This window comes from Cocleimonas sp. KMM 6892 (assembly GCF_035798195.1).
GTDB lineage: Bacteria > Pseudomonadota > Gammaproteobacteria > Thiotrichales > Thiotrichaceae > Cocleimonas > Cocleimonas flava.
The window spans coordinates 461,371-576,713 of the sequence record NZ_JAPFBV010000003.1 but is presented as its reverse complement, the minus strand read 5'-3'; the positions used below and the strand labels follow the sequence as shown (position 1 = coordinate 576,713).

General features: G+C 41.7%; 109 protein-coding genes (2 of these 109 only partly in view). 56 read left to right on the top strand and 53 right to left on the bottom strand.

The features are described from left to right. Nucleotides 1–1,527 carry the 5' portion of a DNA mismatch repair protein MutS gene (mutS, locus tag OO007_RS11610; protein ID WP_325808922.1) on the bottom strand. 1,107 nt of this gene lie to the left of the window's left edge, so only the first 1,527 of its 2,634 coding nucleotides appear in the window; its start codon is at nt 1,525–1,527; the stop codon falls past the left edge of the window. 191 nt (nt 1,528–1,718) lie between these two features. Here mutS and OO007_RS11605 point away from each other — a divergent pair, with 191 nt between their 5' ends. Beyond that, on the top strand, nt 1,719–2,873 hold the full coding sequence (locus tag OO007_RS11605; protein ID WP_325808921.1) for a hypothetical protein: 1,155 nt from the start codon (nt 1,719–1,721) through the stop codon (nt 2,871–2,873). 150 nt (nt 2,874–3,023) lie between these two features. Here OO007_RS11605 and mscL read toward each other — a convergent pair whose 3' ends face one another. Both mscL and OO007_RS11595 read right to left on the bottom strand, forming a co-directional pair. Then, the gene (gene mscL, locus OO007_RS11600; RefSeq protein ID WP_131907776.1) at nt 3,024–3,416 is read right to left on the bottom strand and encodes a large-conductance mechanosensitive channel protein MscL; all 393 of its coding nucleotides are present in this window, start codon (nt 3,414–3,416) and stop codon (nt 3,024–3,026) included. 384 nt (nt 3,417–3,800) lie between these two features. Then, on the bottom strand, nt 3,801–4,646 hold the full coding sequence (locus tag OO007_RS11595) for an esterase/lipase family protein (RefSeq protein ID WP_325808920.1): 846 nt from the start codon (nt 4,644–4,646) through the stop codon (nt 3,801–3,803). On the opposite strand from OO007_RS11595, the gene OO007_RS11590 reads away from it, so the two are divergent. The 3 genes from OO007_RS11590 (at nt 4,645) to OO007_RS11580 (ending at nt 9,129) form a co-directional block, all read left to right on the top strand. Then, nucleotides 4,645–5,328, top strand: coding sequence for an HAD family hydrolase (locus OO007_RS11590; RefSeq protein WP_131907774.1), 684 nt, complete (start codon nt 4,645–4,647; stop codon nt 5,326–5,328). The genes OO007_RS11595 and OO007_RS11590 overlap by 2 nt on opposite strands. Nucleotides 5,329–5,451: 123 nt before the next feature. Continuing rightward, the gene (locus tag OO007_RS11585) at nt 5,452–7,605 is read left to right on the top strand and encodes a RelA/SpoT family protein (protein WP_131907773.1); all 2,154 of its coding nucleotides are present in this window, start codon (nt 5,452–5,454) and stop codon (nt 7,603–7,605) included. A 240-nt stretch (nt 7,606–7,845) separates the two neighbouring features. Then, nucleotides 7,846–9,129, top strand: a complete 1,284-nt coding sequence (locus tag OO007_RS11580) for an MFS transporter (protein WP_325808919.1) — start codon at nt 7,846–7,848, stop codon at nt 9,127–9,129. A gap of 106 nt (nt 9,130–9,235) precedes the next feature. Here the strand turns inward: OO007_RS11580 and OO007_RS11575 are convergent, their stop codons facing one another. The 5 genes from OO007_RS11575 to OO007_RS11555 all read right to left on the bottom strand — a co-directional run bounded on the left by OO007_RS11575 (nt 9,236) and on the right by OO007_RS11555 (nt 13,265). Next, nucleotides 9,236–10,462, bottom strand: coding sequence for a malic enzyme-like NAD(P)-binding protein (locus tag OO007_RS11575; RefSeq protein WP_131907771.1), 1,227 nt, complete (start codon nt 10,460–10,462; stop codon nt 9,236–9,238). 85 nt (nt 10,463–10,547) lie between these two features. Continuing rightward, a complete protein-coding gene (locus OO007_RS11570; RefSeq protein WP_325808918.1) occupies nt 10,548–11,558 on the bottom strand; it encodes a M48 family metalloprotease in 1,011 nt (336 codons plus the stop codon). Further along, entirely contained in the window at nt 11,558–12,385 is an 828-nt protein-coding gene (locus OO007_RS11565; RefSeq protein WP_325808917.1) for a thermonuclease family protein, read from the bottom strand. Before OO007_RS11565 ends, OO007_RS11570 begins: the two co-directional genes overlap by 1 nt. A gap of 100 nt (nt 12,386–12,485) precedes the next feature. Then, on the bottom strand, nt 12,486–12,731 hold the full coding sequence (locus OO007_RS11560) for a type B 50S ribosomal protein L31 (protein WP_131907768.1): 246 nt from the start codon (nt 12,729–12,731) through the stop codon (nt 12,486–12,488). 87 nt (nt 12,732–12,818) lie between these two features. After that, nucleotides 12,819–13,265: a DUF1801 domain-containing protein gene (locus OO007_RS11555; protein ID WP_325808916.1), complete on the bottom strand. Its 447-nt coding sequence runs from the start codon at nt 13,263–13,265 to the stop codon at nt 12,819–12,821. Nucleotides 13,266–13,477: 212 nt separating this feature from the next. Between OO007_RS11555 and OO007_RS11550 the strand changes: the two genes are divergently transcribed. From OO007_RS11550 to OO007_RS11540, 3 genes are all read left to right on the top strand, one after another. Further along, on the top strand, nt 13,478–14,089 hold the full coding sequence (locus OO007_RS11550; protein WP_325808915.1) for a LemA family protein: 612 nt from the start codon (nt 13,478–13,480) through the stop codon (nt 14,087–14,089). Between the two features lie 110 nt (nt 14,090–14,199). Continuing rightward, nucleotides 14,200–15,012: a TPM domain-containing protein gene (locus tag OO007_RS11545; RefSeq protein ID WP_325808914.1), complete on the top strand. Its 813-nt coding sequence runs from the start codon at nt 14,200–14,202 to the stop codon at nt 15,010–15,012. A gap of 2 nt (nt 15,013–15,014) precedes the next feature. Further along, nucleotides 15,015–15,512: a TPM domain-containing protein gene (locus tag OO007_RS11540; RefSeq protein WP_325808913.1), complete on the top strand. Its 498-nt coding sequence runs from the start codon at nt 15,015–15,017 to the stop codon at nt 15,510–15,512. A gap of 55 nt (nt 15,513–15,567) precedes the next feature. Here the strand turns inward: OO007_RS11540 and xerC are convergent, their stop codons facing one another. From xerC to dapF, 3 genes are all read right to left on the bottom strand, one after another. Continuing rightward, on the bottom strand, nt 15,568–16,464 hold the full coding sequence (xerC, locus tag OO007_RS11535) for a tyrosine recombinase XerC (protein WP_325808912.1): 897 nt from the start codon (nt 16,462–16,464) through the stop codon (nt 15,568–15,570). A 13-nt stretch (nt 16,465–16,477) separates the two neighbouring features. Continuing rightward, on the bottom strand, nt 16,478–17,224 hold the full coding sequence (locus OO007_RS11530; RefSeq protein ID WP_131907763.1) for a DUF484 family protein: 747 nt from the start codon (nt 17,222–17,224) through the stop codon (nt 16,478–16,480). A 97-nt stretch (nt 17,225–17,321) separates the two neighbouring features. Beyond that, on the bottom strand, nt 17,322–18,179 hold the full coding sequence (dapF, locus tag OO007_RS11525; protein WP_325808911.1) for a diaminopimelate epimerase: 858 nt from the start codon (nt 18,177–18,179) through the stop codon (nt 17,322–17,324). A 155-nt stretch (nt 18,180–18,334) separates the two neighbouring features. Between dapF and OO007_RS11520 the strand changes: the two genes are divergently transcribed. The 5 genes from OO007_RS11520 (at nt 18,335) to dacB (ending at nt 25,419) form a co-directional block, all read left to right on the top strand. Continuing rightward, nucleotides 18,335–18,568, top strand: coding sequence for a sulfurtransferase TusA family protein (locus OO007_RS11520; protein ID WP_131907761.1), 234 nt, complete (start codon nt 18,335–18,337; stop codon nt 18,566–18,568). A gap of 88 nt (nt 18,569–18,656) precedes the next feature. Continuing rightward, nucleotides 18,657–19,853, top strand: coding sequence for an 8-amino-7-oxononanoate synthase (gene bioF / locus OO007_RS11515; protein ID WP_325808910.1), 1,197 nt, complete (start codon nt 18,657–18,659; stop codon nt 19,851–19,853). A gap of 21 nt (nt 19,854–19,874) precedes the next feature. Continuing rightward, nucleotides 19,875–21,707: a hypothetical protein gene (locus OO007_RS11510; protein WP_325808909.1), complete on the top strand. Its 1,833-nt coding sequence runs from the start codon at nt 19,875–19,877 to the stop codon at nt 21,705–21,707. A gap of 71 nt (nt 21,708–21,778) precedes the next feature. Continuing rightward, a complete protein-coding gene (gene ubiD, locus OO007_RS11505) occupies nt 21,779–23,245 on the top strand; it encodes a 4-hydroxy-3-polyprenylbenzoate decarboxylase (protein ID WP_325808908.1) in 1,467 nt (488 codons plus the stop codon). Nucleotides 23,246–23,421: 176 nt separating this feature from the next. Next, nucleotides 23,422–25,419 carry a D-alanyl-D-alanine carboxypeptidase/D-alanyl-D-alanine endopeptidase gene (gene dacB / locus OO007_RS11500; protein ID WP_325808907.1) on the top strand — a complete coding sequence of 666 codons (1,998 nt, stop codon included), beginning with the start codon at nt 23,422–23,424 and terminating at the stop codon, nt 25,417–25,419. Nucleotides 25,420–25,536: 117 nt separating this feature from the next. Here dacB and ppk2 read toward each other — a convergent pair whose 3' ends face one another. Further along, nucleotides 25,537–26,529: a polyphosphate kinase 2 gene (gene ppk2 / locus OO007_RS11495; RefSeq protein WP_325808906.1), complete on the bottom strand. Its 993-nt coding sequence runs from the start codon at nt 26,527–26,529 to the stop codon at nt 25,537–25,539. Between the two features lie 86 nt (nt 26,530–26,615). Between ppk2 and OO007_RS11490 the strand changes: the two genes are divergently transcribed. Both OO007_RS11490 and OO007_RS11485 read left to right on the top strand, forming a co-directional pair. Further along, complete coding sequence (locus OO007_RS11490; protein WP_325808905.1) at nt 26,616–27,518, top strand: DNA ligase; 903 nt, start codon at nt 26,616–26,618, stop codon at nt 27,516–27,518. A 64-nt stretch (nt 27,519–27,582) separates the two neighbouring features. Beyond that, nucleotides 27,583–28,332, top strand: a complete 750-nt coding sequence (locus OO007_RS11485; protein WP_131907754.1) for a hypothetical protein — start codon at nt 27,583–27,585, stop codon at nt 28,330–28,332. An 86-nt stretch (nt 28,333–28,418) separates the two neighbouring features. Here the strand turns inward: OO007_RS11485 and OO007_RS11480 are convergent, their stop codons facing one another. Both OO007_RS11480 and OO007_RS11475 read right to left on the bottom strand, forming a co-directional pair. Further along, nucleotides 28,419–28,877: a hypothetical protein gene (locus OO007_RS11480; RefSeq protein WP_131907753.1), complete on the bottom strand. Its 459-nt coding sequence runs from the start codon at nt 28,875–28,877 to the stop codon at nt 28,419–28,421. A 236-nt stretch (nt 28,878–29,113) separates the two neighbouring features. Further along, on the bottom strand, nt 29,114–29,800 hold the full coding sequence (locus OO007_RS11475; protein WP_325808904.1) for a DUF533 domain-containing protein: 687 nt from the start codon (nt 29,798–29,800) through the stop codon (nt 29,114–29,116). A gap of 309 nt (nt 29,801–30,109) precedes the next feature. Here OO007_RS11475 and OO007_RS11470 point away from each other — a divergent pair, with 309 nt between their 5' ends. From OO007_RS11470 to bufA2, 3 genes are all read left to right on the top strand, one after another. Then, nucleotides 30,110–30,835 (top strand): 2OG-Fe dioxygenase family protein, encoded by a 726-nt coding sequence (locus OO007_RS11470; protein ID WP_325808903.1) that lies wholly within the window; start codon nt 30,110–30,112, stop codon nt 30,833–30,835. A 184-nt stretch (nt 30,836–31,019) separates the two neighbouring features. Next, a complete protein-coding gene (locus OO007_RS11465; protein ID WP_325808902.1) occupies nt 31,020–31,823 on the top strand; it encodes a hypothetical protein in 804 nt (267 codons plus the stop codon). A 248-nt stretch (nt 31,824–32,071) separates the two neighbouring features. Further along, nucleotides 32,072–32,338 carry a BufA2 family periplasmic bufferin-type metallophore gene (bufA2, locus tag OO007_RS11460; protein WP_131907749.1) on the top strand — a complete coding sequence of 89 codons (267 nt, stop codon included), beginning with the start codon at nt 32,072–32,074 and terminating at the stop codon, nt 32,336–32,338. 117 nt (nt 32,339–32,455) lie between these two features. Here bufA2 and OO007_RS11455 read toward each other — a convergent pair whose 3' ends face one another. The 11 genes from OO007_RS11455 to ppa all read right to left on the bottom strand — a co-directional run bounded on the left by OO007_RS11455 (nt 32,456) and on the right by ppa (nt 44,689). Beyond that, nucleotides 32,456–33,634 (bottom strand): hypothetical protein, encoded by a 1,179-nt coding sequence (locus tag OO007_RS11455; protein WP_325808901.1) that lies wholly within the window; start codon nt 33,632–33,634, stop codon nt 32,456–32,458. A gap of 90 nt (nt 33,635–33,724) precedes the next feature. Beyond that, the gene (locus OO007_RS11450) at nt 33,725–34,147 is read right to left on the bottom strand and encodes a GlcG/HbpS family heme-binding protein (protein WP_325808900.1); all 423 of its coding nucleotides are present in this window, start codon (nt 34,145–34,147) and stop codon (nt 33,725–33,727) included. Between the two features lie 215 nt (nt 34,148–34,362). Continuing rightward, the gene (plsB, locus tag OO007_RS11445; RefSeq protein ID WP_325808899.1) at nt 34,363–36,828 is read right to left on the bottom strand and encodes a glycerol-3-phosphate 1-O-acyltransferase PlsB; all 2,466 of its coding nucleotides are present in this window, start codon (nt 36,826–36,828) and stop codon (nt 34,363–34,365) included. A gap of 101 nt (nt 36,829–36,929) precedes the next feature. Then, nucleotides 36,930–37,583, bottom strand: coding sequence for a lipoyl(octanoyl) transferase LipB (lipB, locus tag OO007_RS11440; protein WP_325808898.1), 654 nt, complete (start codon nt 37,581–37,583; stop codon nt 36,930–36,932). Continuing rightward, nucleotides 37,571–37,843, bottom strand: coding sequence for an HP0495 family protein (locus tag OO007_RS11435; RefSeq protein ID WP_131907744.1), 273 nt, complete (start codon nt 37,841–37,843; stop codon nt 37,571–37,573). Before OO007_RS11435 ends, lipB begins: the two co-directional genes overlap by 13 nt. Nucleotides 37,844–37,924: 81 nt before the next feature. Next, entirely contained in the window at nt 37,925–39,052 is a 1,128-nt protein-coding gene (locus OO007_RS11430) for a D-alanyl-D-alanine carboxypeptidase family protein (RefSeq protein ID WP_131907743.1), read from the bottom strand. Nucleotides 39,053–39,160: 108 nt separating this feature from the next. Then, entirely contained in the window at nt 39,161–39,676 is a 516-nt protein-coding gene (locus OO007_RS11425; protein ID WP_325808897.1) for an SPOR domain-containing protein, read from the bottom strand. A 75-nt stretch (nt 39,677–39,751) separates the two neighbouring features. Beyond that, nucleotides 39,752–40,774 (bottom strand): lytic murein transglycosylase B, encoded by a 1,023-nt coding sequence (mltB, locus tag OO007_RS11420; RefSeq protein WP_325808896.1) that lies wholly within the window; start codon nt 40,772–40,774, stop codon nt 39,752–39,754. Continuing rightward, a complete protein-coding gene (gene rodA, locus OO007_RS11415) occupies nt 40,775–41,890 on the bottom strand; it encodes a rod shape-determining protein RodA (protein ID WP_131907740.1) in 1,116 nt (371 codons plus the stop codon). A 1-nt stretch (nt 41,891) separates the two neighbouring features. Beyond that, entirely contained in the window at nt 41,892–43,895 is a 2,004-nt protein-coding gene (gene mrdA / locus OO007_RS11410; protein ID WP_131907739.1) for a penicillin-binding protein 2, read from the bottom strand. A gap of 257 nt (nt 43,896–44,152) precedes the next feature. Further along, nucleotides 44,153–44,689, bottom strand: coding sequence for an inorganic diphosphatase (ppa, locus tag OO007_RS11405; RefSeq protein WP_131907738.1), 537 nt, complete (start codon nt 44,687–44,689; stop codon nt 44,153–44,155). 129 nt (nt 44,690–44,818) lie between these two features. Between ppa and OO007_RS11400 the strand changes: the two genes are divergently transcribed. The 8 genes from OO007_RS11400 (at nt 44,819) to OO007_RS11365 (ending at nt 51,563) form a co-directional block, all read left to right on the top strand. Then, a complete protein-coding gene (locus OO007_RS11400; RefSeq protein WP_325808895.1) occupies nt 44,819–45,439 on the top strand; it encodes a DUF2058 family protein in 621 nt (206 codons plus the stop codon). Nucleotides 45,440–45,601: 162 nt separating this feature from the next. Beyond that, nucleotides 45,602–46,483: an energy transducer TonB gene (locus tag OO007_RS11395; protein ID WP_325808894.1), complete on the top strand. Its 882-nt coding sequence runs from the start codon at nt 45,602–45,604 to the stop codon at nt 46,481–46,483. 18 nt (nt 46,484–46,501) lie between these two features. After that, complete coding sequence (locus OO007_RS11390; RefSeq protein ID WP_325808893.1) at nt 46,502–47,116, top strand: YqgE/AlgH family protein; 615 nt, start codon at nt 46,502–46,504, stop codon at nt 47,114–47,116. Between the two features lie 12 nt (nt 47,117–47,128). Next, the gene (ruvX, locus tag OO007_RS11385; RefSeq protein ID WP_325808892.1) at nt 47,129–47,557 is read left to right on the top strand and encodes a Holliday junction resolvase RuvX; all 429 of its coding nucleotides are present in this window, start codon (nt 47,129–47,131) and stop codon (nt 47,555–47,557) included. A 35-nt stretch (nt 47,558–47,592) separates the two neighbouring features. Next, the gene (pyrR, locus tag OO007_RS11380) at nt 47,593–48,120 is read left to right on the top strand and encodes a bifunctional pyr operon transcriptional regulator/uracil phosphoribosyltransferase PyrR (RefSeq protein ID WP_325808891.1); all 528 of its coding nucleotides are present in this window, start codon (nt 47,593–47,595) and stop codon (nt 48,118–48,120) included. A gap of 106 nt (nt 48,121–48,226) precedes the next feature. Further along, nucleotides 48,227–49,186: an aspartate carbamoyltransferase catalytic subunit gene (locus OO007_RS11375; RefSeq protein WP_325808890.1), complete on the top strand. Its 960-nt coding sequence runs from the start codon at nt 48,227–48,229 to the stop codon at nt 49,184–49,186. Nucleotides 49,187–49,188: 2 nt separating this feature from the next. Next, nucleotides 49,189–50,472, top strand: a complete 1,284-nt coding sequence (locus OO007_RS11370; RefSeq protein ID WP_325808889.1) for a dihydroorotase — start codon at nt 49,189–49,191, stop codon at nt 50,470–50,472. Then, a complete protein-coding gene (locus OO007_RS11365) occupies nt 50,469–51,563 on the top strand; it encodes a phosphatidate phosphatase App1 family protein (protein ID WP_325808888.1) in 1,095 nt (364 codons plus the stop codon). The genes OO007_RS11370 and OO007_RS11365 overlap by 4 nt, the downstream gene beginning before the upstream one ends. On the opposite strand, the gene OO007_RS11360 is transcribed toward OO007_RS11365, so the two are convergent. The 3 genes from OO007_RS11360 to OO007_RS11350 form a co-directional block, all read right to left on the bottom strand. Next, nucleotides 51,560–51,829, bottom strand: a complete 270-nt coding sequence (locus OO007_RS11360; RefSeq protein ID WP_131907729.1) for a hypothetical protein — start codon at nt 51,827–51,829, stop codon at nt 51,560–51,562. The two genes, OO007_RS11365 and OO007_RS11360, sit on opposite strands and share 4 nt — an antisense overlap. A gap of 270 nt (nt 51,830–52,099) precedes the next feature. Then, the gene (locus OO007_RS11355; RefSeq protein ID WP_325808887.1) at nt 52,100–52,810 is read right to left on the bottom strand and encodes a hypothetical protein; all 711 of its coding nucleotides are present in this window, start codon (nt 52,808–52,810) and stop codon (nt 52,100–52,102) included. Nucleotides 52,811–52,964: 154 nt separating this feature from the next. Next, the gene (locus tag OO007_RS11350; RefSeq protein ID WP_325808886.1) at nt 52,965–53,492 is read right to left on the bottom strand and encodes an anti-sigma factor; all 528 of its coding nucleotides are present in this window, start codon (nt 53,490–53,492) and stop codon (nt 52,965–52,967) included. 158 nt (nt 53,493–53,650) lie between these two features. Between OO007_RS11350 and ycaO the strand changes: the two genes are divergently transcribed. The 4 genes from ycaO to OO007_RS11330 all read left to right on the top strand — a co-directional run bounded on the left by ycaO (nt 53,651) and on the right by OO007_RS11330 (nt 58,157). Next, nucleotides 53,651–55,336 carry a 30S ribosomal protein S12 methylthiotransferase accessory factor YcaO gene (gene ycaO / locus OO007_RS11345; RefSeq protein ID WP_325808885.1) on the top strand — a complete coding sequence of 562 codons (1,686 nt, stop codon included), beginning with the start codon at nt 53,651–53,653 and terminating at the stop codon, nt 55,334–55,336. Nucleotides 55,337–55,610: 274 nt separating this feature from the next. After that, nucleotides 55,611–56,264 (top strand): glutathione S-transferase, encoded by a 654-nt coding sequence (locus OO007_RS11340; protein ID WP_325808884.1) that lies wholly within the window; start codon nt 55,611–55,613, stop codon nt 56,262–56,264. 70 nt (nt 56,265–56,334) lie between these two features. Continuing rightward, nucleotides 56,335–57,285, top strand: a complete 951-nt coding sequence (gene gcvA, locus OO007_RS11335) for a transcriptional regulator GcvA (RefSeq protein WP_131907724.1) — start codon at nt 56,335–56,337, stop codon at nt 57,283–57,285. A 590-nt stretch (nt 57,286–57,875) separates the two neighbouring features. Further along, nucleotides 57,876–58,157: a DUF1127 domain-containing protein gene (locus OO007_RS11330; RefSeq protein WP_131907723.1), complete on the top strand. Its 282-nt coding sequence runs from the start codon at nt 57,876–57,878 to the stop codon at nt 58,155–58,157. Between the two features lie 136 nt (nt 58,158–58,293). On the opposite strand, the gene OO007_RS11325 is transcribed toward OO007_RS11330, so the two are convergent. Continuing rightward, entirely contained in the window at nt 58,294–59,313 is a 1,020-nt protein-coding gene (locus OO007_RS11325; protein ID WP_325808883.1) for a peptidoglycan-binding domain-containing protein, read from the bottom strand. 184 nt (nt 59,314–59,497) lie between these two features. Between OO007_RS11325 and OO007_RS11320 the strand changes: the two genes are divergently transcribed. Beyond that, entirely contained in the window at nt 59,498–60,523 is a 1,026-nt protein-coding gene (locus OO007_RS11320) for a D-cysteine desulfhydrase family protein (protein ID WP_325808882.1), read from the top strand. 45 nt (nt 60,524–60,568) lie between these two features. On the opposite strand, the gene pyrC is transcribed toward OO007_RS11320, so the two are convergent. Both pyrC and ggt read right to left on the bottom strand, forming a co-directional pair. Next, a complete protein-coding gene (gene pyrC / locus OO007_RS11315; RefSeq protein WP_325808881.1) occupies nt 60,569–61,591 on the bottom strand; it encodes a dihydroorotase in 1,023 nt (340 codons plus the stop codon). A gap of 226 nt (nt 61,592–61,817) precedes the next feature. Then, nucleotides 61,818–63,557: a gamma-glutamyltransferase gene (ggt, locus tag OO007_RS11310; protein ID WP_325808880.1), complete on the bottom strand. Its 1,740-nt coding sequence runs from the start codon at nt 63,555–63,557 to the stop codon at nt 61,818–61,820. Nucleotides 63,558–63,707: 150 nt separating this feature from the next. On the opposite strand from ggt, the gene OO007_RS11305 reads away from it, so the two are divergent. Beyond that, on the top strand, nt 63,708–64,262 hold the full coding sequence (locus OO007_RS11305) for a rhomboid family intramembrane serine protease (protein WP_165874767.1): 555 nt from the start codon (nt 63,708–63,710) through the stop codon (nt 64,260–64,262). 3 nt (nt 64,263–64,265) lie between these two features. On the opposite strand, the gene OO007_RS11300 is transcribed toward OO007_RS11305, so the two are convergent. Both OO007_RS11300 and OO007_RS11295 read right to left on the bottom strand, forming a co-directional pair. After that, nucleotides 64,266–64,775 (bottom strand): DUF2799 domain-containing protein, encoded by a 510-nt coding sequence (locus OO007_RS11300; protein WP_325808879.1) that lies wholly within the window; start codon nt 64,773–64,775, stop codon nt 64,266–64,268. Nucleotides 64,776–64,799: 24 nt separating this feature from the next. After that, a complete protein-coding gene (locus OO007_RS11295) occupies nt 64,800–65,069 on the bottom strand; it encodes a hypothetical protein (RefSeq protein WP_325808878.1) in 270 nt (89 codons plus the stop codon). A 406-nt stretch (nt 65,070–65,475) separates the two neighbouring features. On the opposite strand from OO007_RS11295, the gene OO007_RS11290 reads away from it, so the two are divergent. The 3 genes from OO007_RS11290 to OO007_RS11280 all read left to right on the top strand — a co-directional run bounded on the left by OO007_RS11290 (nt 65,476) and on the right by OO007_RS11280 (nt 67,285). Continuing rightward, nucleotides 65,476–65,790, top strand: a complete 315-nt coding sequence (locus OO007_RS11290; protein WP_325808877.1) for a hypothetical protein — start codon at nt 65,476–65,478, stop codon at nt 65,788–65,790. A 140-nt stretch (nt 65,791–65,930) separates the two neighbouring features. Beyond that, entirely contained in the window at nt 65,931–66,302 is a 372-nt protein-coding gene (locus OO007_RS11285; protein WP_131907715.1) for a TusE/DsrC/DsvC family sulfur relay protein, read from the top strand. A 338-nt stretch (nt 66,303–66,640) separates the two neighbouring features. Beyond that, nucleotides 66,641–67,285, top strand: coding sequence for a DUF4124 domain-containing protein (locus tag OO007_RS11280; RefSeq protein ID WP_325808876.1), 645 nt, complete (start codon nt 66,641–66,643; stop codon nt 67,283–67,285). Between the two features lie 14 nt (nt 67,286–67,299). On the opposite strand, the gene OO007_RS11275 is transcribed toward OO007_RS11280, so the two are convergent. Further along, the gene (locus OO007_RS11275; protein ID WP_325808875.1) at nt 67,300–68,013 is read right to left on the bottom strand and encodes a DUF4124 domain-containing protein; all 714 of its coding nucleotides are present in this window, start codon (nt 68,011–68,013) and stop codon (nt 67,300–67,302) included. 185 nt (nt 68,014–68,198) lie between these two features. Between OO007_RS11275 and OO007_RS11270 the strand changes: the two genes are divergently transcribed. Then, nucleotides 68,199–69,026 carry a hypothetical protein gene (locus tag OO007_RS11270; protein WP_325808874.1) on the top strand — a complete coding sequence of 276 codons (828 nt, stop codon included), beginning with the start codon at nt 68,199–68,201 and terminating at the stop codon, nt 69,024–69,026. A gap of 113 nt (nt 69,027–69,139) precedes the next feature. Here OO007_RS11270 and OO007_RS11265 read toward each other — a convergent pair whose 3' ends face one another. After that, nucleotides 69,140–70,330 (bottom strand): cystathionine gamma-synthase family protein, encoded by a 1,191-nt coding sequence (locus OO007_RS11265; RefSeq protein ID WP_325808873.1) that lies wholly within the window; start codon nt 70,328–70,330, stop codon nt 69,140–69,142. 258 nt (nt 70,331–70,588) lie between these two features. On the opposite strand from OO007_RS11265, the gene OO007_RS11260 reads away from it, so the two are divergent. Continuing rightward, the gene (locus OO007_RS11260) at nt 70,589–71,230 is read left to right on the top strand and encodes a midcut-by-XrtH protein (protein ID WP_325808872.1); all 642 of its coding nucleotides are present in this window, start codon (nt 70,589–70,591) and stop codon (nt 71,228–71,230) included. Between the two features lie 223 nt (nt 71,231–71,453). Here OO007_RS11260 and OO007_RS11255 read toward each other — a convergent pair whose 3' ends face one another. Next, nucleotides 71,454–72,272 (bottom strand): ankyrin repeat domain-containing protein, encoded by an 819-nt coding sequence (locus tag OO007_RS11255; RefSeq protein WP_325808871.1) that lies wholly within the window; start codon nt 72,270–72,272, stop codon nt 71,454–71,456. Between the two features lie 232 nt (nt 72,273–72,504). On the opposite strand from OO007_RS11255, the gene OO007_RS11250 reads away from it, so the two are divergent. After that, on the top strand, nt 72,505–73,521 hold the full coding sequence (locus OO007_RS11250; RefSeq protein WP_325808870.1) for an asparaginase: 1,017 nt from the start codon (nt 72,505–72,507) through the stop codon (nt 73,519–73,521). A gap of 102 nt (nt 73,522–73,623) precedes the next feature. Here the strand turns inward: OO007_RS11250 and OO007_RS11245 are convergent, their stop codons facing one another. The 7 genes from OO007_RS11245 to OO007_RS11215 form a co-directional block, all read right to left on the bottom strand. Further along, the gene (locus tag OO007_RS11245; RefSeq protein ID WP_325808869.1) at nt 73,624–75,237 is read right to left on the bottom strand and encodes a glutamate synthase-related protein; all 1,614 of its coding nucleotides are present in this window, start codon (nt 75,235–75,237) and stop codon (nt 73,624–73,626) included. A gap of 189 nt (nt 75,238–75,426) precedes the next feature. Next, entirely contained in the window at nt 75,427–75,786 is a 360-nt protein-coding gene (locus tag OO007_RS11240; protein ID WP_325808868.1) for a VOC family protein, read from the bottom strand. A 28-nt stretch (nt 75,787–75,814) separates the two neighbouring features. Further along, a complete protein-coding gene (gene doeB / locus OO007_RS11235) occupies nt 75,815–76,810 on the bottom strand; it encodes a N(2)-acetyl-L-2,4-diaminobutanoate deacetylase DoeB (protein ID WP_325808867.1) in 996 nt (331 codons plus the stop codon). 18 nt (nt 76,811–76,828) lie between these two features. Further along, nucleotides 76,829–78,010 (bottom strand): M24 family metallopeptidase, encoded by a 1,182-nt coding sequence (locus OO007_RS11230; RefSeq protein WP_325808866.1) that lies wholly within the window; start codon nt 78,008–78,010, stop codon nt 76,829–76,831. 137 nt (nt 78,011–78,147) lie between these two features. Beyond that, a complete protein-coding gene (locus tag OO007_RS11225; RefSeq protein ID WP_325808865.1) occupies nt 78,148–79,221 on the bottom strand; it encodes a threonine aldolase family protein in 1,074 nt (357 codons plus the stop codon). A gap of 239 nt (nt 79,222–79,460) precedes the next feature. Continuing rightward, a complete protein-coding gene (locus tag OO007_RS11220; RefSeq protein WP_325808864.1) occupies nt 79,461–79,838 on the bottom strand; it encodes a hypothetical protein in 378 nt (125 codons plus the stop codon). A gap of 78 nt (nt 79,839–79,916) precedes the next feature. Beyond that, entirely contained in the window at nt 79,917–80,432 is a 516-nt protein-coding gene (locus tag OO007_RS11215; protein ID WP_325808863.1) for a GNAT family N-acetyltransferase, read from the bottom strand. A gap of 201 nt (nt 80,433–80,633) precedes the next feature. On the opposite strand from OO007_RS11215, the gene adhP reads away from it, so the two are divergent. Further along, the gene (gene adhP / locus OO007_RS11210) at nt 80,634–81,650 is read left to right on the top strand and encodes an alcohol dehydrogenase AdhP (protein ID WP_325808862.1); all 1,017 of its coding nucleotides are present in this window, start codon (nt 80,634–80,636) and stop codon (nt 81,648–81,650) included. 132 nt (nt 81,651–81,782) lie between these two features. On the opposite strand, the gene OO007_RS11205 is transcribed toward adhP, so the two are convergent. The 3 genes from OO007_RS11205 to OO007_RS11195 form a co-directional block, all read right to left on the bottom strand. Then, nucleotides 81,783–82,892: a hypothetical protein gene (locus tag OO007_RS11205; RefSeq protein WP_325808861.1), complete on the bottom strand. Its 1,110-nt coding sequence runs from the start codon at nt 82,890–82,892 to the stop codon at nt 81,783–81,785. Between the two features lie 78 nt (nt 82,893–82,970). Then, nucleotides 82,971–83,636 carry an SOS response-associated peptidase gene (locus tag OO007_RS11200; protein ID WP_325808860.1) on the bottom strand — a complete coding sequence of 222 codons (666 nt, stop codon included), beginning with the start codon at nt 83,634–83,636 and terminating at the stop codon, nt 82,971–82,973. Nucleotides 83,637–83,785: 149 nt separating this feature from the next. Beyond that, the gene (locus OO007_RS11195) at nt 83,786–85,636 is read right to left on the bottom strand and encodes a monovalent cation:proton antiporter-2 (CPA2) family protein (protein WP_325808859.1); all 1,851 of its coding nucleotides are present in this window, start codon (nt 85,634–85,636) and stop codon (nt 83,786–83,788) included. 164 nt (nt 85,637–85,800) lie between these two features. On the opposite strand from OO007_RS11195, the gene OO007_RS11190 reads away from it, so the two are divergent. The 10 genes from OO007_RS11190 (at nt 85,801) to OO007_RS11145 (ending at nt 97,465) form a co-directional block, all read left to right on the top strand. Continuing rightward, nucleotides 85,801–86,199, top strand: coding sequence for a hypothetical protein (locus OO007_RS11190; protein ID WP_325808858.1), 399 nt, complete (start codon nt 85,801–85,803; stop codon nt 86,197–86,199). A gap of 308 nt (nt 86,200–86,507) precedes the next feature. Then, nucleotides 86,508–87,233, top strand: coding sequence for a hypothetical protein (locus OO007_RS11185; RefSeq protein WP_131907697.1), 726 nt, complete (start codon nt 86,508–86,510; stop codon nt 87,231–87,233). Between the two features lie 67 nt (nt 87,234–87,300). Continuing rightward, entirely contained in the window at nt 87,301–87,744 is a 444-nt protein-coding gene (locus tag OO007_RS11180; protein WP_325808857.1) for a YtoQ family protein, read from the top strand. A 379-nt stretch (nt 87,745–88,123) separates the two neighbouring features. Next, nucleotides 88,124–88,507, top strand: coding sequence for a hypothetical protein (locus OO007_RS11175; RefSeq protein ID WP_325808856.1), 384 nt, complete (start codon nt 88,124–88,126; stop codon nt 88,505–88,507). Nucleotides 88,508–88,713: 206 nt separating this feature from the next. After that, nucleotides 88,714–90,873, top strand: a complete 2,160-nt coding sequence (locus OO007_RS11170) for an efflux RND transporter periplasmic adaptor subunit (protein WP_325808855.1) — start codon at nt 88,714–88,716, stop codon at nt 90,871–90,873. A 3-nt stretch (nt 90,874–90,876) separates the two neighbouring features. Beyond that, nucleotides 90,877–94,071 carry an efflux RND transporter permease subunit gene (locus tag OO007_RS11165; RefSeq protein WP_325808854.1) on the top strand — a complete coding sequence of 1,065 codons (3,195 nt, stop codon included), beginning with the start codon at nt 90,877–90,879 and terminating at the stop codon, nt 94,069–94,071. Further along, on the top strand, nt 94,068–95,369 hold the full coding sequence (locus tag OO007_RS11160; protein ID WP_325808853.1) for a TolC family protein: 1,302 nt from the start codon (nt 94,068–94,070) through the stop codon (nt 95,367–95,369). Before OO007_RS11165 ends, OO007_RS11160 begins: the two co-directional genes overlap by 4 nt. Continuing rightward, nucleotides 95,366–96,865: a TolC family protein gene (locus tag OO007_RS11155; protein ID WP_325808852.1), complete on the top strand. Its 1,500-nt coding sequence runs from the start codon at nt 95,366–95,368 to the stop codon at nt 96,863–96,865. The genes OO007_RS11160 and OO007_RS11155 overlap by 4 nt, the downstream gene beginning before the upstream one ends. A gap of 111 nt (nt 96,866–96,976) precedes the next feature. Next, nucleotides 96,977–97,195, top strand: a complete 219-nt coding sequence (locus OO007_RS11150) for a GDCCVxC domain-containing (seleno)protein (protein WP_325808851.1) — start codon at nt 96,977–96,979, stop codon at nt 97,193–97,195. Between the two features lie 12 nt (nt 97,196–97,207). Next, nucleotides 97,208–97,465 carry a glutaredoxin domain-containing protein gene (locus OO007_RS11145; protein ID WP_131907689.1) on the top strand — a complete coding sequence of 86 codons (258 nt, stop codon included), beginning with the start codon at nt 97,208–97,210 and terminating at the stop codon, nt 97,463–97,465. A 278-nt stretch (nt 97,466–97,743) separates the two neighbouring features. On the opposite strand, the gene OO007_RS11140 is transcribed toward OO007_RS11145, so the two are convergent. Beyond that, the gene (locus OO007_RS11140; RefSeq protein ID WP_207907166.1) at nt 97,744–98,631 is read right to left on the bottom strand and encodes a LysR family transcriptional regulator; all 888 of its coding nucleotides are present in this window, start codon (nt 98,629–98,631) and stop codon (nt 97,744–97,746) included. 159 nt (nt 98,632–98,790) lie between these two features. Between OO007_RS11140 and OO007_RS11135 the strand changes: the two genes are divergently transcribed. Then, complete coding sequence (locus OO007_RS11135; RefSeq protein WP_131907687.1) at nt 98,791–99,768, top strand: NAD(P)-dependent alcohol dehydrogenase; 978 nt, start codon at nt 98,791–98,793, stop codon at nt 99,766–99,768. A 61-nt stretch (nt 99,769–99,829) separates the two neighbouring features. Here OO007_RS11135 and OO007_RS11130 read toward each other — a convergent pair whose 3' ends face one another. The 5 genes from OO007_RS11130 to OO007_RS11110 all read right to left on the bottom strand — a co-directional run bounded on the left by OO007_RS11130 (nt 99,830) and on the right by OO007_RS11110 (nt 104,875). Continuing rightward, entirely contained in the window at nt 99,830–100,606 is a 777-nt protein-coding gene (locus tag OO007_RS11130; RefSeq protein WP_325808850.1) for an amino acid ABC transporter ATP-binding protein, read from the bottom strand. A 13-nt stretch (nt 100,607–100,619) separates the two neighbouring features. Further along, nucleotides 100,620–101,717: an amino acid ABC transporter permease gene (locus OO007_RS11125; RefSeq protein ID WP_325808849.1), complete on the bottom strand. Its 1,098-nt coding sequence runs from the start codon at nt 101,715–101,717 to the stop codon at nt 100,620–100,622. A 5-nt stretch (nt 101,718–101,722) separates the two neighbouring features. After that, a complete protein-coding gene (locus OO007_RS11120; RefSeq protein ID WP_325808848.1) occupies nt 101,723–102,895 on the bottom strand; it encodes an amino acid ABC transporter permease in 1,173 nt (390 codons plus the stop codon). A 172-nt stretch (nt 102,896–103,067) separates the two neighbouring features. Next, nucleotides 103,068–104,090 (bottom strand): amino acid ABC transporter substrate-binding protein, encoded by a 1,023-nt coding sequence (locus tag OO007_RS11115; protein ID WP_325808847.1) that lies wholly within the window; start codon nt 104,088–104,090, stop codon nt 103,068–103,070. A gap of 506 nt (nt 104,091–104,596) precedes the next feature. Beyond that, a complete protein-coding gene (locus OO007_RS11110) occupies nt 104,597–104,875 on the bottom strand; it encodes a peptidylprolyl isomerase (protein WP_325808846.1) in 279 nt (92 codons plus the stop codon). Nucleotides 104,876–105,047: 172 nt separating this feature from the next. On the opposite strand from OO007_RS11110, the gene OO007_RS11105 reads away from it, so the two are divergent. The 7 genes from OO007_RS11105 (at nt 105,048) to pgi (ending at nt 114,395) form a co-directional block, all read left to right on the top strand. Further along, nucleotides 105,048–105,617 carry a hypothetical protein gene (locus OO007_RS11105; RefSeq protein WP_325808845.1) on the top strand — a complete coding sequence of 190 codons (570 nt, stop codon included), beginning with the start codon at nt 105,048–105,050 and terminating at the stop codon, nt 105,615–105,617. Nucleotides 105,618–105,629: 12 nt separating this feature from the next. Further along, nucleotides 105,630–107,219, top strand: a complete 1,590-nt coding sequence (locus tag OO007_RS11100; RefSeq protein WP_325808844.1) for a rhodanese-like domain-containing protein — start codon at nt 105,630–105,632, stop codon at nt 107,217–107,219. A 488-nt stretch (nt 107,220–107,707) separates the two neighbouring features. Then, nucleotides 107,708–109,186, top strand: coding sequence for a glucose-6-phosphate dehydrogenase (gene zwf / locus OO007_RS11095; RefSeq protein ID WP_131907680.1), 1,479 nt, complete (start codon nt 107,708–107,710; stop codon nt 109,184–109,186). A 69-nt stretch (nt 109,187–109,255) separates the two neighbouring features. Continuing rightward, entirely contained in the window at nt 109,256–111,097 is a 1,842-nt protein-coding gene (edd, locus tag OO007_RS11090; protein WP_131907679.1) for a phosphogluconate dehydratase, read from the top strand. A 192-nt stretch (nt 111,098–111,289) separates the two neighbouring features. Next, nucleotides 111,290–111,928: a bifunctional 4-hydroxy-2-oxoglutarate aldolase/2-dehydro-3-deoxy-phosphogluconate aldolase gene (locus OO007_RS11085; protein WP_131907678.1), complete on the top strand. Its 639-nt coding sequence runs from the start codon at nt 111,290–111,292 to the stop codon at nt 111,926–111,928. Nucleotides 111,929–111,935: 7 nt separating this feature from the next. Further along, entirely contained in the window at nt 111,936–112,628 is a 693-nt protein-coding gene (gene pgl, locus OO007_RS11080; RefSeq protein WP_325808843.1) for a 6-phosphogluconolactonase, read from the top strand. Nucleotides 112,629–112,721: 93 nt separating this feature from the next. After that, nucleotides 112,722–114,395 carry a glucose-6-phosphate isomerase gene (gene pgi, locus OO007_RS11075; protein ID WP_131907676.1) on the top strand — a complete coding sequence of 558 codons (1,674 nt, stop codon included), beginning with the start codon at nt 112,722–112,724 and terminating at the stop codon, nt 114,393–114,395. Nucleotides 114,396–114,488: 93 nt separating this feature from the next. Here the strand turns inward: pgi and OO007_RS11070 are convergent, their stop codons facing one another. Continuing rightward, nucleotides 114,489–115,343, bottom strand: partial view of an AraC family transcriptional regulator gene (locus OO007_RS11070; protein ID WP_325808842.1) — the 3' portion only. It continues 63 nt past the right edge of the window; only the last 855 of its 918 coding nucleotides appear in the window; the start codon falls outside the window, past its right edge; the stop codon is at nt 114,489–114,491.

Sequence of the window (115,343 nt, the reverse complement as noted above, 5' to 3'; positions counted from 1 at the left end):
TTCCGCCATCTTGAGTGTTTGACGACGGATATACTCAGGCGGAATTTCATCCGTATGCGAGCGTGGAATTTCAATGTAAAAACCATGTACGCGATTATAGGCGACTTTTAAACTAGCGATGCCTGTTCGCGCTTTTTCACGCGTTTCTAAATCTAATAAGTACTGATCTGAATTTTTACTCAGGTTACGTAGCTCATCGAGTTCTTTATCAAAGCCTTCTGCAATAACACCACCATCGCGTATTAATACTGGTGGATTATCAATAATCGCGGAATCGAGAAGGGTGACTAATTCATGATGTTCATCGATGCCTGTTCTAAGTGATTCAATCAGCGGGTTATCGAGTTGTTTTAGAATGCTGTTTAACTCTGGGGTAACTTTAAGAGAGTCTCTTAATGTTGATAAATCACGAGGTCTAGCGGTTGCCAGAGCAATTCTTGAAATAATTCGTTCTATATCACCGATGTGTCGCAATACGCCATGCAGCGTTTCATAATGATATTGTTGAATAAAGCTATCGATGGCCTGATGACGGTTTCTCAAGATGTTTTGATCACGTAATGGCTTATTCAACCAGCGACTTAATAAGCGCCCACCCATGCTTGTAGCGGTTTTGTCTAAAACAGAGATCAGGGTGTTCTTATGGTCGCCCATAAGACTGTGTTCGAGCTCTAAATTACGGCGACTGGCAGCATCAAGGATAATGCCGTCATCGCTGCTTTCTACTTGTAAACTATTAATGTGTGGGAGAGCTGTGCGCTGCGTTTCATTAACGTATTGGAGTAATACGCCTGCAGCGGTGATTGCTACGGGCATATCATCGCAACCAAAACCAGATAGATCTTTGGTGCCGAGCTGCTTTTGTATCAGATTACGCGCGTTTTCTTCGTCAAAGTGCCAGGGTGCTCTTTTGGTAATAGAATATTGATCAGATAGTTTAATTTCAGTATTTTCGTTAACGAGTATTTCAGCTGGACGCATACGTTCAACTTCATTATGTAAAGCTTCGACACTATCGACTTGCTGTACGATGAAACGGCCATTGCTTAAGTCGATGCAGGCTAGTCCATAGTTGCTTTTGTGTTGATTCGTAAACTCTGAAATGGCTAGTAGTAAATTATCACGACGTTCTTCCAGTAAAAAATCATCAGTGACTGTTCCTGGAGTGAGAATACGGACTACTTTTCTTTCAACAGGGCCTTTGGATTTGGCTGGATCACCAATCTGTTCGCAAATGCCGACAGAAATTCCCTGCTTCAATAATCGTGGTAAATATTGTTCAGCAGCATGATAAGGAATCCCTGCCATAGGGATCGGTTCACCATCTGATTTTCCGCGAGCAGTGAGAGTAATGTTTAAAAGTTGTGCCGCTTTTTGTGCATCTTCAAAAAACAATTCGTAAAAATCACCCATCCGATAAAACAAAAGAAGATCTGGGTTTTCGGATTTGATGCGTAAAAACTGTTGCATCATCGGTGTGTGTTTCTGCGCGCTTTTTGCTGCAGTTTTGGTAGCGGTTTGAGTCATCCGGCTAATTTAACAAATCAGTCTTACAGTGTCACAATAAACTTGGAATTCTCATCGACGAAATTCATTTCAACGAAACTATTCATCAAGCTTCTGTCTAAACGTTTGATGAGTGCAGTCTGCATTATGTGTAAGAGTTTGATTATGGTAGAATCATCGCGGCTTTATTATAAAAATTTATGGGGATAAATATGTTAAAGATTAATGGCTTAATTGCATTGACCACGGTTTCATTATTTGGGCTTACAGCCTGTGGTGGCGGAGGGAGTTCTTCTTCTGTTGTTAAAAAGAATGGTGTTTTTAAAGACAGTAACGTGTCTGGTCTCTCTTATGTTTCTGGTGGTCAGGATGGCGTTACAGATGCATCTGGTGGTTTCATTTACGAAGATGGTGAAGATGTTGCCTTCTCAATAGGCGCAGTAGCGCTTGGGTCGGGTACTGGTAAAGCGGTAATGACACCAGTAGATCTTGTTGCTAATGGCACTTTGGCTTCTGCAGAAGTAATCAATAAAGTACGTTTTCTGATGATGTTGGATAAAGATAATACGCCGAGTAACGGCATCGAAATTTCTAAAAAAGTTCAGGCTAAAGCAGAAAGCTGGGCAGCAGTAGATTTTGCAGCGGCTGATTTCCCTACACAAAACGTGAATAACATCGTAACTTCAGCTTCTGTTGCGGATGGGATCGAGCATGAAATACCTGAAGCGACGGTAGCGGCAACTCACTTAAAGACGACCTTGCTTTGTGCAAATGCGGGTGCTTATGTAGGTTCTTACGAAGGTACAGAATCAGGTAATATTGCGTTAGTCGTAAACCCGGTTACGGGTGAGGTAGTAGGTTCTTCATATAATCCGGAGAATGAAGTATCGGTTGAGATTAGCAGTGCTACCGCGCTTGATTATGATATGGGATTAGAGTTTGTGAGTGCTGAAGATTCTGCCAAAGAATTTACTGGAAAGCTCAATTCTACTGAAGACCTATCAGGCACCTGGGAAAATAGCGCGAATACATCCTTGAAAGGTACATTCTCTGCAGAGAGATTAGGCGGTGAAAGTGATGCAGTTTATCGTTACACCGTTCCGTTCACTGGGGGAGATCAAGGGTTATTTACCTTTGATGTCGACAAGTCGAACAATGTAAAAGGAACGACTTATAGTGTTTCAACGAATGAAGAAAGTGAAATCACAGGTAAGTTAGTAGATAACAAGCTGACTGCTAAATCAGATGATGGTACTGAAATCGATGGTGTTTTAGATGAGGAAACTTTGACCTTGAGTGGAGTATGGTCGAATGTTACAGATCTGGAAGCGGGATCTTATGTTGGTGGTGGTTGCCGTTTAAACTAAGTTAGCTCAACAGATTTAACTCGAAACACCAAGATAATCAAAAATACGAGATAAAAAAAGGGGGATGTATTTAAAAATACACCCCCCTACTTATAAGCACTTTTTTAAGAAGTAATAGTAATCACTAGTTCCTAAAATCAGCTTAAAGAATTACTTCTTTTGTAACGCGTCACGAATCTCAGTAAGTAGGTCTTCTTGAGATGGTCCAGCTTCTGGCTCTGGCTCTTTGTTACGTGTAGCAATTTTAATAATAATAAATACAACTGCCATAATGATTAAGAAGTCAATGAAGCTCTGAATGAATGCGCCGTACTTAAGCATGATTGGCTCTAACCCTTTTTCTCCACCACCTGTTTCAGCAAGCTTGATGCCTAAGTCTGTAAAATTAACTCCACCTAGTGCAACTCCGATTGGTGGCATAATTACGTCACTTACAAGTGATGAGATTAATTTGCCAGATGCTACACCGATAATAATACCTGTAGCCATATCGATTAAATTACCGCTAAGAGCGAATTCCTTAAAGTCTTTGATCATTCCCATGTTTATCTTCCTTAATAGTTTGTTAAATTAATATAAAAAAATTTGATTGTTTTGTTGAATCGTACATTTAGTGCGAGCTGCACAAAATTAGTTCGAAAATCTGAATAAATATATTAAAAGGTTTGAAATTAATTTCGCCCATTAAAAACCCCGAGATAGACTCGGGGTTGAATGTGGTTACACCAGGAAATCATGAGATCTCTGGCAGTGTCATCCTCCAAGAAAACACTAAGTAACCATTCTCCTCGGGTGGTATTTGTGGAGAGCGCACAGTTTACTATAAAAAGTACTATTGGTGAATTTAATTTCATTCATTAAAGACTGAGAAGTTACTATTAGTTATTTTAAATCAGCGGCTTAGGTTTTTTCTTTTTAAGGTTTTCTCTATTTTTGAGATGAACTTAGAGGAATGTGCTGTAGGATTTGTAGCAGGATTACTCCATCTTTCCCATTTAAAGAGTGATTTTCGGTACTGAGTGCGATGCCAGAACGCTCTCTTAATGCCCAGATATTATTCATGTCCTGACTGAAAGGGGGAACAACAAAGTCGAACCTTTCTGGTTGAGTAATGGAATCATTTTTACGAATAATAGAAGCATAATGAATGTTTGGATGGTGTTGGCGATTCATCCAGTACAGAAAGTTATAGGGAGCTTCCTCTTTTAGGTCAGAAAATAAACCGCGAGAATCTTGCAATTCGCTAATACCAGCCATGCTGGCCATCATCCCAATAGGAGAATTGCCTGCTAAATGAGCGATATTGGCGGCAGGTGTTCCGAGGTGTGGTGATGCAATTGTTATCAAACCATTCACTGCCTGCTCACGCTGAGGGTCGATGACATAAAGTCTGGCAATTAAACCACCTGCCGAATGGCCAACCAGAGTCATTGGTTCGAATCGATAGGCATATAAATGAGAAAGATACTGCATGAGGTAGCTTTCTTGAATTTGTAAGTTAGCTTTCGATGGAAGGTTAACCGTATAAAAGACGTCACCTTTAGTCATTAAGTCACGAGGAAAAAGGATTCCTTGGGCGCCGTAACCATAGCCGCCCCCATCTTTCCAGCCAGCTTGTAAGAGCGGTTGGGTAAAGCCTGAGTAGCGCCACGACATGTCATCCGCCATAAAGCCATGCACCAGTACAATGGTTCTTGCCTGTAATGAATTGAAAGGCAGTATGCTTAATAGAAGTAATGCGAATGAAATAATGATGTGTTTAAATAGCTTCATGACAATTAAATGTATCGCTTTTGATTTAGATAATACCCTGTGGGCCGTCAATCCGGTGATTGCTAAGGCAGAGAGCAGCTTCTACGAATGGCTGAAATCATACTACCCAAAGATCACCCAAAAATATAGTGGTGAGGCATTGGTTCAGCATCGTATGGATTACATGTATGCCAAGCCTGAAATGCATCATAACTTAACCGATTTGCGTAAGAGCTGGATGAGAGCTCTGGCAGATGAGATTGGTTATGATCACGACTATGTGGAACCGGGCTTTGATGTATTTTGGTCAGCCAGAAATGACGTGACTTTTTATGATGGCGCTTTGGAAATGCTAGAGAAGCTCTCTAAAAAGTACTCATTAGGTGTTATCACCAATGGCAATGCTGATGTGAATAAAATAGGAGTAGGGCACTTATTCGACTTTTCTTTATCTTCAGAAGCCGCTGGCGTATCTAAACCACATAAAGATATTTTTCATAAAGCGATGGAACTATCAGACCATGATTTCCATCAAACGGTTTATGTTGGTGATGATCCAGAGCGCGATATCATTGGTGCTCAACAAGTTGGTATGAAAGCTATTTGGTACAACCCAACGTTAATGCCTTGGCCAGGCGGTCAAACACCCACGGCGGTGATCCAGCATCATCACCAATTAGAAGACAAAATAGTAAATTTGTGACATGATAAGGCGCAATATAAAATCTGGATTTTATCGCTAGAATAATAAGAATTAATTAAAAAAAGCCCTCAAAGTAGGGGGGTGCACTTCCAGTTCTATACCTACATAGAGGGGTTTGGGGTAATGCAGCATAGTCAGCTAAGAGATACCAGTTCGCGCACTCGCGAAGAATGGATACATCGACTCTCCATCAATGAAAGTGAAGAAGATCAGCAATTGCTAATCGATGCGATTGATCTGATGCTTACAGTTGCAGAGTTTGATGAAGATTCACAAGTCCCCTTAAGTCTGGACGTCGCGGATATTTTACGTAATTTACAAGTTGACCAGGTCACACTTATTGCTGCGGTATTAAGCGATGTACGCCTCTGCGACACTTATTCCATAGAAGAAATTGCTGAAAAATTTAGCAGCACAATTGCGTTGCTGGTTAAAAACATGCGGTGGTTGCATAATTTCAAACCCCAAAACGAAAACGAAGCGGTTATTCCCGAGCAAGCAGAACGGCTTAGACGCATGCTGTTGGCGATGGTCGATGATGTACGTGCGGTCTTAATCTATCTTGGCTGGCGCTTACAATACTTACGTCTACTCGCCGATGCGGAGCTTTATGATAAGCGTGCAGTTGCTCAAGAGACGATGGATATCTATGCGCCTTTGGCAAATCGTCTGGGTGTTAGCCAACTAAAATGGGAAATGGAAGATCTGGCTTTCCGTTATCTCGATCCCATGGGCTATAAGAAAATAGCCAAATCCTTAGATGCGAAACGCCTAGAGCGCGAAGCCTATGTTGAAGCATTTATCTTCAATCTGCGTCAGTTCCTAAGCGATATGGACATAGAAGCCGAAGTTTACGGTCGACCCAAACACATCTACAGCATCTGGAAGAAGATGCAGCGTAAAGAGCTTTCTATTGATCAGCTTTATGATTTACGTGCTGTTCGCGTTATTGTCAGTGATGTTAAAGCCTGTTATACCGCGCTTGGTGTGGTTCATGAAAAATGGAAGCACGTTCCGGCAGAGCTCGATGATTATATCGCCAATAAAAAGCCGAATGGTTACCAGTCTTTGCATACCGTGGTTATCGGTCCTCAGGGAAGATACGTAGAAATCCAGATTCGTACGCAAGATATGCACGTGTTCGCTGAACTGGGTGTTGCTGCACACTGGCGCTATAAAGAAGGTGGCGCACAAGATGCGGCAATGGAAAGAGTCGTTAGTTCTTTAAGACGATTACTCGATAGCGATGATACCGATGACGAGCTACTCGAAGACTTCAGGGCGGAAATTTTTCCGGACAGGGTATTTGTGCTTACGCCGCAAGGCGACATTGTCGAGCTTTCCAAAGGTTCTACGCCGTTAGATTTTGCCTATGCTATTCACACAAGTGTGGGTCATCGATGCAATGGCGCAAAAGTTAATGGGGTGATTGTTTCCTTAGATCATAAACTTAACAATGGTGATCAGGTAGAAATCATCACCAAGAAGGAGGAGCAGCCCAGCAGAAAGTGGCTCAACCCTACCTTGGGTTATGTCGGCTCAGCAAGCTCTCGGAGCAAAATCAGACATTGGTTTAGACAGCAGGATCATGGGAAAAACTTGCAAGATGGCAAGGATGTGATTGAGCAGGAAAAACATCGTTTAAATCTTAAAAAGATAGACCTTGAGCCTTTAATTCAACGTTTTCGCTTTCAGTCAAAAAAAGAGTTTCTGATTGCGCTGGGTCGGGGTGATATCAGTGTCGCTCAGTTAATCGATTCACTGGAAGTGCCGAAGAAAGAAGAAGTTAAATTCCGTAAGGTTAATGTTAAAAATGAACATAACGATCGCGGCATTCAAATTCAGGGTGTTAGTAATCTTTTAGTTGAAATAGCCAACTGTTGTAAGCCTGTACCCGGCGACAATATTATTGGTTATATCACTGTCGGAAGAGGTATCACGATTCATCGCGAAGATTGTCCTAATATCGATGAGGACAATCTTGGCCCAGATAAATCATTGCGACTAGCCGAAGCTTCCTGGGGTACAGAAACAACGGCCTACACCGTTGATATTCAAGTGACTGGTTTTAATAAGCCCGGTTTGATTAGTGATGTTGCTCAGGTGTTGGCAAAAGAGCAAATTAATGTCGTCAGTATGACAACGAAACGAGGCAATACAGAGCTTATCTCATTGCTGAGTATTTCCATTCAAATAGAAAATACGGGTCAGCTATTTGATGTGCTTGAAAAAATAGGCCAATTACGAAATGTGATGGACGCAAAGCGACAAAAGTAGATTTATTTCTTTTGGTTCGTTGCAGCTAAGTCGTATAAGGTTTTGTAGTAAGTCAGGGTGAGAACATTAATGTTCTCATTGTTGATAATGCACCCCCCTACTTATAGCCTAAAATTGCTGATATTCTGAAATATAGCGCTGATGCGTTTCCTATTATATTTCTGTTGGTTTAAATCAGTTTCGGTGCGAGAATGCGCCATTTTTTGACCTAACGTTTTATTTCCTTCTGCAGTTCGTCTTATGATTAACAATATTTTAAAAACTACATGGCCTTTGTTTTTAGGTTTGGCATTTTTGATGCTTGGAAACGGCTTGCAGGGGACGCTTGTCAGTTGGCGAGCCAACTTCGAAGGGTTTAGCTCGAGTACCACGGGTTGGATCATGACAGCCTATTATTTAGGTTTTTTGGCGGGGTCGTTACTCACCAATAAACTCATAAGGCAGGTCGGTCATATTAGAGTGTTTGCGGCGCTTGCATCCTTGGCCTCAACGGCTGTACTGGTGCAAATCCTGTTAATTGATCCCATCGCCTGGATATTTATGCGGCTGATTACCGGGTTTAGTTTTGCTGGTGTCTATGTGGTTGTCGAAAGCTGGTTGAATGCGCGTGCTGACAATGACAGTCGCGGAAGGATTTTATCGCTGTATATGATTGTTTCCTACGGTGGTCTAGCGGGCGGGCAATTACTATTTAAGGTTGCAGATCCGACTACTTTCAATTTATTTTTACTTTCTTCGATTCTATTATCAGTGGCTTTGATTCCTCTGTTGGTTACCCGGGTGGCAGCACCACTAGAAGAAGAAAGCGAAAGCATGAGTGTCTTAGAGTTGTTTAGAACGGCACATACGGGTGTAGTGAGTATTACATTAACCTCGATAGTTTCAGGCGTGGTTCTCGGTATGGGTGCGGTTTATGCTGCGAATGCGGGGATGAGTATTTCGCAAACCGCGGTCTTTATGAGTGTGTTCATAGCTATGGGTGCAGCGGCACAATGGCCGGTCGGCTGGATATCAGATAAATTTGATCGACGTTTAGTCATCGTTATTTTGTGTGCGATTTCTGTGGCTTTAATTGCCGTGCTTTATAAAATTGATCCGCAGTCTAACGCTTTTATTGTGATATTCGGTTTGTTTGGCGCTGCCGCTCTGCCTGTGTATTCATTGAGTATTGCGCATACCAATGATCGTTTGAGACCAGAACAGATGACGAGCGCCAGTAGTACCATGGTACTTTTTTCCGGTATTGGTGCGGCTGCGGGCCCAATAACGGTAGGTTACTTAACAGCGGCTTTTGGCAATGTCTGGTTTCTTTTGTATTTAGGGGCGATACATGTGGTGTTAGGCTTGCTTGTTTTGTACTTTATCTTCCAGAGAGAGGCAGTACCGGACGACGAGCAAGTGGATCATCAGCTTATGGCGTCGAGGATTACTCCTGTAGGTTTAGAGGCTGTCGCATTAGATGCTGAGGACTCCGGCAATGATGAAGATAATGATGCGGATAAAACGACTGAAAAAGGAATGTAACTAAATAGCTGTATAACTAGATAACTAGTGCATGTATTTTCATTAATTCAGAAGCAAAAAAGGATGCCACATGGCATCCTTTTTTTATAGCTTTAGACAAACGCTATTATTTGATTTTAGCAACGCCAGAATCAATTGCAGCTTGTGAAATAGCTGCAGGTAAAATATCAGGCAAACGCGGATCTAATGGCGTAGGGATGATGTACTCCGGACCGAATTCCATTGAGTCTTTGTTGTAAGCTTTAAGCACTGAATCAGGCACTGGCTCTTTCGCAATTGACGCTAGTGCGTGAACAGCAGCCATTTTCATCTCTGTATTGATGTTAGTTGCGCGTACATCTAAAGCACCACGGAAGATGTACGGGAAGCCCAAGACATTGTTGATCTGGTTAGGGTAATCGCTTCGGCCAGTCGCCATAATGATGTCTGGACGAGCTTCACGAGCTACTTCAGGATCAATTTCTGGATCTGGATTAGACAGAGCAAAAACAATCGGATGATCAGCCATCGCTTTTAGAGCTTCGACACTTAATAAATTTGGACCAGAAAGACCGATAAATACATCAGCGCCAGTACATGCATCTAGCAATGTTCTGTCTTCAGTTTCTAGTGCCCATTCCTGTTTGTATTTGTTTAAGTCATCACGACCAGAGTGGATAACCCCGCCGCGATCAAGCATATAAAGTTTGTTTTTATCTGCCCCCAGTGACGTCAGTACTTTCATTGAAGCTATGCCGGCTGCACCAGCACCTAGACAAACGATTCTAGCGTCTTTTAGCTCTTTGCCTTTTAGTTCTAGAGCGTTAATTAGGCCAGCTGCAATGATGATGGCTGTGCCGTGTTGATCATCGTGAAATACCGGAATATCCAGTTTTTCTTCCAGAATACGCTCAATCTCAAAACATTCAGGCGCTTTAATATCTTCTAAATTAATGCCACCAAAAGTAGGTGCGATATTTTCTACAGTTTTGCAGAAATCTTCAACTGAATCTGAATTTACTTCAATATCAAAAACATCGATGTCTGCAAAGCGTTTGAATAAAACACCTTTTCCTTCCATAACAGGTTTGCTTGCAAGAGCGCCAGTGTTACCTAGACCTAATACAGCTGTTCCATCTGTTATAACGCCAACCAGATTTCCTTTTGCTGTGTATTTATAAGCATTTTCAGGATCTCTTTCGATCTCTTTAACTGGTTCTGCTACACCCGGTGTGTAAGCAAGCGATAAGTCCTTCTGAGTTTCAGTAGGCTTTGTAATCTCAATTGCGATTTTTCCCGGCTTAGGATTTAAGTGGTACTCAAGGGCTTCTTTTTTTAGCGTTTCATTCGACATGAATTATTCCTTATACTATTTCTAAGTAATGTGTAATTAAGCTTAGACTATTACTGGTTGAGTGGTGAAAAATAACAGTGTTTGTTTATTGAATGACTTTTACCAGGCGTCCCGGAACAGGTTGTCCTTTAGGGAACATGCCATTGATAAGACGTAATCGTTGTTCATCTACCTTACTTTTTTGTGCCAAGGTAGCATAGGTCAAACCTGGCGTAGATGCACGGCCTACGACGATTCTTCCATTATTGTTTTTATCAATGCGAAATGGCATTCCATCAATTTGTTTTAAATACTTGTCGTGGCCAGCATCTCTGGTGGTCTGGGTTTTAAACTTATTGGCTTGTCTAATGACTTCTTTGAGACGGGTATCATTGTCGGGGTGAGAAGAGAAAACGCCATGATAAGCTTGTACTTTACGACCTTCTTTTTGCGCCTGATACTTTTCAAATTCTTCTTGCGATTTTAATACGCTAACCACTTCAATCATATTTTCAGGATCGTAGCCAACACGCGCTAAATACTCTGCGCCTAATTTGTCAGCCTGAAGCTCGTGGTCTCTGCCGTAGCCACTTAAAAGCGCTTGTCCTAGTTGGCCAAATCCCTTGCCCGCAGTTACGCCAGCCTGATCAGCCAAAATACTCTGCAAGATAGCGCCAACAGCGCCCGCACTTTGTTGTTTTACGCCATGTTTGGCTGTCACGTGACCAATCTCATGTCCCAGTACGCCGGCTAATTCACCTTCAGAATTAAGATAAGCCATGAGGCCTGTTGTAACATATATATATCCTCCAGGAAGCGCAAAGGCGTTAACGGTAGGGTCATCTAATACGGTAAAGGTATAACTTATATCACTTCTATGGCTCTGTCTTGCGAGTTGTTGCCCAATATTGTTGACGTAAGCCTGTAGTTGCGGATTGTTGTAGCGTTTTTTCTGCTTCATGATGCTTTTGTGGCCTTCAGCACCGATCGCTAATTCTTGCTCCTGGTTAATCAGCGTAAAGTCGTTTTTACCTGAAACCGGGTTAGTGGAACAGCCGCTAAGTGCTGCGAATAGGGTGGCTGCGATGAAACCGCTAACTGTGTTTTTGATAGTCATTATTTTGAGCTCCATTTAATCATCGATTCTATTTGCTCCTCAGCAAATACCTGAAGTTGTGATGGGTGATTAAGTTGAATAGTCCGTCTTTTTCTTTGGTTTTTGAGCATACCTGAAACGATTATGCTTTTGCCGATTAATTTATCAAAATCTATCGATTTAAAATAAACTAGATTTTTCTTTTTGATGATGATCTTTATTGGTTTCTTGTCAGAGCTGTTAAGCGTCAGTGAGAGAGAGTTCTTGTATCTTTTCTTATTATTGATAATACCTTTAAGGCGAACATAACCTTTGGCTTTTTTACTGATTGAATGCTCACTATAGATCTGGTTTTTCTTGATTTTCCAGATGTTAAGTGATTTTAGTTGTGCGCTTCTTTCTGCTTTTTTATAGCAATCCGCGAATGCAATATTAGGTGATATGGCGAGTGTTTTTGCATAGCCTTGCTGTAGTAGCCAGCTGGATATATTGGTGCCATCTTTTAAAAATACATGTGCCAGTACTCTGGAATACTTATCTTTCTTTTCTTTTCCGTAAAGTAGTCTGACTTTGTAATTGTGCTGTTTAAGTTTTTCTCTTAACGCTTCTTTCGCTTTTGCGCCGTATGCCTGACCTTTTTGTTTGTGGTGTTTTGTTTCTGGCGTGTCTACACCAATGATTCTGATTTTGCGTTTATCGGTGAGTAATACCGTATCGCCATCATAGACCCATTTAACGGTTGCACTTTCTAATTGACTATTTTTAGGGGAAGGGCAAATTTCGGCCGCAAAGGTGGGGGGTGCCAAAACGATAAATGTGATTATGACAGACGCAAAAAAGGCACTCATAACTAGTGCCTTTTTTGAGGTATGCTTTAAAAGCATTAACGAATGTAAGTTTGCAGCAAGCCAGATCGAAACCCGGTTTAGCTCAGCAGACAAGGATTCGTTATTTTCTACCGTAACGATTGTTAAACTTGTCAATCGCACCAGCAGTTGTTTTAGTGTTTTGCTTGCCCGTGTAGAAAGGGTGAGATGCACTAGAGATATCCACTTTGATTAGTGGGTATTCATTACCATCTTCCCATTTTGCAGTCTCTTTTGAAGAAAGCGTTGAGCGAGTAAGAATTTTAAAGTCGCTCGCAAGGTCCTGAAAAATTACTTGATTGTAGTCTGGGTGTGTATCGGCCTTCATTAGAAGATCCTCTTAAAATCGTGTTCAAAAATCGAAGAGCGGGGATTCTAACAGATGCCCCCAATGCTTTGCAAGCGGAGTATGCCTTTATAATCCTAAAAGTGGAAGATGTTTTATCTTATGGTAAGTCAAAGAGAGCAATAAGCATTGTTTTAATGCATCTTTAGGAATTGTTTCATCGAGTGAAAAAATAATCGCTCTATTGCCATCATAGCGAAACGTATCTGGATAAACCTCTCTGAATGTCTCAACTAAAGTAGTGCTACAGATAAAATAAACCGAGTAATTATTGGGAGCCGATGCCTTCCACGTTAATCTTACAGTAGAACCAGACTTGGCTTTGTAACCAGGTTCTCCCCATTTTAAGGTTTCTTCAATGTCACCCACGTTGTCATTTTGTTTAGCGAGATCAAATATCATTCGTCGAATGGTTAGCAGTCTTTTCTGAATCGCTTCGGGATACAAGCAATAGGTATGTTTGACATCTTCGGATTGAATAACGTCTTCTAGTGATTTTAGATCTGGATCAGGCATGGCTGTTAATTCCTTTGATTAATCATCCTTTTTCTTTTTCTATAATACCCCCCCTACTTATAGGCACTTTATTTGCAATTTTAACTTAGATGTTAGATGAGATGGCACAAAAGAAGTGAGCAGGCTAGACTAGTGACAAATTCATAAATATATGAATTAATAGGCTATTCAAAAGTGAAGTTAAGTTTACGTAAAACAGAAGGGGAGAGAGAATGTCTAAGTTCGGAATGGTAATTCTTGCAGCAATCACATTATTTATTATTTTTGGTGTGGGTGTTTATAACCGCATTGTAAGTGGTGATGAAGGTGTGACTGCCTCCTGGTCTGAAGTGGTTAACCAATACCAGCGCAGAGCCGATCTGATACCTAATCTGGTAAGCACGGTTAAAGGTTTTGCCGCACAGGAAAAAGATGTTTTAACCAGTGTTGTAGAAGCGCGTGCGAAAGCTACCTCTGTGCAAATTACGCCAGAAACCTTAAATGATCCCGCAGCGTTCAGTCAATTCTCACAAGCACAAAGTCAATTAACAGGAGCTTTGAGTCGCTTGCTGGTAACGGTAGAGCGCTACCCTGATTTGAAATCGGATAAGAACTTCCTGGAATTACAGACCCAGTTAGAAGGCACGGAGAACCGCATTACAGTCGCACGTAAACGCTATATCGATGCAGTAAAAGACTATAATTTAACGGTCAGAAAATTCCCCGGCAATATGATCGCTAACCTTATGGGCTATTCGACTAAGCAGAATTTCACCGTTGAAAATGAAGACGCGATTGCCGCACCACCAAAGGTTGATTTTAATACGGCGCCTGCTACAAATTAAATTGATCTACTAAAACCAGAATGTATACAAGGCACTCATTATCAGGGTTGTTCCTGAGTTTATTCATAGTGATTGGGACTATCAGTGGAATACTAGTCTCAAGTAGTGCGATGGCCGACTTGGTAAAAGTCCCTGAATTAAACAGTAGAGTGACCGATTTAACGGGGACATTATCTTCGGCTGAAATAGCCGCTCTCGAATCCACGCTTGAAAATCTTGAAAAAAACAAAGGTAGCCAGCTGGCTATCTTACTCGTAAACACGACTAGCCCAGAAGCCATTGAAGATTATTCCATGCGTGTTGTGGAGCGGTGGAAATTAGGCCGTAAAGATGTGGATGATGGCATCTTGCTTTTAATCGCCATGCAAGATCGAAAAATGAGGATTGAAGTAGGCTATGGGCTTGAAGGTGCGATACCCGATATTGCAGCAGGTCGTATTATCCGAGAATACATTTCGCCTGCCTTCCGCAGTGGAAACTATTATTCAGGCATCTCAGCCGGTACGAATAAAATAATTGAGCTTATCAATGGCGAAGTCTTGCCAGAACCATCCTCAAATCAAGGTGATAGTTTTGATGATACCAGCGCATTGTTGGCGATGATGATTATTGGGTCTTCTTTTGTAACCAACCTGCTAGTTCCTTTGTTGGGGCGTTTAGTGACTGTTTCTTTGATTACGGTTGGTGGCACCATAATAATATGGGTGTTATCGCAAAGCGCGGTGTTAACCATTATTGCCGCCTTCTTCCTGGCGGTTTTTACGCTTGGTTTTAGTGGTTCTCGAAGCAGTAGTTACCGCGATGGTGGCGGTTACGGCGGCGGTTTTGGCGGTGGTGGAGGAGGATTCAGCGGCGGCGGAGGCGGCGGCTTTAGTGGCGGCGGTGGTGGATTCGGCGGAGGCGGCGCGTCCGGCGGATGGTAATTATGAATTTTAAAAGAACAATCAAGCATCTGTTTTATCCCGGTTGGTGGTTGCGTCGTGATTTTCCACCATCAGAAATGGCGAGAATCGAAGGGGCAATCAAACAATCGGAAAGCAAACATAGTGGCGAGATTCGTTTCGCCATTGAAAGCTCGTTGCCGTTCAAAGCGCTCTGGCATGATGAGTCGATGAATGAACGCGCTATTGAGGTGTTCTCGCTCTTAAGAGTTTGGGATACCGAAGACAATAATGGCGTGCTGATCTATTTATTACTGGCTGATCATAAAGTTGAAATTACCGCAGATAGAAATATCAACAAGGTTGTTGGTGAACAAGAATGGCAACGTATTTGTGGATTGATGCAGACAGAGTTTCGTGCTGGAAATTTTGGTAATGGCGTGGTGTTAGGAATTGATGAGATTGGCGCTTTATTAGAAAAGCATTTCCCTATTTCTGCTACTGATACGAATGAATTGTCGAATAAGCCGGTAGTTCTTTAGAAAGTTATTACGAAATAATGTTTCAAGGCACCCCCCCTACTTACGGGCACTTTTTTTAATCACTCTTCTTTTTTCGTGCTCTAGGGTGAGCCTTATCGTAGACTTTGGCCAAATGTTGAAAGTCTAAATGGGTGTAAATCTGTGTAGTGCCAATATCAGCATGCCCCAGTAATTCCTGTACCGCTCTCAAATCCCCTGATGATTCTAGAATATGACTGGCAAACGAATGTCTGAGTTTGTGTGGGTGCAGATGCTGTTCCAAACCTTGTTTCTTACGCCAGAAATTTAAACGCTGTTGGATCGAACGCTGACTGATTCGCTTGCCTCTATTGCTCACGAATAGTGCTTGTTCATCAATTTTGGCCAAGATATCTCGCTTACCTAACCACATTCGTATTGCGTCACTCGCTTTGCGGCCAATCGGAAGCACTCTGGTTTTATTGCCTTTACCCAAAGCCCTAAGAGAGTTTTCAGTGAGGTCGATACTGTCTAAATCAAGATTCGTCAGTTCAGAGAGTCGCAAACCAGATGAATAAAAAAGCTCCATGATCGCTTTGTCACGAATCGCTAAAATACTATCAGGTGGAATATCCAGCAGCTGGCTGAGCGAATCAACGTCTAAGGTATCTGGAAGTGTTCGGGCTGTTTTTGGCGCACGAATATCGATTGCAGGATTATTTTTGAGCTGATGGTTTCTAATCAGAAACTGATAGAAGCTACGTAATGACGATAGCTTCCGTTGTAATGTTTTTCCGCCGATTCCTTGTCGATGTAAACCGGCAACCCAGTTACGCACGTGCAAGCTGTCTGCTTTAACAATGTCATCGCAGTTATTTTTTTTCAGCCAAAGGCTGAATTGCTTGAGGTCTCTTTCGTATGCGCCAAGCGTATGCGGCGAGTATTGTTTTTGGTATTTTAAGTGCTCAGCGAATTGTTTGGTGGCGTGCGACAAATCAGTAATCAGATTACTGATTTAGTTTCGGTAAATGGTAAGTGATGCTGGTAGAAATTAGCTCACCTAAATGACTGATAAATACAGTGCCCATTCCAGGGTGGAAACGGCTTTCGTCTTCACTACCAAGCGCTAATATACCGATGTTTTCTGCGCCGAATAATGGGACTAGCGCTGCAGAATTAACCTTGTCAGCCTGTTTTTCAAACAAGAAGGCTTGCTGCTCTTCTTTCATGTGACCACAAATAGGCTTTTTAGATTTGAAGAGGTTATCAAAGCTTTTCAGATTTTCGTTGCTTGATGAGATAAAGTGCATGGTGTCATCGCCACCAATGATTTTTAGTGTGACAAAATCGGCATTAAAATCTTCACGAAGTACATCCTGACAGGTACCAATAACATCGTCGATACCGTCGGCGCGCATTAATTCGAGTGTGAAACGTTGTAAGCGCGTAACAATTTGCTCATTACCACGAGCCGTTCTGATCAGACCATTCAGTTGCTCTTCAAGATCACGGCTTTTTTCACGTAAGATGGCAACTTGACGCTCAATAAGCGATGCTGTTCCTGCACCATGAGGTACTTGAATCTGTGATAACACATCAGTGTGACGCTGGAAGAAATCTGGGTGTGAAGCTAAATACTTGGCAATAACGGACTCATCCATCATTGCATCGGCCATTATCGCGTCAGCGGATGAATTGTCTGTACTTTTTTCATCGTTGTCTTTCGCAGAATTAGATGTTTTGCCGGTACTCATTTGAATAAAGCTCCCTATGATTTCTTTATTAGGTTGTATGTAGATTCTGAATAAAATTCTGAATATGGTATATGGCGATTAACCGTGAGGCCAAAATTTACAGTGAAATCATTCCTTTGAACACTGTCGCTGTTGGTCCGCTCATCATAACTGGATTTGTATCTCCTGCCCAGCTAATTGATAAATTGCCACCGAGCAGATTTACATCAACCTTGCTATCTAAAAGCCCCTGAACAATACCTGCAACCACTGCTGCACAAGCGCCTGTGCCACAAGCCTGAGTTTCACCAACGCCACGTTCATACACACGGAGTTTAATATTCTGTCGATCGATAACCTGCATAAACCCCACGTTTACCGAGTTAGGGAAGCAACTGCTTTCCTGAATTGCTTTGCCTAATTTTTCAACATCAGCTGATTGAGTGTCATCAACAATAACAACAGCGTGCGGATTGCCCATTGAGACAGCACCTATCTCAATATTCTGTTGATTGATTTGAATCGAATAGCTTTTTTGCTGGACGTTTTCTGCTTTATCTTCATTGCCTGCGTTAGCAATAAAAGGGATTTGCGCGGGCTCCAAAATAGGCGCGCCCATATCGACAGTCACGTTACCATTGTCTTCTACGTTTAAGATTAGTCGGCCATTTTTGGTTATGACTGCAATCTCTTTTTTATCGGTCAGGTTTTCATTACGCACAAAATGTGCAAAACAGCGTGCACCATTTCCACATTGTTCGACTTCACCACCATCGGAATTAAAAATACGATAACGAAAATCAGTGTCTTCAACATCAGACTTTTCAACTAACAGCAGTTGATCAAAACCAATGCCGAACTGACGGTCCGACATGAAACGAATTTGCTCTGGCGTTAAGTTGATCGTCTGGTCAATGCCATTGATAACAACAAAGTCATTTCCGAGACCATGCATTTTAGTAAAGATTATGTTCATTTAGCTATCTGTCTAATTGTGTTGAATAAAATTAATTGATCCCTATATTACATTTATGGTGTCTTGTTGGACATACAAAGTTGATGCAGAAATAGAAATTTAATGATAGAGTACGCGAGCATATCAGCTTTCACTAATATAGATAGGAGAATATCATGAGCGATTTCAACGAAGAATTAGATGCACGTGGACTTAACTGCCCTTTACCAATTTTACGTGCAAAAAAAGCGATTAATGGATTAGAGAATGGCGAAACCTTAAAAATCATTGCGACTGACCCTGGTTCGGTTAAAGATTTTGAAGCATTTTGTAAGCAGACTGGTAACGAATTAGTATCAACTGCTGAAGATGGGAGTGAATTCACTTTCTTCATCAAGAAAGCGAGCTAGTCAAAACTAATTTATATCCCGCTAGAAATGAGTTAGTAGAAAAGCACCTTCGGGTGCTTTTCTTTTATCTTACGTTTACACTAGCTCAATGAAAAATGATTCCAAACTGATACAAGCTTTTTTAAAACAAAAACAACAGCAATCGTTGTACCGTAAGCCACGTATCAGTGAGTCTGCACAGCAGCCCTTGATGCAAATGGATGGTGGTAAATACTTGTCTTTTTGCAGTAATGATTATCTGGGTTTGGCCAATCATCCCGATTTAGTTAACGCCTTTAAACAAGCCGCAGAAAAATATGGTGTAGGCAGTGGTTCCGCGCACTTAATCAGCGGTCATTCGATAGAGCATCAGAAATTAGAAGAAGCATTAGCTGAATTTACCGGTAGAGATCGGGCGTTACTTTTTTCAACCGGCTATATGGCAAATTTGGGAACGGTAAATGCACTATTAGAACGAGGTGATTATTTATTCGCAGATCGATTAAATCATGCCTCTCTGGTGGATGCTGGTCTGCTTTCAAAGGCTAAAATGAAACGCTATCCGCATGGGGATGTTGCTGCTCTTGAGAGGTTTTATAAAAACTTACCCAACTTACTCAATATAAACGACGACAAAGATAGTTTCGTCAATAGCATGATACTTACCGACGGTGTTTTCAGTATGGATGGCGACGAAGCACCATTGCGAGATTTGGTAAAAGTAGCTAAGCAAAATCAGGCATGGTTGATGGTAGATGATGCGCATGGCTTTGGTGTTTTGGGTAAAACGGGTGCTGGTCAATTAGAACAAGACAATCTGTCGCAAGAAGAAGTGCCCGTTCTGATGGCGACATTAGGAAAAGCAGCAGGAACCGCAGGTGCATTTGTCGCAGGTAGCGATGATTTGATAGAATATTTAATACAAATAGCACGTACCTTTATTTATACAACGGCGATGCCACCGAGCATTGCGGCTGCTACACGTGCCAGTTTAAAGGTGATTGCAGAAGAGAGCTGGCGTCGCGATAAACTCAAGGTTTTAATTAATCAATTTAAACAAGGTGCGGCGCAACTAGGTATTGAGTTGATGCCATCTAACACCGCCATTCAACCAATTTTACTGGGCAGTACAGAACGCGCATCAAAACTGAGCAAAGCCTTATCTGATCAGGGTATACTCATATCAGCCATTAGGCCTCCCACAGTTCCGGAGGGCGAGGCAAGATTAAGGGTTACTTTTTCTGCAAATCACACCGAAGAACAGGTCGATCAACTTTTGAATACATTAGAAAAATCATTTAAATGACAATAACAGGGAAACTCACGCATGATCGCAACTAGTTTATCTAGAACTAGCTCCGTAACTAGCAGGCAGGCTGGTAACGCAAGTCGTGTGGTTTCTAATAAACTCAGGTTTTTTGTTTGTTTGTTGATGATGTTTTTTGCATGCTTTTCTTCAGTTTCTGTATTCGCCGAAAGTCACACAAAAGCAGGTGAAAGTGTTGAAGAAGGCGCTGATGCGAGTGTTGATGAAAATATAGAGCTTAAAACAGAAGCGCAGTCTATTGAAGCTGGGAAAATCCTGCAAAAGCAAGATCTGACTAAACAAACCTTATCGACGATGCTGGATTTTGTCGAATTGCAGGAGCGTTTAAGAAATGATCTGAGTCTTTTGCAAAAGGACTTAAAAAGGTCCAGCTCTGAGTCTCAGACTGCAGAAATAAAGTTAGAAATAAAAACCATTGAAGAGAAGCTAAAAGATACTCAAAGTAATATTGAAAATATAGCTGCGGATACCGATCTGGGTGTTTTGAATGCTACAGAGCAAAAACCATTCGATTTACAAAAAGAAATCTTGGCATTGCTCGAACCAGCCCTGAAGGAAATGAAGTACGCCACGAATGCGGTTAGAAAGAAATCTGAATTACGTGAAAAAATTGACTACTTCAACAAAAGGGAGCCCGTCGTAAAAGAAGCGTTAGCAAATATCGCGGAATTAAATAAAGAAAATAAAAACCCAAAAATTAAAAAAGTGTTAGAAGAAATGAATGACGACTGGTCTAAGCAGTTGGTGTTCATTCAAAGTGAGCTTAAGGCTAAACAACTGCAACTGGTAAAATTAGAATCCGAAGAAACTACGTTTTTAAATAAGTCTGAAAGCTTTTTTAAGAACTTTTTCCAAAGACGTGGCTGGGTACTGATTCAGGCACTGCTCTCTGTCATTGGGGTGCTAATACTCTCACGTCTGATTCATTCGGTACTGACCAAAACAGTGAAAGGGTACCGTGCGCAATATCGAAGTGTTCAGCTACGTGTAGTCGATTTGGCACATCGTATAGGTACTTTACTGTTCATTATTATTGGCCCGATGGTGGTGTTTTATTTAGCTGAAGATTGGGTCCTGTTTAGTTTGGGGGTTCTATTTCTTATCGCTTTTGCGTGGAAGTTAGGGCAGGCCATTCCGCGATACTGGTCTCAACTAGAGTTGTTTTTAAATGTCGGACCTGTACGAGAAGGTGAGCGATTATTATTGTATGAAATCCCCTGGCGAGTAAAAAACATCAATATGTATTCGGTGCTAGAAAACCCTGTCGCTGATCTTACTTTGCGTTTGGATATTAACGATCTGGTTGATTTGCGTTCGAGACAAATCGTACCCGGTGAGCCCTGGTTTCCGTGTAAAACGGGTGATTGGGTGATTTTGAAAGATGGTTTACGAGGAAAAGTTATCGGTATTTCGCTGGAGTTGGTGCAACTTGTGCAACGCGGTGGTGCTGTATCTACCTACCAGATGGATAATTTTCTATCGTTATCGCCCTTAAATATGTCGAAGAGTTTTCGTGTTAAAGAAACCTTTGGTGTGTCTTACAAGCATCAAAAAGAAAGCACGACGGATATTGTTCAGAAACTCAAATTCATCATCAATAAGCGTGCAATTGATGAGGGTTACGAAGAGCATATTCAAAGTATCAATGTTGAATTCGAATCAGCCGCCGATTCTTCTTTAAATCTGGTTGTGATTGCTGACTTCAAAGGTGAAGTCGCGGATATATCTAATCGCTTACGCCGTTCTATACAGCGCTGGTGCGTTGATGCCGCTACCGAACACGGCTGGGAAATTCCATTTCCGCAACTTACTGTTCATAGAGAAGATAATTAATAGAGTTGCATTGTCTTATCCATAACTATTTGCAATTATTTACACCCCCCTACTTATAGGCACTTTTTTAAATGAAATATAAAGACCTGCGTGATTTTATTGAGCAACTTGAATCTCAAGGAGAATTAAAAAGAATCACCGCTGAGATTGATCCTAATCTGGAAATGACTGAAATTTGTGATCGTACATTGCGTGCGGGTGGGCCGGCATTACTGTTTGAAAATCCTAAAGGCTTTGATGTACCAGTGTTAGGTAATCTGTTTGGTACGCCAGAGCGTGTGGCAATGGGGATGGGGGAAGATTCAGTATCGGCATTGCGTGACGTGGGTAAATTATTAGCGAGCCTGAAAGAGCCGTCTCCACCAAAGGGGATCAAAGACGCACTAAGCTCGATTCCCAAATACAAAAAAGTATTGGATATGGCGCCGAAAAAGGTGAAGAAAGCGGCCTGCCAAGCGCATGTAATTGAAGGCGATGATGTCGATTTATCCAAACTGCCGATCCAAACCTGTTGGCCGGGAGATGTAGCTCCGCTTATCACCTGGGGTTTAGTCATCACCAAAGGCCCGAATAAATCTCGTCAGAATTTAGGTATTTATCGACAACAGGTAATTGGTAAAAACCGGGTAATCATGCGTTGGTTATCACATCGTGGTGGTGCTCTGGATTTTAGAGACTGGTTAGAAAGTCACCCGGGAGAACCTTTCCCGATTACTGTTGCACTAGGCGCTGATCCCGCAACTATTTTAGGTGCGGTGACACCGGTTCCAGATACCTTGTCTGAATACGCATTTGCTGGATTATTACGAGGCTCTCGAACCGAAGTGACTAAATGTATAGGTAATGATTTACAGGTCCCAGCCTCGGCAGAATACGTGCTAGAAGGCTTTTTATACCCAGATGATATGGCTGATGAGGGTCCCTATGGCGATCACACGGGGTATTACAATGAAGTCGAACGTTTTCCTGTGTTCACCATAGAACGAATCACGCATCGCGAAGACCCTATTTATCACAGTACTTACACAGGTAGACCACCTGATGAGCCAGCTATGTTGGGCGTTGCGCTTAATGAAGTATTTGTGCCGATCTTGCAAAAGCAGTTCCCCGAAATTGTTGATTTCTATTTACCGCCCGAAGGTTGTTCGTATCGAATGGCTGTGGTGAGCATGAAGAAACAGTACCCCGGTCATGCAAAGCGCGTGATGATGGGGGTTTGGTCATTCTTAAGACAGTTTATGTACACCAAGTTTGTGATCGTGGTAGATGATGATATCAACACACGTAGCTGGGATGATGTTATCTGGGCGATGACTACCCGCATGGATCCTGTGCGTGATACCACCATGATTGAAAACACACCGATTGATTATCTTGATTTTGCCTCACCGATATCTGGTTTGGGGTCAAAAATGGGCTTTGATGCGACCAATAAATGGCCGGGAGAAACCAGTCGTGAATGGGGGGAATCTATTGTGATGGATCAAGCGGTAAAGGACAAAGTAGATCAGATTTGGGACGATTTAGGGATAGACTAATCACAAGATAAACTTTCTCCTTAAGCTTCCCTTAAGGCTTAATATGTAATACTCTTCGTAAGGCTTGGAATTCATTAATAATAATTAATTGAAAGCATTTGAAGAATCAAGCCATTTCAAGATAAAAATAATAAATCGAATAAATTTCGTCGGGAAAATAATATTAGGGTGTGAATATGAAATTTGAGAAACTCTTTCTCATTTTGCTTGGGTCTGTTTTTACTATTGTTTTGTCTACGTCTGTGCGTGCAGCAGAAAAGCTAAGTTCGATGGAGGCAGTTTGGAATTCAGTCGGTGTAACGCCAAATGCCGCACAGGTTAACAACAAACCCATTGCAAAACAGCCAGTTGCTAAAACCGCAGCTCAAAAAAAAGCGGATGAAAAATTAGCACGTCAACGTGCGATCTGGCGCGCAAAGTGGGAAGCTCAACAACTCGCTAAAAAGCAAAAAAATGCAGCAGTTGCCAGAGCACCAGTTGCAAAGCCACAGGTTCAACGTGCCGTAAATGCTGCAGCTCAACCTGCCTGGAAAAAACCACCAGTACCACAAGCTAAAGCTCCAGTTAGGCAAATAGCACAGCAACCAAGACAGCAGAATAAACAACAAGCTCCAAAGCCATTAACCCGAGAGCAATACATTTGGCGCTGGAAACAACAGCAGCTAAAAGAAAAACAACTGGCTGGTAATACTCAAGCTCCTGCTAAAAACGCTATCCCAACGTTTACTAATGCGGATATTAAAAGAGCGCCAAACAGAAGCACATTATTAACATCTAATCGCAAAGCGTTCCGTCAAAACAAACAACCTGCGGCGATACGGTCATTACCGTACACGGTCAAAACGAAATTACAGGCCGCGAAATTAAGTACAAATGGAATGAGTGCCTATGTGCAGGATGTTAATTCTCCAAAGCCATTACTTGGACACCAGGAGACAACTTCAAGAGTACCAGCATCGGTAATGAAACTGATTACTTCTTATGCTGCATTGGGAACACTAGGTCCTAAATATCGTTGGCCTTTAGATGTTTACACCAAAGGTCAGATCCGCGGTGGAACATTGCAGGGTGATCTCATTATCAAGGGTTACGGCTCTCCAGAGTTCAAACAAGCAGAATTGCGCAAAGTATTACAGGGTATTCGTAACAAAGGCATCAGAAATGTTTCTGGTCGTGTGGTCTTCGATAATACTTACTTCAATGTACCGAATCAGGGATCGTTTGATGGCAAATCGCAATCTGCCTATAACGCACAACCCGATGCATTGTTATACAATGAACGCCTAAGCAGTTTTCAAGTTCGATCTACGGGTAAACGCGTACATGTGAGCACGTCTACACCGACGCATAATTTGAAAATTGTGAATCGTATGCGCACCACCAAAAGAGGGTGTAGACCTCACATCAAAGTGTCTAAACACGGTGTACAAACCGTTGTAACTTTTAGCGGTCGATTCTCTAGACGTTGTGGTACTAGAAGTTACCATCGCGTGATTAGTCGTCCTGCAGAAATGATCTACGGTGCGATGCAAGCGATGTGGAAACGTGATGTTGGTGGTAAATTAAATACTCGCTTTGCTATGGGTAAAGCGCCAGCAAACGCTAGACCTTTACTAAGAACTTATTCTCGTACCTTAGCTGAAATTTTACCTACGATTGATAAAGACAGTAATAACGTGATGGCGCGTCAAGTGATGCTAACGATAGGCGCAAAAGCTACAGGGCAGGGCACACAGCGTAATGGTGCTAATGCCATTGGTACGTGGCTGGCTTCTCGTGGATTAAACTTTCCGGAATTACGTATTGAAAATGGTTCTGGTTTAAGCCGCACAGCTCGTATAAGTGCGAAGCATGTGGGGGATTTACTGGTTGATGCATACCGTAGTCCGTATCGAAATATCTTAATGCAGTCGCTAGCCGTAGCGGGTGTTGATGGCACCATGAAAAGACGCCTGAAAGGGACCGGAGTGAGAGGTCGTGGCTTCTTCAAAACCGGCACATTGCGTGATGTACGAAGCATCGCAGGCTATGTCAAAGCAGCAGATGGTAAAACCTATGTGATGGCTATTCTGCATAATGATCCTCGTGCGAAACGAAGAGCTTTAGCGGCGCATGACAAATTAATCGAATGGGTATATTCAGGTGGGCGCAGCAATCAGGTGGCAATGCGCTAAGCTACTGTAACGATTTACCGTTAAATAACGTACACAAAAAAGGCCTCAAAGTGGGGAGGTGGCTAAATCAATATAGTCACCCCCCACCTTTGAGGCCTTTTTTTATGTCGCATGTTTTTATGCTTTAAATTTACCTTTCTTCAATCTGTCAGCTTCCATTGTCTCAATCTCACGTGCACCAGAAACAACAATATCCGGATCGGGGATATAATCTAAATCTGGATTAGAACGCTTATAAGGCACGCTGTTTAAAATCACTTTTAAGGTATTTAAGCGGGCTGCATTTTTGTCATTTGAACGCACGATAACCCAGGGAGCAGCCGATGTATGAGAGCGTTTTAGCATTTCATATTTTGCATTGGTAAACTCATCCCAATGTTCTTGCGCCTGAATATCAACTTCTGAAAGTTTCCATTGTCTGAGTGGGTCTGTTTTTCTGCGTTCAAAGCGTTTCGCCTGTTCGTCTTTGGTGACACTGAAATACAGCTTTACCAATATTGTGCCTTGACGGACTAAATCTTTCTCAAAGCCTACGACGCCTTTCATAAAGGTCTTATGTTCCTCTGGCGTACAAAAGCCTAATACAGGTTCTACCATTGAACGGTTGTACCAGCTGCGATCAAACAGTACGAGTTCACCACCATGCGGGAATTGTTCGACATAACGATGGAAGTACCATTGCGAACGTTGTTCTTTGGTGGGTTTGCCCAAGGCTACCAGACGATAATGCTTTTCGTTCATGTAACGCGTAACACGTCGGATAGTTCCGCCTTTTCCTGAGGCATCGCGTCCTTCAAAAAGAATGATCATGCGTTTGTTGGTGTCTTCAAGGTACTTCTGCAAAGCAATTAACTCGGCCTGAAATGGCTTGAGTGTTTTTTCTATTTTGTATTTCTTTTCAGCTTTGCTGTGATCTTTTGTGAGCTCTTCAATCTGTTGCTGAAGGTCGATAATTTGCTGTTCCAGCTCGTTAGTTGTATCGAGACTATCAATGTCTGCACCTTCCGCGTTTCTATTCTCAATGGTGTTATCGTCGTGGTCATTGGCTTTCATGGAATCTCCCTTGAGGTCGACTATTTTTTCATTGCTAGAATCATTGTTTGTAGACATTATATTCTCCCTATACTCATGCTTTTTAAGGCTTAATGTTTCATTATAGAAGTACCCTAAAAAATAATCATAACGAATATCAAATTATGCTCCAAATTAAGTTTTTATTACTTGTAATCACCCTTTTGATGGGTGTTTCAGCTAATCCTGTATACGCTAAAAGCTCATCTAAGCCTGAATTGATGCTGGCAAACGTATATCACGAAGGGATTAATCTGGATCAGTATTGGGTTAGCGAAAAATATGACGGTGTGCGCGCCTTATGGGATGGTGAAAAGTTTATGTCTCGTGGAGGCAATATTTATCATGCGCCAGAATGGTTTATTCGTGATTTCCCCAAGCAGGTTCTGGATGGCGAACTCTGGATAGGCAGGCAACAGTTTGAGCTGTTAGTGGGAACGGTTAGAGATCATCGGCCAGATGATGAAGCGTGGAAAAAAGTAACGTTCATGGTTTTTGATATGCCTAAACTATCGACAGACTTTGATTCTCGGCTTAAAGAATTAAACACTCTAATAAAACGCGCCGAGATTAAATGGCTAAAAGCCGTGAAACAATGGAAGGTGGCTAGTCATCAGCAACTTATGCAGGAATTGGCGGTGATTACAGAGGCAGGTGCAGAAGGGTTAATGCTTCACCGAGGATCATCGTTATATAAAGGTAAACGCAGCGGCAACTTATTAAAAGTAAAGCCTTATGAAGATGCCGAAGCGCTGGTGATCGGGCACATTCCGGGAAAAGGGAAATACACTGACAAGATGGGAGCACTGCTGGTAGAAACGTTTGCTACATCGGATTCAAAAAATAATGATGAGAAAGTACGTTTTAAACTGGGTACTGGTTTTACCGATGAAGAGAGAAGTAATCCCCCGAAAATAGGGGACGTCGTTACGTTTCAGTATAGAGGGAAAACTAAAAACAAGGTTCCACGATTCGCATCCTTTCTAAGAATTAGAGAAGTAGGAAAGAATAAAGAGTTTACAGATTAAGTATATTAGTATAAAGTAATATACTTATTTAATTAATCCCCTTAAAATTCCAGGAAGGTATTCAATGAAAACTCAACTACTTTTAGCTACTGCTTTGATGGCTTTCTCAGCAACGACAACGGTTTCTGCAAATTGGTTTGATGGTTTTAACAATGGTAACGGTAGCACAAATTCGAATGCTCAGGCGACAGGCAATACTAAAGCTGACGGCAAGTTAGAAGGTAATAGTGCGGCTAATGGAAATGGTTGGGGAACGGGTAAAGGCAATGCTGATGCAGAAATAGACTTTGCCATTAATTTTAAAGCTAAAGGCAATACAGATCTCAGCACTCAGGGAAATATACAAGGAGAAGGAAAAGCCAAGGGTAATGCGGATGGTCAACGACAGTTAAATGGAAATGCTGCCGCAAATACTTATTCAACTAGCAATGCAAATACGGCTTCTAACACGGGTGCTTATACAATGCCGTGGAACAATAATAATGGTAACGGATTTACCATGCCTTGGAATAACAACAATAATGGTTTCACACAACCGTGGAATACTAGTAATGGATACAACGGCAATAATTTTACAATGCCGTGGAATAACAATAATGGCAATGGTTTTACAATGCCATGGGGTAATAACAACGGTAATGGATTCAATATGCCGTGGAACAATAATAATGGTAACGGATTTACTATGCCGTGGAATAACAACAGCAATAATGGTTTCACAATGCCATGGAATAATAACAATGCTAATTATTACTACGCACCACAAGCACAAGGATATAAGTTCTACCCAATACCAGCTGTTTCTGCAAACTAAACAAGCTCAATTTTAAGGGGAGCATCCAAAAAAATAGCCGCTAATGCGGCTATTTTTTTAATTATTCGAAGGCTAGAAGGGTAAGGCTATTCTGAGCTATTTGGTGAAGCGTTCTTTTGTTGTTCCGCAGGTTTTTGTGCGGCGTTCAAAGGCACCGCATCTTCGGGTATGTCTTCTTCGTGTGTTATTTTGAAAAAACGTTTTATTCGGTAAGAGAGTTTTTTCTCTTTTTCCATTTGTAAGACTTTTTCGTAGGCAATTTCGTTAACAGTTTTATCTAGTTCACGGTTATAAACTTTATTAAAGTGATCAAATTCGATATCGACTATTTTCTTATGTCGATCACTGAATAGGCTTTCTATAAGTGGGAGTTCACGTTTGCTTTCTGAAGAAATCCCTTGCGCCTGCCCATTCTCATCAAGAAAGGTCATACCGCAAACTCTTCGACAATCACCATTTTCATCGACTAAATGAAAAGTCATCTTGCCTGTAGAATCAGAGCACACCTCTTCTTCTATCTTTTCGATCATAAATGTTTTTAACATATCTCTACTCTAAAATTGCGCTACGAATTTTTATTATTAGGCTTGTATTGTCGATTGTAAGTACTTGAGAATGAAATACAAATTTTACTGACGAATGGCGAATCTGAAGGGTGAAAGTTAAAAAAATTAAAATTTTTATCTAAGTATCAGTTATGAGTAGACAAAAAAATGCTCTGAGAAGTGCGATGACTTACTCAGAGCATTGTCTGTATCTATTAAAAGACACTCAATACAGATTAAGAATAAAGCGCTGGAGCACCTAATTTTTCATGTATTTGATTGCACGTCTGATTAGAGATATTCAAACCTTTCGCCAATTCATCGAGGAATTTCGCTTCGTGGTTTGAGTCTAGGTCAATCGCTAATAAAGCCATGAAATATACTTGCTCTTCCATTCCGCGAGGAACACTCTGGATTAAACCTTGTGTATCTAATGGCGATTCTAGTTCTTGACGAACGAATGCGATTTCTTCTGGTGTTGCGTCGCCGAGGTGCTCGGTGATTTTACGCTTTTCTTCATCATCTAATACGACATCAGATTTAGCCGCGCTAATCATCGCACGTAACATCACTTCTGCCTGATTATCCTGTTCGCTTGTTGCTTCAGGGTCATTACCATTTAACGCGTTATTCAATAAATCTCCGAGACCACCGCCAGATTGTGAGTTATTGCTTCCGCCTAGAGAATCAAGAATGCCACCTAAACCTCCGCCACTGCCAGAATTTCCTGCAAGACCACCTAGTAAGCCACCAAGGCCGCCGCCGGTATTACCAGAATTAGAGTTGTTACCGCCAGTAAGACTGCCAAGTAAACCACCTAAGCCACCACCGCTACTGCCGCTGCTTCCGCCCATCATTTTACCGACGCCTTTAGCAACGATAACACCCATTGCAACTTTACCTAATGTACCCATTAAACTCATTTGATCATCTCCTTTATAATTATGAATAGTTGTTGTAAACACTACTTTCAATTAGATAGTAGCAGTGAGACTCAAAATGGATTGATATTATTTATTTTTTATTAGATTCAATAAAAAAAGGCCCCAAAGGTGGGGGGTGCCCATTGAATATTATGAGAAATAACATTCTGGATTAAAGGTATAAAAAGAGAATTAACGAGAATTCTAGTTAAAATATAGGTTAGATGGTGTAACAAATAGTCACAACTGTACCTATACTGTATCTGTTTACAGCGTTAAGATTCCTTATTGCTTAACAAGAACCATTCAATGAAACCCATAGACATTCAAAAAGATTTAAAGTCAGAAGGCTTTTGCTTGCTACAAGGCTTGAATATTACCAATTCTCAATGGAGTGATTGGCTAAAAAAACATGATAGCGATCTCACTACCTTCCAACAAAGCTGGAATGACTTGCCAGAAGATAACTTTTTAAGTGATGGTGGACATTACCGTTTTCGACGTTATTCGGTGTTTAACTGGTTTGCCAGTGGCCAGTTAGAATTATTGCCCCACGAGCCGCATTACCAAAGTACTTACCGGAATAATATGAATGGTGGTATCTATCGTGAATTTGAACCGTTCAAGGAGGCTACGGTAAAAAGCCCTGTCTTAGAAAAGCTGATTCGATTAGTCACCAAAGAAATTAGTTTTAAAAACGAAAAGCAATGGCGTGTTCAGGCTCACCAGTTCCGTATCGTCGCGAGTGCCGAAGAACCTGGTAACCCCACTCCTGAAGGGATTCATCGTGATGGTGCTGATTTTATTCTGATCATGGTGCTCGAACGTCAGAACATAACGGGCGGGGTAAATCACATCTATGATGATGATAAGCGTCTGGTATTTGGTAGCGTACTCACCGAAAAAGGTGATGCGGTATTGATCGATGACAGAATGGTCTGGCACGGCGTGAGTGAAGTTTATCCCATCGATGAAACCAAACCCGCATATCGCGATGTATTGGTGCTGACTTTTCACAATCAAGTGAACGGTTGATACTTCTTATTCTGTTGCAAAACATTGATAAAAATCCAGGTACGTTTAAGTTTGTAAGAAAAAAATAAAAGAATACGGTAGACTAAAAATGTACATCGTCATAGTCAGAGCTTGGGAGTGACTATAATTTTTTTATACACTTTAACGGCATGTCATAAAAATATGCCCACAGGAGATTTCAACAATGTTCGGACTTTTTGACAAATTAAAAGAGATGTTTTCAGGCGCTGCAGAGAAGACCATAGATGCAGCTTCCGAAGCTGCAAATTCTGCCATAGATAACGCCGCAGAGGCAGCAAGTAGTGTTACTGACATCGCGAAAGACGCTGTTTCTAATGCAGTAGATACCGCTACTGAAGCCGCTTCCAATGCAACAGATATCGCTAGTGATGCCGCAAGTTCAGCTACAGATGCGGTAAGCAATGTAACCTCTGCAGCAACAGATGCTGTGACAAACGTTACTGATAGTGTTGGTGATATGGCAAGTTCAGCGGTAGACGCCGCTACGGATGCAGTAACCGGTGCCGCAAGCGGTGCAGTTGATGCCGCGACTAATGCCGCGTCAGGTGCAATAGATGCAGCGGGAGACATGGCTAGCAGTGTAACGGACATAGCAACAGATGCGGTTAGTAACGCTACGGATTCAGTCACTGATGCTGTAAGTAACGTAACAGGTGCTGCGGAAGATGTTGTAACAAGTGTGACAGATACAGTCGCAGAATCTGTTAATTCTGCGACAAGTGCAGCAGGCGATATGGCATCCGCAGTAACCGATTCGGTCACAGATGCTGGTAAAGCAGCATTAGATTCAGCAGTAGATGCTGCAAGCTCGGTTTCAGAGACAGCTGGTGGCATAGCGGAAAATGTTGCTGAAGCGGGTAAGTCGGCAATGGACTCTGCAACCGATATGGCAAAAGATGCCGTTGAAGGGTTAGCTGACACTGATCTGACAGATGCTGATCTGGCAAAGGCTGAGAAAGACGCTTAATCTTTCAGTAAGCTATTGAAATTCTCTGGTTGCAATGAATTTTGCTAGAAAAGAGTGATATTTTTCACTCTTTTTTGAATTTTTTTGTCGTTTATGAATCTATATGATGAGATCTGGCGTATACAGGGGTAGTTAGATGATCTACTTATCATTGCAAAACTTGATAAGGTAGCTTGGATTACCCCGAATAATCTTTTGTTAGACTCAAATAACTTAAATCAATAATTTATCACTAGAGGATCAATCAAATGTCACAAGTAAAGAAACTATCTGGCGTAGCATTAGCATCAGCCGCAGCAGCACTTATTTTAGGTGGTATGAGTACAGCATCAGCTGAGTCTCATGGCAAAACTGCAGAAGTTAAATGTTCTGGTATTAATTCATGTAAAGGAACTAGCGCGTGCGCGACAGCTACTTCTGCTTGTGCAGGCCAAAATAGCTGTAAAGGTCAAGGTTGGGTTAAAGCAACTGCTGAAGAATGCAGCACCAAAGGCGGTAAAGTTGTTGAAGGTTAATTAGCAATAATTAACTAAAAAAAGCCCCGATAGGCAATACGCTTATCGGGGCTTTTTATTGTCTGAAATTAACTAAGTGTTAATCTCGATTCTCTAGGCTATTGATAATTCATTAGCTTATTGACAAACAGAATCAATATTTTGAACAAGGTACTTCATAGCTCTTTCTTGTTCAGAGCCCTGACTCGCGCCTTCTATATGGTATGAAGAGTAGAACACACAACCTGAGCTGTTATTTTCTCTCCAGCCGACGGTGATAGGATGAATGCCCGAATAAGTGCTACTCAGAGAAGTGATATCACCTTCAACAAACGTTGTAACATCTGGCTCAACAGTATCAATCGCTGACCATACTGAAAGATCAAATTCGATCTCCATGCTGCTTCCGACTACTGATTGTAATCCTGGTGTTGTTACATCCGCTTCTATGGTACCTGTTGACGTTGAATTCCCTGCGAAGTTTATTTTCCCCGGGAAGGCACTTGATAACCAACTGCTCGAAAGGTCAGAGAAATACACATGTCCGCCATCATCGACAAAGTCTTGAACAACCGAGTTTACTCCAGAAACATTGCCGTAATCAGCTGAGCAGTTAATAAAGAGCGAGTCGTAATTAAATAAATCATTGGACGAAAAGAAAGCGGATGCTTCTTCGGCTGAATTAATTTCATCATCGAGTACAAGCAGCCCTTTGTTTTCACAATCCGCGCTACCTCTAGCACTTTCTGGTGATCCAGTTGCGTAGTTAAATGGGTTTCCTGAGCCATCCGATAAGGTACAGTCTTTTAATTGTGATAACAAAACCTGTACTCCATCAAAAGCGCCCGGTACGACAACCCATTTATTACTGTTGTCACTTTCTAGTGGCTGGCTACCCGCTTCTGTAACTGAGCCTGGTGAAACCGTTGTGTCTACGGTTGCGTCAACAAAACCAGAAAGACTAATGAGCAGGCTAACAGCTCCACTAACACCTTCAGGGAGTAAACAAACATAGTCTCCTGCAACATCGGTCAAACAAACATCAGGGTCTTCTACGCCTCTAGCAGATGCACCGCTAGGTTTAGCACCGTCATCAAGTAAGGTGACTTCTGCATTTATTAATGGGGTGACACCATCACTGGCTAACGCTGTTCCACAAACTACCGCTTGTGTTGAATTGATTGTGTCGCATTCAGAAAGACCTGATACGTCCCTTGATTCAGGTTCGTCGTTGCTGCTGCTGGAGCCTCCTCCTCCGCAAGCAGATAAACCGAGAGTTATTAAGCTAATTCCAAACAGTTGATTGATGCGTTTCATTTAAACTCCTTTTATATAAATGATTGTGATCGATGTCATAGTACATTATTAATAGGCATGAATATGAAAAATAAATTAATAATGAAAGACTTAGAGATTGGTAAGGAAATAATCTATTCCCGCTTGTGCGACTTCCATGTCTTGTTGAGGTGTTCCTGAACTCGCACCGATGCCGCCAACAAACTCTTCATTAACCACGACGGGAATACCTCCGCCGACTGAGCTTATGCGCCCACCACATTCTGTATCGATGCCAAAGGCAAGGCTGCCAGGAACATTAGCTGCATTGTAGTCGTGGGTTGCTTTACGTGCGGCACCAGCAGTGAAAGCTTTGTCCTGCGCGATACTGATGCTGTGGGTTTTACCACCATTCATTCGTTCGAAAGCAATTAGGTTTCCAGATTCATCGGTGATGGCTATACACATGGGTACACCGATTTCATTGGCTTTGTTACGAGCCCCTTTGATGAGAAGGTGTGCATCATCAATATCCAGTCGTGTGATACTCAGCATTGTTGTTCTCCTTTAAAAGTTACCGCTATGATTATTTTGTTTTTAGAGGTTTAACTTGTTTTTTATTGTCGAAGTAATTGTTGTAGTGATGGTTCTCGACGCTGTTTAAAATATTTAATCACCCCCCCCCTACTTATAGGCGTTTTTTAAAAAAGCCCCTCAAAGTAGGGGGGTGACCTAATTTAATTAGGCGTTATTCAGAGATTACTCGCCTATTATTCGCCAATCATTTGCAGGATGTTCGAACGCATTTGTTTGGGTAATAATAGTCGTATACGCTTATCTGTTTTATGGAAAACTTCGTTGTATTGCAGTTGCTCTGTTTCAAACTCACGTAAATAGTCGATATGAATGAGCGTCTCAATAAAATTAGCAATCAGGTGTTTATCCGAATAGTCGGGCGAGTTGATTTCATGAATCATCGCTACTCGCTGGGACATTAAAATACATTCGTCGACCAGTTTTTGTTTGCTGATCGTTGTGGATTGTTCCTGTTTCGAGTCCCGAGAGAGTAATGCAACGATAAGATAATAAACTTCGAGAACTGGAGAAATGACTTTCGCGAGCAACGTTAGCTGTGTGTATGCTTTGTCACTCGATGATGGTCGAGAATAACTCTGCTTTTCTTTATTCTGAATGAGTAAGCTTGATGCAACAAGCTGGTCGAGCACTTTGGTGATTACTGCTTCAAGTTGCGTCTTATCCCAGCTTAAGAATAATTCTTTCTGAATAAAAGGATACGCAAGAGATACCAGACTAACAATCTCTTCTTTGGTCATGGTGCGCACATTGAAAAAGCAGCAACTGATAATAGAAGGCAACGCCAACAAGTGCAGAATGTTGTTGCGATAGTAGGTCATTGAAACGGCTTGTTTATTATTCAAATAGATAATGTCGCCGAGGTCGTGAGCCCGTCTTTTGACCATTTTGAGAGACTCAGCATGTTTGATTTGATCAATGCCGGATCTTGGTGTAACGATTATTTTTTCTGAATATTCAAGCGCGTTAATCAGGATTTTATAGGTTTCGAGTTGATGGTCTAAATCTTTTTCATCCATGCTTTGATTGGGCGCAGCAAGTAATACACTTGCGGTCAGGTTAATTGAATTAACCGTTGCGGCCTGATTTATGCGAGTCATTATCTGCTCGGATAAGTTAACCACAATATCTCTGGTCCAGGAGGGACGAGAATCATCATCATAACTTGTTGAAGCCCAATCAGGTTGTTGGTGATCCAGGATGTTGTTTAGAAAAACAGGCTTACCAAAATTGGTAGAAACCTTGCCGTATTCGCCGCGTATCTTTAGGATTGACTTCACTGAATTAATAAAGGTTTCGCTCTTTTTATCTTCACCAGATAACTCTGCCTGATAGGCTTTGCTCTCTAGTAGTTTTTCATAACCAATATAAACAGGAATAAAAGCGACAGGACGTTTGCGGTATTTTAAAAAGCCCCGAACTGTCATCGATAGCATGCCGGGTTTTGCTTGTAACAATCGACCCGTGCGGCTTCTGCCCCCTTCGACAAAATATTCAATCGCGATACCTTTGGCGATTAACTCAGCCACATATTCAAACATCACAGTGGAATAGAGTTCATTGCCTTTGAAACTGCGTCGAATAAAGAAAGCGCCGCCACCGCGAAGTATCGAACCAATCACAGGCATATTCAGATTTTTACCTGCGGCGATATAAGGAATAGCCAAGCCTTCAAAGTAGATGACATAAGACAGTAACAAATAATCAATATGGCTTCGATGACAAGGCACATAGACCAGTTCATGACTTAGTGCGAGGCTCTTCAGGTATTCACTATTATTAACTTCGATACCCGAATAAAAGCGGTTCCAGAAGGATGATAGCGCGCGTTGCATGACCTGAATGGTGACATTGGTGCAGTTGGCGACAATTTCATTCAGATAACGTCGGGCTTGAAGTGCGGCTTTATATTCGCTGATATTGTCTTCGGTACTTCTTCTGTTGATTGCTGTCTGTACTGCGGGTTTCATAATCAGGTCACGAACCAGCGTGCGTTTATGGGAGATATCAGGCCCAAGCGTGGCAGTACGAATCTTTTTTAATCGATCAGCTAAGGTGTGTTGTAAAGAATCTATGATTTCATCATCATTACGTTTTTTCGACGGGTTACTTCGATAGCTGATGATTTCTGAATATTGAATAAAGGTATTGCGACCATGGAAGAGAACTCTGAAAAATGTTCGGGTTCTACCGGCAAATCCCCAGGAATCAGAAAATAAAACCTGCAACCAGTGTTTTTGGGTCGCGACTGGTCGTCCCCAGAAAATCTGCACAGGTATAAACTGTATTTCCTGTTCTGGATAATCGTTAAGTGTTTCAATAATGCCGCGTAGCATTCGTGAGCGCTTCGGTTGATTTTGTAACCAGGCTTTGAATGGTTCTCGAGGAGCAATGGTATACACAGAATGCCACTCGTGTAATTCTGGTATGGCAATATTTGCAAGAGGTGCTTCCAGCCCCAATTGATGACATTGTTCTTCCAGAACGAGCAAATTGGTCCATGATCGAGTTTCTAAAACATAGATCACAGGTAAATCAGGATTGATGTCTAGTTGTTCAATCTTATTAGGGATGACTTCTGTTTTAAGCCAAAGATATAAAACTTTGCGGCCGATGTAATTGAAAGTTGTTCTTAGACTCATAATAGTGAGTATAGATAACCTGGCAACTGTTGTGCTGATTGTTTTAAATGCATCCTATACACCAGTATTAAAGAAAGTGATGAAGCGTGAGTTCTTGGTCGTTATTCATCCGTGGTTTTGACAGTTTCGGCAGCTTTCATGATTTCTGCATGAATAATCGCAGTCAATTTTTCCGAGAGCACAGGCATCGAATCTGTAATCCCCAGATCTTTGCATTGTATAATTTCAAGACCTTCGTATCCGCATGGATTGATGTACCCGAAAGGGGTTAGGTCCATATCAACATTGAGGCTTAATCCGTGTGTTGTTCTACCTTTAGATACACGAAGTCCCAGAGCTGCAATCTTTTTCTTATCAACATATACGCCAGGTGCCTTTGCATCGCTGTAGGCGGTGACTTCATAAGCTGATAATAATTCTACGATGCAATTTTCGATTAACGTGACTAGTTGACGAATACCGATTCCTCTACGGTGTAAATCAAGCAGTAGATAAATAACTATTTGCCCAGGCCCGTGGTAAGTGACTTGACCACCACGATCTACTTTAACAATAGGTATAGAAGTCTCTTGAAGAATATGATGTTCTTTGCCGTTTCTACCTAGCGTGAAAGTGGGGGGGTGCTCTACGACCCAGATTTCATCGGGTGTATCTTGATCGCGAGATTGGGTGAAGTCTTTCATCGACTCCCAAACGCTTTCGTAATTAGTTAAACCTAATTGTTTGGTGATTAATGTGTCGCCTAGAGTGCCCAAACTACCAGCTCGTGATTGGTAAGGTCTTGATAAAGCGCATCCAGTTGTGGTTTGTCTTTGGCGTGGATGGTTAAGGTTAAACTCACGTATTTACCTGTTTTACTGGTATTTTGTTTTGTTTGATCAGGATTGTATTCAGGGTCGTGAGTTTTGACTATTTTATCAACCGCAGAATGGAACTCTGGAATAGCAGCTCCCATAACTTTAACAGGGAATTCACAGGGGAATTCAATGAGTGTTTCTTCATCTTGCACGGTCATGTTTACTACTCGAAATTAAATTGCTTTTGATTTTGCTAGAGTTGTTACAAAAGCTTTTTTGCTTATATGTTGATCAGAAAATTAGTTAAATAATTTTTTAACGCTATCAGTCACTTTAGACCAGAATCCACCCGGATCTACTGCATCAAGTGCTAGCAGAGGAACTTGGTTAACAATGGTATCACCGTCTTTAATGATGGCTGTCCCAACTACATCGCCACGCTTAATTGGGGCATCAAGTGATCCATCTAATTCCATCAAGCCTTTAAGTTGATTATAGTGACCTTTTTCAACAGTGACGTAGAAGTCTTCCATGATACCAGCAGGAACAGTGCTCTTATTGCCTTTCCAAACGCGCGCATCAGCAAGTACCGAACCTTTGTCATAGAGTTTATGTGTTTCGTATAATCTAAATCCAAACTCTAATAATTCCTGACTGTAATCAGCACGGGCTTTCTCGTTTTCAGCGCCTAAGATGACAGAAATTAAACGCATATCATTACGTGCAGCTGATGCGACTAAACAATACCCTGCAGATTCTGTATGCCCTGTTTTAACACCATCAACTGTTGGGTCGCGCCACAATAATTTGTTGCGGTTATATTGTTTGATACCGTTGTAACTGTATTCTTTTAAGGAGTGTAGTTTGTATTGCTCAGGATACTCTCTGATGACATGACGGGTTAGGGTAACGATGTCTCTGGCAGTGGTGTAATGGTCTGGGTCAGGCCAACCAGTTGGATTGGAAAAGTGCGTTGAGTTCAATCCCATGTCTTTGGCTGTTTGATTCATCTTTGCAACAAACGCTGTTTCATTGCCTGAAATGTGTTCTGCCAGCGCAATTGCTGCGTCATTTCCAGACTGGACAATAAGGCCTTTAATCATGCGATTTAGCGGTACTTTTTTCCCCGCCTCTACAAACATTCTGGAGCCTTCCATTTTCCATGCTTTCTCACTAATAAGAACTTTGTCTTCGAGTGAGATGCTGCCTTTTTCCAGCTCTTGATAAATTACATAGGCCGTCATCAACTTAGTGATACTGGCTGGTTCTATGCGTTTATCAGGGTTCTTTTCAGCTAGTTGAACGCCGCTATGAAAGTCTACAAGTAGATAACTATCAGCTTTTATGTCAGGTGCGGCAGCAGCTGCCCAGCCCTGATGAGTAAAAGTGATAAAACAGAAAAAAATGACAGATAAAATTCGTTTCATGGTGTGTGATTATGGATTCCGAATATCGAAAGAGTAACTACTCAAGATGAGTAATTACTAAAGTCAGCAATTATAACCGAGTTAGAACTCAGTTATAACTAATGTTACCTAGCTTTCTACAATTTTAAACTGCGATAAACCGGTACTGGTTAAATTATCTTTCGCCTTATCAATATCTTCTTGTTTGGTGTAAGGGCCAAGACGAACCATGTGTAGCAAGTTGCCAGTTTTGGTCTTGCGAGATTCCATTGTTGCGCCTTTTAAACCAATTGATGAAAGACGGGTAAAAGTATCAAGAGCTTCCATTTGATCGGCATAAGTGCCAACGACAATGTAATAGTTCTTGTTTGCCTGATATGTCGCTTTACGCGCGGGCTTAGAAGCAGTAGATCTTTTTGTCGTTGCCTGTTGTGGTGCTGCAGTTGTATTACGTGCGCCTGGCTCACGAAGACTTGGTGGAATGACTAATTTATCGTCAGTGCCTGCCGTGCTCTTGTCGCCACCAAAGGTTGTCATATTTCTGGCAGACTTTCCAACTTTACTAAAAGTGCTACAGCCCGTTAAGCCAACGAGAGTCGTGATAAGTACTATATGAGTACCAATTTTAAGTGTACGGTTTATCATTATCGTCCCCTTTTTGGATAATGGTTTTTCGTTTAAATATATAAAATTCTATAATTATTACTTTAATTTTTTACGTTATTTAGCCGCGTTTAATTTCCTGCGTTTTATTTCCCAAGCTAGTTGAAATATTGCCATAGCGTATTTAGGGCTATGGTTGTATCTTGTTATTGCATAGAAATTATCGCCCGTAATCCAGTATTCATAACCTTGCAACCCTTGTAACTGTAACAGTGATACCCTTTCGGAACTAAAGTTTCCAAGTGGTTCAACACCGTGTTGCTGCAATATTTGCATGGTATGTGCTGGTTTAATTGCTTTTGTATTTACAATTTTAGCATATAAATTGCCTAAAATTCGAGCAGGTACTGTAACATTACCATTTGACTTCCAACCGTGGCGCGAAAAATAGTTAGCTACGCTGCCAATAGCGTCTTCTGGATGCCATAAATCTGTGTGTCCATCTTGATTAAAATCGACGGCAAAATTTCGGTAACTACTGGAAATAAACTGGCCTAAGCCCATCGCTCCCGCATAAGAGCCGGTTAAGATATTCGGGTCTCTGATGCCTTCTTCTTTCATTAGCTCAAGGTAGTGTTCGAGTTCGCTAGTATAGAACTTTTCTCGTGGCGGAAAATCCATCGCCAGAGTAGTGAGACTTCTGAGTACTTTATGTTTACCAGTGTTACGACCGTAAAAGGTTTCTACTCCTATAATCGCAACAATGTATTCAGGGTCAACACCGTATTGCTTGCTGGCAGCCGTGATTGCTTTTTCATGGCGCTTCCAGAAATTTACGCCAGAATTAATACGATCTTCTGTAATAAATATTGGACGATATTTGTGCCAGGGTTTGCCTTCAGCTGGCGAGCTGACTAATTCAAGTATGCGTTCGTCGCGTTGTACTCTGGAAAAAATCTGATGTAAATAATTACGATCAAAGCCTTTCTGCACCATACGTTCTATCAGCTGCTGCATCGCCGGGTAGCTAGTGTAATTAGCATTTCCTTTAATTTCCGCCGCAAAGTAGGGGGGGGCCAAAAGTGACGGTAATACTAACGCCGCACTTATTATTAAAGATTGCGTAAATTTTTTAAACATTTAGTCATACCCTCGTTTTCGTTTTCTAAGACCCATGAGGAGTCCAAATGCTGCCATCAACGTCACTAAAGAGGTGCCCCCGTAGCTGATGAGTGGCAATGGAACACCAACCACGGGAAGAATTCCGCTAACCATTCCTGTGTTTACCAATAGGTAAATAAAGAAGGTAAGACTAAGGCTTCCACCCAATAGACGTGCAAAAGTATCGTGTCCTTTCATGGCGAGATATAAGCCGCGCCAGATAATAAACAGATACAGTGTGAATAAAATTAAATTACCGAGTAAGCCGAATTCTTCTCCAAAAACGGCAAAGATAAAATCGGTGTGACGTTCGGGTAAAAAATCTAAACGAGACTGATCGCCATTTAGCCAGCCCTTGCCATAAAAGCCGCCAGAACCAATAGCAATTGTAGATTGATAAATATGATACCCGGAACCTAATCGATCAGCGCTCGGATCAAGTAAGGTTAAAACGCGTTGTCTTTGGTAATCATGCATCCCAAAATAGAATACCAGGGGCGCAGCTATGATTAGTGCAACCACGGTTGCGCCGAGCCATTTCCAGGGGAGTCCTGCAAAGTAGATAACGAAGAATCCGGCGCTACCAACCAGTAACGCAGTTCCTAAATCAGGCTGTTTAATAATTAGTAGCATGGGAATTGCTACTAATAACGTTGCTATAAAAATCTCTTTAAATCTGGGTGGGAGACTTTTTTTAGACAGGTAACTCGCTACCATCATTGGCACAGCCAGTTTCATGATTTCGGAAGGCTGGAAACGTAAAGCACCGATTTCTAACCATCTTTGAGCCCCTTTACCCATCGAGCCCTGGATGAGTACCAGTATCAGTACTATGATTCCAAAAATATAAATCCAGAAGGACCAACGCTTGAGCAGGTCGCTGGATAGCTGTGTGGCAACTAGCATCACGATGGTTGCTAGAATCAAATGAATCGTATGATTATTCATCATCCGCGCATTTTCGCCAGAGGCACTAAATAAAATAATGCTTCCTAGCGCAATCAGCAGCGCTAATGAAACAAGCATGACCAAGTCTAGAGAGCTAAGCCAACGCAGTACGTATGCGCCAAAACCTGAACCGCTTTTTGTGTTCATATTATGTTCTCGGTGCTGTAGTTAGCGGGCTATTGATTTGAATTTCCCGTTTAAGTTTTCTTTCCAGCTCTTTTTTCTTTTTCAATTTGTTTATATTCATCAATGATGGTGATTCATCAGACTCTTTTGGTTTGTTTTGTTCACTTATTTCTTCTTTTTGTTGTGGTGTTAGTAAATAAGTGTCTAACAGTTGTCTGGCAATGGGGGCTGCTACCTTACTACCGCCACCTGCATTTTCTGCAATAACGGCTAATGCAATGCGAGGGTTATTGACCGGTGCAAATGCTACAAATAAAGCATGGTCATGCAGTTTTTTCTTGAGTTTTGCCGCGTCATATTCTTTGTTTTGAGCAATGCCAAAGACTTGTGCTGTACCTGTTTTACCTGCAAATCGGTACTTCGCACCCGCGCCTGATCTTCTCGCGGTGCCATGCTCTCCGTGCACTACATTTACCATGCCTCGTATGACATCATCCCAGTAACGAAGTTTTGTTACGCCTACTGAAGGTAGTTTTTCAGGGGTGACAATTTTAGGTGGAAGATTTCTTGATACGCGCGTTGCTCTTAAAACATGAGGTTTGAACTTACGGCCGTGCGTTGCCATGGTGGCTGTCGCAAATGCTAATTGTAAAGGTGTTGCCGTAAAATACCCTTGGCCAATACCCGTGTTAACCGTATCTCCCGGGTACCAAAATTTGTCGTAGCGTTTTCTCTTCCACTCAGCAGAAGGCATGATGCCAGTACCTTCATGAGGTAGATCGATTCCTAATCGACTGCCGAAGCCAAAGCGCTTCATTGCATCAGAATAACGTTTAATGCCCATTCGGAATGCAAGATCGTAGAAGTAAACATCACAGGATTGATAAATAGCGCGATTCAGGCTGATGTTGCCGTGTCCTGCTTTTTTCCAACACCTGAACCTGTGTTTATTGCCTGGGATTTGATAGAAGCCTCTGCCGTAAACCGAGCTGGTAGGTGTAACTACGCCTGCACTTAGTCCGACTAAACCTGCCATAGGCTTGATGGTCGAACCAGGAGGGTAGGAGCCTTGTAGTGCTCGATTGTATAGCGGACGATCAATATCGTCTCTTAAGGCATTATAGTTAGCATAGCTTATCCCATTCACGAATAGGTTGGGATCGAATGCTGGCATACTTGCCATCGCCAATATTTCGCCATTTCTTGGGTCGATCGCGACAGCAGCACCATTGTGCTCAGCTAATAATTCTTCAGCTTTTAATTGCAGCTCAAGGTCGATACTAAGAAACAAATCTTCACCCGTGATCGGGGCTTTCTCATCTAGTTTGAGCTGAGGTTTTCCGTGCGCATCGACTTCTGTTAATTCGTATCCAGCCTTGCCGTGCAATCGATCTTCGTATTGTTTTTCAATGCCGAGCTTGCCAATATGCGTCGTGCCTTTGTAATTTTTCTTGTCTAATTTTTCTAGGTCTTTTTTATCGATGCGACCGACATAGCCAATCAAGTGACCTGCTGTTGAGCCAAGCGGGTAATTGCGTCTCATACGAACGCTGACATTAAAACCCTGAAAGCGAAATCTATTCGCAGAGAATATAGCGGTTTCTTTTTCTGTTAAGTTTTTGCGTAACACAACGGGTTGAAAGCGAGAGTTAACACGCAACTTTTGTTTGAATTTTTTTATTTCTTGCGGAGTGATTGGAAGCAACTGCATCAGGCGTTTCAGCTTCCTGTCCATGTCCTTTACGTCATCTTCTGCCGCTTCAAGGACATATTCAATGTGATTATCGGCAAGTAATACGCCGTTTCGGTCGTAAATAAGGCCTCTAACTGGGGGGGTGGGTATGCGTTTTTGGTAATTTTCTTTAGAGAGAATTGTGTAGTGTTCGTAACTATTTACTTGCAGGAAGATCAGTCTAATGAAGACTAAGCTAAGCCCAATAAAGACTAAAGCTGCCGCTACAATAGCGCGTGAGCGAAAGAGGCGATACTCTTCACGTTCACTTTTGACTGTTACACGCTTTTCCATTAATACTCTTTGAACCCGACAGCAGAGCTGCTTTTATCTATTTTGGTGTGATCTAATCACACCCCCCGGCTTATATGAGTTTTTTTCATTATCAAAGCGTTAATTGAAGCAGAACTTATGAAAATCAAAACCCAATAGCAAACGGTGAATCACATAGATGATTCACCGAGCATAATTGCTACGCATGCTTTTTAGTGTATTTATACCCGCGTGTTGGTATTTTATACAAAAAAGCCAAGTATTGTAATTAACCTTTGTTAACCTTTATCGTCGTTGAACATTTTAATGCTGTCCAGGATTGCTTGTTTAGCTGCATCTGCATCATTCCAACCATCAAGCTTAACCCACTTGTCTTTATCCATAACTTTGTAGTACTCAAAGAAATGCTCGATTTGCTCTAGTAATAATGGTGGTAGGTCTGTGTAGCTTTGTAAATGATCTGATGCAGAGTGCAAGCCTCTAGCAGGTACGGCAAGAACTTTAGAGTCTTTACCCGCTTCGTCAGTCATTTCAAGAATTCCAACAGGACGTGCAGCGATAACACAGTTGTGAATTAATGGAGTAGGTGTCACAACAAGTACATCCATAGCATCGCCATCTTCAGCTAATGTATGCGGAATAAATCCGTAATTGGCAGGGTAAAAAATAGGTGCCTGCATGAAACGGTCAACAAATAGTGCGCCACTATCCTTTTCAATTTCGTATTTTACAGGTGAAGATTCTGCAGGTATTTCAATAATTACATTAACTTCTTCAGGGTAGTTACTGCCTATTTCAATATTATCAATGTTCATAGAGGTATTCCGTATCGCGATTTAAATTACGGCGCATTATAACGGCCACAGAGAGTTTGACAAACAGTATAGGAATTAAATAGAACCTATATTATGATTCTCAATAATATAAAAACCTAAAGATAGATTATGAGTTCACTTAGCGACCAATTATTGAAGGCCGGCCTTGTTACTGAAGATCAAGTAAAGAAGGCAGCAGAAAAGCCAAAACCAAAAAAGAAATTTACTGGAAATAGGAATAATCCTAAGGCGAAACAGAAGCCTGTTTCAAATAGAAAGTCTGCATCATCACAAAAGCAGAAGAGAGAAGTGTCTGATTTAGAACAGTTTTATAAAGAGCGTTCAGCGCTTGAAAGAAATGAAAAACAAGCTGCGCTAAAAAAGAAGCAAGAAGCAGAGAGAATCAAAAAAGAAACAAACGGCAAAATCAATAAGCTGATTACTGAGAACCTTAAAAACGATGAAGCAGCAGATATTCGTTACAATTTTGTCGTAGGAACCACAATAAAATATTTGTTTGTCACAGAAGAGCAGCAGCAAGAACTCGCTGATGGTAGCTTGGCTATTACTTTTCTAGGTGGTAAACGCAGTTTAATTCCTATTGAAATAGCAAAAGAGATTACCGCATTAAACCCGAATAAAATTGTGATAGTCGCTACTGACGATGATTCAGCCGATAGCGCAGAAGTACAGACTGAGGAAACTAAGACCGTGGAAGCCAGTATTGTGGAAACAAAGCCAGAAGAGTAATGCAGTAAAGTATGAGTCATACACAGAAATGCTCATTAGTCGTTGTATGGTTGACGGTTAGTTGTCATCGCAATTAAATTTTTTTTATGTTATAGTTAACATTCGGTTTCATACCGTGGGGCAAGTTGTTTAAAATAAATACAATAATAATTACTAATACTTATGTCTTCTATAAAAATTTTTGGTAAAGATCCTCTGCTTTTTACAATACCGGTTTCCTTGTTATTACATGCCGGATTATACGCTATGGGTTTCAAACCTCCGCAGTTTCCAGAGTCTCCACCTTCGCCTACATTTGATGTAACCATGGTTATGCCGCAGGATGTGAAAGCACCTGATAAAGTTGACTTCATGGCGAACAGCAATCAACAAGGTAGCGGTAGTGAGGACGAAAAGAGTCGATTGAAAAGTCCGCTGGCTGCACAAGAGGAAAACCTTGAAAATGGGGATGAGATTGTCACTTCAGAAAAAAATATCGCCGAAGTTACACCCAAGCCTGAGCCGCAAATCCTAACGACCAAGGGTCAGACGAATAAATTTATTCAAAAGCTTCCAGAAGAGCAACCACAAGAAGAACCCGTTAAGACCATTGTTGATAATTCGGAGCAAACACTAGCCATTGCTAAATTGATGGCTGAAATGAGTCAACAGGAAGAACGTTTTGCGAAGCGTCCAAGAATCCACTTTATCGATTCATTAAGTGCCAAAGGAACGGTTGAAGCAGAATATATTTATACCTGGTCTAAAAAGCTGGAACGTATAGGTAATATCAACTTCCCACAAAAAGCACTGGATCTAAGTCTGAGTGGTACCTTGATTTTAAATACCACACTTGATCGTGCTGGCAGAGTGGTAGAAATTCAGATATCCGTTTCTTCTGGCTCAAAAGTCCTTGACGATGCAGCTTTGAAGATTGTGAAACTAGCTGCTCCTTATGAACCGTTGCCGAAAGAAATTCGCAAAAAGTATGATCGATTGAATATAACTAGAACTATCGTTTTTCATAAAAAAGGCGGCAGTAAAGGCGTATTCTCATCTAATTAAATCAGGTATGATTAATTGATGGATGATAACGAGACCAAGGATACAGTCGCTACAAAAGACACTAGCAGCAATCAAAGTGATAGCTTTCTTCAAAGCCAGTTACTTATTGCCATGCCTGCATTGGCTGACCCTTACTTTGAGCATTCAGTCACGCTGATATGCCAGCACAACGATGAAGGCTGTCTTGGGCTAACTATTAATCGGCCCATTGAAATAACCGTTGATGAGCTTTTCGGTCAACTTGATATCTCTACTGAAAACTTTCCTGATAAAAACATGCTGGCACTTCGTGGTGGTCCTGTACAAGTCGAGCAAGGTTTCGTCATTCACGATACTCAGCGTAAGTGGGAAAACACCCTGGAAATCTGTAACGATTTAGCGGTGACCGCTTCCAGAGATATACTTGAAGATATCGCAAAAGGTGATGGCCCTGAAAACTACCTGTTAGCACTGGGCTGCGCAAGCTGGGCTCCCGGGCAAGTAGAAACTGAAATCAAAGAAAACTCCTGGCTAAATTGCCCCGCCGATAAAAAAATCATCTTCGATATGCCTTATGCAGACCGTTGGCAAGGTGCTGCGGATACACTCGGCTTTGATGTAAATCTCATTAGCGATGCCGCAGGACATGATTAAGGACTATTTCTATTGTCTGTAATACTTGCATTTGATTTTGGTTTGAAAAGAACTGGTGTTGCGGTAGGCAATACACTCACCGGCTCAGCTACGCCAGAATGTACGCTAATCAGCAAAGATGAGCGCCCCGATTGGGAAGGCATTACTCATTTAATCCAAGAATGGAAACCAGAACAGTTAGTCGTTGGACTTCCAATGACGTTAGATGAAACTGAAAATCCTATAAAAAAGCGAATTGAGCGTTTTTGTAATCAACTTCAAGGACGTTATAATCTCAAAGTAGATCAGGAAAATGAACAATTCACTTCAATTGAAGCAGCAGCGAGATTAAAACAACTTAGACAAAGTGGCAGAAAGAAGAAGGTCACTAAAGATGAAGTTGATAAAATTGCAGCGGCAATAATTTTAGAAAACTGGATGCAGAAAAATGCTTACAGGTAAGCCAATAAAACCACTATTGTAGATAATAAAACACGATGATAGATAAAGATCAGAAGAACTATAACGTTGATGAATTGTTAACAAAGATGTCACAGGAATTGCGTGAAACTGCGTTAAAAAATAGCCCAGAGGCTCCTGTAATGGTAGGCATTCATTCTGCGGGTGTTTGGGTTGCAGAAAAACTTCATGAGTTACTAGAGATTGAAGAACCACTGGGAAAATTAAATATCAGCTTTTATCGTGATGACTTCAGTAGAATTGGTTTGCACCCTCAAATCAAGCCTTCAAAATTACCCTTCAGTTTGGAAAATAAACATATCATTCTAGTGGATGATGTACTATATACAGGTCGAACAATACGAGCTGCAATGAATGAACTCTTCGATTTTGGTCGACCCGCTAGCATTACTTTAGCCGTACTGATTGATAGAGGACATCGAGAATTACCTATTGAAGCTCAAGTTGTCGGTTTTAAACAGGAAATGACGCCAGAAAGTTATTTTAAGCTAAGTAAAGCTGATGATAAATTAGAGCTTAGCGTTATAAATCGAGACATTAGCTAGTTCGCTTTTAGTTAACATTGTTTGGAGCTAGCAAATGTTTTGATAGTTCCTCTAACTAACATAAGAGAATAGAGATATCATTACCCCCGGTCCATTACCATCATCAATGCAACTCACTGCAGATGGCAAACTTAAACACTTTCTAACTGTAGAAGGGCTCCCTCCTTTATTACTCGAAGAAATTCTAGATCGTGCAGAGCAATTCGTTTCACTACCCGGAAAAAAACAAGTCCAGGCACCCTTGTTAAGGGGCAAAACGGTAATGAATCTTTTCTTTGAAAATTCCACGCGTACCAGAACAACTTTTGAGCTCGCCGCAAAAAGGCTATCTGCAGATCTGATCAATTTGGATATAAGAAACTCAGCTACCGCGAAAGGTGAAAGCTTACTGGATACCATAAGAAATCTAGAAGCAATGAACTGCGATATGTTTGTAGTCAGACATCAAAGTAGTAGTGCACCTCATTTTATAGCCAAATACTGTGCGCCGCATATCGGGGTGATAAATGCCGGTGACGGCAGACATGCTCATCCGACTCAAGCGATGCTCGATATGTTGACCATCAGGCAGCATAAAGGTGATTTTACTCCGCTAAAAGTCGCTATTGTCGGAGACATAAAACATTCCAGAGTCGCTCGTTCACAAATACATGCTCTTACTACTTTATGTGCGGGTGAAATCAGGCTAATCGCTCCTAAAACCTTGATGCCAGATAGGATAGAAGAAATGGGTGTAAGCACCTACACCAATATCGAAAAAGGCATTAAAGGTGTTGATGTAGTTATCATGTTACGCCTTCAGCATGAACGAATGAATACCGCGCTACTCCCATCGGTCAGAGAATTTTATGCTCGTTATGGCTTGACTGAAGAGCGCTTAAATCTGGCCAAGCCAGATGCGATTGTGATGCATCCCGGACCTGTTAATCGTGGCGTCGAAATCGATTCTCGCGTTGCCGATGGACCTCAATCGGTGATACTCCAGCAAGTCACAAATGGGGTTGCTGTTCGAATGGCAGTTATGTCGATGGTGCTCGGCTCACGCGCTGAAAGTGGGGGGGTGTAAAAATGAGTAAATTCACACTTATTAAAAACGGCAGAATTATAGACCCTGCAAACGATATCGATGAGATCGCAGATATAGCAATTTCCAGAGGAAAAATTAGTGGCATCGGTACAGATATTGATCCAGATTTCGATGCTGATCATGTGATTGATGCAGAAGGCCAGTGGATATTGCCAGGAATTGTTGATCTAAGTGCTTATTTACGTGAGCCCGGTCAAGAGAATAAAACGCGTATTGCCTTTGAGACTTATAGCGCGGTCAGTGCCGGGATTACTCGCATCTGTTGTATGCCAGAAACCAATTCACCGATTGATAGTGGCGCTACCGTAAAATTAATTAAAAGTAAGGCGAAGCAAGCGGGTTTTGCTCGTGTCAGTGTTATCGGTTCTTTAACTCAAGGCTTAAAAGGGGAACAGCTTAGCCACATGGGAAGCCTAAAATATGTTGGCTGTGTCGGTTTGAGTCAGGGTCACCAGCCTATTCAAAACCTGGCAACACTGCGAAAAGCGATGGAATATGCGGCTACCTACGAGTTACCTTTATTCTTACACCCCATTGAACATTCATTAATGATGAATGGAGGTATGCATGAAGGTGCGCTTTCTACACGATTGGGCATTCATCCAATTCCTGTCGCCACCGAAACGGTTGGAATGGCACAGATTCTGATTTTAATTAAACAGACGAATTGCCCCGTACATTTTTGCAGACTTTCAAGTGCAGATAGTATTGAAATGCTTACCAAGGCCAAACAGGATGGTTTGCCTGTAACAGCCGATGTTGCAGCTCACCAGTTATTTTTGACTGAAATGGATGTGGCAGACTACAACCCACTGTGTCATACGATACCGCCTTTAAGATCTGAAAGAGATCGTGATGCCTTGCGTGGTGCGATTTCAGCAGGCGTGATTGATGCAATTTGTTCAGACCATCAGCCGCATGAAATTGATGCTAAATTAGCTCCTTTTGAAGAAACCGATCCAGGGATTTCAGCTTTCGAAACATTGTTACCACTAGTGATGCGTCTCGTAGAAGAAAAAGTGTTAACCCTTTCTCAGGCGATCTCTTATATAACGCATAATCCAGCAGAGCTTGCAGGTATTAAGGCAGGAACATTGTCGGCGGGCCAACCTGCTGACCTCAGCATATTCGATCCAGAATATTTCTGGCAATTGGATCCTACGGATATGATAAGTGAAGGTAAGAATTCACCCTTTACTGGCTGGGGTTTTAATGGAAAAACCACACAGACTTTTGTTAAAGGTAAAACTGTCTTCTCTTTATGATAAGTGCAGTTATTAAAAAGGCTATTTCTGGCCTTTTTATTCTGGGCTCGGCGGTTGCTAACGGTAGCCCTTTAAAGTCAGATGAAACCGTCATTTTCTTTCCAACGGCTGCGCACCTTAATAGTGATCTGCAGTGGGAAGTGCCGATACATCAATGGGTCTTTGAAAAAGAAGAAAAATCGATTCTTCGTAAACTCACTCATAAACTATTGACTGAATTTGCAGAATCCTTAGATATTTCTGAAGAGCAGGCTAATTCAGAGATTTTTAAGAAAAGAGTCATGTGGTTTATTGTTGATAACGAAAGAAATAAGAAACTCGATATTGTTGTTGAAGGCTTGTCCGATACTGCTTCACCACAAGACAACATTCATACTTTAAACACAAGTGCTGCTAATGGGCATGGGAAAACCACGATATATATCCCCAAATCCTCTACTCAGAAAAAGTGGCTCAAGTATAAAGCCTTGTCTGAGCATGAATCGACTCAGGAGTTTATGGGGGCAACTCAGTTAATACCAGAAACTGGCTTAAGTGTTATTTCTGATATCGACGATACTATTAAAATCAGTGAGGTTCTGGATAAGAGGGCGTTGATACGCAATACGTTTTTAGAAGAATATCAAACCACGCCCAATATGCCTGAATTCTATCAAGACTTGGCAAATCAGGGTGCGTACTTCCATTATGTTTCAGCGTCTCCCTGGCAAATATATCCCAGTTTGAAACCTTTTATGGAACAGCATTATCCTTCCGGAAGTTTTTCGCTGAGAGACTTTCGATTAAAAGATTCAAGCATTATAAAATTTTTGCAGTCTTCCAAAGAATACAAACTTGAAAAGATTCGCACTATTCTACAAAAGTACCCAGCACATCAATTTATTTTGATTGGGGATAGTGGTGAGCATGATCCTGAAATATATGCTGAAATCTATAATGAGTTTGAGGGCAATATAAAGCGGATTATGATTAGAGCCGTACCTGGCTCAGACTTGGATGAAACTCGTTTTCAAACAACGTTTGCTGAAGTACCAGGAACCATCTGGCGAATAGTGAATGACGAAGAGAGTAACATGCAGGCGCTCAACTAGATTCGGTTTGGTTTCTCATCCAGATCACTGCCAAATAGCATAAAGTGAATGTGTACATATAATGCGTAAGCACGACGTTGTCTATTCTTGGAATAAGCATGTCGCTCCGCTTTAGTGGCTTCAGCTCTGCGAATTTGATTTTCAACATAGCGCTTGGTTTCAGCTAAATAAGCGCTCTCACAGGCTTTGTCGTCACAAGCTGAGGCATTAAAAGAAGCGATGAAAAGGGTCAAAACAGATAATATAAGCGCATATTTTTTAAACATAAATTTAACCAAAGTAATTTTTGATTAAATATAATCTTGCACATAAGCTATTCATAGAGAAAGCAGATTTGAGGTATATATCATCAGATAGTGGCTTAGATGCTGATAACTAACGGTAATATATGGCAGATTAGTGATTCTTATTGCTTGGCCAACAAATAACTATCTATAAGTTTCAACGGTTTATAAAAATTGAAAGCCAGCCCCCTACTTACCATGAGTTTAGGACTAGTTCGCTTGCAAGGCGATTCTAGATCTTAGCGTGATAGATTAATTAACCGGAAGTTTTGCACGAAGCTCGTCTTTATCAAACCACCAATCTCCAGCAACAATTGCATCAATCACTTGAGCTAGCTTTGGCAAAAACAGATTAGGATCATTCAATTCAAGCTTGTCCATCCAGAAGTTTAACTGACCTTGATCCGTGACATTGCTGTGTCTTTCAGCAACCTTGGCAATCATATTGGTGGTTAAAAACATTACACTATCGCGCTTTTCTCCCTCTAGTCGAAGGTCAGCAATATAATGCGCTGTTGCTGCTGCAACTGCCGCGCCATCAGACTTATCAGGCGTATCATCGACCAGATTTTTCATCATCACAATACTTAATTCAGGATCAATGGGGTAGGTTACAGATAGCCACATTGCATGTCCTAAGGCGATAACAGAGCCAGGTAAATCGGTACGATAAAGCGCATCGAGAGCATGGACTGCGTCTTCAAATTGATCGTGTTTCATGTAGATCAAAAAAGATTCTTTTGCCAGGCCCCATGCTGCTTCAGGCATTCCGTTACCACCAGAATCTAGCATGATTTCTGCTATTTCATGTTGTAAGTGTGCGCGTTCCAATGGATCACAATCAGGTTTTAATTGAAGCAGTTGCGCTTGTTTCTGATCCAGCTGTTGCTTAAGAAAATCGCGGGATTCAGAAGCTTCCGTAAATTCCAGGCCAGAGGTTTTAGGTTCGGTGTTATCAGTCATGATTGTGTTTAGTCGTCGACTTCAGAGAATATTCGCAATCAATTATAAAGCTTGTTTCGCCCAAAGGAATATATACAAGGAAATATAGCGTTTACAGGAAAGTGTTTAAAAGAGAAAGAATGGAGAACGTATGGAGAAAGAACTTAAGTAAGAATTAAGGCTGGGCTAGTAGCAAGGGTTGGTTGGTCGTTTCCCCTTCCGTGTGTAACACCAATTCAAATTTATAGGGAGATTTAATCTTAATGGTGTCAAATGACATCAACAGTTCTTTGTCTTTTGGGCTTTTAAATACCGAGACCAAACTTGCCTGATTGCTCGCCTCTGCCAAGTCATGAACCCATAACTGATAATATTGGTTGTCTTTAATTTTTGGTAAATTGATAAATTCAACAACACCTTGTTGTAACGCGCCACTCCACACAATACTTCCCTCGACATTTTTCATCAAAGGGTTGAGTGTTCTTAACCAGTTGGTATTCACGACATTAGGCTGCAACAGCAGTAATTCTTTTCTGGATTGAATCTGGGATATCTCAGCTTTAACCTCTGGGTCTTTAATCTGCATTTTTTTATAGGCACTAACACCTATCTGGCTAATCGCAAAGATCAGCGCTGCAGTAAGCAATACTAGGAACCATAAGGGCAGACTGGTTCTGTTTGAGGTTTTAATTTGGGTGTTCAACTAAATTTCCTGCTAATTCCTGATGTCTATCTTGTAAAATGCATGGTGGGATTATTTGTGATGCATCCCTGTCCTGTATTAATACTGATATTTTCCTGTAATAGATTCATTTATCGACGTGATAATTAATAATAGACCAAAAGTAGACTAAAAAAATTATGCCTTCCCAAACTCATGTTTTAAATAAAGACGCCGGACTAGAAGATTCTATTGTCTTTATGCAAAAAAAATTGGCAGCAATGGATTTTCATATCCAGCAGCAATCCTGGTCAAATCCTATTACTAATGTTTGGTCAGTAAATATTAAAGACCAAGACTGTCCGTTGTTGGTTAGCAATGGAAAGGGCGCATCAAAACAAGCGGCTTTAGCCAGTGCCTTGAAGGAATTCTTCGAACGCCTTTCTACACATTACTTTTGGGCAGATTACTATCTTGGGGATGAAATCTCTAATAGCAAACACGTACATTATAAAAATGAACGCTGGTTCGAAACGAACACTAGTGGATCGTGGCCAGAGGGCGTTTTGAATGAAGAACTGCAAGACTTTTACAATTCTAATGGTGAGTTAGATGCGAATAAACTGATTGATGCTAATTCAGCTAATCGCAATAGAGGAATCTGTTGCCTGCCTTTTGTGTGTGAGAAAACGCAAGAGTCGATCTACTTTCCGATTAATATTATCGACAATCTCTATGCCAGCAATGGCATATCAGTAGGGGATTCGCTTGTTGAAGCGAGAATTCAAGCGTTAACTAAAATCTTCGAAAATTTTGTGAAATTTAAGGTTGTCGCCGAAGGAGTCTCACTGCCCGATATTCCTGATAGTGTGCTCGACAGATACCCGAATATCCAAAAAAATATCAAAGAGATAGAACACGCAGGTTTTTCTCTTTTGATTCAAGATGCATCGTTAGGTGGAAAATATCCCGTTGTCGCCGTCACTTTGCTAAAACCTGAAAATCAGGGTGTTTGCGCAAGTTTTGGCGCGCAAACACAGTTTGGGCGTGCGCTAGAGCAGGCAATATTGCAATTACTGAAAAATCGGGAACTGGATAAATTAAAAAACTTTACCGAAGCCGGTTTCGATCTGGATGAAGTCGCAAGCCCCCAAAACCTTGAAGCGCACTTTATCGACGCGAGTGGCATGATGAGTTGGCAGTTTTTGCAGAATAAAGCAGATTATGAATTTGTGGATTGGGATAATAATCAAAACACTGACAAAACATTCGAAGACCTTTGTGACTTGATTCATCAGCAAGGTAACGATATCTATGTCGCAGATTATCAAGAGCTGGGAGTGCCTTGCTGTCGAATTCTGGTGCCCGGTATGTCAGAGGTTTACCCCAGAGAAAACCTGGTTTGGGAAAATAATAATGCAGGAATTGATATTCGAAAAGCCATCCTGAAAAAGCACAAAACAGTGGCAGAATGCGAAGCATTGATTGAAGCGATTGAAGATTTAAATCTGGAAGACCAATACCTCGTAGCCACTCTCATTGGCTACCCTGCAGATGCTGATAGTATTTTCGCAGATTTGTGCGTAACCGAATTAATCACCTTGCTGGCACTTAAATGTCAGGACAACGAACGCATTCAAGAAGGCTGTGAATGGCTGTTGCATTACAAACAGATTAACCCCGCGCGCTTAAAGGTCTACCAGTGTATCGACACTTTATTGCAACTAGATGGCATGGTTAATTATTCAAATTCATTGGCTAAGCTTTACAGCAAAAGCGTATTAAATGATGCATTGGCATTGATTGATGGTGAAGATATCTTTCCCTTAGAAAGTGACTGGGAAATGCATGAGTCATTAGTTGATGCATATCGTAAGGTTCTGTAGCGTTCTCTATATTTAGTTTTAGATGGTGTTGAGCTTATAAACATCAAAAGCCACCCCCCTACTTACAGGGCTTTTTTTGTGATGAGAGGAATGACGTTTGGAATTAAGGAATTAAAGATGCAATCACCTATTGCGAATACTGCGATCAGAAAGAGTGAATATCCAATAGCACCTGTTATTGATAAAGTGGCTTTCAATGTTTCAAGCAACTAATTACATAACTATTTAAAAAACTATTTAAATAACATTAGTACAGTCACCAAAGGAAATGCACATGAGTAATCTAGAACTAATTATCGGTAATAAAAACTATTCCACGTGGTCGTTGCGCCCATGGTTTTTTCTAAAGAACCTTGATGTGGAGTTTAAGGAAAAATTAGTATTCCTGTTTGAAGACGATACCAACGATATTTTAAGTCCCTATTTTTCCAATGACAAAGTGCCGGTGTTGCTTGATGAGGATTTACAAATCTGGGATACCTTGGCGATTATTGAGTATGTCGCAGATAAATTCCCGGAAAAGCACGGTTGGCCAACAGATGCGAAAGCCAGAGCAATCGCCAGATCAACCGCCGCAGAAATGCACTCGAGTTTCTTTGCGTTAAGAAATGCATTGCCAATGAATCTGAGAAAACACTTTCCCGATTACCCAATCAACGATGATGTTAAAGCCGATATTCAGCGTATTTATGCGTTGTGGGATTATTGTAGGCAAAATGCGACGGTAAAAGGCCCATGGTTAATGGGGGAATTTAGCGGCGTCGACGCCATGTATGCGCCGGTTGTTATGCGCTTGCAGGGTTATGATGTGAAGCTATCGGGCTTTGCCGCAGAGTACGCAGAGCATGTATCAAGCAACAAATTTATGCAGGAATGGGTCGCAGCTGGCAAACAGGAAACGCAAATCATAGCGTTAGATGAAGTTTAATTGTATAAAAAGTGGTTGAAAGTGGGGGGGTGTCCTATACTTCATTGAATTAATTCATTATTAGCAATTCATGCCGACATCGCACCTCCCACCTTTAACTGCTTTAAGAACTTTTGAAGCAGTCGCACGACTTAAGAGTTTCACTAAGGCAGCCAACGAGTTATACGTCACCAGAGCTGCAGTAAGTCATCAAATAAAAAACCTTGAAGATTATCTGGGGTTCCAGTTAATTCATCGTCAAACGCGTTCTATCGCTTTGACCCCAGCGGCTGAAGCAGCTTTGCCAAAGCTACGGGAAGGTTTTAATAATCTATCGGATGCAGTGCATTTGATGAGCTCTCACCAGACTAATGAAAATCTTACTGTCTGGATGGCACCCTCATTTGCATCAAAGTGGTTAGTGCCGCGCTTGCACAGCTTCTCGTTAAAATATCCAGAGATCGATATGCAAATCAGTGGCACAACCGGATTGGTTGACGCCGAAGATGGCAATGTCTCCATGGAAGAGATCTTTCGCGCGAATAATGTTGATGTGGCGATACGCTTTGGTTCTGGAAATTATCCCGGTTGTGCCGTTGATAAGTTATTCTCGGTGAAAGCCATACCCATGTGTAGCCCAGATTTACTCAATAATCCTGATAAGCCACTGAAAACACCAGAAGATCTTAAGTTTCATACCTTGCTTCACGATAATACTGACTATAAAGGTCGACCAGAATGGAAACCCTGGTTAAAACATGCCGGTGTCACAGGAGTTAAGGTGGATCGTGGCTTACGTTTTAATCATGTATCGCTAGCGATGGATGCCGCCATTGATGGACAAGGTGTGTTAATGGGCATTGAGATGCTGGCTAGAAGCGATATCGAAGCAGGCAGACTGTGTCAGCCTTTTGATTTAAGTCTCCCGTTAGAACGTTCGTATTATGTCATTCGACCAGAATCGATGGATTCTAACCGTCATGCGGTTGATGCTTTTATCGAATGGATACTTGAAGAAGCAAAGCTGGACCAAGATAACTAAGCTGAAGAAACCTAAACAAACCTAAATCTGGGTAAATCAGTATAAATCTCCTCCCAATAGTGCTTAATATCAACGCAATAAACAAACGATAAAAATAATAACCACCAGAAGAAAAGACCGCTACAACGGCGGCTACAGACATATCCCTCATCACCATAAATCATCATTGGTTATCAAAACTAACCAGTAGGTTGATTTTTAGTCGCTTGTGAACAAACTCAGAGAACTCTAATATTCACTCATCGGACGACAAGACAGCTTGTTCGGAAGATTACACTGATAAGTGTTAATGAGGACTAAAACAAGTTTTCGAAGATTAACATAAATTCAGTAAACAAATTTCAATTATGCAGTAATTATTAAAACTGCGTGATTATTACCATCTCCTCCTTGGACCGTGAAACATTGTGTTGTTTCGCGGTTTTTTTTGCCTAAAATTTATGTAAATGACGTTTTTGGTTAGAAAAACTAACCATTGAGTTGATTTTAAGTCTCTTGTGAAGAGTATGGTAAAACTCTAATATTCAATTGTCGAAGGGCAAAAAGCCTTTCTTATTAAAAAACGCAATATACTCCAAGAGGTATAACAAATGAATATCAAGAATGTATTAAAAAATATAAACGAAGCATTCCTGTTATCTGGATATGCTCGCACAGCACAAGAATTATCATTGCTATCTGACAGACAACTAGCAGATCTAGGTGTTTCAAGAGAGCTTTTAAAGCTAGGTGCAAGCGGATACCCATGGCGTGAAGAAGCACAGTCACACATTATTCCTGACAATGTTTCACACTTCAAAGCAGCAACGAATGATACAGAAACAGCTGCAGACCAAACACCAATTATGCCGAGCCCATCTAAAGCTGCATAATTAAATACCGACTCCTCCTTGGACCGCGGGGCATTGTGTTGCTTCGCGGTTTTTTTTTGCCTGAAAAAAGTGAAACCTGAAGTAGGGCTCTTTTCTTAACCATCAAAGTAGTTCATCATAATAGACTCGCGGCAGTCTAATCGCAGTAGGCATTAATCGATGCTCTAGTATTTGCACCAACGATCCCATCAGGGCCTAGTCCCTTTATAATCTGATAACTTATCACTGCAAGCTTGGTATTTGATCCAAAAATACCGTCTGCGGTTCCAGCGCCCAAGCCTAATTCATTAAGAAAACGTTGTAGTTCTGCAACCTGAAAAACACCGTTTACACCATCACGCTTATTGACTCGTAAATATTGAGTAATCTTAGTATTGGTAAAATGCCTTAATGGGCACGGTGCACCTGGAGGAGGATCAATCGGTTGCGTAGGACCGGGAGTAGGGGGCGTTCCTGTATAATCACTTTGCATTGCGGATAGATAAGGGAGCGCTTGAAGTCTTCGGCCAATTACGTCTGCCACAATCGTATCAAACGTTAATTTTTTGACGGAGCCACTGGTTAATTCCACAGAATGTACAAATAAAGTCGCAGATAAATTAGCAGCATTGCGTTGCTGGATAAAATCATACGCCGCATTCACCGAATTGATATTCATTACCGGTGTATTTAGCGGATTATCTGCTGACGCATCAGACCAAACGCTTGTAATACCTCTTGCATAGGTTATGTCCGCATAACTAATGCCATTTTCAGGACCCGCATTACTGCCATGATAAGACATTATTCTGGGCTCAGCTCCGGTGATATCCGCGATGACATCTTTAATCTTATCCAGATTATTACTTTGATTCGCCTGACTATTGCCCCGAGTAAGCGCATGCGCGCCAAGTGACACAAGATTATGATCAAGGTCGTAAATACTTTGCGCAATTCTTTTTTCAGCAGGACAAAAATTGAGCGGGTCAGAACATTGGATAAAAATAGTAACCGGTATCTGTTTACTCACTAAATGTTTCACAACATCGAAGGTGCTGTAAATTCCAGGGCCACCTTCGTGTAAATGGTCGATGGTGAATACAACTTTGTCGAGAAAGGGTGAATTGGCAGTATGTAGATACTGTTGCGTAATAAAAGAAGGATTATACGTTGGCATGTTTCCTCGCTTTAGGTCTTGAGACCTGTATTTTTTAACAACTATGGCATAACAATTATTGGGGGATTGTTAGTGTTGATCGTAAAGTGTAAAACAACTATTGAGAAAATCTTGTGACAAAAGTCACAAGCTCACTTTTCAATACTTTTTTCGATAATGTGTAGAAATCAAACTATCATTAGGCATGAATAACATATTAGACAAATTCCCACGTAAACAAATCGTACATGCACCGACTCCCTTGGAGCACATGCCGAATTTGAGTAAACACTTTGGAGATTACAATTTATACGTAAAACGTGATGATTGTACGGGCCTGGGAATGGGTGGAAATAAAGCCCGTCAGCTAGAATTTTATTTTGGTGAAGCGCTGGCCCAAGGTTGCGACACGATATTAATTACAGGTGCCGTACAATCAAACTATATGCGCATGGCCGCAGCGTTTGCGCGAAAATGTGGAATGGATTGTCATCTTCAACTAGAAGATAGAGTGCCTGATAAGCCTGCCGAGTATCACAATTCTGGCAATGTCACTTTATACAAAGTGTTTGGCGCAACCCTGCATCATTATCCAGATGGTGAAGACGAAGAGGGCGCAGATAAACAGCTAAAAGAAATTGCCGATTCTTTAGTCAACCAAGGCAAGAATCCTTATATCATTCCACTGACTCTGTCAGAAACACCTAAAGGTGCATTGGGTTATGTTGCTGCTGCCTTTGAGCTAGACCAGCAATTTAAAGAGCAGAAGCTAAATCCCGCAGCAATCATTGTTGCATCCGGAAGTTCGTATACGCATACAGGTTTATTGACGGGTTTGAGATTAGTAGATAACCAAGTACCAGTGATTGGCGCCTGCGTCAGACGAGACGCAGTACAGCAGAAGTCCCGAGTCCATCAATGCGCGCAATACCTTTGCAATAATTTGTTAGACACTAACGGCGATTTAAAAACCTTGATCGATGATGTCGATGTGCTCGTTGAGGATTTTTGCCTCGATGGAGGCTACGGCAAAATTACAGATCAAACCAAACATGCGATTCAACTGTTGGCGCATAACGAAGGTTTATTGTCTGATCCCGTGTATTCCGGTAAAGCTTTCGCCTGCGCGTTTGGCTTAATTGAACAAGGTCGTTTTAAGCAAGGGGATGATATTGTGATTATTCACACTGGTGGCACCCCCGCACTTTTCGCTTACAACTCTATATTTTAAAAAAGGCGTATAACCACGGGGCAAGCAGTTATTACGTAATGGTTTTTACGAAATAAGCTTCCAGTGACAGTGTTCACCAGCACGTAATGGTATGAGGTTTTCGTCTCCCATCGCTAGAGATTCAGGGACTTCCCAGGTTTCTTTGCTCAGCTCTATTGTGCCTGTATTTCTTGGTAAGCCATAAAAATCAGGTCCATAAAAACTCGCAAATGCTTCTAGTCTGTCCAGTGCATCTGCTTTATCAAACGCTTCTGTGTACAACTCCATCGCGTGTAATGCGGTATACATTCCCGCACAACCACAAGCCGTTTCTTTAGCAGATTGTGTGTGGGGCGCACTGTCTGTGCCAAGGAAAAATTTAGGGCTGCCACTTGTGGCCGCTTTTACCAAGGCTTGTCGATGCGTTTCGCGTTTTAAAATAGGTAGGCAATAATGATGAGGACGAATCCCGCCTTTAAAAATATCATTACGATTCATTAATAAGTGATGAGCCGTAATCGTTGCACCGATATTATCTGGGGCACTACTCACAAACTCCACTGCGTTGCTGGTTGTGATGTGTTCCAGCACCACTTTAAGCGTTGGAAATTTAGCAATTAGCGGTTTCAAAATGCTGTCAATAAACACTTGTTCGCGATCGAATATATCAATCGCAGGATCGGTCACTTCACCGTGTACCAGTAATAATATTCCGGCTTCCTGCATTGCTTCTAACGCAGGGTATATGTTTTTTAGATCGCTAACGCCTTTGTCTGAATTGGTAGTAGCACCTGCAGGATAAAGTTTCAGTGCATGTATAAAACCACTTTCTTTTGCTTCGCGAATCGTTTCGGCTGTTGTGTTATCGGTTAAATACAGAGTCATCAATGGTTCGAAATCAGAATCAGGCACCGCGGCTAAAATCTCTTCACGATATGCTTTGGCGTGCGCAACGGTTGTGACTGGATTCGCTAGATTCGGCATGATAATCGCGCGCTTAAATTGTTTAGCGGTATCAGGAACAACGCTTTTTAATGCTGCACCTTCTCGAACGTGGAGGTGCCAATCGTCTGGTCGTGTAATGATCATGTTATTCCTGAATTTATCTAATTGAGCGGTAGAGTTGGCTTTTGCCAGATCCATTTAATGATTTGATTCTAGAGTATGCGAATCGGGAATAAAAGAGGGGAATTAAAGAGAGTGTTATGACACCCCCCCTACTTATAGGCACTTTTTATAGCCACGTTTAAAAATGTGGCTATAAGTAGGGGGGTGACAATTAATGATTTACATATTTGTTAAGTGGATATTGAGACTATTTACCCAGCGCTTTACCCACACGACGCGGATCAGCACCGCCTTCTAAGCCAGTTTCTGTTCGCACGATACCGTGTAAGCCAGAATTTAAATCCCGTACCGATACTTTGTGCCCAATCGCTTCAAGTCCTTCTTTCAGGCTTGCTGCATCGGTGTCCTGTTCCAAGTCGGTTGTCCCATTGCGGTTTACATAGTGAGGCATGCTAATCGCTTGCTGAATATCCATATTCCATTCGAGCACGCCTAACATGGTTTTAGCGACATAATTGATGATGCGGCTACCGCCAGGCGAACCGATCAACATTACTAACTGGTCGTCTTTATCGAACACCATAAACGGTGACATGGAACTGCGTGGTCGCTTGCCCGGTTGTACGCGATTGGCAATCTTATTGCCGTCTTTTTCATTGCTGAATGAGAAATCAGTGAGCTGGTTATTGAGGAGAAATCCATCAACCATAACCGTAGAACCAAATGCCATTTCGATACTCGATGTCATCGAAAAGCCATTGCCTAGTTTATCGACAATACTGAAATGAGTAGTGCTGGGTTGCTCGGGTGATTTAGATTGTTTCCAGTTAGCGTCAGCATTCGGTGGTACACCTGCTTCAGCTTTGCCCATGTCTTTTTCGCCAATCAGTTTAGCGCGCTCTTTTAAATATCCTTCATCGATTAAGCCTTCTACGGGCACATTAACAAAATCAGCATCTGCCATGTACTTGCCACGGTCAGCATAAGCAAGCTTGCCGGCTTGTGCGAATAAATGCGCAGACTCAACAGACAATGGTTGATATTGCGCGAGATCTTTGTCTTCCAGTAGTTTTAAAATCTGAATAACCGTCATGCCGCCAGAGGTTGGTGGGCCCATGCCGCAGACCTTGTATTCTTTGTAATCAGCACACACAGGTGGACGTTCCACGGCTTCGTAGTTCGCCATATCGGCAACCGTCATTAATCCCGGGTTATCGACCGCAGCGTTTACAGCAGTCACGATATCCATCGCTATTTGTCCTTTGTAAAAACCTTTCGCGCCCAGTAACGCAATGCGTCTAAGTGTCATCGCAAACTGCGGATTTTTCTTAATAGTGCCTGCGGCAAGTGGTTTGCCATTGGGGAAAAAGTAACGCCATGATTCTTCATAACGACCCAGTGCTGGATTGGTTTTATTCAGAATTGACTGACCTAACTTTGGTGAAATCTCGAAACCGTCTTCGGCGAGTTTTATCGCATCTTCGAATAAATCAGCCCACGGAAGTTTACCGTGTTGCTTATGCACTTTTTCCAGCATTGCAACAACGCCGGGAACGCCAACAGCTCTGCCACCTGCGAGTGCTTCCCACCAATTCATGTTTTTGCCATCTTCCTGAAAGAGTTTTTCAGTGGCTAGCATGGGTGCTTTTTCACGACCGTCATAACTGGATAGTTTTTTATTCTCATTGTCCCAATACAATGAAAATGCACCACCACCGATACCGCTTGATTCTGGCTCAACCAGATTCAGCACCAGTTGCACCGTGATAGCTGCATCAATCGCGCTGCCGCCTTTTTCTAGAATACGTAAACCCGCTTCTGTCGCATAAGGGTTCGCTGACGAGACCATGTATTCATTGGCTTTAGCCAATACCTGAGGAATTCGACCATTGCCAAATTCCGGGTAACGCGCTTCTTTGGCGCTGAGATTACTCGTTAAAAGAGAAAAACTAATGAGTGTAAAAAGCAGGATTCGTGTTTTTTTCATATCAGTCTTAGAGATAATTATTAGAACTTTAAGCTTAGTTCAAGATGATATTTTGGCAGGCGTTTTTTTATACAAATATCGTAAGATATTCGTATAAAGCCACCCCCCTACTTATAGGTACTTTTTTCTGAATTTCCCTATAATGGCGTTATGGTATATAAACTAAAACAGTTCATAACAGAGCCTGCATTGCTCACAGGCGCAGTCATCATCGCTTATCTTATCGATTTTATTATCCCTATCGATTTCAATCGCTTTGGTATTCATCCGCGTTCATTACTGGGTTTGTTTGGTATTCCCTTGTCTCCTTTTTTACACGGTGGTTTTGGCCATCTATTCAGTAATATATTTCCATTGTTTGCATTGGGTGTGCTGTTACGAAGTTTTGGACGACATTTATTTATTGGCTCAACCGTTGCGATGATATTGCTCAGTGGTTTATTAACGTGGCTGTTAAGTTCCAGCATTGTGGTGGGCGCTTCGGGGTTAGTGTTCGCGTACTGGACGTATTTAATTACCACAGCGATTCGCCAGAAAACCACGCAGACCATCATCATTGCAGGAATTACGTTACTTCTTTATGGTGGGCTCATTTTAGGCTTAGCCAGTTTTCGGGAAGGCATTAGCTGGGCAGGGCACTTTAGTGGTGCGGTTGCAGGTATCGTTGTTGCAATATTAATGCCCGCGGATAAACAGACGAGATAGCGACTAGTTTTTAGTGTTATTACTTCTGGTTTTATTCGGAGAGTGATTATGTTCCCCGCGATGATCACCACGGTGATTGTTACGTCTATGGTGATGGTGACGAAGTCGGTGGTTATCCAGCCACAACTGGCGATCAAACATTCTTTCTCTCAACATTTCTAATTCCAGATAAATATCTCGACCTACTCGATAACCATTATAAAACGGTTGCTGTAATTCAGGAGCAGTACAAACACCTCTGGGAATGTCGCCACTTCTGCCGAAATTCACACCATTTTCAAATGTACAAAATACTCTGGAGCCGGCACGATGCCCAGCCAGATAGGCATTCTTATTTGGTACGACGCCCACTTTCGCACACGCTTTGGTATGCCCAGTAAGCCATATTCCACGACCTTTTAAAGCATCGCTATATCCTTTATCGCGCCAGTTAGTGCCTTGGCACTCTTTAGGGCTCATGGTGGCACAGGCGCTGAGTAAGCTGGAGATCAGAACGATGATGATTTTTTTCATTTCGAATCCTGTTAATTTCTTCTTTTAGCGGGACAGCCAGGCGATCAGGTTTATCAATACGGTTAAGATCAAAGAGCCTAGCAACATCGCTTTCCAGGGGAAGAAAACGTTGATCTTCGGTTTATTCTCATCGGGCTGATCTGGGTCGTATTTCTGCTCAGCATTACGCTGGCTGTATTCCTCAATTTTTTGCCTTAGTTTATCCGATGCCTTTGGAAACAATAAGGGCAGGGCGTTGAGCAATACTGTCAGTACGACAGAGCCAATAATCGAATAGAGAATAAAATCATTCATGAAATATTACTATGGTCTATTTATCTGATTAGTCGATGATTAATACATTATTAATGTATCGATGCTTGAGTAAATCATAATCATTCTTCCCATGTCATAGTAATGAAATGAAAAAATAGTTGCAAACACAAATAAGAATCATTATTATTTAACTCGGTTGTAGGTAACAACTTAAGTATTTTTAGTCATGGAAATACTTATAAAGTAGCGCACAAGGGGTGTGGTTCCTGCTCCCTTGTTTTTATATCAAGCCAATACGATAACACCTCCTTCGTACTAGCCAGATCTTTTTAATTAGTCTTAATTAATCGTTTATGGCTCTCAATACCAATAACTATTTGCCGAGAACTATTTACCCAGATCCATAAACGCCAGTAATAGTGATCAACTAACAGAAGGTGCGGTAATGAATTTCTTAACGATGAATATATATGTGAATGCCTGGCTGGATTGTCACAACCCTCACATCTCAATACACAATAAATTCGACGGTGATTTGATGGCTTTCTTCAATTCACAAAAAGTCAGCCAGCTAATCGAAAGCGGTGAAGTCTCTGTTGCCGATTTTGAATCGTCCGATGAAAATACCAGATCAGAGTTAATCTCAACCTTACTAAGCTTTAAGTTTAGCGATTCAATGAAAGACGAATTCGATAAAAGAATGGGCTCAAAAACGTCCGAAAAAACATCTCAGTCAGGCAACGATCTGGTGTGGACCTAAGCTTTTCTAACATCAGGTTTCAGCCTCATTACTTGACTCGCAAATTAAAAAGTATTACTTTTGGGATAGATGAGTAATATCTAACTACTCCAAAAGTAGTATCAAATGCGAATAAACAAGACTCTGAGGAGGGTTAATCTATGATGTTTACAGACGTAACAATGGATGAGATGTTTCCAAGAGCACTACCCGTATTCAAGCCAGCACTACCTATTCTTAAAACTGAACAAATCTATGCCAGCATCAATCTAAAAGCGGCAGAGCTAGGGCTAACGCTTAATGAACAGCAATGGGAAGTGATCAATTTTGTCATGGACTTTTATGAGGTCTGCGATGATTGCGAGAACGCCAGAAAGTTAGCCGACCTTATGCGAGATGAATTTATCATGCAGGGTGGGCGTCGATATTTGTATAAATTATTTCCCAACGGTCCGATCAACACCATTCATGAATTGGTGGATTTACCGAACCTGAGAAATGAAACAGATAAAAGTTTTGGAACGCGCTGGTAGACAATACGCGCTGGAAAACAGTAAGAAACAAAAATGCTCAAAGAGTGCTTTATACAAAATGGTCAGGTTATCCTGGCCATTTTTTTTTGTGAAGCATCACAATTTAATGATTTCGGTGAAGCTACAGAGCAATGTTTACGGTATTCAACTCATCGCTAGCTACTCTTTATTTTCAAATTTCTTATTTTAACTCTTTTTTCTAACTACTTTGTTTTTAGCTAAGAATCCTGTCTTAATTATTCTGCTTAACTTAGAATATTGAAATACAGTAAAAATAATCGAAAAGGCTTATGCATAAAATAACTATAAAATTCCTACTTACTTTATCCATAATCCTAATGGCTCAACATTCCCAGGCTGCTATTTATAAATGCAAGAATGCCAGTGGATCGATTGAGTATTTGGCCACTCCTTGTCCCAAAGGCACGGCAAAAAAAGATATCTCAACACTACCAAAAAGCAAACAGCAGCAAGGTACCAGCAAGGCGAAAGTCTCTATGTATGAGATTAAAACCGTCTCTGATGGCATGAGTAATATTCTTCGTAACGGTTTTGCCAATGAGAATCTTAAGACACTAAAAGAAGATTATCTGAATAGAAAAAAAAGAAGTAACGCGTATAGGCTTACCGAAAAGAGTGCAGTTTGGGAACAATATTTATGGGTAACTATCAATCCAAACTCAACTCGCGGAATTGAAATTGAATACAATGCACGACGCAGCAAGCAAAAGGCAGCCAAGCTAAGCGAATTTGAATTAGCTCGTGCAGAAAAAGCGTTTGATCTGTCACTGATGGATGTAAATTTTCACGCAACTCGAATAGGTTTGAAAAATAAATCATCACAAGTAAAAGCCTTAGGTGCCAAAAAAATAGAATGGAATTGGCTGGAAGATGGCTTCAAATGCAAAATGAACGCCACTATCGATAAAAATAAGCGGTATAAAAACGCCTTAAACTACAAATGTAAATATCAAGGCGCATAAAGGCAACGGCTTGCTCAATCTTGTTGTGTATTGAGGATAGAAGCTTTGCTTTCCATTGCTTTTAATTCTCTGAGTTTTTTATTGTGCTTACTTATTCCTGAAGAGTTAGATTCACATTTCGCCCATTCGATTGCTTCTTTATTATTGGTCCAGCCTTGAATATCTGGCTTCTCGCCACAGCGGTTTTTAATCTCAGCGTATTCTTCACGTATTGCTTCTAGCTTTTCTTCGGTGTCTTTTCGCACAGTAAACAAGCGCGCCGTTTCACGTTTTGACCAGCTATGGGCGCATTCTAGATCTTCAAGGTTCTGTTCAGTTCGCTTTATAATGCCACTATTGTCGCCACTCTTATTGGGGTTTCTATCGAATTCATATTGTTCGTCAAAGAATTTTCTCAAACGTTTCTGTTGTCGCTGAATATCTGCTAACCAGTGTTTTTGTCGGTATTCCACATTGGCTAACTGGATCACCGCATCATCGCTGACAGGCAAGCTAATCTCCCCGCAAAACGAACCATTTTTGGTTTTCTTAACACCTCTATTGACCTTGAATTTTTCTTTTCTAATTTCCACCTTTGGCGCTTTTTTGCCCTGTACCTTGGGTGGTGGTGTCTGACCAAAGTGCTTTTGACCGTTGCTATCAGTCCACTGATATATTTTAGCCTGGGCTGTAAAAGCTATGCTCATTAAGGATAAAAGAAGGAGCAGGGTAAGTGATGGTTTCATCATGATTATTCATTCGTTTGATATTTTTTGATTAGAGATCATAGTTCAAAAAAACAAATCCCAGCGATAATTCCGATTAACGTAACCCCATGATTTCCCGTTTGTCTCTTGGTTCACCCCTCAGATTAAGCTTGCTATACAATAGATACCAATCGCTATATAAAAAATTATAAAAACAAGGTTCGCCAATGAAAGCCATTCTAATCACTATTGCTCTCTCAGCAGTATTCTTATTTATCTTAAAAGCTAACGTGAGTGGCTCTGGTGATCAAGTCGAAAAAGAAAAAGCAGAAAGTCTTGTTAGAACGGTAGAGGTTAAATGTGCAGTTGCCGTTAATGGGATGATCCGTGGCGGACTGCCACCTTGTGATATGTTCCCTGATAAAAAGTCCAATAAAAAGAAATATAAGCCACCTTACGTTGTTGATGATATTGCTTATAAAAATTACAACGACTTTAGTAATAAAATGATGATGAAGCAAAATGCACAACGTGACGCCTACGTAGAATATAAAAATCAATATCAGCAAGATTTAAATGAATATCATGAAACCCAGCATGAAATTGCTTATGCGAGCACACGCAAAAAAGTCGCTGAAAGAGATGCAAAAAACGCTGCTTATTTAGCTAAAAAAGAAGAAACTAAAATGCTGCGTAAGAAAGGGCAAAAAGCTAAATCCCGCGTGATGAAGTGTAAACGCTCTTCTGGAGAAACGTATTACTCGAATGGTTGTTCTGGCAATAAAGCAGAGAAAGAACTCAGAATAGTAAAACTCCCAAAGCAAGACTATCAACATAGATCAACCTATAGAGCTGATAAAACCAATGAAGATAAACTAGCCAGTACGATTATCTATAAAGAACCTAAGGAAAAACAGTACTCAAGTAATGCAGAAAGAGAAAGAGCCACCAGAAAGTATTACGAAAAAATGTTTAATAATTCAGGCTTTTCTAAAGCAGAAGTAAAGAGAAAAGTAGATAAGTATGTGAATGAAACGATGTCTTTATATAGATAGTAAATCACACCCCCCTACTTATAGGCCTTTTTTACAGATCTTTTGTTAAGAACTCTAAAAAAGCCGCTATAAGTAGGGGGGTGGATAAGCGTTTCAACAATAAACGAAACGCGTTATAGGTAACTCAAAGCCTGTTCCAAATCAGCAAGTAAGTCTTCAACATCTTCAATACCCGTTGAGTATCTTACTAAACCTTCAGGGATTCCAGCCGCGGCACGTTCTTCTGCAGTACATTCTACGTGGCTAGTCGTTACTGGTGGGCCAACAACCGTTTCAACACAACCTAAATTAGCAGCCATGTGTGCGTATTTCAGTTTTGGCAAAAAGGTCTTGATTGCATCCAATCCGCCTTTAACAGAGAAGCTCAGCATGCCGCCGTAGCCCTTCATTTGTGCTTTGGCTACATCGTGATGCGGATGAGACTCAAGCCCCGGGTAGTTGACATGATCAACTGCAGGGTGATCTTTTAACCAGGTTGCGATAGTCATTGCACTCTGGTTTTGGCGCTGAACACGCAAGCTAAGCGTTTTCATACCACGAATAAAGCTATAAGCATCCATTGGTGACAGTGTCGCACCATTGATTTCACGATAATGGTAAACCATTTTGATCAAATCTTTATTGCCACAAGCAACGCCACCTAAAGCATCTGCATGTCCACCTAGGTATTTTGATGCAGAGTGCAATACTAAATCAGCACCGAGTAGTAATGGGTTCTGATTTATTGGTGTAGCAAAGGTATTATCAACAACAACCAAAGCGCCGACCTTTTTAGCCGCAGCCGCTAGTCGTTTGATGTCGATGATTTTTACCGTCGGATTAGTTGGCGTTTCCAGATACAGCATGGTGCAGCCTTTAGCCACTTCTGCTTCAATCTCTTCGTATTCGATGGTATTACAAAGGGTTACATCGACATTCAGTGGCGGTAAAAACTCAGTGAATATTTTATTCGTTCCACCATAGCTGTCTTTGATAGAAACAACGCGATCACCCGGACGTAAAAAAGTCCCGAAGATATTACTAATAGCCGCCATGCCGCTAGAAAAGCTGGTAGCCGCTTCTGCGCTTTCAAGTTCTTTTACTTTGTCTTCAAACGCACGAACCGTAGGATTGGTATTGCGTGAATAGATATGCCCTGGCTCTTCTTCAAGCGCCACTTTGTGCCACGTATCGATATCTTTATAAGCAAAAGAAACACTGTGAACAACAGGGACCTGAGTAGATCGTTCGTAAAGTTCGTGTTCTTGTTCGCCGCCCCAGATGCTAAGGGTAGATTTGCCAGGAATATGGGTATTGTCAGTCATTGATAGCTCCTTGTAACTGATATGAGAAAAAGACGAATTTGGTCTTCAACAGAAAGAATCTGAATCAGAATAAATACGAGTTAATTTCAAGGCAGCGCTTCGAGAGCCTTTATCTTGATCTGCTTATCATACTGAGGTATCAAAAATTGGTAAAGAGGAGAAATCATTTTTATATATTCGTGAAAAAAGTCACGATTATTTTTTTAATTTGATGTATTTTAGTGACGCGCTCATTAACCCATGGAAGGTATCTATCGAATGAATTTACTTAAATCTATTGTTACGAAAACTAGTTTTAGTCTCTTATTGTGTTTGACATCAATTTCAACTGCAATGGCAGGATCCAACGGTTCATTAATATACGGTCCATTAAATCCAACTGCTGTTCCGACCTTGAGCGGTACTATGTTGATTATATTAAGTTTGCTGCTTTTTGTAGTTGCGCTCAAAGTAGCCAAACAAAAAGGCTCTAATGCTGGTAAGTTTTTTATTACACTGATTGGTGCATCAGCACTTGTAACTGGCATAGGTGGCGTGAAGTTAGTATCTGAAGTCGATGCAGGACTCGTATTTAATCCTCCATTAGTTGAACCCGCTGGTACAACAGTAACTATTTTTGAAGGTAGATTTAATCAGTTTGTCAACTCTACGGGTGTTGCACAACAAATCAAAGAAATAAATCTAGTAGATAATGAGATAGAAATTAGATGTGGTAATTATCCTAATGGGGTATCTGTACAGAATGAATGTAGTGTTGGTTTGACATTGTCACCCAATGCTATTTGTAATATTGATTGTGATGACGCTCCGATCGAAGGTGTAATGTGTGATTTAAATTCTGATTGTGCAGAAGGTGATTTTTGCGATGAAGGATTCTGTCGAACTCCCAAAATTTATTAGATACTGGTTTGAAATTTCTTAATCTCCTGATTTTTTCTAAATAGTATGTTTTAGAATTAAAGTTAGCTCTTATAATTGTACTAAATAGAAGACATAGATAAATTCTAACTCCGTCTTGTAATAGATAATGAACAATTTCTATTAATTTATTATTGCCTGTATCTTAAATCTCGTGAGTTTTGAATTTTCATATAAAATATTGTGAAAATTTTTTACAAATTGATCAAATTGTTTTACTTTTCTTAGCCCCCTTCTTAATCAAAAAATCTCTCATTCTTTTTGTTCCAAACTTTCTTGCGCTATCTAGGGGCGTTTTTCCAGATCGGTCGATGGCATTAATATCAGCGCCTTTTTTCACGAGGTATTTAACCGTAGGCACATACAAGCTTTGTACCGCCAGATGCAAAGGCATTTCTTTGTTGGCACTCGCTTGATTGACATCAACACCTTTATTCAAAAGTACATCGAGTATTCCAATGTACCCAAGTCTTGCCGCGATATGTATGGCTTGTCTTTTGTTTCTTGGATCTGTTGTTGTTATGTCAGCACCTTTTTCGAGTAAATATTCAGCTATTTCAACGTGGTTTTCGTTGACTGCGATAATTAAGGCATCGAATCCTTTGTTATTTTTTAAGGTTAAATCTGCGCCTTTTGAAACAAGATATTTAACAATGTCCAAATTCTTTTCTGTAACAGCAATCAGTAATGGCGTAAAACCAGAATCATTCTTTTGATTGATGTCGACTCCAGTCTCAAGCGCTTTTTTTACATCTTCAACACCATAGCGTTCGGCGATATAATATAGATCTTTTGTATGTGGTTTTAAACCAAAGTCTGTTCTGGATTTGTGCAGGGTGTTATTGCTTGTCAGGATTACACAAGGCGCAGTAAATGGATTCTTTTTGGATTTCTTTCTTTTCTTCTCACATCGCTTAATCACCTTTTTAGTGGCATCATCAACGGATGTTTTAAGCGCAAGATACGTGCAGTAAGCGGTTTTTTCTTTGTTTCTAGGGACATAAAGAAACGCTTTTGGATTCATATTGCTGGGTTCATCTTACAGGTAAACATTGCAAAGACAAAAAAAGGGGAGGGTAGCTAAGGAGTGTGCTGTTGATAATCTGTTCGGGTTACTGATTGATGCTTTCTTTACAACAATAAGCAATGCTCCTGAGTTAAGTGGTGTAAGATTCTATAAGAGTCTTAATCTGTGTTCCCTTAAAGCTGTTACATAGTATTCATTTAATCAATCCGTATTTAGGAATATCCGTAGCATGCCTTATGAGTTGTTAGTAGAAGTTACACGAAATAATACCGTCGAAAGTCAGCACTTTGGTGCGGCCGTCGTCTGTGACATTAAGGGCGATGTTGTCGAAAGCTGGGGAGATGTCGACACACTGATTTTTCCGCGTTCTGCATTAAAGCCGATGCTGGCAATTCATCTGATAGAGAGCGGGGCGGGTGACCATTTTGGGCTCACTGATGCACAGTTATCATTAGCCTGTTCGTCTCATCAAGGTGAAGATATTCATCAAAATCTGGTGGAGTCATGGCTCGATCACCTTGGCCTTACAGAAGACGATTTAGCGTGTGGCCCCGTTCTACCTGAGGATACCGAACGTGCTCATCAGTTATTAAAGTCTGGGCAAACAGGTTGCCGAATCCATCACAATTGCTCGGGTAAACATACCGGGTTTTTAACTACGGCACTTCACCTTGGTATGCCACTGGAAAATTACCACCTGCTGGAACATCCATTACAACAATTATCGTTCGATATATTGTCTGATCTCGCAGGGATCGATCTCCAACAGTACCCGATGGGAATCGACGGTTGTGGTTTACCCGCCCCGACAATGCCGTTGCACAAACTTGGCTATGTCATGGCTCGCTTTGCCAACCCGGTTGATCTATCAGAAAAGCGCGCTAAAGCGATTTACCGTCTGCATCAGGCGATTACTAATGAACCGCTTTATATCGCAGGGCATGGAACCTTGGTCAGTGAATTGAACGAAATCACCAAAGGATCAGTGCTCGCTAAAACCGGTGCCGAAGGTGTTATCACCGCATGCCTGCCTGAACGAGGCTTGGGAGTTGCGGTTAAAATTGCAGATGGAAGTGCTCGGGCGCGCTCTGTCGCATTGTTGTCCATCCTCGATCATTTAGGCGCATTGACTGATGAGCACAAAGATAAGCTCCACAAACACATCTCCCCAGTATTAATCAATTCAAGAGGAGAAACAGTGGGAGATATTCGTGTTGGCAAGTCCTGGCTGAATAGCCGTGATTGAGCTATAACTGAGTTGATTCGATATTTTTCCAAGGCATAAAAAAGTGCCCCAAAGGTGGGGGGTGCATCAATTTATTAATCAATACACTCATAGAATGAAAGACTAAGAAACACCACCATATTCAATGCCTGTTAGATGCGCCATTTCCCGATTCCAGGTAGTTAGGTCATCAATACAGAATTTACTCACGTGATCATGCCCACAGGCTCTCGCCATTACTTGCATTAGCTCGGTAGACGCCTGGAAGAAATTATTCAGTTGCTCTGCGCCCCTTTCAATTTTTAATCGCTGTCGCAAATGCGGCTTTTGCGTGGCGATGCCAACCGGGCAATTATTGGTGTGACAAGCGCGCATTCCTAAACAGCCAATGGCTTGAATCGCTGAATTTGAAACGGCTATGGCATCTGCGCCCAGCGCCATTGCTTTAATGAAATCAGCGGGTATTCGCAAACCACCTGTAGCAACCAAGGTAATATCGCTTCTTCCTTTTAAATCGAGATAACGTCGCGCGCGTGCCAATGCGGGAATGGTGGGCACGGATATATTGTCGCGGAATAATAAGGGCGCTGCACCCGTGCCGCCGCCGCGTCCGTCGAGAATGATATAGTCCACACCGATTTGTAAGGCAGCTTCGATATCACGCTCTATATGCTGGGCTGAAAGCTTAACGCCAATAGGAATGCCGCCAGTTGCTTCGCGAACGTCATCCGCAAAACGACGGTAATCATCGACGTGCTCCCAATCAGGAAAGCGCGAGGGCGATATCGCATCTTCACCTTCTTCTAAGCCACGTACTTCGGCAATTTTACCTGTGACCTTACCGCCTGGTAAATGTCCGCCTGTGCCGGTTTTAGCGCCTTGACCGCCTTTAAAATGGAATGCCTGAGCCTGTTTCACCTTATCCATGCTAAAGCCAAAACGTGCCGAGGCTAATTCATAAAAATAACGTGAGTTAGCTTCTTGTTCGGCAGGTAGCATGCCGCCTTCTCCAGAACATATTCCGGTGCCTGCAAGTTCTGCACCCATAGCCAATGTCACTTTCGCTTCTTCGGAGAGTGAGCCAAAACTCATGTCAGATACGAATAGCGGACGATCCAGTTCCAGAGGTTTATCTGCATTAGGACCGATAATCACTTTTGTACCCACTTCCGCATCGTCTAGTAACGGCACTTTATGCAATTGTGCGGTAAGGATTTGTATGTCTTCCCACTTTGGTAATTGATCGCGTGGCACTCCCATTGCGCCAACGCGGCCATGGTGACCAACTTTGGATAAACCATGTTGAGCCAGATGTTGAATATAATCGTTATGTGGTTCGTCTGGTGTTCCATGCAAGTCCTGATATAAACCTTGATAGGCTTCGCGATTATAGGGCTGGGGGTTATCCACCAGCCATTCTTCTATTTCATCTTGATCAACCCAGACCTTTCCATCTTTTAGCCAGGAGGAAAAGCGCTTCAATCGTTCTTCGGGGTTATATGAACTGACTCCGGTTTTATAACTGTAATCCCAGTTGTGAAGACCGCAGATGATATTGTCGTTGTCGATATGACCATCGCTCATTAATGCACCGCGATGCAGGCAACGACCATAAAGCACGGAAACTTCCTCTGCATCTGGCCAGCGAATAATGACTAAATCTACACTTGATACCAAGGCATAAGCGGGTTTTTGTGGTTCGAGATCGTCCCAATCAGAAATGGATGTCTTATTCATAGCGTCACCTGGTTAGTGTATTAAATTGGATGTCTTTTATTATTATGGGTGTTCTAGAGCGTGCGCAGGGCAGTGTGTGAAATCAATCTACCAGAGATTTGCTGTAACTACAAAATGAAGGAAAGAGCATTGAAATCCTCGTGGTCTTTTTTGGATAAGAATTAATTGTTGTTTCTTAATTTAAGGGAATCAATCAGCAGCCCAGAATTCGATCCTGTGCCCTTCGGGGTCGAAAAGATAAAATACTTTGGCACCCCATGAGTGATTTTTTATGGGAGTGGGGTTTAGTTCTATATCGAGCAAGTTTTGGTGGGTTTCGTCTATATCATCAACTTCAAAGGTGATTGTAATACCTTGCCCATGATTGCTGTTAATGGAAGTTTTGTCAGCGTTTGCAACACTCAAACGCGATGACTCGGTTAGTTTAAATTCGACAAACCAATCGTTTTCAGTGGAGATGCTTAAGCTTAGTTTGGTTTTGTAAAACTCGACGCATTCTCGCCAGTTATCGCAGTATAAAATGGTGTTGCTGGTTTTTATCGGCAACATTATTTGAGTTCCTTAAAATTCGAGTCCCTTAAACGACCTGCGCAATCACGTTGATACAATCTCCCATTTTAATCCGTGTGGGGAAATGTCGCGAAATCACGGTGCCATCGCTGGGCGCAAGATAATCATGCGTTGGGGCGGCTGTTCTTTCAATCTCATGAACTCGTGCCATCAGCTGGCCTTTTGTCACGTGATCGCCGAGATTGATAAAGGGTTCCAATACGCCATTATGTTCGGAGAATAGAAAGCAGTCATCGCCAGACATATCTAAGGAAAAAGCCCCTGTAAGTGGGGGGGTGACTTCGCCTTCTAAAATACCTGCATGTTTCAGGAAGTTATCGACGCCCCGTTTGGCTATGGCATTGGTTTCAGGCGATGTGGTGCCGCCACCGCCAAGTTCGGTAGTCACAAATACTTTACCCATCGATTCTACCTGTGTGTCGTACAAACCAGCGGCATCGATTTCTACCATTTTCAAATCATAGGGCGCACCGAAGGCTTTCATCGCTGCGCTGCACTTGGCTTCTTGTTCTTTATTTTCTAATTCATGGCTGGCGGCGAACGGGACGAAGTCGAGCGTTTTACCACCCGAATGAATGTCCAATACATAATCTGCCATTGGTACTAGCGTGCGCGAAAAATAATCTGCAATCACATTAGTAACGGTTGATTTTGCTTTGCCCGGATAAATCCGATTCATATTTAAGCCGTCGATTGGCGATACGCGCGTGCCTTGCACAAATGCTGGGTAGTTCATCGCGGGTACGATAATGATACGTCCTTGAACATCGTCGAATTTATTTCTAGCCGCTAGGTTATAGAGTGCAATTGGACCTTCGTATTCATCCCCGTGGTTTCCACCATTGAGTAATGCGGTTGGGCCACTACCATTTTTGATCTGGGTGATGGGAATCATAATCGAGCCCCAAGCAGATTCATTGGTCGAATGTGGCAGGCGTAAAAAACCGTGCTGGATGCCGTCTTTTTCGAAGTCTATCGTTGCTGTAATTGGATTCTTATTCATATTTCACTGTTTTATTCGTTAATCTTTAACCAGCATTTCGCGAGGTACATGAGAAAGGCATTCGCCACCCGATTCCGTGACAACAATACTTTCGGTGGTTTCAAATCCCCAGCCTTCTAGCCATAGTGCAGGCATAAAGTGGAATGTCATATTGGGTTCTAACACACTGGTATCGTTGGTGCGGATCGACATCGTGCGTTCGCCCCAATCAGGCGGGTAAGAAACACCAATCGGATAACCACTGCGATTGTCTTTTTCGTAGCCGTGTTTTTTTAAGGTGCTGAAAAATGCCGTAGCCACTTCACCACAGGTATTGCCGGGTTTGAATTTATCTAAAGCGACGTCGATACATTCATTGATGACTTTTTCGACCTCGCGGTATTTTTGCGTCGGTTTGCCCAGATAGAGTGTTCGAGAGCAGGGGCAGTGGTAACGCGCATGTGCTGCGGCAAGTTCTAAGAACATGCCAGAATCAGTGCCGAGTTTTTCATCGTCCCATGTCATGTGGCTGGTCGCGGCTTCTTCTCGCAAACCCATCAGTGGAACGATTGAGGTGTAATCACCATAGGCTTCGGGCGTTCCTGTAATTGCAGCATGTGATATTTCAGCGGCTAACTCATTCTTCTGCATATCAGGTGTGACGACTTGCATGATGTGCTCATAGACCTTAGTGATAATAGTACCGGCAGAGCGCATGTATTCGAGTTCTTGTGGCGATTTTACGGCGCGTTGCCAGTTAACTAATGCCGTTGCATCGACGAAACTTGCATCTGGCAGTTTGCTATAAAGGGATTCTGCGGCACGTGCTGAAAAGTAGTAATTGTCTTTTTCGATGCCTGTTTTTTTATTGTGTAACTGCTTTTGTTGCAGAATATCCGCGAGGTATTCCATCGGGTGAATCTCAGGTGATTGCACATAATGATCAGGGTAGGGGATGACATTGTCTTCACTGAGATCAGTAGTGAGTTGCGCACCAACCGCATCGATGCCACGACCGAACCAGAAGAGGGTGTCGTCACTGCCTATAACCACGCATTGATGGGTGTAGAAAGACCAACCGTCATACCCTGTCAGCCAGTTCATATTTGCCGGGTCGTAAACGATCAGTAGGTCGAGTTCGGCTTGCTGCATTGCCTCGCGGGTTTTACGTTGTCTTTGCGTATATTCGCTGGCGCTAAATCGTCTTCGGCTTTCTTTCATGGTCTATCCTTTGTCTATACTTCTTCGTCTATCATTGAAGTATTCTTATCAATAAGGCTGTTAACACTTTAGAAGCGTAGACCATAAATTCGGATTAGACTTAATCAAAAACGATGATTTTTTTATCTTTTTTACGTTTAGTTTAAAGTTGCATTCACTGCTGTTTTAACCGCGTCGAGAAGTGCATCAACCTCCGCGGCTTCAGTGTTCCATGCAGTGACAAAACGCGGTGGTGCAGTTTCGTCTAATTCACCTTCGGTGACACTGAAACCAGCGGCATTCAATGACTCAATAACGTCACGAGGAATGTGCGCAAAAATCTCATTAGATTCGGTTGGAAAAGCCAACTCAATGCCTTTTATTTCAGCTAAACCCTGGCTGAGTCTTGCCGCCATTTCATTGGCGTGGCGTGCATTTCGTAACCAGACATCGTCAGTTAAATAAGCATCGAGTTGCGCTGAGATAAAACGCATTTTCGATAAAAGTTGTCCAGAGCGTTTATGTAAAAAAGGAAAAGATTGCACGAGTTCAGGTTTAAAAAACACCACGGCTTCTGCTGCGATACAACCATTTTTAGTGCCACCAAAAGACAAAACATCAACGCCCGATTTCCACGTCATTTCGGCAGGGCTTACATCTAAAGCAACAAGTCCATTGGCAAAGCGAGCACCATCCATGTGCACACTCAATCCATTCTCATGAGCAGTTTTGGCAATCGCTGAAATCTCATCAAGTTGATACAAAGCGCCCACTTCACAAGACTGGGTGATGCTGACTGTCGCTGGCTGTGCGGAATGCACATTGCCCACACCACGAATCTTATCGGCTAAAGCAGCAGCTGTGATTTTTCCGTTGTTACTGGATATAGGAACCAGCTTAGCGCCACCCGTAAAGAATTCAGGCGCACCACATTCATCGGTATTGATGTGTGACATCTCATGGCAAAACACTTTTCCGTAAGACGGTGTCAGTGTTGCAAGTGCGAGTGCATTGGCAGCCGTTCCGCTGACTACAGGATAGGCAATAACCTCAGTTTCAAATACTTCACTAAGCTTTTCTTGCAGTCGTTTAGAGTAGTCATCCTCACCGTAAGATTTCGCGATTCCTGAATTTGCTTCAATAATAGCTTCCATGACTTCAGGACAAGCGCTGGAAATATTATCTGAGGCAAAGCTGTTTTTTATGTTGTTATTGGGTGAATCTGATGACATTTTATTAAACCTAAAATTAGATAGCTTAGATTCTAGATCAAATTTAAATCTTCAGGTGGTTTAAACTTTTATTCCTGATGTGAAAAAACCTTAGGTTGATCATTTGACACTGTACATCGACGTTTCCTTGCGGAATCTACGATGGACTTTTCTGGCTCTTGGTGAGCCTAGAAAAGCCACCCCCCTACTTATAGGCTCTTTTTTTGAGGTACTTTTTTAGATAGCTCCAATAAGTAAGTTTAACGAACAGGCGTCGTATAAATACCAAACTTGGTAATCGTTTCGCGGAAGAACCAGTGATCTTTGCTTTTGCCGCCGCAGATTTCAGTTTTGTCGCCATTGGCAAAATTAGCCGCTACGTTAAAACCCATGCCGGGTTTATGATTGAGAGCGACGATTCGGCTTTCGTGTGGTTTCAACTGCACCAAAGAAATCTTCTCTTGCAGGTTTGCGCTACCGTGCTCGATGATCACGGATGGAAGTGTGGTGTCGGTATCGTTCAGTATTTCAACATACAACGGTTTCATTGGGTTTTTCAGTGAAAACCAGAAGACGGTGAGTACTATGCCGATAACTAAAAACAACATTGCATACGAAAGAGGGATACGTTTATTCATGACTCATTATGTTCTGGGGATATTTCACCAGCATTGATAATTAGCAAAACGGTTTCGAATTCAATGCCACGTTGTTTATTATGGGTTTGCTTCAATAATGTAAATATCTTTCGTTCCGCGGTCTTTTATTTCGCGTTTTGAGTGTAAATGCATGCCTATTTTATTCAACACTGATGATGACGCTTTATTTTTAGGAGCGACCAATGCCAGTAGCCGTTGACATCCTAACGACCCCAAACCATATTCGATTTGTGCCTGTCCAATTTCTGAGGCATAGCCTTTTCCCCAATGTTCTTTTCCTAGTACAAACCCTATTTCAAAATCTTTTTGTCCCAAAGCTGAGCATGCTAAAAGTCCTGAAAACCCAATGACAGTATTGTCACTTTTAAGAGCAAGTACTCCTAATTGCCTGCCATTTCCATTGTGATCAAAGTTAGCATCAACAAATTGCTTCGTTTCTTCTGTTGTTAGAGTATTGCCTGAAAAAGCTTGTGACATGACTTCGGGGTTTGAAAAAATGATGTCATGTAATACATCAATGTCTGTCTCTAAAACGGTTCTCAGAATTAGGCGGTCGGTTTTTATAATATTCATAGTTACTGATAAAAGATTTATAGAGATTTATTTGCCCCTTTGAGAAAAACCAGACTCTATTGAGGTAAGTTGTTGATTGTTTGATATAAATCAAACGGCATATCTTCCATCATTTTACAATTACTACAAGCTCTGGCAGTTAGCTAGGGGTGACCAGAGTTGACCAGAATTTAACTAAATGTAAAGGAATAAAGCACGGTTATGAAAGCAGCAATTGTTAGTCAGTTTAAAGAACAACTTGAGATCAAAGATATTCCTGTACCGAAAGTTGGGCCAAGAGATGTTCTCGTTAAGATTCATGCCTGCGGTGTTTGTCACACTGACTTGCATGCTTGTCATGGCGATTGGCCAGTAAAGCCAAAACTTCCTTTAGTGCCGGGACATGAAGGTGTAGGTGAAATTGTAGAAGTAGGCAGTGAAATTCACCATTTGAGTCTCGGTGATAGAGTGGGAGTACCTTGGTTGTATTCTGCATGTGGTCAGTGTGATTACTGTCTTGAAGGTAAAGAAACATTATGTATGAGCCAACAAAATGCCGGCTATTCTGTGGATGGATCTTATGCAGAATTCTGTCTTGCTGATGGTGAATATGTCGTGAAAATTCCCGATGAAGTTAGTTATGTACAAGCTGCTCCATTATTTTGTGCAGGAGTTACAACATATAAAGCACTTAAAGTTGCTGAGGTTAAACCCGGCCAATGGGTGGCAATTGTGGGAGCAGGTGGCTTGGGTCATTTAGCTATTCAGTATGCCGTAGCAATGGGAATGAATGTCATCGCAGTAGATACCGGTGAAGACAAAATGGCATTAGCCAAAAAGCTAGGTGCAGTACATTGCATCGACTTCAAGAAAGATAATCCATCGGAGAAAATACAAGAGTTAGTGGGTGGTGTTCATGGAGTTGTTTGTACAGCGGTATCTAAGGTTGCTTTTGAAGAGTCATATCGTTCACTACGTCGTGGCGGTACTTTTGTATTAGTAGGTCTACCACCAGAAGATATGCCATTACCGATTTTTGATACAGTGCTTAACGGTGTAAAAGTCGTTGGATCGATTGTTGGTACACGCAAAGATTTAAAAGAATGCTTACAGTTTGCCGCAGAAGGCAAAGTAAAAGCGATTATCGAAGTGAAACCGCTTGAGCAAATTAATGAGATATTTGCTGACATGATGGAAGGTGAAATCACAGGTAGAATCGTGATGGACATGAATAGCTAAAAGTCATGGGATTTGAACGTAGACCAAGGCATTAATGCTGGTTTAATTCTTGTTGAAATACTTTTAACAAGTGAATGGCTGTTTAAAGGCACCCCCCGCCTTTGAACGGCTTTTTTACGATCTCGTATCAAACTATTTTAGAAATGGTTTTGTTTCAATAGATAAATCACCGATAAAATCATCTGTGTATGCCATCAAACCCTGCGGTTTAATTGAAAAGGCTCCATCACCAAACAGTGCTTTAATTTTCTTTTTTTCGATATGCACTTGTCTTGGTCTATAACCGCTGACCATTCTATTGGGTAGCGGTATTAAAGGTGGTAAGGTGACATAGTTAGCGCCTGGTGGTCCATCTCGACCGGGTAATTTACGACCTTCGCCGAGCTTACCTTTAAAGGTATAAAACGCATCGGCTGAGGGTAAGAACTTCAACGCATACTGTTGTTCAATTTCACCGTGGGTAATATCCCAGCCTGCCATCATCGGCTTGTTTTCCCCTGTTTTTAAAAACTCAATCGAGTCTTCTTTTACAAATGAAAGACCGGGGTGCTTCTTGATTTGATTAGAATGTAAATAAAGCTCGTTAGATTGCATCGCAACATCTACCTCAACTCTTTGATCAGCGGGTAATCTAAGGCTATGTTCACTATTTTTGTCTGCGACTAACCAGGTCGTTTGATAATTATGTTGTTGTAGCATTATGGCGATGGGCTTTTCTTCAGACAATACTACGGTTAGACCGACATAATGATCGAGTTGATGCCAGTCTTCATTATCGCCAACAATTCCCATCGCCACCCGTTGCCATCCGGCAAGTCCTTTTAGTAATCCGCTATTTGCAAACACTAAGTTGTAACTGAGAAAAGTCAGGGGCAAGCGCTTATCTTTATAAATGAGTTCACTTCTATCAATACGTGCATAAATTGTCGGAGATGTCGTTTGTTTGATGGCTGAATGACGAAATTCTGCCTGATTATTATCTTTGTATTCATTCAGTAGGGTTTGGCTTACGTTGTTACTTACAAGTTTATTGTCGACATACAGAGAACCATGGGCGATATAGTCAGCATAAAAGTCGATAAACTTCGTTTGACCTTTTGCCATATAAACACGTGGTTTAAATTGTGTTAAAAGTAATTGATCTGATTTACTGGGTAATTCATTTGAGGGTTTGTTTTTATCGAAGTAGGTTTTAAAACCCGGTAATTCACTAAAGCGAGAATCATTGTTACTACAGCTCATGATTGTAAAAATTGCTAGAACTAAGCCAATGCCAATAGTAATTTTTTTAGTTAAAAACATAGAGCTGGGTTTCGAAAATTAATCACTTAATGGTTTAAATTCGTAATTATTCGATGGTGACCCAACTGCTTTTGAAACAGGATAATAGGTGAGGTCTTGCTCCTCAATCATCGGGAAATCATCAATCGCGCCTTTTAGCCATAATTGATAGTACTCGCTGGGTAAAATCACCGGCATGCGTGAGTGAATATCATTAATTTCAGGAAAGGCATCGCGAGTAATGATGGTACAGGATTCTATTTTTTCGCCAGACTCTGTGTCAGTCCAATTCTCGAATAAACCAGCCATGGCAAATGGTTGATGGTCTTTAAGCCCAATCCAGAAAGGTTGCTTACCTGCTGGTTTTCCGTCATTGAGTAATGTTTTCCATTCGTAATAGCCAGTCGCAGGAATCATGCAACGACGTCGTTTATAGGCTGAGCGAAAAGAGGGTTTCTCTGCGACCGTTTCGGAACGAGCATTAAAGGTATGGCTGGCAATGCTTCGGTCTTTCGCCCATGAGGGAATCAATCCCCAGTGCGCTGCGGTCAATCTGCGGTGATCACCAATCTGATAAATAATGGGAATGTCTGTGCCCGGTGGAATATTAAAATTAGGCTCATACATTGGCATTTGTGGATCGCTAATCACAAACGTTTTAATCAATTGCTCTTTACTGATGTTAAGTTCGAATCGTCCGCACATAGGCTCTAAAGTTAGTGATTAATGTTTTTATTCTAGCCTAATTAAGGCCTGTTGAGGGGAAAAGTCACCCCCCTACTTATGAGCCGTTTTTTAAACTGATTTTACACTATATCCGAACATCATGTCTGAACACCGTTTCTAACATTTAGCTAGCTTGTTTGCTTCTCGGACTTTTCAGCAGAATCTGTCTCAACCTCAGGGTTTTCTGCCTTGAAGATTTCCATCATCTCATTTTGCGCTATGCGTGATTCCGAAATGAATCGCTTACGGTCATCTCGATGCTCATGCAATCGATGAATGGTGTCTTCATCATGTTTGGCAAATAACGCGGCTTTGCGCTCTGCGCTATACGCTGGTACTCCTAATTCCTGTAACGCCTTTTTACCCAGACTCAGTGATCCCTGGAAAACTTCGCGTTCTATATGGTCAGCCCCTAATTCTCGTAACTCGTGATAGTGAATGACGTCATAAGCGCGTGCTAGGACTTTCAAATGTGGGAAATGTTTTTTCGCCATAGCGACCGCTGCATTGGTCTTTTTTCTGCTATCGATGGCGATAATAAGTAGTTTCGCCTCTTTGGCTCCGGCGGTTTCCAGGAGATCTAAGCGACTCGCATCACCATAATAAAGCATGAAGCCATACTCTCGAACGCGCGCAATATTACTCGCACTGTGATCCAGAACAGTTACCGAGCACTGGTTAGCGATTAATAGTCGACCTACGATTTGCCCAAAACGACCAAAGCCCGCAATGATTACGGGATTGTGTTGATGCTCCATGGTTTCTTCCATGCTGTCGTTATTGTCTTTGTCGTATAAGGGTTGGATATACTTTTCATTCAAAAGAATAAGAATGGGGGTTAACACCATCGATAGGGCAATCACGGCAGTCAAAATACCAACGATGTCTTTTGGAATGACGTTTGATGCTGAGCTTAGTGAAAGCAATACAAAACCAAACTCGCCTCCCTGAGCCAGGGCAAAGATAAACCAGAATTTATCGCCACGGAGTAAGCCAAACACACGGGCTAAAACCCACAAAATAACAAACTTAACGAGAATTAAAGCGAGTACCAATCCCATAATGATGAGTGGTTTTTCTGCAATCAATGAGAAGTCGATACCCGCCCCAACTGAGATAAAGAACAAGCCCAATAGCAATGCTTTGAACGGATCGATATTCGCTTCTAGCTCATGTCGGTATTCGTTATTGGCTAATACCACGCCAGCGATAAAAGCCCCGAGGGCGGGAGACAAGCCCACCAGATTCATTAATAGCGCAATGCCGATAACCAGTAATAAAGCGGCGGCGGTAAATATTTCACGCAGACCGCTTTCCGCAATAAAGCGAAATAAATGCCTGATCAGGTAACGGCCGATAAAGATAATAGATGCAATAACGGCTAAAACGATGAGTGCTTGTTGCCACGCAACCAGATGCGAAATAATGCTGGAAGAGGCATGGTCATCAACTTTGGTACTCGTTATATCACTAAGCGCAAGTAACGGTAACAGCGCGATAATAGGGATAACGGCAATGTCTTGAAACAGCAGTACGGCAAAACTGGATTTACCCGCTTCCGATTTCATGAGCCGCTTTTCTTCAAGGATCTGTAAGGCAATCGCGGTGGAGGATAGCGCCAAAATCAAGCCAATCGCCATTGAGGTTTGCCAGGCTAATCCCAAAGCCACTGCACATCCCGTTATGGCGAGTGTTGTGATGATCACTTGCAGTCCGCCAAGACCTAAAATAGGTTTGCGCATGCGCCATAAAACCTGTGGCTGTAATTCTAATCCAACCAGAAACAGCATCATCACCACGCCAAATTCGGCAAAATGCATGACGTGTTCGGTTTCATTAATCAACTTTAATGCAGAAGGACCAATTAATGCGCCTGCGATTAAATAACCTAAGACAGACCCCAAACCCAGACGGCTCGCAATGGGCACAGCGATAACACCTGCGGCGAGAAAAACAAAAGCTTGGGTTAAAAGATCCATAGGGGTGATTAATCTAGGTATTAAGAATCAAATTAATATAACAAATACTCAATGTTTTTATCCCATTCTTTACATATATCAAAGTAATAAACAGCGATTTCTCGTACCTTATAGTTAAAAACCGTTCACGGATAATCGTCGAATGAATATTGTGAGAGTTAACCATGAAAATCACAGCTCAATCAGCACGTAGAAGTGCCTATATGTTCAACTGGGGGAGTATTGCCGCAGTGCTTTTGCCACTGCCATTTTTACCGTTGTTTTTTGGTGCGTCGGTTTTTCTCTATACGATGAATCGAAATCACCCAGAGCCCAAGGTTGGTTATTATATGCAACGCTCTGCTAACCGCTTTTATTTGACCGCAGGCAGTGTGATTGTGCTGGGTAAATTCATTCCTGAATCTGCATCCACATTAAAGTGGTACTTTGCCTTGTGGTTGCTGGCGGTGGTGGTGTTATTGCTTCCTTCTGTTAAAGACATCTACGCCATCTGGCACGATAGCTGGGTAGACATTGATACGGATGCCCCTAAAACTGCCGCGATAAATGCAGAAGAAGCCTGATTACTGTCATTTCAGTAATCAACAATAATTTCGTTAATCAACAATACTAAAAGCCACCCCCCTACTTACGAGGCTTTTTTCTAATGGCATCATAAGTTTGATGTACGTCAAACTTTGTTAAACGAAATAACAGAATTAGCCATTTTGTCCTAAATTCATTGAACTGTTAGCAGAAATTAAAAACTGAATAACGTTAACCCTAAAAACATAGTAATCAAAGTAATCAAAGTTATAGAAAAGCTTGGATAGTTGTTTCGTTGAAACGACAAAAGTAATTTAAAGGGCAAAAGTAATAGCGTGATAAAAAGATGAGTTTTGAAATAAGCGTAGAAATTGCAGAACAAATTGCCATGTTTGCTTTATATGCAGACATGAGTACTAATTTAGACCTGAAACGGCGCATCATAGATAGCAAAAAAGAATACATCGAAAGTTTTAATAAACGCTTCGCCGGGTTTATAGACGGCCCGTTATCATCGAGTCTCTCGGCAGAAAGAATGGTGATTCCGCATAATAAAAAGAAGAAAAGCGGCTGCGATACGACCATCATTATCTCTTCGAAAGGGGTTTCGAAAATTGCGATCTCCAAATACAAATACCCAAGCTTTCAAGACCCACAAATGTATTGGGATAGACACAAAAAACGCTCTGAAAAATCCCTGTTTAGTTCTCAGCTAGACAAGCAACAAAAATACAGTGATGAATACGCCGTGATGGAAAAATTCATTAACAATAAAATCATCAACCAGACTCAGGCGATGACTAAAGACACGGCAAATTGTATTTGGCATGCTGATGTTATGTCATTTAACCAAAGCTGCAGACAGCACCCCGAAAGTCTCTGGAATACACAGCATTTATTAGATCTGTTTGATGAGAAGAATCCCTCCGATATTGGCTCAATGCTAAAAGCGGTATGTCTCGATCCGATTGCTGTGCCCGTAAGTATTCCTTCAGGAAAAATAGGGATAAAAAATTACATCAGAGAAAACAAGCTACCTTCACGCGTGCTTTCAATAAATGTTATAGATTGATGCTGCGTATTTGGTAAAGATGGTAAGATGCTGGGCTGTCTAATTAACCTAAAATCTGGAGTACATAATGGAGTGGAATGTTTATCTATCGGGAGAAATTCACACCGATTGGAGAGAGAAAATAATCGCAGGTTGTGAAGAACATAATCTACCTATCAATTTCAGTTCCGCTGTAACCAATCACGAAGCCAGCGATGCCGCAGGCGATGTATTAGGCAAAGATGAAAACAACTTCTGGCGCGATCACAAATCAGCCAAAGTGAACGCGATTCGAATCAAAACCATGTTGGAAAACAGTGATTTGGCAGTGGTACGTTTCGGTGACAAATACAAGCAATGGAACGCCGCATTTGATGCAGGTTTCTGCGCAGCTTTAGGCACACCCTATATCACGCTACATGACGAAGATATCATTCACCCGTTGAAAGAAGTAGATGCAGCGGCAATGGCATGGGCACAGACGCCAGAGCAAGTCGTTGAAGTTTTGAAGTATACGATCGCTCAGAAGTAGCTTTTCGAGGCTCACCAAGAGCCAGAAAAGTTCATCGTAGATTCCGTAAGGAATCGTCGATGTACAATGATCGATAATCCACAGGTGTTGTTATAACGGCAAATTTATTTCGACCCAGAGGCTCACCAAGAGCCCAGTTCATCGTCGATCTACACTAATCAAACTTGGTTAAGTGTTAATACAGTTCTAAGACACCCCCCTACTTTGAATTAGATTACGTTTTTGTGTTTTAAAAACGTAAATCGAATTTATGCAGAGCTAGGCACTTTTTTTCGGCCTGGTTATAAAGCTGAAAGAAAATAGCCCAAAAGTAGGGGGGTGATAAAATTCGCATCCAAAATTATGATAGTTATCGTATAATAAAGTTATGCAGAAATTCGTGACTCTATTTATTGCCTTCATTCTATCGGTCTTTCCGATTGTGAATGCGTCTGCATCTCCTCATTCTTGTGGCAATATGATGCCTGCGTCAATGGCAATGGCGGATCAAATGTCAGAGTCACAAAGCATCAACGAATCCACTACAGTTGATTCCGCAAACATGGCATCCATGCATGATTGTTGTGAAAAACCAGATAAAATCTGTGATCATTCAAATGCCTGTGATTGTGAAAACACACAAGTAAATTACACCTCTGTAACTACTTTTAACATTCAACATCCTCAAACTGTTGATCGTTTAAAATCTCAATATTTAACCTCCTTATTTACTTCAAAACCTTCTGATTCCCTCTATCGGCCCCCGATAAACACCTTTATCTAAAACACTTCTTAGACTTACGCCACGTGCGTCAAGTTTCTTACATCATTTATTTAATAGTGTGTGAACTAAAAAGAATCAAATGCAACTGTATTTGGTTTATCCATACGGTTTGAAGCTGTAACTTTTGTTTCTGTGATTAGGAATATAGATAGCATTCCTGTCGTTTCACTCAGTAAACATAAGCAAGCAGTATTTAAAGGTTAGTTATGAAATTTATTATAAAAACATTGGGTTTCTTGGTGGTATTGGCGATTACCGCAACGGCATATTGGTTTTTACTCGAACCCGCTGATAGAGAAGAGCTGTTTGAAAACACCGTTACTAAGGTAACAGGAAATAGTTTCGAGGAAACTTTTAAACCTAACTCTAATTTGAGTATGGATGATGTTAAAGATGATTCTCTGATAGAACACGCGCGTCGTCATGCTGACCCTACTTATGTTTGCCCCATGCATCCTCAAATAGTCAAAGGTGAGCCGGGGAACTGTCCGATTTGCGGCATGAATTTGGTCAAGAAAGCGCTTGAAGCAGAAGACAAACCAGCAATGAGCATGTCTGAAACAAAACTCATGCCTAAGCCGATGACTATGTCCAAACCAGTGACCATGGACGATGTCAAAGATGATTCGCTGATAGAACATGCACGTCGTCACGCAGACCCTACTTATGTTTGCCCTATGCATCCTCAAATAGTCAAAGGTGAGCCGGGGAACTGTCCGATCTGCGGCATGAATCTGGTCAAGAAAGAGCTTGAAGCTGAAGAAAAACCAGCAATGACTATGTCTGAATCAGAACCCATGTCAAAGCCGATGACTATGTCTAAACCAGTAACCATGGATGATGTTAAGGATGATTCGCTGATAGAACACGCGCGTCGTCACGCTGACCCTACTTACGTTTGTCCTATGCACCCGCAAATAGTCAAAGGTGAGCCCGGAAACTGCCCAATCTGTGGCATGAATTTGGTCAAGAAGGAGATTGAGGCAGAAGAAAAACCAGCAATGAGTATGTCTAAAGCAAAGCCAATGTCTGAAACCATGCCAAAGCCAACAATGACCATGGATGATGTTAAAGATGATTCGCTGATAGAACACGCGCGTCGTCACGCCGACCCTACTTACGTTTGCCCTATGCATCCTCAAATAGTCAAAGGTGAGCCAGGGAACTGTCCGATCTGCGGCATGAATTTGGTTAAGAAAGAACCTGTCGCTGATGAAAAACCAGCGATGTCCATGAACAGCAAACCCAAAGAGAAAAAGATCAAATACTGGGTTGCGCCAATGGATGCTAACTATCGTCGAGATGAGCCGGGTAAGTCACCAATGGGGATGGACTTAGTCCCTGTTTATGAAGAACAAGGTGACGATGGCGGCGATATGGCAATGAATCAGAAAGATGGAATGCCCGTCATAACCATAAATTCAAGTACGGCACAGAACATGGGTGTTCGCATTGAAAAGGCTAAGATCAATGAACTGTCACGCAATATAAAAACACTGGGTTCAATTACCTACAACGAAGACAGTGTGCATCATATCCATGCTCGCGCGAGTGGCTGGGTCGAGAAACTCTACACCAGCTCTCTTGGTGATCCTGTGGTTAAAGGTAAAACCCTGCTTGAGTACTATTCGCCAGAAATTGTAGCGGCACAAAAAGACTTGTTACTTGCCAAACGTGCGGGTGCAAATTTAACCCTCGCTTCTAAGACGCGACTACGTGATTTAAATGTTTCAGATGAGTTCATCGAGCAAATAAGCAAAAGCGGAAAATCACAGAATCGTGTTCCCATTATCGCCAATCATTCGGGTGTGGTTACCAGCATAGGCATCAAGAACGGTATGTATGTTACGCCGGGTACTCAAATCTATTCGATTGCGGATTTATCGTCAGTATGGGTGATTGTTGATGTATTCGAACATCAATTAACCTGGGTAAAAGTGGGCAACAAAGCGCTGGTTAAAGTCCAGAGTATGTCGGATAAGGAATGGCAAGGCGAAGTCGATTATATCTACCCTGAATTGAATCCTAAAACGCGCACTTTAAAAGTACGTCTAAAAATTCCTACGCCAGATCAATTGCTGAAACCCAATATGTTTGCTGATGTGACATTGCTAACCAACAATAAGAAGGTTGTAAGTGTCCCTACCGAATCGATTATTTATTACGAGAAAAGCCCGCGAGTTGTAAAAGTAATTTCTGAAAATAAATACCAACCTGTTGATGTCACCATCGGGATGAAATCTAACGGACAGGTCGAGATTATCGATGGCATTAAAGAAGGTGACGATATTCTGGTTTCAGGCCAGTTCATGATTGATTCTGAAAGTAATTTGCAAGCGAGTTTCCGTCGCCTGATGGGCAAATAAGCCATGCTAGCGCACATTATAAAAGCATCCATCAATAACCGTTTTCTAGTGATTATGTTTACGGTGTTAATAACCGCTTGGGGTTTAGTCTCACTGTCCAAGACGCCACTAGATGCGATTCCTGACTTATCGGATGTTCAGGTCATCGTCAAAACCAGTTTTCCGGGGCAAGCGCCACAAGTGGTGGAAGACCAGGTCACTTATCCGATCACAACCACTATGTTGAGTGTGCCGAAAGCAACTGCTGTTCGCGGTTACTCATTCTTCGGTGATTCTTATGTATATGTGATTTTTGAGGAAGGCACTGATATCTACTGGGCACGCGCCAGAGTACAGGAATACATCAGTCAGGCAGCCAGTCAATTGCCAGAAGGTGTAGAGCCTCGTTTGGGTCCTGATGCAACAGGTGTCGGTTGGGTTTATGAATATGCGTTAGTCGATAGAAGCAATAATCATGACCTCTCACAGCTAAGATCACTTCAAGACTGGTTCGTTAAATTCGAATTACAAACCGTTCCCGGTGTATCGGAAATTGCCACTATTGGCGGTATGGTAAAGCAATATCAAATCACGGCTGATCCGAATAACCTTCGTGCCTATGGCATATCACTCAGCCAGCTGAAAACAGCGATACAAAAAGGCAATAGAGAAACCAGTGGTTCGGTCATGGAGCTTGGCGAAGCCGAATACATGATTAGCTCCAAAGGTTATCTAAAGAACATAGAAGATATCGAAACGATACCCGTCAGCCTGAATAAAGAAACAGGTTCGCCGATATTGTTACGTGATGTTGCACAGGTAAATATTGGTCCACAAATGCGTCGAGGAATCGCAGAACTGGATGGTGAAGGTGAAGTCGTCGGCGGAATTGTAGTGATGCGCTATGGCGAAAATGCACTGCAAGTTATCGAAGATACCAAAAAGAAACTGGAAGATATTAGGCAAGGTCTACCTAAAGGCGTTGAAATTGTAACGACCTATGACCGTTCAAAACTGATTCTAAATGCTGTTGATAATCTAAAAATCAAACTACTCGAAGAGTTTGCCGTAGTTGCCGTGGTTTGTTTGATATTCCTGTTGCATCTGCGTTCAGCACTGGTCGCTATTATTAGTCTACCTATTGGTATATTAATGGCATTTACGGTGATGCAATACCAAGGCATTAACGCAAATATCATGTCATTAGGAGGTATCGCCATAGCCATTGGCGCGATGATTGATGCCGCAATTGTAATGATCGAAAATGTACATAAACACCTGGAGCATTACAAAGAAGATCATGGCGTGATGCCCAAAGGTAATGAGCACTGGAAAGTAGTTACCGAAGCATCAATCGAAGTAGGGCCAGCGTTATTCTTCTCACTGTTAATCATTACGCTAAGTTTTGTTCCTATCTTTGCTTTAGAAGCGCAAGAAGGCCGATTATTCTCTCCGCTGGCATTTACCAAAACCTATGCAATGGCTGCGGCTGCCGGTTTGTCTGTTACATTAGTGCCAGTATTAATGGGCTACTTTATTCGCGGAAAATTACCCAAAGAAAGCAGTAACCCACTGTCGGTTATTCTGATTTTTATCTATCGACCATTGCTCAAGATGTGCTTGGCAGCACCGTTTCTGACTATTTTAGTATCGTTACTGGTAATCCTTTCAGCAATCGTACCGTTGAATAAAATTGGTAGTGAATTCATGCCAGAACTCGAAGAAGGCGACCTGTTGTATATGCCGACCACGCTTCCGGGCGTGTCCATTGGTAAAGCGCAAGAACTGTTGATGCAAACCGACAAGCTGATTAAAACCGTTCCAGAAGTTGAGCGTGTCTTCGGTAAAATAGGGCGTGCGGAAACAGCAACCGACCCGGCACCACTCACGATGATCGAAACAACCATTCAATTTAAAGATAAGAGCGAATGGCGCGAAGGATTGACCACGAAAAAGCTCATAGAAGAACTCGATAAACTGGTGAAGTTTCCAGGGTTAACCAACGCGTGGGTACAGCCAATCAAAACCCGAATCGATATGCTCGCTACAGGCATTAAAACGCCAGTTGGAATCAAAGTTGCGGGGCAAGACTTAAAGGTCATCGAGGAGATTGGAAAGGATATCGAGGGCATTCTAAATGATGTGGAAGGCACCGCTTCGGTATTCTCCGAACGTGTTTCAGGTGGTCGTTATATCGAGATCGTTCCTGATCGTATTACCGCGGCGCGTTTTGGCTTAAATATCGATGATATTCAGACCATCATAAGTTCTGCCGTAGGTGGTGCGAACATAACGCAAACGGTCGAAGGGCTTGAACGCTATCCGGTTAATTTACGTTATCCGCGTCACACCAGGGATGATATCGATAAGCTCATGGAGTTGCCTCTGGTAACACCGTCAGGCGCACATATACCTTTATCTCGCGTGGCAGACATTCGTTTCAGTGAAGGCCCTCCGATGATAAAAACGGAGAATGCACGTTTGAATGGCTGGACTTTCGTCGATATCAAAGATGTCGATTTAGGTGGCTATGTCAAAAATGCACAGAAAATATTACGGGATAAACTAGAACTTCCTCCCGGTTATTCCGTCACCTGGACAGGTCAATACGAATACCTATTGCGGGTGCAAGAAAAGCTCAGCGTCGTGATTCCCATGATGTTACTGATTATTCTATTGTTGCTCTACATCACTTTCCGCAGCATGACAGCGGCATTAATTATTATGTTATCGCTACCTTTCGCATTGGCAGGTGGCATCTGGTATTTGTATATATTGCAATACAACTTCTCGGTTGCAGTCGCCGTAGGCTTCATCGCTTTGGCGGGTGTAGCGGCTGAGTTTGGGGTGATTATGTTGATCTATCTAGACAATGCGATAGAGAAAAGAAAACGACAGGGTAACTACCATACAGTCGATGATTTAAAAGCCTGCATTATGGAAGGCGCGGTAATGCGAGTTCGTCCCAAAGCGATGACAGTAGCAATCATTATCGCGGGCTTAATTCCGATTATGCTGGGTAGTGGAACAGGCTCCGACGTAATGCAACGCATCGCAGCGCCAATGATTGGCGGAATGATAACCGCACCGTTTTTATCTTTATTAGTGATTCCTGCAATTTATTTGCTGTGGAAAACACACGAGCTAAAAAAGCTAGCGCTCAAAAAGCCAGAACAACAAAACCCAGAATCAAAACTCGCTATGGAGAACAACTCATGAAACTTTTAAAACTTCAAAGCCTTCAAAGTGTTCATGGCCTAGTTTTGATTGGTCTTATTGTTGCGACAGGGAATCTAATTCCATCTCAAGCATTCGCAGCAGCTACACCTCCACCAACACCTCTGAATCAATTGATAAAAATCGCGGTGGATAATAACCCTCAGCTGAAATCCAAACGACTCGCGTGGCAAAGTCTGATTCATCAATACAAACAAGCGACTTCGCTAGATGATCCTAAGCTGGTTTATACCGAAGCGATTAACCCGGTGGAAACGCGTTTAGGTCCTCAAGATAGAGTGCTCGCGTTAAATCAGAAAATCCCATATCGCGGAAAATTAGCCTTAAAAGGCAAGCTGATACAAAAGGATATCGAATCAGCGAAAGTCTCGTTTGATAGAGCCAGTCGCGACTTAATTGTAGATCTAAAGCAATCCTATTATGAATTGGTCTATCTCGAAAATGCGATTCAACTAAGTCAGCAGAATAAGCAGTTGCTGGATAAAGTGACCAACCTTGCAAGCACCGACTACGCAGCAAACGTCAGTACCTTAAACGATGTGGCGAAGGCGCAGAGTCAAACGGCTCAGGTCGCTTATGATGTGCAATTACTACAAGAGTTAGCCTCTACCGAAAAGACACGCATCAATACACTGCTAAACCGCAATCCAGAATTTGCCTTTGAAGTATCACGCCATACGCGGATGCCACCTAAATTCCCTCATCCTATTACGCGCCTTTATCAATGGGCTGAATCCAATGAAGAAATCACATTGAGTGATATAGCAATCCAGAAAAGTAAATTACAGCAGCAGCTAGCGGGCTACGCAAGTAAGCCAGATTTTACGGTGGGCGCGCTTTATACCCAGATTGGAGAGCGTAATGTTGATGGATTAGACAGAAATGGACGAGATGGTTTTGCAGTCAATATCGGCTTGAATATTCCCCTTAATCGATCAAAAAACAGGGCGATTAAAGAGCAGGCGAGACTCCAGCATCTACAGAAAATAGAAGATAAGAAATCCATGCAGAATGCCTTAAGAAACAGCGTGAAAAAACTCCATTTCAAATTAAATAATGCCTATCGACAAACCGTGCTGTATCAGAACAGTTTGATTCCTCAAGCGAATCGGGCGATGCAGGTGGCACAATCACAGTATCGCGAAAATAAGGGTTCGATTGGACAATATCTGGAAACGCAATCAACCGGCTTAAATTTTCAATTAGCCTATCAACGTGCGCTGGCAGATTACTGGCAAAGCCTCATCCAGTTGGAAAAGCTGACAGGTAAAAAGCTATGAGACTCTTACTTAAAAACGTAACTAGGCCATTACCAAAAACAGCGCTAACAAGTCTAACAATGTGTTCTGTATTGCTACTCACTGCTTGTAGCCAAAGTCGTGTCGTTAACACATTACAGAAAGACTTTGATCAGCATAAATACTCGGAATACGTAAAAGCCAATCTACAAACTAAAACACCGGTCACGACTGCAAGTAACATACCTCAAATGCCGACGCTAGCCTTGGCAAAACGCCAATCGAATGGATCAAGAAAAGCCAGAGCAAACTTAAATGGCGTGATAGCCAATAATGGCTTATTCAAACCCATTGCCGACAATACTTCAGTGGAAACGCTAGCTAAAAAAGCATCACTCAATACCGTATTAAACATGGCGTTAACACGTAATCTGGATATCAAAAGCGCGCAACAACAAGCTCAGGCAAGCTTATCTAAATACAATCAGGTGGAATACTTATCAGATATGCTGGCGCAGTATGAAGCTTTCACCAATGAGTTAGCGTTAACGGGTAGCGCAAAGGCGAGTTTGTCGAAAAACAAAAGCGCAGCCTATCCATCCCCGGGTTTGAATGCGATTAAGTCATCCATTATTGATGAGTCGGTAAAATACTCGCGCTTAAAGCTCAAGCAAACGACACAAGATACCATTACCAACGCACGGATTGCCTATACAGAAATGCAAACCGCACAACGAGAAATGGTGTTGCAGTCCAGGCTAACCAGCCAATACAAATCACTCAAAGAAGAATTGCAAAATAACTACGCCACCAATACCGGCGGGCTGGATGATATTTTACAAGCAGATATTGAAATCGCCGCCAGCCAAAATAAACGCAGAGTCGCAAAAGACAAACGCGATGCCCAGCAAGCACGATTAAACGCACTACTGAATATCCTCGCGACGACTCGTTTTGGTAGTCTGGATAAATTGGGTAAAGCAAATCTGTCTACAAGCCGAGCTGATATAACGCAACAAGCACATAAACATCGCGTAGAAATTGCCTTATTACAATCAGAACTGTCTAAAATGCAGCGCGTTATTCAACTCTCAGAAAGACGACTCTACCCCGATTTAGATGCAGGTTTCAGTCGTACCCAAAACGGAAAATTCAACACCAAACCAAAGATAAAAACGAATAACTTCTTTGCAAAAAATGACGCCTATCTGGAAGAAACCCGACAAAAAGCCAAAGCACTAGCATCAAAAATAGCCGCCTTAAAAAACACCACCAGCGATGCGCTACAACAGACCTTATCTAACTACCAGTCACAACAATCAACTTACACGTTGTACCAAAATAATGTCATCCCAAAAGCGAAATCTTCACTGGATATTGCCAGAAATGCATTCGAGACAGGTGAAAGTGATAATGTAAAAGTGATAAAGGCGCAGATAGCGATTACAAAATACCGTCTGCTTTTATTGAATGCGCAGAGTGGGATGGAGGTTAGTCGATATAAGGCTGAGCGGTTGATTGGTTTTAGACTTAAGTAATATTTTTAAAGCCACCCCCCCACCTTTGAGGCTCTTTTTTGGGTAGTTAAATTTAACATTTTTCCTTAAACGAACCTTGGTAAGTTACTATGCCAAAGTAAGGAGTAATTAATGGCTAAAGAGATACTTTTAGAATCTACTATTACGTGCCCAGTCTGTGAGCATGCAGAAACAGAAACTATGCCAACGGATGCGTGTCAATGGTATTACGAGTGCATAGAATGTAAAACCCTGCTTAAGCCGTTAAAGGGTGATTGCTGTGTTTTTTGTTCTTATGGGACTGTTGCCTGCCCACCTATCCAGGCAGGGACAGATTGTTGTTCAACATAAAAAATATAACTTATGACAGTCAAGGTTGAAATATACGGTACCAGTTTTTGCAGACACTGCGTAGATGCCAAGGCGTTTCTGAAAGCGAAGGGTGTTGACTATGAGGAGTATCTGCTAGATTTAATGCCACTCGAAAAAGATGCGATGATTGAGCGTTGTGGGCAGAAGTCCATACCGCAAATATTCATCAATGATCAGCACATTGGTGACTTTGCTGATCTAAAAGCGTTGGATAGCAATGGCAAGCTGGATGAGTTACTCGGCGGTTAAATAGGATTTAGCTCAACTAAGTCGAACGTAGGTCGCAAGACAATAATCTAACAATAAACTTAAGTGCGATTAAAAAGTGCCCAAAAGTAGGGGGGTGACTTAGCAATCGTAATAACATCTATTCCAGCTTGAACATCGACGATTCCTTGTGGAATCTACGATGGACTTTAGTGAGCTTATCGTTTTGTTTTTTAAACGAATAACTCAATTATTTGACTTGTCATTCTTGGCTTTTGGTAAGCCTAAGAAAGCCACCCCCCACCTTATAGGCACTTTTTTTATTCAGCCAACTCCTTAGCCAATAAATCAAATACCATTCTGATTCTTCTACTTGTATTTAGCTCTCGATGGGCCGTTAGCCAGATGGGGAATTCTATCGGTGCGAGTGTTGGTAAAGCCTGAACTATTGCGGTTTCTTTTTCGCCTAATTCTTCGGGCATGATACCGATGCCTAACCCCTGTTTTGCTAATTCCCAATGAGTGATGAAATGTTCTGTTTGTAATGGGAAGTTTTTCTTGGTGAGTGTTAAACCCATTGCATTGAGACCCGTGATTAATCCGTCGATTTCATCAAAACTTATAAAGTCCGCACGACTTAGGTCTTCAGGTTTTTTGAGTTCACCAATTTCATTTAGGTACTCGGGTGTTGCGTAGAGCCTCGCATAAACGTCTTTGATTTTTTTCGCAATCAGCTCGGGTTGTGTCGGTCGAAAGTTACGAATTGCGATATCTGCTTCGCGTCTTCTCAAGTCGCTGGTGGTGCTGGTAGCGATTATTTCGATGGTGATTTTTGGTTCTAATTTTCGTAGTTTTTTGACAATTGCTGGTAGTTTGTAGACGGCATAGTATTCGCTACAACTTATACATACATTGCCTTCGATACTTTGTGATTGTCCGCTTGCTGTTAGTGATACGCGACTTGCGGCATCTCCCATTGCTCTGACGTGTTCCACCAGATCTAAACCACTTGGTGTAAGAATTAGCCCCAGTCCTACGCGTTCGAATAGGGCGACTCCCAACTCTTTTTCAAGTGCTGATACTTGGCGGCCAAGTGTCGGCTGCGTCATGCCTAAGGCGCGTGCGGCTGCTGACAGTGAGCCTTCTTCTGCGGTGACTAAAAATGCGCGGGCGCGATTCCAGTCAAACTTTATTGATCTCCAGTCCATTAGTCTCATCTCCTATCTATGCATAATTGTATGTCTTTAATGCAAATTTAGGTAATTACTATTCTTAAGTGTATGGATTACGATGTTTTCTATGAGTTAAACAACCGTTAAACAACAACAGTTAAACACCATTATTAATTTTTTATTGAAAGGCACATTATGAAAGCAGTTACCTATTCAGGCTATGGCTCACCCGCGGTGATTCGGGTATCAGAGGTTGAGAAGCCGACACCGAAAGCAAACGAAGTTTTGGTTAAAGTGTGGGCGACCAGCATTACCACGGCAGACAGCATGATAAGAGAGGGCAAGCCTTGTTATGGTCGCTTATTTCTCGGCCTTGCAAAACATAAGCACCCTATCTCTGGCACAGGCTTTTCAGGAGAAGTAGAAGAGATAGGAAGAAGTGTCACGCAATTTAAAATGGGCGATAAAGTGTTTGGTGAAACAGGTGTTAATTTTAGCGCAAATGCTGAATACATTTGCATTGCTGAAGACGCAGTGATTTCAATTTTACCGGATAATCTCAGCCACGAAGAAGCGGCCCCAATTTGCGATGGTGCTTTAACGTCTTATGCGTTTTTAAAAGATATTGGTCAGTTGAAAAGAGGTCAGAGTATTCTTATCAATGGAGCTTCGGGTAGCCTGGGAAGTGCCGCTGTGCAAATAGCAAAAGCGTTGGGTGCAGAAGTAACAGGTGTTTGTAGTCGTGCAAATGTGGAGTTAGTGCAATCACTCGGTGCTGATAAAGTGATTGATTATCATGAGGAGGACTTTACTAAAATGGGGAACAGTTACGACCTTGTTTATGATGCCGTTGGCAAAAGTTCGTTTTGTGAATGCCGGAAAAATCTAAAAGAGCAGGGTGCTTATCTTTCACCTGTTTTGAGTTTTCCACTCTTGATACAGATGATGTGGACTTCAACATTCATGTCTAAAAAAGCCAGATTCTCTGCGACTGGTTTACGACCTGCAAAAGAGCTTCGAGTAATGATTGATGAATTAATACCATTGTATAAATCAGGCGAAATTAAATCGGTAATAGATAGAACTTACTCATTGGCAGAAACAGCGGATGCACACCGCTACATTGAAACAGGGCGGAAGAAGGGTAATGTGGTTGTGAGTCTTATTATTTGAAAGCGTACCTAAATAATGATTCTATAAAAAAGTGCCCCAAAGTAGGGGGGTGACTATAAATTTAATTCGAAAGAATTTGCTCCAGGAATTTTTGGGTTCTATCCATTTCTGGATTGTTAAAAAACTCGTATGGGGCTTTTTCTTCGATTATTTCGCCGACGTCCATAAAGATCACTCGGTCGGCGACAGATTGTGCGAATCCCATTTCGTGGGTGACACAGATCATGGTTATACCGCTTTCTGCCAATTCGACCATGACGTCTAACACTTCTTTGATCATCTCTGGATCGAGGGCGGATGTTGGCTCATCGAAGAGTAGAATTTTTGGACTCATACACAGTGCGCGGGCTATCGCGACACGCTGTTGTTGTCCACCGGATAGTTGTCCCGGGTATTTATCTGCCTGGTCTCCGATTCCGACACGGTGTAGATGTTTTAAGGCTATCTTTTCTGCTTCTATTTGTGGCAGTTTATTCGCCCAAACTGGCGCTAAGCAGAGGTTTTCAAGAATTGTCATGTGAGGAAACAGATTGAACTGCTGAAAAACCATACCGACTTCACGACAGACATTATCAATCTGTTTTTCGCTACCAGCCAGTTCTTGCTGATCAATGAAGATTTGGCCTTCTTGAATTTCTTCTAAGTGATTGATGCAGCGAATCAGAGTGGATTTACCGGAGCCCGAAGGACCGCAAATAACGATGCGCTCGCCTTTGTGAACTTTCAGGTTTATGTCTTTTAGTGCATGAAAATCGCCATACCATTTATTCACGTTTTTGAATTCGATGGTTATTTCATTGTTGTTTAGAGCGTCGCTGTCTCGTGTATTTTCTGTCATCTCAGGCTCTTAATTATTTTTGTAAAACAGGGTCAGATTTTTCTAAATGAGCGCCATAACGGCTCAGGGAATAGCAAATTGAAAAATAAACCACGGCGCCAAATACATAGGCTTCGGTTTCAAAACCTAGCCATTCAGAATCGAGAGAGGCTGATTTAATCATTCCCAAGAAATCCAGTAGTCCCACAATGATAACCAGTGAAGTGTTTTTAAACATGGAGATACAACGCCCTATCAGTGGCGGTAACACGTGACGCAGCGCTTGTGGCAACACTATCAAATAAAGAGTTTTAGGGTAGCTGATTCCCAATGAAGATGCGGCTTCAAATTGCCCTTTAGGCAGTGCTTGCAGTCCACCACGGACGACTTCTGCGACATAAGCGGCTGAGAAGAAAATCATGCCGGTTTGAATGCGCAACATATTATCGATAATGAAACCGGGCGGTAAAAACAATGGCATCATCACCGATGACATAAACAATATGGTAATTAGGGGCACACCACGGACAGTTTCAATAAAGCCGATGCACAGTGATTTAGTGATGGGTGAGCCTGAAAAGCGCCCTAAAGCTAATACGATGCCTAATGGAATTGAAACGATAATACCGACGAGTGCCAGTAATACACTCAACATCAATCCGCCCCACGATGACTGATCGACTTCGTTTAAGCCAAAACCACCACCAATAATCCAGTAACCAAAAACCGGTAGCAGCAACCATGCCACTATCAAGACTTTTCCTTTTAAGTGATTGGTGATGGTCGTGATGATCAATATAGCCAATACCAGTGCGCCAACAATTCCGCGCCAACTTTCTGCTGCGGGGTAAACGCCAACCATTAACACGCGAAATTTGGCCGCGATAAATGACCAGCAAGCGCCATCGGGACTTGTTTTGCAGTTTGCAGCGTCACCAACCCAGGTAGCTTTTATAAACGCCCATTGAATAACTTGCGGAACAGTTAATACTATTATCGCGATCAGGCTCAACGCTAATGCTGAATTAAACCAGCCGTTAAATACATGGTGTTTTAGCCAGTGCAGAAAACCTTTTGCTTGGGCAGGTGCCTCACGATCGGGCTTGGGAACAAAAATAGTTGGATTAGTCATCTGTCTTACCTTTCAACTATTTGAACGCGGCTATTTAGCCAGTTCATGAGAGCGGAGATGATGAGATTGATGGTCATGTAAACGGCCATCCACATTGCAATGATTTCTATCGCTTGGCCATTTTGTCCAATAATCGTGCCGCCGATTGAAACCATATCGGGATAACCAATAGCCACTGCCAGCGAACTGTTTTTCACCAAACTCGTATAGTCATTAGTGGTTGCCGGAATGGTTACACGCAGAGCCTGAGGTAATAATACTTTACGAATAATCACACTTTTGGGTACACGTAATGCTCTCGCTGCCTCGATTTGTCCGGCAGGAACGGACTGCAATCCACTGCGCACATTTTCTCCAATATAGGCAGCGGTATAAAGTATTAAGCCTAAGAGTAAGGCGGAAAATTCAGGTTTTAAGACAATACCGCCAACAAAATTGAAACCTTTCAATTCGGCGTATTCCAAACTCATCGGTTTACCCAGGATGAAAAATACCAATAGCGGCAATACTATAATCACTAAAAGTGAGATCAGTGTTTTCGGTAACGCTCGACCGGTGCGAATCTGTAATTTTTTCGCCCACTTTGTGAAAAAGTAAGCAATTGCAATAGCTGCAAAAAATGCCGCCACCACAAGCCCAAAGCCATCATGAGCAACTGGGTCTGGAAGGTATAAGCCTCGCCGGCTTAGAAAGACACCTTCAATCGGGTTGAAGGGTGTTTTTGCCCGTGGCAAAGTGCCTAGCGCCACCGTGTAAATAAACAGCAGAGTAAGTAATAGTGGAATATTTCGTAAGGTTTCAACAAAAAATGCGGATACCTTGGAAATTACCCAGTTTTTTGACGTACGACCGACACCTACGATTACGCCTAAAATGGTCGCAAATATAATCGCAATAAATGATACAAATAAAGTATTTAAAATACCGACTAAAAAAGCAGTACCGTAGCTTTTGGCAGGGCTGTATTCGATGAGGCTATCACTGATTGGTAGACCAGCTTCGCTATTTAAAAACTTAAAGCCAGAGTCAATTCCGCGTGCCGTCAAATTCTCCTGAGTTGTTAATAACAGGAAATACGAACCGTAAAAAATCAGCCCAAGCACAAACATTTGACCGACTAGGCCGCTGACACTGATATTGCTAAAGCTTTGTTTAATCTGACTGACGAGGGTTTTCAAGCAAACTACCTAAGTGTGGGAAATAATGGACGTTCTGGCCCACTTTAATTATTTTTAAATTATTCTGATTCACCTATAACTGCCACAAGTTCATCTTAATAAACGATGATCCATAAAAATCATCTGCATAAGTACTTAGAGTAGTTACGCAGATGGTTTTGAATGGGAATATTTATCTTAAAGGTGAAGCGTAAAGAATACCGCCTTTGCTCCAGAGCTGATTAACGCCACGCTCAAGACCTAAAGTTTTGGTTAAGTTGCGCTCGTATATTTCACCGTAATTACCCACACTTGTGATTGCGCGAAGTAGCCAGTCGTTATCAAGACCAATAAAAGTACCCAAGTCTCCTGTTTTTCCTAGCATGCGTTGCACCGTAGGGTCTGTAGATTTGGCTTTCATCTCCGCTGCATTAGCCGCAGTCACACCTTTTTCTTCAGCGTTAATTAAGCCGAAAATTACCCAGGTGATAATATCTTTCCATTGATTGTCACCATGACGAACTAACGGTGATAGTGGTTCTTTTGAGATGATTTCTGGAAGAATGAGATGATTTTCTGGGTCTTTTAGCGTCGTTCTTAAAGAGGCTAGTTGGCTTGTGTCGGTTGTAAATACATCACAGCGACCTGAAGCGTAAGCATTGAGGGCTTCTTTTTTACCGTCAAAAACAACGGCTTCTAATTTCAAATTATTGGCTCTTGAGTAATCGGCAATGTTTAGTTCGGTAGTTGTACCTGTGGTTACACAAACACTCGCGCCACTCATTTCTTTGGCACTTTTGATACCGTCTTCTTTACGTACCATAAAACCTTGACCATCATAGTAAACAACTGCAGTAAAATCGGCGCCTTCTTTGGTGTCTCGTTTCATCGTCCAGGTGGTCGTACGCGAGGTTAGGTCAACCTGTCCGCTGGTTACGGCTATTATTTTCTGCTTTGATGCTAATGGCACAAACTTTATTTTAGTCGGATCACCAAGCACTGCCGCGGCAACAGCACGACACATATCCACATCTAAACCAACCCACTTACCGGAAGAATCAGGATTAGAAAAACCCGGAACACCTTCACTAACGCCACAGCTTAAAACACCTTTCTTTTTTACATCTTCCAATGTACTTGCACTGGCGGTAGTCGTGATCATTGCTAGCCCTAAAATGAGGGCTGAAACTTTTGTAAACTGAAATAGAGATTTCATCTAATTGTCCTTTGTTTTTGCTGGAATAGTGGTCTGGGATACTAATAGAGTAGTAAACAAATTTGATAAAGCAAATTAAGTGCGCTTTATATTTACAACACGCATGACTAAATCCATGTTTACACTTGAGGCTTTTAACGACTGTTTGACCCATTAGGTAAAAGTTCGATAAAAAATGCCTAGCTCTGCATAAATTCTAATGTCGTTTTTATAGAACAAAAACGAGTTGTTATTTAAGTAGCGGAGTGACGTTGTTTTCCAGATGCTGGCGTGGTCCATTCAGAAGATGTATTTATCGTTTATTTACTAAAAATAAAGGGAGTAAAAGCTAACGTACAAATCCTATGCAATGGCATGCAAGAACCATGTAAACGAAGAAGCTTTTAAAATCCTTAGAAATGTATTGGGCGAGTGATTGGAGATAACACGTTTGGGAGCTTAAGACTATAAAAGCCACCCCCCTACTTATAAGGACTTTTTTGTTGTTATGTTATTTGAGTAGTCATTTAACTGCGATATATCGTTTCGATTAGGTGATAGCCAAACTTGGTTTTAACAGGGCCGTGTACTTTAAGGACAGGCTTTTTGAATACCACATTATCAAATGCTTTCACCATTTTGCCAGGGCCAAATTCACCAAGGTCGCCGCCTTTTTTCGCAGAGTTACAGATTGAGTGTTTTTTCGCCAGAGTTCCAAAATCTTTACCACTGGCGAGTTGCTTTTTAAGTGACTCAGCTTCTTCTTTGGTCTTCACTAAAATATGTCTTGCGCATGCCGTAGCCATAGTAATCTCATCAATATAAATTAATGTTGAGTTTACTTTAAATCAGGCAATATTTGGTAAATCTTAAAGCGTGTTAATCATGGCTTATGCTTATATTAAAAAAAACTACAGGTAGTAAGTGGTGCATTTAACTATTATGTATTGATTAATAGGGAAATTAGAGGAGTCACCAATGAACAGTCAAAGCATTGCACCTAAGCTACAAAACTTTGTGGATGGTGTTTCAGGTTTACTGGATCAGAAGCAAGTTGAGGCTGAATTTCACCCTGAGGTTGGTGAGTTATTAAGGGAGTTGGTGAAAGAAGATGATTGGTTAGACCCGAAATATGCAGTGCCTCATCCTGAGTATTATCAGCAATTTTTACTCTATGTTGATCCGCAAGAACGATTTTCTGTGGTGAGTTTTGTCTGGGGACCCGGTCAGCAAACACCGGTGCATAATCATACAGTTTGGGGTGTGATTGGCATGCTTCGTGGGAAAGAGCGTGAGCAACATTATGAAGCAGGGAGTGATAATTCACTAATTGCGAAAGGGGATGAAGTGACATTGTCGCCCGGTGATATTGGTTTTGTTTCGCCAACGATTGGCGATGTGCATCGTGTGAGCAATGTGTATGACGATCAGGTATCTATCAGCATACATATTTACGGTGGTGATATTGGCAAAATCGAAAGGCATGTTTTCCCTACTGATGGCAGTCCGAAAAAAGATTTTATTTCTGGTTACACCACACCGGCTTAAGCAGATAAAAAGATGAATTACAAAGATTACGATTACGTCAGGCAGTGTTTATTAAATCGAGAAGAAATCTGTTTACTAGATGTTAGAGAAGAAGCCCCGCATGCCGAAGGCCATCCTTTATTCGCGGCAAATTTTCCATTTTCTTCGATTGAATTAAATGCGTATACCAAGCTGCCACGATTTGACGTACCCATCGTAACTATTGATTCAGGAGAAGGTCTTGCAGAAGCGTCGACAACACGATTAATAGAGCTGGGTTATACCAATGTGTCCGTGTTTGAAGGCGGGATTGAAGCCTGGTCAGCTGCAGGTGGTGAGTTATTTATCGATGTAAATGTGCCCAGTAAATCCTTCGGAGAATTGTTAGAAGCCACTTGCGATACGCCATCAATGCCCGCCGAAGATGTTAAGAAAATGATGGATAACAATGCGGATATGGTTGTTGTCGATGTGCGTCGTTTTGATGAATATAACACCATGTGTATTCCTACCGGAATTAGCGTTCCCGGAGCAGAATTAGTGTTGCGGGTTCCTGATCTCGCGACGAATCCAGAAACCACCGTCATCGTCAATTGTGCGGGTCGCACCAGAAGTCTGGTGGGTGCTCAATCACTGGTAAATTCAGGATTACCAAACCCTGTTTATGCCTTACGTAATGGCACGATTGGTTGGACCTTGGCAAAGCAAGAGTTGGTAACAGGGCAATCCCGAACCTACAGTCCAACAGGTGATGAAACTCGACAAATCGCCAGTGAAAGAGCAAGAGACGTGGCTGATAGAGCGGGTGTTAAACGCGCGACGAAGGCCGATCTGAAAAGTTGGTCTGAGCAAGTAGATCGCACCACCTATTTCTTTGATGTACGCAGTTTTGATGAATATGAAATTGGACATCTATCTGGTTTCTATCCCATCCCCGGTGGACAATTAGTGCAAGAGCTAGAAATGTACGCGCCAGTTAGAGGTGCGAGAATTGTGTTAGCCGATGATGATGGTGCGCGTGCCAATATGTCAGCTTCGTGGTTGGCGCAAATGGCATGGGATGTGTATGTGCTGGATGGTTTGCAAGCAGCAGACTTCTCGGAAACAGGTAAATGGCAAACTCGACTACCAGAAAAGCCAAAGGCTGAAATACTATCACCTGAAACGTTATCGAGTTGGATTCAGGATAATAGCGATGTCACTATTCTGGATTTCGCCAAATATGTTACTTATGTAAGAGGGCATATTCCTGGCGCTAACTACTTAATTCGATCGCTGTTGGAGCAACAGAATGTCGAATTACCAAACACATCAAAATTAGTCCTTACCAGCGATGAAGGTGAATTAGCTGCCTATGCGGTGGCGAATATTCAAGCACAAACGGATGCTGATATTTTTGTCTTATTAGGTGGTACGCAAGCTTGGGTAAAAGCAGGATACAAATTAGAAGAAGGCGAGACACATTTGCTTTCAACACCAATCGATCGTTATAAAAGACCTTATGAAGGAACCGCAATCACCGATGATGTGATGCAGGCTTATTTGGATTGGGAATACGGTTTAGTGGATCAATTAGCTAAAGATGGTACGCATCATTTCAGACCATTACAGACTGAGAATTAAGATTTTCTCCTACAAATAAAAATAATTATCTGAATTTTATTTATGAGATTAGTAAATACACCCCCCTACTTATAGGCGTTTTTTTGTCTATTCCTTATTGGTTTTTTATAAAACTGTAATGCTTATATGTAATACTAAATTTCCCGTTTTTTTTGCATTTATGGCTCTTTAATTCGCAATTTTATTACCGTGTTTTTTCTATCGAATTTAAGTTATGTCAGAAAGGGGGAAAAGCACTGATGCCGTTTAACTTAATTATTTTATAAATTTCAAATAGATAAGTTTCTCAAAATTTTAAGAGTCTGATTTTTAGTGGCTTGATTAAGATTTTCATTCATAAGATTTCATTCTAGGTAAGTAAAATTAACTCTTATGGTGAATAAATTTAATGCATCTGGGTATATTAGTGTTTTATCATAATTTGTACTATTGTTGACATAAGTTACACATTTTAAATGTTTTTTTGTTAAATAAAGGTGTTTTTTAGGATGGCTTTGAAAGAGTTACCACTTGTTGATATTGTTATCTTTGGTGGCCATGGAGATCTCGCATTACGCAAGATAATGCCTGCGCTTTATTATTTGTTTTGGCAGAATCATATAGATCCTAGAAGCCGGATCTTCTCAACGATTCGTACCGATGATACTGATGAGCAACATCGCGAATTAGTGTTTAACAAATTCCGTGAATTTCATCCTGATAACTTTTATTCAGAAGAAACCTGGTCGGTTTTCTCATCGCAGCTTTTCTGTACAAAAATGGATATTAGCAATGCCGATGATTATCAAGAGTTGGCAATTGCATTAAACGAATTCCCTGAGCGCGATAGAATCAATTATCTATCGACGCCCTCGTCGTTATTCGGTGATATTTGTACGGCACTCAATCAAACGGGATTAGTCACTCAAAAAAGCCGTGTCGTGCTGGAAAAACCAATTGGGCATAACCTACAATCCTTCAAAGAGATTGATGATACGGTCGCCGCTGTTTTTCTTGAGAGCAGTATCTTCCGTATTGACCATTATCTGGGTAAAGATACGGTACAGAACATCCTCGCGTTACGTTTTTCCAATACTTTGTTTATGCCTTTATGGGATAACAAGAGTATCGATCATGTGCAGATAACGGTTGCTGAAACCGTTGGTGTAGAAGGACGCTGGGGCTATTACGATAAATACGGTGCAATGCGCGATATGGTTCAGAACCATCTCATGCAGTTACTATGTCTTGTCGCGATGGAGCCACCACGCAGCCTGCAAAAAGACAGCGATAGCGTGCGTAATGAGAAAGTAAAAGTACTCAAATCGTTACGTAAATTAAATAATCGTGAAGTGGCTGAAAAAACGGTTCGTGGTCAATACAAACACGGAGTAAGTAATAAACAATCAGTCCCGGGTTATCTGGAAGATGACGATAAAATCCACGAAAGTGATACTGAAACGTTTGTTGCCGTTAAAGCCGAGATAGAAAACTGGACCTGGAACGGTGTGCCTTTTTACTTACGAACAGGTAAGCGAATGTCTGGGCGTTTCTCAGAAATCGTAATCCAGTTTAAAGATGTTCCTCATTCTATCTTTCCGAATGATGGCAAGCCGCTTGAACCTAATAAGCTGATTATTCATATTCAACCAGAAGAAAGCATCCGCTTATTGCTAATGAATAAAGTGCCTGGTTTAAGTCAGGGCATGAGATTGCGACCTGTAGAGCTAGAGCTGAATGTGCTTCATGACGATCCGCGCTCTCCAACGGCTTATGAGCGTTTATTACTAGACGTAATTAAGAATGACGCGACGTTGTTTATGCGCCGTGATGAAGTTGAAGCCGCGTGGGAATGGGCAGACAATATTTTAGACACCTGGAAAGAAGATAATATTATGGTGAAAAAATATTCTGCGGGTACCGATGGCCCAAGTTCGGCAGTTGCATTAATCGAGCGTGATGGCAGAAGCTGGCATGAAGATTCCTAATTCTTCTAATGCTTGGTTTTTCTTTCTTTTTTAACGACTAATTCGCTACAAAACAAATAGGTATCGACAATGAATACCCTCATCCAGAAAGTTACGAATAATATTATTGAACGCAGTAAGCCTTATCGTGAGGTTTATCTGGGGCGCATTGCTGATGCCGACTCAAGAGGTGTTCATCGATCGGCATTAGGTTGTAGTAATCTGGCACATGGTTTTGCTGCCTGTTCCGCTGGTGATAAAGCATTGCTCTCTGAGGATGTTGTGCCAAATATAGCCATTGTTTCTGCGTATAACGATATGCTTTCAGCACATCAACCCTTTGAAGCATTTCCCAAGATTATTAAACAAGCTCTGCATGAAGCTGGCGCGACAGGGCAGTTTGCTGGTGGTGTTCCTGCGATGTGTGATGGTGTAACACAATCACAGCCAGGTATGGAGCTGAGTCTCTTTAGTCGTGACGTCATTGCACAGGCTACTGCCATAGCGTTATCACATAATATGTTCGACGGTGCGCTGTATTTGGGCGTGTGCGACAAGATTGTGCCTGGCCTAATGATTGGCGCATTAACCTTTGGTCACTTGCCAGCTGTATTTGTACCAGGTGGACCAATGCCTTCTGGCATTAGTAACGAGGTGAAGGTAAAAGTTCGTCAGGACTTTGCGCAGGGTAAGGTGGACGAAAAAACACTGCTGCTCTCAGAATCTGGTTCTTACCATAGTCCTGGCACCTGTACCTTTTATGGTACTGCCAATAGTAATCAGATGATGATGGAAATCATGGGATTGCATCTTCCTGGTTCATCATTTGTTATTGCTAATACGCCATTGCGTGATGAGCTGACTAAAGCCGCATCGAAGCAGGTTTTATCGTTGATTGATACCGAAACAAGTTCAATGGGTATTGGTAAAATGCTTGATGAAAAGAGCTTTGTGAACGCTATTATCGGCTTGCTGACAACGGGTGGCTCGAGTAACCATACCTTGCATTTGGTCGCTATGGCGCGAGCAGCAGGTATTGTCATCAATTGGCAGGATTTTCATGATCTTTCGCAAGTCATTCCATTACTTACCAAGCTTTACCCTAATGGTAGTGCCGACGTAAATCACTTCCATAATGCAGGCGGAATGCCAGTTGTCATTGATCAGTTATTAGAAAATGGACTGATACATGATGATGTGAAGACCATTATGGGTGAAGGCTTGAGTGCATACACCAGCATGCCTAAGTTAAAAGGTGATGCCGGTACAGAAAAGCTAAAATGGAAAAAGAAAAAGTACAAGGAAGAAAATAAAAACATCGTTAGTACAGTAGCAGAGCCCTTTAGCCACCATGGTGGGTTAACTATTCTGGATGGTAATATTGGTCGCAGTGTGATCAAGACATCTGCGCTAAAACCAGAACACCATCTAATTGAAGCGCCAGCTGAGGTTTTTAACTCGCAAGAGGCGTTACAAGAGGCGTATCAACGCGGAGAACTGAATAAAGATTTTGTTGCTGTGGTTCGTTATCAGGGACCAAAATCCAACGGTATGCCTGAATTGCATGGCTTACTTCCAGCACTTGGGTCATTACAAGACGAAGGTTTTAAGATCGCTATTATTACCGATGGTCGTATGTCAGGCGCATCGGGTAAGGTTGCTTCTGCAATTCACATGACACCAGAAGCGAGTGAAGGTGGCGTTATTGCTGAAATAGAGCAAGGTGACATGATTCGATTAGATGTTGAAAATTCAACGGTGGAGCTACTTGTTCACCCAACAGAATTAGCAAAACGAAAAATTGTACCGCCTGATTTAAGTGGAAATCGTTTTGCCATGGGACGTGAATTATTTTCGTCGCTACGTGGGAATGTTTCTGGTGCAGAAGAGGGGGCGTCTATCTTTAATTTACCCGGGGAAGAAAGCGCTTAAAACGGTTTGCTAACTTCAAGAATATTAAAAGTGTTTTTTAAAAGTGGGCTTAGGGATTTGGTGGTTAGTTTGCCTTTTGGCTGATCAAAAAGCCACCCCCCACCTTTGGGGCACTTTTTTAATTCTGTCTTTTAATCTTTTATCTATACCTAATAAATAGGTAAATATTATTTTAGCGTAAGGTCACTCATTATGAATAAAACGAGTTTAACTCCGCAGGAGATAATGACTGTTTCTCCAGTTATCCCTGTTATTGAAATTGCTGATATTTCACAGTCAATTGATCTTGCTAATGCGCTTATTGCAGGCGGTATCAAAGTCCTGGAAATCACGCTACGAACCGAAGCCGCACTTGGTGCTATCGAGCTCTTAGCTAAAGAAGTTCCTGAGGCTGTTCTTGGTGCAGGTACTGTATTAAATCCTGACGATCTTGCTAAGGTGAGAGATGCAGGGGCGAGCTTTGCAATTAGCCCAGGTTGCACCAATACACTGTTGAAAAGTGCTAAAGATATGCAGTTTCCATTGATTCCTGGAGTTTCAACGGGCTCTGAAGTTATGAATGGACTTGAGTTGGGCTATACGCATTTCAAGTTGTTTCCTGCGACCAGTGTTGGCGGTATTCCCCTTTTAAAATCATTTTCTGGGCCGTTTCAGAATGCAAAATTTTGCCCAACGGGCGGCATCAGTGAATCCAACTACCTTGATTTTCTTGCGCTGAAAAATGTACTTTGTGTCGGCGGCAGTTGGGTAGCGCCTAGTGATTTGACGCGTTCTGGTGACTTTGAAAAAATCACTGAATTATCGGCTTCAGCTCTCGCAAATATAAAATAATATAACTATGAATAACTCTTCACCAAAAAAACAATGGTTAGTAGAAGCAGATTCCTCTGTCGTGGCGCAAAAGTCGTTTCAGATGATCTTGGATGCGGCGAAAAAAGCAATACATGAGAAAGGAGTGTTCCGCATCGTTTTGGCAGGCGGTACAACACCAGAGCGTATTTATAGAATGTTGGCAGAAGCACAATGTGATTGGCAGAACTGGGAAATTTTTCTGGGTGATGAACGCTGTTTGCCAGAAACGTCAGCTGAAAGAAACAGTCAGATGGCAATGCAGACCTGGTTGGATCATATCGATATTCCTGCTACCAATATTCATTTTATGCCTTCAGAATTAGGTGCCGAAACCGCTGCGACAAGCTACGCAGAAACCATTAAAAGTAAAATGCCTTTTGATATGGTGTTGTTAGGCATGGGTGAAGATGGGCACACAGCAAGTCTTTTTCCCGGGCATGAACACGACGAAACAGAGTTGGTTCACGCTGTGCATAATGCGCCGAAGCCTCCAGCGGATAGAGTCAGTTTGAGTGCATCAAGTTTAAGTAATTCAGAACAAGTACTCATTATTATTACGGGTGCGGGAAAACGCGAAAGCGTTAAAGCGTGGAATCAAGGGGAGTCGTTGCCGATTGCAAGTATCTCTGCAATAGATACGTTGATCGTCATGCTTGATAGTGACGCTTCGCCTGAGTAATAAAAATTCATTGTTTCTGTAGCTTCGTTGGTTCGCTGTTTTATGTATGCCAAAGATTTACAGACATCATAACCAGATAAAGAAATAAAAAAGATGCCTTCAAAGAATAATTCAAAACCTTCGCTAACAGATCTACCTGCTTTTGAAGCGTTGGAAGATCATTATAATTTGATCAATCAACTGAATATGCGCCATTTATTCGCGACGGATGAAAAGCGCGGCGAGAAGTACTCGATCAAGCATAAAAGCTTACTGTTAGATTACTCAAAAAATCGCATTGTTGATGAAACAATCCCGTTGCTTTGTGATCTTGCAAGAGAAGTGAATTTAGAAAGCTGGCGTGACCGCATGTTTGCCGGCGATAAAATAAATAACACTGAAAATAGAGCGGTGTTACATACCGCTTTGCGCAATGAAACCAATCAACCTATTTATGTTGATGGCGAAGATATCATGCCCAAAATAAACGCCACTATTGATAAAATGGAGGTGTTTGCGAACAAGATAAGAAAGGGAACCTGGAAAGGCTTTAGTAATAGAACCATTACAGATATCGTTAATATAGGTATTGGAGGTTCTGATTTAGGGCCGAAGATGGTTTATAACGCTTTAAAGCCTTATCACCATAAAAACCTGACGGTGCATTTTGTTTCTAATGTGGATGGTGCGCATATTGATGACATCCTTGAAGATATCGACCCTGAGACAACGCTCTTTATTGTATCTTCTAAGACATTTACTACTCAGGAAACGATTACAAACGCGCATATAGCCCGTAAATGGTTATTGAAAAGTGACGCTAAAGAACAAGATGTGAGTAAGCATTTTGTTGCAGTTTCTACCAATATTGAAGAAGCCACGAAGTTTGGTATCGATGCCGATAATATGTTCGAGTTCTGGGACTGGGTTGGCGGGCGTTATTCGTTATGGTCTGCGATCGGTCTTTCAATTGTTCTGTCGGTAGGGATGGAGAATTTTAAGAAAATGTTGAGTGGTGCGCACTCGATGGATGAGCATTTCAAAGAAACGCCATTAGAAGAGAATATGCCCGTGATTATGGGTTTACTGGGTGTTTGGTATAACAATTTCTTTGGCGCTGAGTCTCACGGTATTTTTCCGTATGACCACTATTTGAGAGACCTTACTTTTTATCTTGAACAAGCAGATATGGAAAGTAATGGTAAATCGGTGGATAGAAATGGCAAGAAAGTAGACTACGCTACGGGTCCTATTATTTGGGGTACTTCAGGTATTAATGGTCAGCACGCGTTTTATCAGGCGATCCATCAAGGGACGCAAATGATTCCTTCTGATTTCATTGTATCGATACTCACGCACAGTAGTCATCAAGATCAACACGATATTATGATGGCTAATGCACTAGCGCAGACTGAAGCATTGATGAAAGGCAGAACCTTGGATGAAACGTATTCTGACTTTGTTGAAAGTAAAGTTAAATTAGAAAACGTGGAAGATCGTATTCATCATATGGTTTTCGAGGGTAATAACCCGACGAATACCTTGTTGCTTACTAAGCTGACGCCTCGTTCTCTGGGTATGCTGATCGCTCTCTACGAACATAAAATATTCGTGCAGGGCATAATCTGGAATTTGAATTCGTTTGATCAGTGGGGCGTTGAGTTAGGGAAAAAACTAACTAAGAATATATTAGCCGAATTTGGACAGCCTGATCCTGTAACGAATCATGATAGCTCGACGAACTCTTTGATCAACTATTATAAAAGTGTTGTTTACGGTCAGGATTAAAGCTTAACGGAGCACTCTGGATGTGAGTCAGAGACTTAGGCTGTTTTTATTTTGTATGGGCTAAATATACAAACGTGATAAAGCAAAGAGAGATTACTGTTTGAATCTGTTTTTGCTTTGTTTTCTGTAATCGCTTGGGGTCATGTTTTTGATTTCAATGAAGCGACGATTGAAGTTTGCAACGTTGTTGTAACCTACGTGATAACAAATAGTGCTGATGTATTGATCTGTTTCCATCAATAACTGACAGGCTTTGTTGATTCGTAGTCTGTTGACAAAACCGGTAAAGGTATTTCCAGACGCTTTGCTGAAATAGCGTGAGAATTGGCTGCTATCCATTCCCGTTCTTTTGGCGATGTCTGCCATTGAAAACTGGCTAGAGTAATTTTCGGTGATGTAATCCACAACCTCACTAATGCGTCTCATCGACGCGTCATTATCGAAGCTTTGAATTTGTGTATTAGACAGTAATTTATAATCACTATGTTCAGATAAGGTCAACATCAATTCTAAAAATGCGTTAAAGCGACGAAGGCCAGAAGAATTTTTAATTAAACTTAACTGCTTCTCGGTAAAGTCGCTTATACCAAAGAATTCAATCCCATTTTTGGCACGGGTTAACAGCGGCATTGCTTGCTGTAATTCAGGGATTAGATCAGATGCCTTGCGTAAAGGCTCTCCTAAAAATTGCAAAACAAAATCTCTTCTTGCTACGCCTTCTTTTGGTATTTCTGTAGAAATCCAGTTATGGGGTAAACGTGGACCAGTCAGTACAAGATTACCTGGCTTAAAAGTACCGATGTAGTCTCCAACAAACATTTTCCCTTTTGTTGAAGTAATTAAATGTAATTCATATTCTTCGTGGTGATGCCATCGAATGAGGTCATTTGGAGCACCGTGTTCTAAACATCTCAAAAAACCATAAGACCCTTCTGGTTCATAACCTAA

Excerpts from the sequence above, each read along its gene's own strand:
- OO007_RS11255 (WP_325808871.1), bottom strand. The coding sequence starts at position 72,272 with ATGAATCCAAAAGCGTTTCTTTATGTCCCTAGAAACAAAGAAAAAACC.
- OO007_RS11145 (WP_131907689.1), top strand. The coding sequence starts at position 97,208 with ATGACAGTCAAGGTTGAAATATACGGTACCAGTTTTTGCAGACACTGC.
- OO007_RS11200 (WP_325808860.1), bottom strand. The coding sequence starts at position 83,636 with ATGTGCGGACGATTCGAACTTAACATCAGTAAAGAGCAATTGATTAAA.
- ycaO (WP_325808885.1), top strand. The coding sequence starts at position 53,651 with ATGCCTTCCCAAACTCATGTTTTAAATAAAGACGCCGGACTAGAAGAT.
- OO007_RS11305 (WP_165874767.1), top strand. The coding sequence starts at position 63,708 with ATGGTATATAAACTAAAACAGTTCATAACAGAGCCTGCATTGCTCACA.
- mltB (WP_325808896.1), bottom strand. The coding sequence starts at position 40,774 with ATGTTTAAAAAATTTACGCAATCTTTAATAATAAGTGCGGCGTTAGTA.
- OO007_RS11125 (WP_325808849.1), bottom strand. The coding sequence starts at position 101,717 with ATGACTAATCCAACTATTTTTGTTCCCAAGCCCGATCGTGAGGCACCT.
- OO007_RS11205 (WP_325808861.1), bottom strand. The coding sequence starts at position 82,892 with ATGAGCTGTAGTAACAATGATTCTCGCTTTAGTGAATTACCGGGTTTT.
- OO007_RS11270 (WP_325808874.1), top strand. The coding sequence starts at position 68,199 with ATGAAAGCCATTCTAATCACTATTGCTCTCTCAGCAGTATTCTTATTT.
- OO007_RS11365 (WP_325808888.1), top strand. The coding sequence starts at position 50,469 with ATGATAAGTGCAGTTATTAAAAAGGCTATTTCTGGCCTTTTTATTCTG.
- OO007_RS11480 (WP_131907753.1), bottom strand. The coding sequence starts at position 28,877 with ATGTTAAAAACATTTATGATCGAAAAGATAGAAGAAGAGGTGTGCTCT.
- OO007_RS11490 (WP_325808905.1), top strand. The coding sequence starts at position 26,616 with ATGCTCCAAATTAAGTTTTTATTACTTGTAATCACCCTTTTGATGGGT.
- OO007_RS11555 (WP_325808916.1), bottom strand. The coding sequence starts at position 13,265 with ATGCCTGATCCAGATCTAAAATCACTAGAAGACGTTATTCAATCCGAA.
- OO007_RS11180 (WP_325808857.1), top strand. The coding sequence starts at position 87,301 with ATGGAGTGGAATGTTTATCTATCGGGAGAAATTCACACCGATTGGAGA.
- OO007_RS11330 (WP_131907723.1), top strand. The coding sequence starts at position 57,876 with ATGAATATCAAGAATGTATTAAAAAATATAAACGAAGCATTCCTGTTA.
- OO007_RS11290 (WP_325808877.1), top strand. The coding sequence starts at position 65,476 with ATGAATTTCTTAACGATGAATATATATGTGAATGCCTGGCTGGATTGT.
- ppa (WP_131907738.1), bottom strand. The coding sequence starts at position 44,689 with ATGAACATTGATAATATTGAAATAGGCAGTAACTACCCTGAAGAAGTT.
- OO007_RS11240 (WP_325808868.1), bottom strand. The coding sequence starts at position 75,786 with ATGTTGCCGATAAAAACCAGCAACACCATTTTATACTGCGATAACTGG.
- OO007_RS11570 (WP_325808918.1), bottom strand. The coding sequence starts at position 11,558 with ATGACTATCAAAAACACAGTTAGCGGTTTCATCGCAGCCACCCTATTC.
- OO007_RS11470 (WP_325808903.1), top strand. The coding sequence starts at position 30,110 with ATGAAACCCATAGACATTCAAAAAGATTTAAAGTCAGAAGGCTTTTGC.
- OO007_RS11105 (WP_325808845.1), top strand. The coding sequence starts at position 105,048 with ATGAACAGTCAAAGCATTGCACCTAAGCTACAAAACTTTGTGGATGGT.
- OO007_RS11275 (WP_325808875.1), bottom strand. The coding sequence starts at position 68,013 with ATGATGAAACCATCACTTACCCTGCTCCTTCTTTTATCCTTAATGAGC.
- OO007_RS11450 (WP_325808900.1), bottom strand. The coding sequence starts at position 34,147 with ATGCTGAGTATCACACGACTGGATATTGATGATGCACACCTTCTCATC.
- ppk2 (WP_325808906.1), bottom strand. The coding sequence starts at position 26,529 with ATGTCTACAAACAATGATTCTAGCAATGAAAAAATAGTCGACCTCAAG.
- OO007_RS11355 (WP_325808887.1), bottom strand. The coding sequence starts at position 52,810 with ATGACTGATAACACCGAACCTAAAACCTCTGGCCTGGAATTTACGGAA.
- OO007_RS11560 (WP_131907768.1), bottom strand. The coding sequence starts at position 12,731 with ATGAAGGCCGATACACACCCAGACTACAATCAAGTAATTTTTCAGGAC.
- OO007_RS11530 (WP_131907763.1), bottom strand. The coding sequence starts at position 17,224 with ATGAGTACCGGCAAAACATCTAATTCTGCGAAAGACAACGATGAAAAA.
- OO007_RS11400 (WP_325808895.1), top strand. The coding sequence starts at position 44,819 with ATGAGTTCACTTAGCGACCAATTATTGAAGGCCGGCCTTGTTACTGAA.
- gcvA (WP_131907724.1), top strand. The coding sequence starts at position 56,335 with ATGCCGACATCGCACCTCCCACCTTTAACTGCTTTAAGAACTTTTGAA.
- OO007_RS11135 (WP_131907687.1), top strand. The coding sequence starts at position 98,791 with ATGAAAGCAGTTACCTATTCAGGCTATGGCTCACCCGCGGTGATTCGG.
- OO007_RS11565 (WP_325808917.1), bottom strand. The coding sequence starts at position 12,385 with ATGAGTGCCTTTTTTGCGTCTGTCATAATCACATTTATCGTTTTGGCA.
- OO007_RS11425 (WP_325808897.1), bottom strand. The coding sequence starts at position 39,676 with ATGATAAACCGTACACTTAAAATTGGTACTCATATAGTACTTATCACG.
- OO007_RS11085 (WP_131907678.1), top strand. The coding sequence starts at position 111,290 with ATGAATAAAACGAGTTTAACTCCGCAGGAGATAATGACTGTTTCTCCA.
- OO007_RS11215 (WP_325808863.1), bottom strand. The coding sequence starts at position 80,432 with ATGAATATTATAAAAACCGACCGCCTAATTCTGAGAACCGTTTTAGAG.
- OO007_RS11545 (WP_325808914.1), top strand. The coding sequence starts at position 14,200 with ATGGCCGACTTGGTAAAAGTCCCTGAATTAAACAGTAGAGTGACCGAT.
- dapF (WP_325808911.1), bottom strand. The coding sequence starts at position 18,179 with ATGAACATAATCTTTACTAAAATGCATGGTCTCGGAAATGACTTTGTT.
- OO007_RS11190 (WP_325808858.1), top strand. The coding sequence starts at position 85,801 with ATGAAAATCACAGCTCAATCAGCACGTAGAAGTGCCTATATGTTCAAC.
- OO007_RS11395 (WP_325808894.1), top strand. The coding sequence starts at position 45,602 with ATGTCTTCTATAAAAATTTTTGGTAAAGATCCTCTGCTTTTTACAATA.
- OO007_RS11590 (WP_131907774.1), top strand. The coding sequence starts at position 4,645 with ATGACAATTAAATGTATCGCTTTTGATTTAGATAATACCCTGTGGGCC.
- OO007_RS11320 (WP_325808882.1), top strand. The coding sequence starts at position 59,498 with ATGAATAACATATTAGACAAATTCCCACGTAAACAAATCGTACATGCA.
- ubiD (WP_325808908.1), top strand. The coding sequence starts at position 21,779 with ATGAAATATAAAGACCTGCGTGATTTTATTGAGCAACTTGAATCTCAA.
- bioF (WP_325808910.1), top strand. The coding sequence starts at position 18,657 with ATGAAAAATGATTCCAAACTGATACAAGCTTTTTTAAAACAAAAACAA.
- OO007_RS11465 (WP_325808902.1), top strand. The coding sequence starts at position 31,020 with ATGTTCGGACTTTTTGACAAATTAAAAGAGATGTTTTCAGGCGCTGCA.
- OO007_RS11430 (WP_131907743.1), bottom strand. The coding sequence starts at position 39,052 with ATGAAACGAATTTTATCTGTCATTTTTTTCTGTTTTATCACTTTTACT.
- plsB (WP_325808899.1), bottom strand. The coding sequence starts at position 36,828 with ATGAGTCTAAGAACAACTTTCAATTACATCGGCCGCAAAGTTTTATAT.
- OO007_RS11100 (WP_325808844.1), top strand. The coding sequence starts at position 105,630 with ATGAATTACAAAGATTACGATTACGTCAGGCAGTGTTTATTAAATCGA.
- OO007_RS11230 (WP_325808866.1), bottom strand. The coding sequence starts at position 78,010 with ATGAAAGAAAGCCGAAGACGATTTAGCGCCAGCGAATATACGCAAAGA.
- OO007_RS11220 (WP_325808864.1), bottom strand. The coding sequence starts at position 79,838 with ATGAATAAACGTATCCCTCTTTCGTATGCAATGTTGTTTTTAGTTATC.
- OO007_RS11155 (WP_325808852.1), top strand. The coding sequence starts at position 95,366 with ATGAGACTCTTACTTAAAAACGTAACTAGGCCATTACCAAAAACAGCG.
- mscL (WP_131907776.1), bottom strand. The coding sequence starts at position 3,416 with ATGGGAATGATCAAAGACTTTAAGGAATTCGCTCTTAGCGGTAATTTA.
- OO007_RS11435 (WP_131907744.1), bottom strand. The coding sequence starts at position 37,843 with ATGACCGTGCAAGATGAAGAAACACTCATTGAATTCCCCTGTGAATTC.
- OO007_RS11165 (WP_325808854.1), top strand. The coding sequence starts at position 90,877 with ATGCTAGCGCACATTATAAAAGCATCCATCAATAACCGTTTTCTAGTG.
- OO007_RS11390 (WP_325808893.1), top strand. The coding sequence starts at position 46,502 with ATGGATGATAACGAGACCAAGGATACAGTCGCTACAAAAGACACTAGC.
- pyrC (WP_325808881.1), bottom strand. The coding sequence starts at position 61,591 with ATGATCATTACACGACCAGACGATTGGCACCTCCACGTTCGAGAAGGT.
- OO007_RS11225 (WP_325808865.1), bottom strand. The coding sequence starts at position 79,221 with ATGTCATCAGATTCACCCAATAACAACATAAAAAACAGCTTTGCCTCA.
- rodA (WP_131907740.1), bottom strand. The coding sequence starts at position 41,890 with ATGAACACAAAAAGCGGTTCAGGTTTTGGCGCATACGTACTGCGTTGG.
- OO007_RS11160 (WP_325808853.1), top strand. The coding sequence starts at position 94,068 with ATGAAACTTTTAAAACTTCAAAGCCTTCAAAGTGTTCATGGCCTAGTT.
- OO007_RS11195 (WP_325808859.1), bottom strand. The coding sequence starts at position 85,636 with ATGGATCTTTTAACCCAAGCTTTTGTTTTTCTCGCCGCAGGTGTTATC.
- OO007_RS11510 (WP_325808909.1), top strand. The coding sequence starts at position 19,875 with ATGATCGCAACTAGTTTATCTAGAACTAGCTCCGTAACTAGCAGGCAG.
- edd (WP_131907679.1), top strand. The coding sequence starts at position 109,256 with ATGAATACCCTCATCCAGAAAGTTACGAATAATATTATTGAACGCAGT.
- bufA2 (WP_131907749.1), top strand. The coding sequence starts at position 32,072 with ATGTCACAAGTAAAGAAACTATCTGGCGTAGCATTAGCATCAGCCGCA.
- OO007_RS11260 (WP_325808872.1), top strand. The coding sequence starts at position 70,589 with ATGAATTTACTTAAATCTATTGTTACGAAAACTAGTTTTAGTCTCTTA.
- OO007_RS11580 (WP_325808919.1), top strand. The coding sequence starts at position 7,846 with ATGATTAACAATATTTTAAAAACTACATGGCCTTTGTTTTTAGGTTTG.
- OO007_RS11520 (WP_131907761.1), top strand. The coding sequence starts at position 18,335 with ATGAGCGATTTCAACGAAGAATTAGATGCACGTGGACTTAACTGCCCT.
- OO007_RS11300 (WP_325808879.1), bottom strand. The coding sequence starts at position 64,775 with ATGAAAAAAATCATCATCGTTCTGATCTCCAGCTTACTCAGCGCCTGT.
- pgi (WP_131907676.1), top strand. The coding sequence starts at position 112,722 with ATGCCTTCAAAGAATAATTCAAAACCTTCGCTAACAGATCTACCTGCT.
- OO007_RS11375 (WP_325808890.1), top strand. The coding sequence starts at position 48,227 with ATGCAACTCACTGCAGATGGCAAACTTAAACACTTTCTAACTGTAGAA.
- OO007_RS11115 (WP_325808847.1), bottom strand. The coding sequence starts at position 104,090 with ATGAAATCTCTATTTCAGTTTACAAAAGTTTCAGCCCTCATTTTAGGG.
- OO007_RS11485 (WP_131907754.1), top strand. The coding sequence starts at position 27,583 with ATGAAAACTCAACTACTTTTAGCTACTGCTTTGATGGCTTTCTCAGCA.
- pgl (WP_325808843.1), top strand. The coding sequence starts at position 111,936 with ATGAATAACTCTTCACCAAAAAAACAATGGTTAGTAGAAGCAGATTCC.
- OO007_RS11340 (WP_325808884.1), top strand. The coding sequence starts at position 55,611 with ATGAGTAATCTAGAACTAATTATCGGTAATAAAAACTATTCCACGTGG.
- mrdA (WP_131907739.1), bottom strand. The coding sequence starts at position 43,895 with ATGGAAAAGCGTGTAACAGTCAAAAGTGAACGTGAAGAGTATCGCCTC.
- pyrR (WP_325808891.1), top strand. The coding sequence starts at position 47,593 with ATGATAGATAAAGATCAGAAGAACTATAACGTTGATGAATTGTTAACA.
- OO007_RS11185 (WP_131907697.1), top strand. The coding sequence starts at position 86,508 with ATGAGTTTTGAAATAAGCGTAGAAATTGCAGAACAAATTGCCATGTTT.
- OO007_RS11370 (WP_325808889.1), top strand. The coding sequence starts at position 49,189 with ATGAGTAAATTCACACTTATTAAAAACGGCAGAATTATAGACCCTGCA.
- OO007_RS11585 (WP_131907773.1), top strand. The coding sequence starts at position 5,452 with ATGCAGCATAGTCAGCTAAGAGATACCAGTTCGCGCACTCGCGAAGAA.
- OO007_RS11360 (WP_131907729.1), bottom strand. The coding sequence starts at position 51,829 with ATGTTTAAAAAATATGCGCTTATATTATCTGTTTTGACCCTTTTCATC.
- OO007_RS11150 (WP_325808851.1), top strand. The coding sequence starts at position 96,977 with ATGGCTAAAGAGATACTTTTAGAATCTACTATTACGTGCCCAGTCTGT.
- OO007_RS11295 (WP_325808878.1), bottom strand. The coding sequence starts at position 65,069 with ATGAATGATTTTATTCTCTATTCGATTATTGGCTCTGTCGTACTGACA.
- OO007_RS11110 (WP_325808846.1), bottom strand. The coding sequence starts at position 104,875 with ATGGCTACGGCATGCGCAAGACATATTTTAGTGAAGACCAAAGAAGAA.
- doeB (WP_325808867.1), bottom strand. The coding sequence starts at position 76,810 with ATGAATAAGAATCCAATTACAGCAACGATAGACTTCGAAAAAGACGGC.
- OO007_RS11130 (WP_325808850.1), bottom strand. The coding sequence starts at position 100,606 with ATGACAGAAAATACACGAGACAGCGACGCTCTAAACAACAATGAAATA.
- adhP (WP_325808862.1), top strand. The coding sequence starts at position 80,634 with ATGAAAGCAGCAATTGTTAGTCAGTTTAAAGAACAACTTGAGATCAAA.
- OO007_RS11285 (WP_131907715.1), top strand. The coding sequence starts at position 65,931 with ATGATGTTTACAGACGTAACAATGGATGAGATGTTTCCAAGAGCACTA.
- OO007_RS11265 (WP_325808873.1), bottom strand. The coding sequence starts at position 70,330 with ATGACTGACAATACCCATATTCCTGGCAAATCTACCCTTAGCATCTGG.
- OO007_RS11540 (WP_325808913.1), top strand. The coding sequence starts at position 15,015 with ATGAATTTTAAAAGAACAATCAAGCATCTGTTTTATCCCGGTTGGTGG.
- OO007_RS11605 (WP_325808921.1), top strand. The coding sequence starts at position 1,719 with ATGTTAAAGATTAATGGCTTAATTGCATTGACCACGGTTTCATTATTT.
- zwf (WP_131907680.1), top strand. The coding sequence starts at position 107,708 with ATGGCTTTGAAAGAGTTACCACTTGTTGATATTGTTATCTTTGGTGGC.
- dacB (WP_325808907.1), top strand. The coding sequence starts at position 23,422 with ATGAAATTTGAGAAACTCTTTCTCATTTTGCTTGGGTCTGTTTTTACT.
- OO007_RS11245 (WP_325808869.1), bottom strand. The coding sequence starts at position 75,237 with ATGAATAAGACATCCATTTCTGATTGGGACGATCTCGAACCACAAAAA.
- OO007_RS11550 (WP_325808915.1), top strand. The coding sequence starts at position 13,478 with ATGTCTAAGTTCGGAATGGTAATTCTTGCAGCAATCACATTATTTATT.
- OO007_RS11575 (WP_131907771.1), bottom strand. The coding sequence starts at position 10,462 with ATGTCGAATGAAACGCTAAAAAAAGAAGCCCTTGAGTACCACTTAAAT.
- OO007_RS11170 (WP_325808855.1), top strand. The coding sequence starts at position 88,714 with ATGAAATTTATTATAAAAACATTGGGTTTCTTGGTGGTATTGGCGATT.
- OO007_RS11280 (WP_325808876.1), top strand. The coding sequence starts at position 66,641 with ATGGCTCAACATTCCCAGGCTGCTATTTATAAATGCAAGAATGCCAGT.
- OO007_RS11595 (WP_325808920.1), bottom strand. The coding sequence starts at position 4,646 with ATGAAGCTATTTAAACACATCATTATTTCATTCGCATTACTTCTATTA.
- OO007_RS11455 (WP_325808901.1), bottom strand. The coding sequence starts at position 33,634 with ATGAAACGCATCAATCAACTGTTTGGAATTAGCTTAATAACTCTCGGT.
- OO007_RS11250 (WP_325808870.1), top strand. The coding sequence starts at position 72,505 with ATGCCTTATGAGTTGTTAGTAGAAGTTACACGAAATAATACCGTCGAA.
- OO007_RS11140 (WP_207907166.1), bottom strand. The coding sequence starts at position 98,631 with ATGGACTGGAGATCAATAAAGTTTGACTGGAATCGCGCCCGCGCATTT.
- OO007_RS11325 (WP_325808883.1), bottom strand. The coding sequence starts at position 59,313 with ATGCCAACGTATAATCCTTCTTTTATTACGCAACAGTATCTACATACT.
- ggt (WP_325808880.1), bottom strand. The coding sequence starts at position 63,557 with ATGAAAAAAACACGAATCCTGCTTTTTACACTCATTAGTTTTTCTCTT.
- OO007_RS11475 (WP_325808904.1), bottom strand. The coding sequence starts at position 29,800 with ATGAGTTTAATGGGTACATTAGGTAAAGTTGCAATGGGTGTTATCGTT.